The following is a 92225-nucleotide window of genomic DNA, read 5'->3' on the forward strand; positions in this document are numbered from 1 at the left end:
TGGGCGCGGGTTCCTTACGATTTGTTGGAACTGATCTCGAATCGGATTGTGAATGAGGTTAAGGGGGTGAACCGGGTAGTTTACGATATTACTTCTAAGCCACCGGGAACGATCGAGTGGGAGTGATTTCTAGTTAGCGATTAAGTAGGCGGACTAATTTTTTTGTCTGTCTACTTATTTTGATTTTGGATAATAAGTCAACAGTCGTTACTTGTTGACAAGTGATTGAAGAAGAGGTAGTTCTTCCTATGAAGGTCTGAAACATTTGCACAGCAAGAGGTTCAGACTCGTGAAAAACGAAAATTATCACTGTGACACTTGAAGGGCCGAAGGTTGGTTCTAACTGACATCTTGCACCATTCTCGATAAGCATTTTAGGAACAGGCTGGACGGCCTGTTCCACAAGAAAATTCACTCTTTGTGGAACAGGCCGGAGAGCCTGTTCTTGAGAAGGGTGCAAGATGTGGGTTCTAATTGTTCCACCGCTGCATAGGTTTCAATGTTGTGACTTCGATCACTGGTAACACGGACTTGGTTCACCCAATATTTTCAGTATTATCACGGAAAAAAACCAGCACCATCACTTGCTCTTAGAAGAAACCACGAGATGATTAAGGTGTCGAGTTCAAAACAATCCCATGTATCCAGTTAATCTTCTCCCCGGCGCTATCAACGAATTAATTGCCACTGTCACCGATACTCACTGCGTTACCAAGGCTGACCGCTACGGCATGATGGCCGCCATCCTCGATGAGTCCATCAGTGAAGAAGAACGTGGCTCACTCGATCGTCTGATTCGCTCCCTGGTCAAAGGTAGGATTCAAGTCAGTGATGAACTCTCCATCGTCTCGTAAGCAGAAAGCTCGTTGAGAACTCGACACTCTACAACGGCTTTCCGTTGGGGAAGTTTAAACAAGTCACGCTATACAACTCTCTAGGGATAGCTTTTTGTATAATGCACTTTTGAGATAGACGATTAGCGTTCCCAACTTCATAAACATTATGACGGATAGCATCCAGCATCTCATTGAGCCACACATTCAAGATTTGGGTGGATTCCAAGCCCGTCGCTTGCTTCCCTCAGACGTTTTAGCACTGGTAGGCCCGTTCATCTTTTTTGACCATCTGGGCCCTGCGGTGTTTCCACCCGGCCGGGGCGTGGATGTCAGACCGCATCCGCACATCAACTTAGCAACCGTCACCTACCTGTTTGAAGGTGTTTTGCTGCATCGTGATAGTGTGGGCAGCGTTCAAGAAATCCGTCCCGGTGCGGTGAACTGGATGACAGCAGGGCGAGGAATTGTCCACTCCGAACGCACGCCCGATGACGATCGCAGCAAAGAAGCCATCCTGCATGGCATCCAAACCTGGATAGCCCTTCCCGATGAATACGAAGAAACCGACCCCTGGTTTCGGCATCATCCGGCAACTGAACTGCCTGTTTGGGAGGATGCAGGAGTTTCGTTCACCCTAATTGCCGGTGAGGCATACGATCGCACTTCCCCAGTTCAAATATTTTCACCCATGATTTATCTGGACGTGCAAGTGACTGCTGGAAGAGAATTTACCTTACCGGGCAATTACAGCGAACAGGCGGTTTACAGCGTAACAGAGGGGCTTGCGATCGATGGAGTGCCTCTGGAACAACATCGGTTAGCGGTTCTAAATTCCGGCACTGAAGTAAAGATTTCTGCTTCAGGCAAGGCTCGTTGTATTGTGATTGGCGGTGAACCTGTTGGTGAGCGGCATAAGTGGTGGAATTTTGTTTCGAGTCGGCACTCGCGCATTGAGCAAGCTAAACTCGATTGGAGAGAGGGACGGTTTGCTCAGGTTCCTCAAGAGACAGAGTTTATTCCGCTGCCTGAAGAGCCACCTTCTCAAGCAGAGCAACCGTTGTGAATAACCACAGCGATTTAACTTGAAAAACTGTTTTTTGATGCAGAATTTGTCTTTTTTACTCTAATCTTCACGGATATTATTTCAAAATCGGCGTTGCTTAATCAGGGTATGAAAAAAATCAGTGGGAAATCGGGAAGCTTTGTGGCTACTGGTTTATATGACTTGCATATTGAGCCTTTCATACCGTAAATCAGCAACGCCCTATCTGCCTATATTCCGCTTCATTCGATCGAGTTCTTCGTCTGCTTCCCAGCGTTGAAACTTTTCTTCTAAAGGATCTGCAGCCGTAAAACTGTTATAATTAGAACTCTGATTCCAACCCTTTGTATCCCAATTCTGCTCTGTTTTAGTGGTAGTGCGAGTTGCAGCTTCGGCCGCTTTTGCTCGGACTTCTTTTCGCCGTACTTGAATTTGGCGGTACAGTTCTTTTGCTTTTTCAATCCGTTCTTTGCAGCCTTGCATTTGACCCCAGCGCTGATTTCCCTGACGCAGCAAAGCTGCTTGCCGCTCTTGGGCTGCTTGAGCTAAATCCAGCCTTTGAGCAGCTTTAGCTTTGTTGATGCGATCGTTCCAGCGCTGAATTTCTTGGGCGGCGGAGAGAATTTCGGCTTGCAGTTTTTTCTCTTGTTTTTGGATATCGAGAATCAGCCGCAGAGTGTCTTCTTCTTGTTCCTTCAGTTGTTCTTCTATTGCCTGCAATTCCAGATGGGGATTGCTACGCAAAAATTCTTCTAATCGGGTTTCTAGAAAGCGGCTGAAATCATCAAATAAGCCCATTTTTTATATGTCCTCAGTCATCAGTTATGAGTCATTAGTCATTGGTCATTAGTTATTAGTCATTGGTTCTTAGTCACAGGAGATCGATTATCGAGCCTGAGTTGTTAGTTATAGCAGAAGAAAGTTCGGCAACGAATTGGGGAAGCGATTTAACGGATAGAAGGAAGAAGCAATAAGAGCAATGGTTTCAGCAATTAAGAACGTCTTGGCGGTTCCTATATTATAACTGTTTTCACTGCTCGTGATATACAGCCCGATCGCTGCCCATTACTGATTACCGATGACCTAACTCATAACTAATGACTGATAACTAATGACTCATAACTGATGACTGATTAGAACTTTTGGCCGACAAAAACCGATCGCACATCTCCTCCCTTGCGGATAACGGCTTCTTGATTTTTGATTTCTGCCAGCGTCCAACCGCTAGCGCCAATGCTTTCGCCCACATAAATTCTGCGGGCTACGCCATCTACTTCAAACAAAGCAGCCGATCGATCGCCCAACTCCAAAATCCCTACCAACGTGTGCGCGGAAGTCGGGGCGCTGCTGACGGCCGGTGCGGATTGCTCCGGTGCGGGCGCGGATTGCTGGGCTGCAGGCGCTGGTGCCGGTTCGGTTTCGCGAGCCAAAATCTTTGGCTGGGGAGACTCCGAGGGGGAAGGGGAAGCGGCGAGGGGATCTCGATTTCCCGCAGCGGCGAGCGCACGACCGGAGGCTGGAGCAGCAGGCGAGGGGGAAACTGCCGCGGTTTGAGGAGCAGCCGGAGCAGCCGGAGCAGCCGGAGCAGCAGCCACCTGAGCAGGCGGAGCTACAGTCACCTGAGCGGGGGGAGGGATCACTACGATTTGGGGTGCTGGTGCTCCCGGCTGTGCACCGGCTTGTTCTAGGGCATCAGCGATGCGGTTGACTGCGGTCGAAAGGCCTGCGGTTGCGGGCGGCGCGCCGGAAATTTGAATGCTCGGCAGCGTCCCTGGGGTGGGGGCTGCGGGAACTCCTGCAAGTTGGGGGTTAGCTTGGGGTGCTTTTTTTTGTTCGATCGCTTCTAGCGAGCGCTGCACGTATTCGACAAACGGGGTGTCAGGTGCTGTTTTGCCACTTGCTACCGGCCTCTGTGGTGCGGGGGCGGCGGGCAAGCGCACGAGTCCCGACCTGCTTGCGAGCCATAACCCCATGACTAGCAGCAGCGACCCACATGCTGCTCCCAGCAGGATTCTGTCGAATGATTGTTTGGACTGCTGTTTTTTGGTTGTTTCTAGGGCGACTTGGCGGGCGATCGCTTCTACGTCTTTTTCGCCCCGCTGCGACTGGGGGGGTGCCAACTGCGACAAAACTATTTGAGGTACCGAGATCGACTTGAGGGCCACGAATTCAGGCTGCACTGGTTCCGATGGCAGTCCGCCGCTGCCGTCGAATGCTCGATCGACTCCTTCAAACAGTTCGTCCATCAACCGATCTGCGTAGGACTCTACTGCCACTGCTTCGGCTGGCACTGTTTCCACCGTCGCCCTCACGGCGATCGGCTCTGACGCTGATTCCAAAGACATCTGTTCGGCGATTACTTTTTGAGGCATAGTTTTCTGTTTGCTCCCGCTCCTCGACAACCCTGAGATTCTCAACTATCAGACTTCTACAGGATACTTGTGATGTTGACCAATTCTTGGCTCAGAACAGGTCAATTGTATCTCACCCATCACCATATTTTTAGTCCTCGGCCAACTTACTTTGCCCGATCGGCTTTTGTTTTACCTGTTTTGGGCTTTTTCGCCCCTGTTTTGTGCTGCCAGTCTTATTTGCTTACCCTGACTTTTACTGCACATTCTACTGCTTTTGTCAACCCCACCCTCCGGGGCTTCGCAGTTTTTGACACACAGCTTTACTTGAGGCGATCGCAAAAAAAGCGGGTTTTTTGTCGCTGTTTCCGATCTCATTGCAGCTTTGACAAGGATTTCAGAGTTTTACCCGTCTTAAGTTTGTTGGTCAGTTTGCTTGACATTAGTAACAGGTAACTTATTTTATAACTTTAATCTACATAGCTTCATCACACTTAGGTAATAAATTCTCCAAGGTTGCCAAACCGTCGGCTAAATAAGAATTATTCCTAATATTTTTTTGCAAGACTATTTGCAATATGAAAATAAAAAACTCTTGAAATTTGTCAATATATATTCGTTTCAGCATGGGATTTTTTCCGCCATCATTCCTCTAGCTCCTGCCATTGTTAGCAGGAGCTAAACACAACACTCGGACAACCCAAATTAACCCACCCGTTCCGCCAATTCCAACCAGCGCTCAGTCGCATGATCGATCTGCTGCGTCAACTGAGCTAAACGATCCGATAACTTCTTTACCTCCGCAAATCCGCTCGGAGCATTGTTAGACAACCTCTTCTCAATCTCTTGTTTCTCAGCTTCCATCTGCGGAATTTGACTTTCTAATTGTTCGTATTCCCGCTTATCATTGAAGGAAATTTTGGTAGATTTTTGAGTGGAGCTTTGGGATTTTGAATTATTAGATTCAGCCGCCGTGCGTGTAAGTTTTTCTTTTTCTTTTTGCCCTTTGAGTTCCTTGGCTTCTTCCGCTTTTTTGTAATCTAAATACACCGAATAATTGCCGGGATACAAGCGCAAATTGCCCCCAGGCTCCAAGGCGAAAACCATGTCGATCGTGCGATCGAGAAAATAGCGATCGTGGGACACCACAATCACGCAGCCGTTAAAATCTTCGAGATAATCCTCCAAAACCGCCAAAGTCTGCACGTCTAGGTCGTTTGTCGGTTCATCCAAAATCAGGACGTTCGGCGCACTCATCAGCACTTTCAACAGAAATAACCGGCGCTTTTCCCCGCCCGAAAGTTTGTTAATCGGTGCATACTGTTGGTTCGGTGGAAACAGAAACTTTTCCAACATTTGAGAAGCGGTAATGATTTCCCCATCCGCCGTTTGCACCAATTCCGCCACACTTTTCAAGTATTCAATAACTCGCTGGTCTTCGTTCGGCGTCAAATCCTCTGAATGCTGGTCAAAATAACCGATATGAATGGTTGTACCAATTTCGACAGTACCCGAATCCGGCTGAATGCGTCCGGTGATGATATCCATCAGCGTCGATTTTCCTGCACCGTTGCAGCCAATAATTCCAATCCGGTCTTCGGGTGTGAAATTGTAGGTAAAATCTTTAATTAAAGTGCGATCGCCGTAAGCTTTAGAGATATTCAGTAACTCAATCACCTTCTTACCAATCCGGCGGCCGGCTGTGGCAATTTCGACTTTGCCGTTGGCTGTTTTGAACTCCTGGGCTCGCATATCTTTAATGCGATCGATCCGAGCTTTTTGCTTGGTACTGCGCGCCTTCGGCCCGCGTTTGAGCCATTCCAATTCGCGCCGCAATACACCCGCGTGTTTGCGAACACTGCTGGCGGCGGATTCTTCAGCTAGGGCTTTTTTCTCCAAGTAATAAGCGTAATTGCCAGCATAATTGTAAAGGTCGCCGCGATCGATCTCTAGGATGCGATTGGTAACGCGATCGAGAAAATAGCGATCGTGCGTAATCAGTAGCAAAGCACCGCGATAGCCGTTCAAATAGTTCTGCAACCACTCGACAGACAGCGCATCCAAGTGGTTTGTCGGTTCATCCATCAGCAACACATCGGGTTCCGACAATAAAGCCGTTGCTAAGGCAATTCGCTTGCGGTAGCCGCCGGACAAGTCGGCAATTTTCGCATCAAAATCCTCAATCCCCAACTTGGTCAAAATCAATTTTGCCTTGGTTTCCAAGTCCCACCCATCCACCTCATCAATGCGTTCAGATACCGCAGACAGACGCGCCATCAACTTGTCTGTATCGCCTTTGCCGTGGGAAAGTTGATCGGAAATTTCCTCGTATTCTCGCACTAAAGCCATTTGTTCGCCACTGTCGGCAAATACTTGCTCTAAGACAGTGTGATTTTCGTCTAAATCCGGCTGTTGGGGGAGATAGACAATTGTAGACCCTGGATTGACCCAGCGATCGCCAGAGTCGATCGACTCCAAGCCTGCAATCATTTTCAGCAGCGTTGATTTCCCGGAACCGTTAGTGCCGATGAGTCCGACTTTATCGCCTTCATCGAGGCTGAAGCTGGCATCTGTCAAGAGTTCCTTGATGCCGAAGTCTTTTTTGATCGATCGCAGAGTAAAAATAGTCATGAGTATATAAAATTATCTACCTAACTTTTGACATCGGTGAGCGAATTGCGGTATTTTAGGTTATATCATATATTGTAACGCATTTGTGACACAATTATAGAAACAATCTCGACTAAAAAAGTGAAGGTTCCAAATTAATTTCACACTTGACCCTTTGTTTTTCTATGATATCAGAAGTAGCACTATCAAAAAGGCGAGGTTTTCAGTTTATAGAACTGGAAGCAAATAAGGTTGGCATTCTTTTAGTCAAAGCTCCCATTGAATTAAGCAGTCCGGTGATTTCCCAAGTATTTGGTGGGAATTTAGAGCTAAACGTATGGGGTAAGCAGTATCATCCTAGTGATTGCTGGATGTCACTTATATATCAGTATCAAGGACATCCGTGGAGTATAGTTTTTCCAATCAATGTGTGTGTAAAGAGCAAGGTTTCTCAGGTGTCTGAGTTATTGAAAACTCGATGCCTTTATTTACAGAATGAAGATACATCAGGTAGTTCTGCGTATCAGCTATTTGAGAATGGTAAATGTATTGAAGAGTTCGAGTGGGGTGTAGATTACACCGAAGAGGTTTTTGAGATTTTACCCCAAGAGTTACCGGAATATGCAGAGGAAATGGAAGCGCGGGGTACGCCCATAGCCGACGGTTGGAACCCCAAGAAATGGGATATTTATATTGCCAGTGGTACTCATGTTGGTTACAAATTTCGCACTGAAGAATGCACGCTCAAAGTAACTGAAGATAGTTTAAAAGATCCGAGACTTTTTCTGGATTTTCTCCTGCGAAGACAAGATGCTTGGTTGCCTGATTATGAATACATCCCTTGGGGGGAAATTATCAAAGCTGAAAGTGCCAACGCTGACGATTTTGTGCGCGTAGACGGGATCAACAGAACGACTAAAATAGAGAGACCAACTCCACTTAACTGGGACACTTGATATGGTTTCGTCAGAACTAATCTTGAGGTTGCGAGGGTCAAAATGAAAATAGATCGTATTACAAGCAATCCAAAGCGGATGAACGGGCAACCATGTATTCGCGATCTTCGGCTTACTGTTCGTCGGGTGATCGAGTTGCTAGCAACTTATCCCGATCGAGAAGAACTACATCAAGAGTTTCCAGAACTAGAGGATGAAGATATCCGGCAAGCCCTAATTTTTGTATCCTCTTACCTTGACGATCGCATCATTGAGCTACCTAATCACTATGAAGCTGTTGCTTGACCAGGGATTACCACTTTCTGCGGCAGCATTATTACGTGATGCAGGTATCGACACCATCCATGTTGGTGAAATTGGTATGTCTCAAGCCGAAGATTCCGAAATCATCCAGAAAGCCAGAGAAGAGGAACGTGTGGTTGTTACACTCGATGCAGATTTTCATACATTGCTAGCACTTGATGAAGCAGCTTCTCCCTCAGTTATTCGCGTTCGGATTGAAAGGTTACGCGCCCAAGCATTAACGGATTTGCTGCTGATGGTAATTGCTGAGTGCGAGGAGGATTTAGAACAAGGATCGGCCATTTCGGTCGAGCCAAGCCGTATTCGTATTCGTCGTCTGCCACTCATACCGGATGTCTAAAAAATAGTCATCAGTATAAACAGTTATTTACCTGACCCTGATGCTCAAAAGGTTTATGTCAATCTCGATCGCCTTCCAATGTACTATAATTCAAATACCAACCTTTGTTGGAGTATTTTTTTATGTCCTTGCAAGAGCTTAAAGAAAAAGCCAGCCAACTATCAGTCAGCGATCGCCTGGCCCTGCTAGGTGCGATCGTTCAATCCCTGCAAAGTACACCAGAAATCTACAATTGGCAATATTTAGTTTCACGTCCTCATGCTTGGCGCAAACAACTTTACATTAAGGGACGTAAATTACTAGCATCGACTATTTGGGGAGACATGACTGCTAATGGGATGTCACCGGAACAAGCAGCCGAAAATTGGGATTTACCACTTTCTACTATCTATGAGGTGATTGATTACTGTGAGAATAATCAAGAACTTTTAAAATTAGAAGCAGACGAGGAACGCTATCGATTGGAAGTAAAAGGAGTCCAAGTTGAGCCTACGAATGCTGCTTGACGAAGATTCTCAAGCAAAGTATTTAGTCAATCTTCTTCAGGCAGCCGGTCACGATGTAGCCACAGTCAATACATTGGATTTAATGAATCATCCAGATTCAGTCGTGCTAGACGCTGCCAGAGAAAATGAGAGAGTGCTGCTTACACGCAATTGTGATGACTTTCAGCAGTTGCATCAAGCGAACCCAGAACATTCAGGAATTTTGGCAGTTTATCAAGATTCTGAGGCTTCTAAAAATATGAGTTATCAGGCGATTGTGAAGGCAATTGATAATTTAGAGACGGCAGAATGTGACCTCAATAATCAGTTTGTGGTTCTCAATCAATGGAGTTATTAATTTATCAGAAACCAGGAAGAGATTCTAGTTATTCACTTAGAATCTGCATAGATGACGAGGAGGCTGAATGAAAACCCCGATCGCCCTACCAATTGACCAAATCACCAAATTCTGCCAACAGTGGCAAATCATCGAACTCTCGCTCTTTGGTTCGATCCTTCGTGACGACTTTCATGCAGACAGCGACATCGATATCCTAGTGGCTTTTGCCCCCACGGCCGACTGGAGTTTACTCGATCGCGCCCAAATGCAGGAAGAACTCGAAGCAGTGCTAAGTAGACGAGTCGATCTAATCAGTAAACGGGCGATCGATCGCAGTTCCAACTGGATTCGCCGCCTTTGAAATTCTCTCTACTGCTCAAACTATTTATGTCAAATAGCTGCGATCGCGCTTCCTTAATCGATCGCTCTTTTTATTTCAACAACTGCTTCTGCCGTTTTACCCGTTGCGCGATCGAATATTGTTAGGGAGATGTGCCTATCAACTGCTTCAACAGATGGCTGAAATGAAATTGACTCATGCCCAGCAATTGAGCTAAACCTGCAAGCTTAATATCTTGATTCAGATGTTCGTTGATTTACTCAGTTTGCGTTTCTGATTTTATTGTACTTCGCCAGTGAGATCGCTATCTCTGGGGTGCTTTTGAGAACTGGCATTGCAAGCCCTAGCTTGATTGTGCCTAGATAGCAATCACTTTTGAAGTCATTGTAGAAATATAAAGTTTTAATTTTAATAATTTTCCCTGACTTTACTTCGCTTGGTGTCCAACTTAAAGATGCAACAGACAGCAGCCACCTTGAAATGGCTGGCATAGGCACCTTACTTGTATCTAGAGACGGGCAGTTTCAATAAGATCTTCTCTACCTTTAGGAAGAGATAAATCCGCCCCGATCTAACGCCACAAAAATAATCTTTTGAGTAAAAAGGCGGGGGTGGAAAGTACGAATGCAGATTGTAGGGTTTCCTTGCCTGTCATTCCCAAGTGCGATCGCCGAAGATAAGGGTATAGAAATTAAACGGCTGGTTTTCACCCGCCCTTACACAAAATGAACTCACAAATAGAACAACAAGTAACAATTCTACAAGACGAAACAGCAGCGGCAGGGAATTCAGCCAACCCAACAGTTGAAACTCATGTATTTGCCTCAGAATTTGCCACAGAGGAAAAAGTCAGAGTGGAAGAATTTAAGATTAGCGGCGACAGCCTAATTGGTAAAGTCAAAGAACTAATTCAGCAAGGAAAACTCCGCCGCCTCGTCATCAAAAACTCGCAAGGGCGGACTTTGGCAGACATTCCGCTGATGGCTGGATTGGTAGGCGGCGTTGCCGGCTCAGTAGTCTTTCCAATTGCTGCTGTACTTGCTACAGTGGGGGCAGTTGCGGCTCATTTGACTGTAGCAATTGAGCGCAAAGAATAGTCCTTAGTAATTAAAAATCTTCTCTTCAAGTCCGCGAACGCGGACTTTGTTTGTTTAGTAGCGATTTCAATCGCCGAATTGTCTGATCAACGTGAGATATTGCTTCTCAAGAACAGGCAAGATGCCTGTTCCACAAAGAGTAGATTTTCTTGTGGAAGGGGCCCCAGAGTCCGTTCAAAAGGCTGATTGACAATGGTGCAACATCTCAGATTAACGTAAATTATCCGGTACTCTCGCCGCAGGTTGGTCTAAATAATTGTAAACAATCCGCGAAATTCGACGCACAAAATCTCTCACAATCGGGTCATTGTAAGGACGTTTGACAAAGATTGCCGCTAAATAACGCTTACCGTTGGGCATATCAATAATTCCCGCATCGCCAACCACAAACCCGATATCTCCGGTTTTGTCAGCAATAACTGCACCGGGCCCCAAACCGGATGGCAAAAGCGTTCTAGTTGTTGTGTGCCGCAGTAATTCTAAAGCTTGTTCGCGACTCGATTCAGAGACTAATTTATCGCCAGACAGCATCGCCAGCAACTTTACCATATCCACAGAACTTGTGGTATTTGTTCCTTGAAAATCACCGAGCCAATTGCGAATTCTCGTATCAGTTAATCCCCAATTGCGAAAACGCTCGTTGAGTTTAGCAATTCCCCCCAAACGTTCAATAATCATGTTGGTGGCTGTATTGTCGCTGATGGTAATCATTTTATCTACGGTTTCTCTGATGCTAAACCGAGTGCCATTTGGTCTGTCTTGCATAGTTCCAGAACCGCTGGCAACTAAGTCGGGCTTCATAACTAATGTTTCGTCTAGGCTAACTTTGCCCGCGTCTACATCTTGATAAAAAGCAATCAGAATTGGTAGTTTGATGGTACTGGCGGCCGGAAATACTCGATCGCCCTTGATATCCAAATAGTTTCCTGTATCTAAATCCAGAAAAAACATTCCGGCGCTGAGGGATCTATACTGTGCGATCGCACTTTCGATTTGAGGCTTGATTGCGCTCATTTCGGAACCTGTTGAAATCCCCAAATCAGCGTCATAATTTCTCGGAGTGGCTGAAGAAGCAGTTAGGGGAACTTGACTGGGTTTTTGTTCTATCTGGGTAATAGGTGTTGGTTGCAAAAACTCGTTGCCCGCTATTTGCTCTGGATTTGGCAACTGAAATGACCAGCGCGTGGCAGATTCTCTAATGACTCGGACTTTTTGCGGGTCTAACTTATAACCGGGAGTTAATTGTATCACTAACCTGGTAGTTCCGGTGTCAAATTGCCCGACTCTAATTTGTTGAATAGCTGAATTGTAGCTTTGAGGAGTTTCGGGATATTCCAAAACTATTCCCGGTAAATCAATTACTAAGCGGGTGGGATTGGCGATTAGTTTAACTTCCGGCTGCACTCCTGAATCTGTGGTTAAATTGAGTTGGTTTTCGCGGGCATCGAAGTGCCAAGATGTTAGTGTATCAGCTTTTGCGGGCAGGGCGATCGAGAAAAGACTAAGGGCGGCCGGCAACAGCCATCGCAGTTTTAGAGTCATGTTTAAAGAGAAAAAGTGGAACGGCGGCAGCGATAAAGCGGCAGGAAAAACGTTATCAACCGCTTTCGAGATGAAGCACCTAGCATCATACAGTCAATTCTTGCCCCCAGCCGTATTTTTTTTATTTTCTCTGAGAGTATTCCGTTTCCGGGACTCATATCAAATCCGGTTCTATTACCCCTTTTTCTTCCTGTCTCGCGCAGGCGGACAAAACTTTGTACACTGGCGAATTCTCTTGGCAGAATTCTTATTTTGTAGGCACAAATTTTATTCGCCTTCGATGAATTCAAGTTAGGCGACTTCCCGATTTCTAGCATCTTCGAGGGAGTCGATCGCGGCTTTGAGAAAAACTTTTCCCTTAGCAACAAATCGGCGATCGCTCAAAGGATCGTAAGCTTCCCAATTACCGCTAACTTCGCGATCGCGCCACAAAAACCAGCAGCGGTAGATTTCCCCGCTATCTATATCATCGCACAAAGCCAGCCAATCATCCCCCGTGAGAGCGCTGGCATCTAATGCTACCAATTCCACCCACGCAAGTGCAGTGCAGGCATCGATCGCCTCAGCATCAACCGAGTCTGATTTTGTAGCTATAGGTTGCGGCGAACACAGTGTAGACTTCATAATTTCTCCTTAATTAAATTAAATCAATCAATCAATGAATTTGCCTATTTATGGAACTGACCCGGTACGCCAAGTGGAAAAACTGTGTTTTGATAAATTTCTGGTTGGTCAAATTTACCAGCGGCTGATGCTTCTGTTAAATTATTGAGTGTATTAATTGTGAAAATGGCGGCAGTTCCCAAAGCGGCCATTGCCAGTCTGTGTAAGATTTTGTTCATTTGGGTTCTCCTTTTTTGCTTCGTGTATCTACTCTAAAAAGTTAAATCGTCATTAGCGGCGGAGATTGGGGAGTTAAGAAAAACTTTTTCTCCTCAAATATATTCAACTGTTGAAGCCGTTATCAGGACAGAGTTTGAGGAGTCGATCGCCCCAAAAACCTCTTCAAGTAAAATCCCTTAAATTCCGGCTGGCTGACTATCTTCCTTAAAATCGCCTAAAATAGGGACTTAAGGCGTTAAAATTTCTAGATTCGTTCCCCTTTCAGTGCAAGCGAAGTGCTCAAGTCAAAACGCGATCGTGGTCGCATTCTCACTGCCTCTGGCTTAAAGAAACTTAACGAGGCGCTCCAAGAATGGTCTGACCGACATAACATTAGAGGTACTCTGACGGAAATCGAGGCTGAATCTGGCGTCGGTGCCGATACAGTCAGCAAAATTAAGCAGGGTAGAGAAGGTGCGGATTTGAGTAAAATTCGGCAGTTGTTCGCGGCTTTTGAGATGACTCTGGCTGCTAGCGACCATCGATCGGCTAAACTTGAGGAACCGGAAAATTTAGACGAGCTGGACAATTTGCCACCAGCGGGGGAAACAGCCACCAGCAGCAGAATTGTTAAAGTATTTGTCAGTTATCGCAGCGCCGAACCCGATCGCGAGTTGGGAAAACAGTTAGAAACGGCCTTAAGCGCGATCGGTCATACAGTTTTCACAGCAGAAAATAACATTAGATTAGGAGATAATTGGTTCGATCGCATTAATTTATTCCTCCAAGAATGCGATTATTTGCTGCTACTGTTACCGCCAACGGGAAACCAAAGCGAACTACTAACATATCAAGTTCAGCAAGCAAAAGAACTCCAAGACTCGCGCCATGACAAAAAACCAATAATTCTCCCCATCCGCGTCGGTTTCCCCCTGAACGCGCCTCTAAATCACGACTTGCGGGGCTATCTGTACCGCATCAAACAGAGGGAATGGAAAACCACCGCCGACACTCCAATTATTATCGAAGAAGTTCTGAATTTGCTAGCAGAAAAACCCGCACCGGTTACAGAACAAACGGAAGATTTAACACAAAAACAGCTATTAGAAATTAGCAGCGACGAAATACCTCTACCCGCCGCCGAACCAGAATTACCGGGAGGACAAGTCGATGTCGCTTCTCAATTTTATGTAGAACGCCCGCCCATCGAAGAACGCTGTTATCAAACTATTGTGCAGCCCAGCGCGTTAATTAGAATTAAAGCACCGAGACAAATGGGCAAAACTTCCTTGATGGCAAGAATTTTGCATCACGGAGCCCGTCAAGGCTATTGCACAGTGCCGCTAACTTTTCAGTTAGTAGATAAAGCCGTATTTGCCAACTTAGATAAATTCTTAAAGTGGTTTTGCGCTTACGTCGGGCGCGAGTTGCACTTACCCAATCAATTAGACGATTATTGGGACGAGATTTTTGGCAGCAAAGTCAACTGCAAAGATTACTTTGAAAAATATATTTTGCCGCAAATCGACAGTCCTTTAATTTTAGGATTAGACGAGATCGATCGCGTTTTCCAATATCCCGACATTGCCGAAGACTTTTTAGGACTGCTGCGGGCGTGGCACGAAGAATCGAAGCGGCGCGACATCTGGAAAAAACTGCGATTAATTGTAGTTCACTCCACCGAAGTTTACATCCCGATGAACATCAATCAATCGCCTTTTAACGTCGGACTGCCCGTAGATTTGCCCGAATTCAACTCTCAGCAAATACAAGATTTAGCAGCGCGCCACAACTTGAATTGGTCGGAGGCAGAAGTTGAGGATTTGATGGGAATTGTGGGCGGTCATCCGTATTTAGTGCGAGTTGCATTATATCACATTTCGCGATCGGGTTTGACACTCGATGAATTAAAAGAAACTGCGATCGCAGATGCGGGAATTTACAGCGACCATTTGCGCCGGCAGTTGTGGAATTTAGAAGAATATCCAGAGTTGGCGCAGGGGATGAGAGAGATTGTGGCGGCGGATTCTCCGGTGCAACTAAAGGCGATGCAGGCGTTTAAATTAGACAGTTTGGGGTTGGTGAGATTGCAGGGGAACGAGTGCGTGCCCAGGTGCGAACTGTATCGACAATATTTTAAAACTAATTGGGGAGTTAATTAATTGGAGATTTTAGCTCGTTAATGACGTAGAATCAGCAGTAGGGGGAAAGAGCAGCACAAATATCGCATCATGGCGATCCGGCTTTTCCCTGTGCAGTATCAACGTAAAATAGGATCGATGACTGAAGAAACCGTGACTCTGAGAAAGTCTCTTGACTTAGATAAATTAATTCCACTTCTGCCCCAAGCAGAAGATATTAACTACTGGCGCGAGCTCAACCCCAATTCAACTATTTCCGATCGACCATTTGAAGGCTTTTCAGAAGTGTCGGGAATCCAAAAAGCAGAAATTGACGAGTACAGGCTGCAACTGCGAGAAGAAGGCTATTTCCAAACACCTAGCGTAATACCTGCTGCGACTATTCACCAGATGCGCGACTGTATAGAAAATGTCCGAAAAGCCGGGTTTCCGACAATGTTTGCCCTCGTCTACGATGTCTTCTATCAAGCATTTGGTTACTTTAACTCAACCTTGACAGGAATTTTGGGAAACGGCTACAAGCTAGTTCCAAATTTTTGGGTTTATTACATAGAAACTTCTGACAGTGGCAAAGGATTTGAGCCTCACCGCGACGCCGAGTACGAAAATACTATAGACTCCAACGGTAGGCCGACAGTGCTTACTCTCTGGGTGACAATTACTGAGGCCAATCCCCTCAATTCATGTATGTACATGATTCCGGCAAACCGCGATCCAGAGTATGCTGAAGCTATCAAAAATCTCAAGACGAAAGCTACTAAATTTGCCTTGGAAGATATCCGGGCTTTACCGACACAAGCTGGTACTCTATCGTGCTGGGATCAATACGTTTTTCACTGGGGAAGCCGCAGCAGCAGTCGGGCTAAATCGCCTCGAATTAGCTATGCCGTATATTGTCAGCGAGGGGATATTCCACCAGTTGATGATGTGATTGTCGATATCCCATCAGTGCTTGATTTCCCAACGCGGTTATCTCTGATTTGCAGAGGTTTGTATCGCTATTCTTACGCCAGTTTACAGCCATCCCCACAGGCGGAAGCACTGTTAGATTTCTTGACGAAGCATACAACACCTCTTAAAAAGACTTAATATAATTTTCCTAAAAAGCCAGTCTTCTCAATTCCGGTTGCATAGGAATGATTTAACCGCAGAGGACGCAGAGGACGCAGAGTATCCAGAAGAGAGAGATGGGGATAACTAACGAGGATTTGGTATAATTTCTGTAATTAATAATCAGGTGAATGATACCCATGAACGATATTTTTTTGATAACATCCGATAATTGGCTAGATTGGATAGCCGTATTTGGTTATCTAGGTTTTACTGCTTTCATTGCATGGCGCGTGTTCACCACAAAGTAGATATATCATCAACTTACAGTCTTCTTCTGTCTTGCTTCGCGCCTTTGCGGTTCGTTAAAAAAACAGTAAAATAAGACAATAATCAACTCCCCCCTACAGTTATGCCGCCCGTCGAAACTGTTGCAGCAATTCCGAACGATCTGATTTGGCGCTTGAGCATCGAGCAGTATCATGCGATAATTCAAGCTGGCATTCTCACCGATGATGACTCTGTAGAATTGCTGGAAGGTTGGTTGGTTTTCAAAATGCCCAAAAATCCACCGCATCGAGTCACAACTCGTCTTGTCAGAACAGCTTTAGAGAATATTTTACCTGCGGGGTGGTATGTTGATTCCCAAGAACCGATAACGCTATCCAACAGCGAACCCGAACCTGATATAGTGGTTGTTCGAGGGGATACGCGGCAGTATCTCGATCGGCATCCGGGCGCTGAAGATATTGCCCTGATTATTGAAGTATCAGATACGACGCTTCAGCGCGATCGCACTGTCAAAAAACGGATTTATGCCCGCGCTGGAATTGCGATTTATTGGATTGTGAATCTTGTTGAAGGACTGGTTGAGGTGTACTCTCAACCTCTTGTTGAAGTTGAGCAGCCAGATTACAGTCAAAGGTTGGATTTTGGGCGATCGGCTGTTATACCGATTATTATTGAAGGGATAGAAATTGGGGCGATCGCTGTAGATGCTCTTTTGCCTTGATTGTGATTGAAAGCTATTTGTTATTGGTTAATTGCTCTCTCAACTTTCGCAAAATTGGTATTTTTTCCAACTGTTCCGGCCGTATACTATCCCAGTTTAACCCAATTGGACGCGGATAACTTGTATTAGTCTCAATTACCTCCTCAGCAGTAACAATCCAATTCAGCGCCCAATCGTGAGCTTGCATTGGCAAACGCAAATCTGAGACTATTTGCAAAGGATGCACTGTTGTTACAATTGGCGTATCGATTTGTACTAACCCGAATTCCTTCAACATAGCCAATTCCAAATCGGCAAAACCTGCACCTTTCCCGGTTCTTCCACCGCCCGGCCCTGCTGCTACGCACCCGACTATTACTAAATCAATCGGCTCCATTTCTGCAAAACTTACCAATGTTCCGCAACTCAGTGCTTGGCGGGCGATCGCACTTTCGGCAATTGATATATTTTGCCTCTGCAAATCCTCAGCAGTTAACTCAACAAAACAGCGATCGTCTGTCAATCGCGGCACTGCCATATACAGGCGTTTTCCCTCTTGCAAAGCTTGCATCCGCACCGGATTTTGCGCCGCATCTGGATTGCACTTAATCGTTTTTGCTTGTTGCCATATTGGTAAAGTTGCCAATCTTTCGGCAGCCACCTGTGCACCAACAAAGTTGGGAATATGACCAAACGGATCGCCAATAGATGCGGCTTGCTGAATCAGCAAAGACCAAATTTCAGATCTTAACTTGTCTTTGTCGTCGTTATATCCAGTCCAATCAGTTTTCATGCTGTAAGTAGAAGAAAGTTCGGCAACGGATTATGTAACGGATGTAACGGATGTAACGGATGTCAGGAATAAGGAAAAATGCTCATATAGCAACTTTTTTAGCCCTTTGTATCTGAGATTTAATTAAGTATATTTATTTATTGTGGTACAATTAATCATACAAAATTATAATAACCCCTCGATTCTTTAGTCTCTTAGAGAGGGACTTCGTTTGACTATTGAGCGGTTTAAACCGCCTAAAGTTCTTTTTTATTGTATGAATTTTACCACAAAGCCCAGTTACTATCAAGTCGGCGGCAGTCTCACAAATAACGCTCCCAATTATGTGAAGCGGCAAGCCGACGACGACCTTTATAACGGATTGAAAGCCGGGGAATTTTGCTATGTTTTGAATTCCCGGCAAATGGGCAAATCTAGCTTGCAGGTGCGGACAATTCAGCGGCTGAGAAATGAAGGAATTGCTTGTGCTGCGATCGACATTTCGGAAATTGGCAATCGCGGCGTAACTCCCGAACAGTGGTATGCTGGTTTGCTACGCATTCTCGAAAATAACTTTAACCTGTCGGATATTGTCAACGTGCGGACTTGGTGGCGCGATCGCAATTTTTTAACTCCGGTTCAAAGATTGAGCGAATTCATCGAAACCGTACTATTACCCAACATTTCCAGCAATATTGTCATTTTTATTGACGAAATCGACAGCATTCTCGCCCTAGATTTTCCCGCCGACGATTTTTTAGCCTTAATTCGATCCTGCTACAACAAGCGCGCCAACAATTCAGAGTTCGATCGCCTAACTTGGGCCCTCTTAGGTGTAGCATCGCCGACGGATTTGTGCCGCGAGCAAAATGCCAGCAGCAATACCCCTTTTAATATTGGCAAGGCGATCGAATTAACTGGTTTTGACGAAACAGAAGCTCAACCGCTAGCAGCGGGCTTGGCAGAGCTTACAGACAGCCCTAATGAAGTTTTGAGAGAGGTTTTGTATTGGACGGGCGGGCAGCCTTTTTTGACTCAAAAGCTGTGCAAACTATTGTTGGAAAATCCACAATTAATCCCGAATTTACCCCCCCCAGCCCCCCCTTGCCAAGGGGGGGAGGAAGATGCAGCCCCACCTTGCCAAGGGGGGGAGGAAGATGCAGCCCCACCTTGCCAAGGGGGGGAGGAAGATGCAGCCGCCCGTGGCCAAGGGGGGGAGGAAGATGCAGCCGCCCGTGGCCAAGGGGGGGGAAAAGATAAAATTAACACTTCTAAAGAGTGGGTTGAAAAGGTAGTGCGCTTGAAAATAGTGGAGAATTGGGAATCTCAGGATGTCCCAGAACATTTGTCCACAATTCGCGATCGGCTTTTCAAAGAAAACCAGCGGATTGTGAGGAGACTCGGATTATATCAGCAAATTTTAGAACAAACTGAAATTATCCCCGATGGCAGTGCCGAACAAATGGAGTTGCGATTAAGCGGATTAATCGTTAAGCGCGGGGAAAAATTAACAATTTCTAATCCTATTTATCAAGCTGTATTTAACAAAGAATTACTTGGAGAAAAATTAGAAAAACTCTCGCCTTACTCGGAAGCTATCAAACTATGGCTAAATTCTAGCTGTGAAGATGATTCCCAACTGTTGCGAGGGGATGATTTGCAGTCAGCATTAGTTTGGGCGGCAGGAAAAAGTTTGAGAAACGAAGATTTTCAGTTTTTGACTGCCAGCCAGAAAGTTATTTTGAGCGACCAAAATCAACTGCTGCATTCAGCTACACTCGAAACAAAAAAAGCTGTCTATGATGCCGAAAAAGCTTTGAGTGAAGCTGACTCTGCCAAACAAAAAGCCAAACAGTGGATCGGCATCGGTTCTGCGGTACTGGCAGCATCGTTACTGACAGCGATCGGCTTTTCAACTCTCGCTTACCAGCGGTTTAAACTAGCACAAGCAAGTATTGAGATAGAACAAAATGGCAGCGATGCTTTATTGTTGGCGGTATCTCAAAAAACCGAAAGCACAGAAGCTTTATCAGAAGCTTTACTGAGGGCGATCGCATCGGGAAAAAAGTTAAAAACTTTGGTTAAAAATCAACCACGTCTAGAACAATATCCGGCTACTATACCGCTGCTAGCCTTACAAGTAATCCTCGATAAGATTAGCGAAAAAGAGCAGATTCAATCCTCATCTCTTCCACCACAAATAAAGATGAAGTGGCAAGCTCATATCGGTGCAGTTACCAGCGTCAATTTTAGCCCCACTCACCAAGTTTTAGTAAGCGCCGGAATAGACGATAGTGTTCGGATTTGGAACTTGTCCGGGCAAAAAATTGTTGAATGGAAAGCTCGGCAGCAGTCAGTTAATATGGTAAACTTTAGCCCTAACGGTAAATTTTTAGCAACCGCAGGAAGGGACAGCACAGTTAAAATATGGAATTTATCAGGAAAAAATATTTCTACATTCAAAGGGATTCAAGGCTCAGTTACTAGCATCAGTTTTAGTCCCGATGGACTGTTGTTGGCTGCCGCAGGAATAGACAGCAATGCTGCAATTTGGAACTTGTCAAAACTGCCAAAATCAATATCTTCTAGCGTCGTGAAACTCCCTGGTCACAACGGCTTAGTGAGAAGCGTAAATTTTAGCCCAAACGGCGATTTTATAACGACTTTAGATGGCAACTCAACAGTGCGGATTTGGAATTTGTCGGGCAAGCTGAAAAAAACACTGCCTGTTCAAGCAATTGGGATCAGTTTCACTCCTGCTCCACACCAGTATCGCTTTGCTACAGTAACATTGAATGGCAAAGTTGGGCTGTGGAATTTGTCAGAAAAAGAATTAGTTAAGGAATTTCAAACATTGCATTTAGATGCGAAATCAATTAGTTTTAGTCCCGATGGAGAACGGCTGGCTACAGTGGGAATTGACAAGACTGTACGGCTGTGGAATTTAGCGGGGCGGCAGGTTGCTCAATTTGAGTTTGAGGAAAATGTTGTTAGTGTCAGTTGGAGTCGAGACGGAAAGCAAATTGCTGTAGCTGGAAGCAACGGCACTGTCTGGCTGAGGCAGGTTGAAGGGTTAGAAGAATTGCTGAAGCAAAGCTGCAATTTTTTCACCACTCAACCGAAGTATTTTACAAGAGTTTCAACTCTCTGCAAGTAGGACACAGCATTCCCATGTCCTACCCGTAGCTAATGAGTTATGACTATCAATTTACTTTAACAGGCGAAACACTTACATTAGGATTTGTAACTCTTTTTAAGAGTTCTTGTCGGGCTTGTTCTGGATTTTGGCCTTTGGGTACTTGATATAATAATCTACAGGAACCGTCTTGAGGATTAGCTGCACAAATAATTAGTTGACCGCTGGTCGATGCACCTGCTGTGACAACAGTATCCCAGCTTCCTTGCGGTTGCGAGTTGTTGAGAATTCCTGAGACTCTGGTACACCGAGTAATCGCATCTTCTCCTGATTCATTGAAATAGTTATCAGCTAGCCACAAAATAACGGGAATATTTTTGCCTTGTTGGACAGCAATTGTAGCGGGGCGGCCACCAGCAGCGCCGCAGAAGAATGAAGGCGTTTGGGCAAAGGCAGGACTGCTTGCTAAAATCGGAGCAACAAGGGCAATAATGGACGCGCAAAAAGCTGACTTTAAGAGCCGAAATTCCATGAGCAGTAATAAGCTTTTTCATTTAAGGTTACTAATAGTCTAAAAAGTTAGACTGTTTGTTGCCGGGAAGATTAGGCATTTAGGGAAAAAAATAAAATTTATTCGGCAAATTTTTGCGATCGCACACACTGACCTCATCTAAGCCAAAACTCCGGGAAAAAGCTCGCTGACAAACACCAAATGCCGAAAATAGATGCAGCCCTAGGGGGCGCAGGCGCCAAGGTATAGGGTAAAGGAGTGGTTTTTCACCTTTTTTTGCTGAGCCTCGCTGTTCCTGATGCCGTCCCACCTAAAGTGGAACCTGTGTTAACATCGAAAAAAATATTCTCTTTAATAATCAACAATGGGCAATGTTCTGGTGCTGAACGCCTCCTACGAACCCCTTAACATCACCAATTGGCGAAGGGCGGTAGTTTTGTTGCTGAAAGGAAAAGCAGAACAGGTAGAACACAACGGGAAATTTATTGCGCCAAACTTCCCGCTACCAACTGTGATCCGACTCAGGCATTACGTCCGAGTTCCCTATAAGGATATTCCTCTGACCCGCCGGAATATCTTGCACCGGGACGCACACTCTTGTCAATACTGTAGTTATACGGGGGACGATTTAACCCTCGATCATGTAATTCCCCGATCGCGCGGGGGAGGCGACAGTTGGGAAAACCTCGTTACGGCCTGCGTGCGCTGCAATGTCAATAAAGGCAGCCGCACGCCAAAAGAAGCGGGAATGCCGCTGCGCTATCCGCCTCGGAAACCTCACAGCGGTCTTTATTTTGAAGTCACTAAACACGTTAAGAGCGGTATGCACAAAGAATGGCAAAAATATGTAATAGGCCTTTAAAACCCCTGTCAGCGCAAGCGCGGGGGTTTTTTGCGGGAGTTATCAGTCCTGAGATTGCTTCGTTCCTGGCAACAAACACTCTTTGCGTGAATTAAAAAATTAAAGAGAGAATTTACGCTCTTAAATCAGGTTTTTAGTAAAAAGTATGGGCTTTGACAAAAAGGCATCTACAAAGAAACCGGGTTTAAGATCGAATGTCGTGCAAATCCTGAAATAGTTAAATTGTTAATTTTCAACGATGAAAGACCATCTCCCTAACAATTCCGATGGAACATCCGGCAACCGCGAAGGTGAACTTGAGCCTAGCAGCGAGGTTGTAGCCGGAGTGAGTGCGCCGGGGAAACGGCGCAGCAAAGCCGAAGTTGCTTCCGAAGAGAATCGCGGCCGTCTCCGCGAGGAATTGCACGATCGCAAAGTCGAGCAGTTCCGCCAAATGTTCGATCGGCACAAAGGCACTCGCCAATTAATATTGCTGCAAGATTTTCCCGATCCCGACGCACTTTCCAGCGCTTGGACTTACAAATTAATCGCCGAACAATACGATATCCAATGCGAGATTATCTACGCCGGCGCCCTCAGCCACCAAGAAAATATTGCCTTAGTTAAATTGACAGGGTTGCCGTTGCAGCGGTGGACGGTGGAAACAGTAAAGACTAAGGATTTGTCGGTGTTTCAGGGCTGCGCTTTCATTGACAATCAAGGGACGACTTGTAACTTAACCCAGTATATTTTAGCGGCTGGAGTTCCGATCGCTGCCGTCATCGATCATCACAATTTGCAGGGGGAAATGAACGCAGAATTTACCGATTTGCGCCCTCAAATCCGCGCTACAGCCACGATTTTTGCCGAGTATTTACAGTCTGGACTGTTAACTCTCGACGCCAGCGTCAGTCTGCACATCAAGTGCGCTACAGCTTTGATGCACGGTTTGCGATCGGATACGATCGCCCTCAGACAAGCTCAGGAGGAGGACTTTTTAGCTGCGGCTTATTTGAGCAGGTTTTACGACCCGCAGTTGCTGAATGCGGTGTTACAGTCGTCTCGTTCTAAGTGGGTGATGGACGCGATCGAGCGATCGCTCAAACACCGCACCGTCCAGAACAATTTTTCGATCGCCGGCATCGGCTACCTCCGCTATGACGATCGGGATTCTATTCCCCAAGCGGCGGACTTTTTAGTAACAGAGGAGAACGTACACACAGCAGTTGTCTACGCAATTGTTCACGACAAAGACGAAGAAATTGAAGTAGTAATTGGCTCCCTGCGAACTAATAAACTTACTCTCGACCCCGACGAATTTATTAAAGAAGCCTTCGGTCAAGATGCTCAAGGACGCTTTTTTGGGGGCGGCAGAAGTCAAGCCGGAGGTTTTGAAATTCCCGTGGGGTTTCTTTCCGGCGGGAATGAGAAGAGCGATTATGCAAGGCTGAAATGGGAAGTATTTGATGCTCAGATTAAGCAAAAACTGCTGAATTTAATTAGTCCTAAAGACAATCCTGTTTACGATCATTAACTCTGGAGTTTTTAGGTGCGGTCTTGATTCCAGCAACAGCCTGGGAATGCGATCGCTTTTTGACCTCCGCTTGCTACCAGGTGTTGCCGTGTTTTTTTCTCAGTCCGGGCAAAATCTTAACTTGATAATCAGTCTTGCCCGCACTCTAACTCTCATCAACCGGCTTTTTTAAGTTTTATTGAGGGTTTGAACTCACGCCTAGTGCGCTTCTGCCATCAACAGGCTTTCCGGCCTGTTCCACAACAACTGTATTTTCTTGTGGGTAGTAGGGGTTGGCCAGGAGAATCCGACCATAAAAAGTTTATTGAACATCCTGCAAGATGCCACTTTTAACGAAGTAAGGAGGTTAAAAAACCCTGTTGACTTCTCCAGGACTCACCCTAATAAATTTTATCCCCATTTCCCCAAAATACACACCAAATAAACTGGGTATTTTAACTGTTGTCAAGGGAGGCAACGAAGTATTTTGCTCAAAAAAACCAGGTTGCGGAGCAAATTTAGTTTTAGCGAGTTTACTAAATTCACAATATTTCTTACTTTTTAACAAAAATGCAAGGTGGATTTTTTTTGATATTTTAGTGTTTGCTCGCTAAATTCATCACAATTTGTTATAGTTGGTGCAGGAAAGTTCCGATAATAATTAGTAAAAAAAACCTTGAAAAGAATCAAAATATATACCCAACAACCTAAACCATTGGCTAAATGATATGAAAAAAATAATTGTAGCAGTCAAAAAAAGTTGTGGTTGTCACATGAATATGGTTTTTTTCCTAAGCCCATGTAGCGATTCATACAATTTTAAACAAATTATTATATTTATTTGCCGCGGGTTAGGATAGTAGAAAATAGCTTAAAAAAACAAGGAAGACGGAGATGTCTACAAAACAGACTTTCTCTTGGTCGTTAGAGAAAAGCCTAGAAAAAGTTTCAGAAATTGCACTTAAAATCAACGAGTTCGTGGCTCTGGAGACAATTTTGCAATGTGCGCTAGAAGAAACCAGGTTGCTGCTGCAAACCGATCGTGTAATTATTTATCGCTTCCTATCGCATAGAGATGGCGTAGTATTTGCAGAATCGGTTGATGCCCAGTGGCCGCCAACCCTAGGAAAACAGATTTATGATCCTTGCTTTGAAGCCACCTGGGTAGATCGTTACAGCCAGGGACAAACGAGCAGCATTTCTGATATTCACGCTGGTGATCTTCAAGCTTGTGATGTCGAATTGCTCGATCGCATCCAAGTTCAGGCAAATTTAGTTGTACCAATCTTGTTAGATGGCAAACAGCAGCAATCTCCGAAGCTTTGGGGACTGTTGATTGCTCATCAATGCCGAAGTCCGCGTCAGTGGGAACCTCTCGACCTTGAGATCCTGCAACAGGTTGCAATGCACATCGGGTTGAGGATGCGGCACTTGGAATCTCACGACCCGGTGCTGGGGCCAACTCAACCGCCGGAACTCGAAACAGAACCAAATCGAACTGATCCCAATACCGAAAGCGCGCCAAGAGTCAATCATCACAATTGTCTACAACCAGACTTGGCCTGTTCCCTGAGCGGGGATATTGTCCACCTCAAAGCCTTTGACTTGTTGCAAAACCCGATCTGGATATTTGATATTGAGGATTGGCAAATCCGGTGGGCCAACCAAGCCTCCTTGTACCTGTGGAATGCTTCGACACGACAGCAACTCGCGAGCCACAACTTTAGCGATATGTTGTCAGAGTGTACGCGAATTCGCTTGCAGAGCTATCTGGAGCAGTTTGAGCAAGGCCAAACCTTGTCTGAGCAGTGGACGTTTTACCCGGCCGGTGAGCCTGTTTCTGTCGGCTGTCGGTGCTCTGGCATCAGGATTGATAGCGGGCGTTTGGCAATCCTGGTGGAGGGTAAGGTCGAAACCGCTCCTCAAATCGAACCGGAAACCCTACGATCGATCGAGGCAATCCGACACACCACGCTGATGGTTTCGCTCTACACCCTCGAAGGTGTGCCACTGCTGCAAAACCCGGCGGCGTTGCGCTGTTACGGGGAGGTGCTGCACCGTGGCTCTGCGACAGATAATGCTTTTGTGAGTCACTTTGTTGACTCTCAGGTAGGAGAGCGAGCAATGGCAGCTCTTAAGTCTGGTGAAGTATTTAGCACGGAGGCTCAAGTGATTACTCTGGCGGGAATTCGCTGGCATGGGATGGACGTGCGGTGTACCAACGACCCGGTAACAGGCAACCCGATGTTGCTGGTGAACGAAAAAGACATTACCGACCGCCAGCAAGTAGAAACAGCCCTCCAAAAGAGTGAAACCCGGTTGTCAGAAGCCCAGCGGGTTGCCCACATCGGTAGCTGGGAATTTGACGTGATTGCCGGTAAAATTACCTGGTCTCCCGAACTATTCGAGATTGTGGGACGATCCAGGGCCCTGGGCGAACCTACCTATGAAGAAAACCTGCGGCTTTACCATCCAGAAAGTGCCAAACAGCTACACCTGGTAGTTCAACGAGCACTCTCTCACGCAGAGCCTTATCTATTGCGCCTCAGAATCGTGCGCCCGAATGGTTCTATCCGCCATACCGAAGCCAGAGGACAGGTTCAACTCAATGCAGAGGGAAAAGTCATTCGGTTGTTTGGTACATCCCAAGACATTACGGATCTTGTCCAGGCAGAAACAGAACTCAGAGAATTGAGTACAGCTCTTGCTAATGCCGTTGAGGGCATCTCGCGGCTGGATATTTTCGGACGGTACATCACCGTTAATCAAGCCTACGCGAATCTAGCAGGTTATCAGCCTGAAGAAATGGTTGGTATGAGTTGGCAGAAAACAGTTCATCCCGAAGACTGCGACAGGATGAGGGCCGCTTATCAAAAAATGCTAGCCGAGGGCCGAGTGGAGCTTGAGGCCCGGGGTATCCGGAAAGATGGCTCGATCTTTTACAAGCAGGTGGTGATGTTGGCAGCCTACGACTCGCAGGAGCGATTGAGCGGGCATCACTGCTTTATGAAAAATATCACCGATCGCAAGCAAGCAGAAGCAGCATTAAAACAAGAGTTCGAGCGTCTGGCGGTGGTGATTGCCACCCAACAGGAAATCGCCACCCCCAATCCTAACCTGGATGCAGTGATGGCGGTGATTACCGATCGAACTCAAAAATCGCTCGGTGCCGATGGGGCCGTGATTGAAATGCTGGAAGGGGATGAGTTGGTGTATCGGGCAGCCAGCGGTATCGCCAGCGCCTATGTGGGATTACGGATCAAAGTAGGGACAAGTTTATCGGGAAAATGTATTGCGACCGGCCAAATCATGCTTTGCGATGATTCACAAACCGATACACGGGTGGAGCAGTCTGTCTGTCAGCGCATTGGTATCCGGTCACTGGTGGTTGTTCCCTTGTTCTATCAGGACGATCGGGTTGGGGTCTTAAAAGTTGTTTCCGCTACACCCTGTGCCTTTACAGAGTCCGATATTCATACCTTACAACTGATGGCGGGGTTTTTGGGGGGTAGCCTGCATCTGGCTTCAGAGTTTGATGCTAAAAACATTCTCCTGAGTCAATTACAGGAGAGCGAGGAACGGTATCGTTCTGTGATTACAAGCATGACTGAAGGCGTCGTACTTCAGCTAGCAGACGGACAAATTACTACCTGTAATGATAGTGCCGCAAGGATTCTCGGACTGACCCCCGAACAAATGATGGGGCGTACATCCATAGATTTAGACTGGCGAACCGTTCACGAAGATGGCTCTCCTTTCCCCTGCCAACAGCATCCGGCAATGATTACCCTACGGACGGGAAAACCCCTATCAAATGTGGTGATGGGCATTCACAAATCGGATAAAACGCTGACTTGGATTTCGATCAATTCGCAACCGCTGTTCCAGATGAATCAGTCTCAACCCTATGCAGTAGTAACGACTTTTGCTGATATTACAGAACGCAAGCAGGCTCTTGAGATGCTCAGACACCGGGCGGAACAAGAAAGATTAATTGCTACGACAGATGGGTTAACACAAGTAGCAAACCGCCGCTGTTTTGATGAGCGATTGCAGTCGGAATGGCACCGACTGATGCAGGGGAAACAACAGCTTTCGTTGATTATGTTGGATGTAGATTATTTCAAGCGATATAACGATTGCTACGGACATCAAGCTGGGGATATTTGTTTAGTAAAAGTGGCTTCATCGGCGGCACTTGCGGTTAAACGTTCATCGGATCTGTTTGCACGTTACGGGGGGGAAGAATTCGCTGCTATCCTACCGAATACGGATGCGGATGGCGCGATCGCAGTTGCTGAGTCGATGCGTCAGGCAATCCGAGATTTGGCAATCCCTCACGATCGATCTGATGTGAGCCCGATCGTGAGCGTTAGCATAGGAATTGCGACTGTGATTCCCTCCTTGGGAACCTCACCGGATGAACTCGTTGCCCTCGCCGATCGAGCATTATATGATGCGAAACGACAAGGGCGCGATCGCTACACAAGCGCAAACCAGATGACAGCGCCAGAGGTTAATCCAGTTGTAGAATAGGCAAAAGATGTCGATCGCGCCCAACTTCACCGATAAGTTCGTAGGCGTAAGCCGGGGCGTAGCCATCGCACAACTATACAAAGGACTGCCACAGTGCATTTATATCTGATCCGGCACGGTATCGCAGCCACACCCGAAGAATATGATACAGACTCAGAACGCCCCCTGACTAAAGAGGGCGATCGTAAAACCCGGAAAATTGCCCAACGGCTGTACGAACTCGAAATTCAGTTTGACTTGATTCTCACCAGTCCCCTACTGCGGGCGCAGCAAACCGCCCAAATCCTGCAAACAGCCGGTGTGAGTTCCCAAATAGAAGAATCCGCCGCCCTCGCACCTTCAGGAGACATCGGGAACTGGCTGGAGTGGTACAAACAGTGGCAGGAAATAGGTAGCCGCAGCTTGGCCCTGGTAGGCCACCAACCCGATTTGGGCAACTGGGCAGAAACTTTGCTTTGGGCTCGATCCCAAGATGCCCTGATTCTCAAAAAAGCAGGTATCATCGGCTTAATCCTCCCGGAAACCGGCTCCCCAGTGGGCCGCAGCCAAATGTTTTGGCTAACTGCGCCCAAGTTTTTGCTCCCCTAGAAACAGCGAACCGCGACATTAACAGGACGTGCCAGCAGTCTTAAAACCGCATTCTGGGACGGCGAAACCGGGAAAAAGAGGCGACAATACGCAGCGGTGCGATCGGGCTATCTGTTGAAAAACCCGGTTTCTGAACCCCAATTAAATGATTATTTGTCAAGACTGCGACACTATCTTGGTTTCTGGTAATGTACTTTTATGTAGATTGAACTCACACAAAACGGTATCGCAATGGTCGTCGGCGAATTCAAACCAGGTTTAGAAGGTGTTCCCGCCACCTTGTCCAGCATTAGCTACGTCGATGGACAAAAAGGGTTGCTGGAATATCGCGGGATTAGCATCGAGGAACTGGCACTGAAAAGCTCCTTTCTCGAAACTTCATATTTATTAATCTGGGGGGTACTTCCGACAAAGGAAGAACTCGAAGCTTTCGAGCATGAAATTCGCTATCACCGCCGGATCAAATATCGCATCCGGGACATGATGAAATGCTTTCCAGAAAGAGGACATCCCATGGACGCCCTGCAAGCTTCAGCGGCCGCTCTGGGCTTGTTCTACTCTCGCAGAGCTCTGGCTAACCCAGCATACATTCGAGAAGCTGTAGTGCGGCTGCTAGCTAAGATTCCCACAATGGTAGCAGCGTTCCAGCAAATGCGACGGGGAAATGACCCGGTGCGGCCGAGGGATGACTTGAACTACTCGGCTAACTTTCTTTATATGCTCAACGAGCAAGAACCCGATCCGCTGTTAGCTAGCATTTTTGACACTTGTCTGACTCTCCACGCTGAACATACAATTAATGCCTCTACATTTTCGGCAATGGTAACAGCTTCGACGCTGACAGACCCTTACGGAGTGATTGCTTCAGCAGTTGGCACTTTGGCGGGGCCGCTGCACGGGGGAGCTAATGAAGAAGTGATTGATATGTTGGAGCAAATTGGTTCGGTAGAAAATGTGCGGCCTTTTGTCGAGAAGTGCGTTGCAAATAAGGACAAAATTATGGGCTTCGGTCACCGAGTTTACAAGGTGAAAGATCCGAGGGCAACTATTCTCCAAGGGTTAGCAGAACAGTTATTTGAGAACTTCGGTCATGACGATTATTACGACATTGCTGTCGAGTTGGAAGAAGTGGTTGAGGAGAAATTGGGTCACAAAGGAATTTATGCAAATGTAGATTTCTATTCGGGTCTAGTTTACCGAAAAATGGGAATTCCGATCGACTTGTTTACACCGGTTTTTGCGATCGCCCGTGTTGCTGGCTGGTTGGCCCACTGGAAGGAACAGCTAGAGGCAAACCGCATTTACCGCCCGACTCAAATATATACGGGCACTCACGGTGAGCCTTATATTGCGATCGAGGACAGACTGCCATCCTAAAGCAAAATTATCAACGCATATCTGAAAATTGTGAGAGGAATTGTTTTGATTTCGTGAGGTGTTGAATTAACAATTGCTTTCGCCTTCCGAGTCAGGAAGCAATTTCTGTCTGCCAAAAGCTGCCTTGCTGGGTTGCACCCCTCTTGTATGTTGTGCTGTTTGTTGGCGACAATAGTAACAAGTGACGATTTTCAGGAACTCCGGTCCTCAGACTTGCGGGTCTGAGGTTTTTTATTGCAAAATTACGAATAGCTTTTGTAAAATGCTCTCTCTTGCATCCTGCTGGTATTTACACTTTAGCTTGTATAGTATTAGGTAGAAAGCAAACAGAACATCTATGGCTTACAGCGACAGCGAAATTGAGGGCAAGTCTTTCTACCAATCCGAACCCTTAATCGCCCGATTGAGGGGAATTATCCGAGACTATCCCGAAGGCGTCGGGATTCTCAAAGAGTTGATCCAAAATGCTGACGATGCGAAAGCCTCGCGGGTAGAAATAACTCTGGATTGGCGCAACCATCAGGTCAAAAACTTGCCGGACGATCGCATGATACAGCTCATGGGGCCGGCGATGTTGGTCTACAACGATCGCGTGTTCGCAGACAAAGATTTTGACAGCATTCGCAGTCTGGGACAAAGCGAAAAAGCGCGAGATTTGCAGAAAACGGGTAGATTTGGCGTCGGGTTTAATGCAATATATCATGTTACAGATTATCCGAGTTTCGTATCGCGCGATCGCATCATCTTTTTTGACCCTCACGGCGCGGCGATTCCCGGCACTTCCCGACAAGAACCGGGACGCGAATGGAATTTGGCAGACGCTAAATGGTACGAAAAATATCCCGATTTTATGCAAGTCTACGCAGCGGGAGGATTGCCATTGGGAGATACAAATTTTCAAGGCACTTTGTTTCGCCTGCCTTTAAGAAGTGCAGAACACGCGGGAAATAGCGAAATTCGCAAACAAGCTTTCACCGAATCAAACGTTAAGGAACTGCTAGACGAACTGAGGCATTCCGGTGAAGAACTTTTGCTATTTTTGAAATCGGTTCAGGAAATTAGAGTTTACGAAATTCCGGCAAACAGTCAAGAAACCAGGCAAGAAATTCTGGCGATTGTCACCAAAAATCCGCAAGAAGTCCGAGAAGCGCGGCAAAAACTCCTCAATGCAATTCCAGAGACTCCCGACAAACTGCTGGAATTGTGCCGCCGCAATCCTGACGGTTTGGTATCGGTTTCTTACCGTCACGAGATAGAAACGATTAGCTGCTATCGCACAATCAAGTCTACTTGGAGAATAGTCAGTTTAATTCGCACAGACGAAGGCGGCGATTTGGCAAAAGTCATAAAAGCAATGTACGAAAGCCAAGAAAAAGTCTTGCCTTGGGCGGGCGCTGCTGCTAGAATTAATGCTGTTAGTACCGAGGGAAATCCTCAACCTGTTTCCGGCAAAGTTTACTGTTTTTTGCCGCTTCCCCTGGAAACCGGGCTGCCGGTTCACATCAACGGTTTTTTCAACTTAAATAGTTCGCGGGACAACCTCAGCAGCGACAGCGGACAAACTGGAAAAGACAGGCCGAGAGCTATTTGGAACGGGCTACTCGCGCAGCACGTTTTGTCCCGCGCTTGTGCTAACTTAATTGTCGATTTAGTGCAAGATATCGGACGGTTTAAGCCAGAAGAATTTTACCAACTTTGGCCGGTTAGCAAAATTACTACTAGCAAAGCTCTGGAAGAACTGTACTGCTTTGTAATCAAGTTATTGTATCAGAGAGAAGTTGTGCGATCGGCTGTAGAACATACTGTAACTGAGGGTCAAATTAACGGGGCAGTCATGTCACCGACAAGATGGGTGACACCTCCGACAGTCAAAAATATACCCTCGAAAAAGTGGTGGGACGACTTATTAGAACCGCTGGGTGCCGATAATATCGATGTTCCAGATCCGCCATTGCCCGAGTCGATTTTGGCAGCTTTTAAAGATGCAGATTTGCCCTTGTCAACATTCACTGCTGCCAACTTGCGAAAGCATTTAACCGAAAATAAACCGCTAGGCGTTTCGTTGCTGGATGCACCGAAAGCCAGTCTGCGAAATCGGCAGTGGATTGGGAATCTGCTGCGTTATTGTCTCAGCGATAATTGCCAAGATTTGCGCGGTTTGCCGCTAGCTATTCTCGCTGACAATACTTTGCAAGTATTTGGGTATAATGCGATCGGAACCATCTACATTGCAGATGAGGCGCAGAGGGAAATATTTGCCAATTATCCAAAATGGTTTCTGCACCTAGATTTAACTAAATTATTGCCTGCATACAATCTAAATGGCATCTCTAACATGACTGCTGCGGAAGTAGCGAAAAAATTGGTTAATGTCATTGGTTCAACTGCGTCAGAAATTGATTGGAATCCCGATGCACCGCATCCCCCAAATGCAGAATGGTTGACTTTAGTTTATAATTATTTTTACAATATCAGTCCCAGATATTTGTCGCAAGAAACAGTCGAGCAATTGAAAAAAGTACCGCTGGTTCCGGGAAATCATGGTAAGCTTTATAAAGTGGGAACTGTTGACACTCCTTTGTTGCGCGGCGATAAAATTGAGGCGGAAACAATTGCAGCAGTGCAGTATTTTGGGGCGACACTTGTCAAGGCACCAGCAAAACTTGAGGGGGCGATTGAAAAATTTGCCGATCGGCATAAAAATCAATTAGTCTATTTTATCACCGGCCCGGATATCCTAGACACAGTATATTCGCGGTGCGATCGAGGTTTGCCGCCCTACCACCAACAGCATTATACCTCTCTCCTCAATTTCCTGGCAGCTTCAGAACCAACAAATTACGACCAAGATAGCCTCAACAAGCTGCGTCAACTACCAATTTACCCCACAACTTCCCACGAAATAGTTTCCCTCAACGATGAAAATGTCTACCTTCCGGGCGGTGGATACGAACCGCCGGAAATTGCAGGTACGTTGAGGCTTTTACGCATAGAAAAAAACAGGCAATGGCTGCGAATGTTTCAAGTTTTGCAAGTTCCGGTACTGAATCGCGCTAGACTGATTCGCGAGTGCTTGTTGCCTGAGTATGCCTCTTTTGCCCCTGAAGAACAATTAATCGCGCTGGCGTGGATTCGAGAGCATCTGAGTGAAGCTTGCAAAGAACTAGAAAAAGCAGGAGAGAATGCTGTTTCATTCCAGGAAGAGCTGAAAAAGGCGCGTTTGGTACGCTGTAGCGATCGCAGGTTACGCTCTGCCGAATTAATTTATCATCCCGAAAGTCAAGTAATCCGCCACATTCTAGGAAATTTAGCAGCTATTCCCGATAGGGAATTTTACTTGCAAGATTATCCACTATGGCTCGAATTTTTCGATACTTTGGGTATGCGAAAAACGTTGAGTGCAGATGACATTTCAGTTTGTGTTGACAATCTAATTCAAACCGCCAATCGTTCAGGTGCAGGCACAGTAACCGATGCTTGTATTGCCGTTTTTAACTACATAGTTGATAATTGGGAGGCACTAAAATATACCAAAATTGGGAATACCAACAAAACACTGGCTGAAACACTCGCAGATAAGCCTTGGGTTCCTGTCGAGCAAAATCCTCAAAAGTTAAGCCAATATCCCGGCGCGGCGATACCTGAACCGAGGCTGTATCGCGCTAAAGATGTCTGTTTCATTCAAGATGTTCGCTTAGTTGCTAGCCAAAAATTTTTATTTGCACGCCCTGATCGCGACTTGCTGAAGCCCGAAATCAGAACTGCACTTGGTTTTCAGCCTGTAGATACCACTACAGTTATCGACCACTTTGATACACTAATCAAAACTTGGGAAAATGACAGTTGAAATCACGACATCCGACGCTCTAAACGCACATTTACAATCAGTAAAGGCAATTTACAAGTATCTCGATGATACTTTCATCAAAGGCAGTATTTCCAGCGAACAACGCCAGCAAATTCAAAAGCGCTTTGCTCACCGTCAATGTCTGTGGGATGAGTCTAGGGGTAAGTTTTGGCGGCCAAAATACGCTTTTTTGGATGACGTGCCTTTTTTCGGCAACCGCCGCACAACTATAGCGGTTTCTCATCCATTTTCCGAAGTCTATCAGCTTTTGGGACAAGGGCGATCGCCTGTTGTACAAGATTACCTAGATTTTCTCGAAGAATTAGCAGCAGAGTACAGCAACACACCTTTAAACGCAGCAGATAAAAACTCTGCGATCGAGGTCATCGGCCGTCTAGAATCTCAACAGTCATTAGAAGGCTGCACAGTTAAAAACCCACCGATTCTTACTGCTAACATCACACTTGCTCCCGCCTGTCAAGTTCTCATCCCCGACGCACCTTGGCGCAAAGATTACATTGATCCCAACCAGATACTGCACCAGCAAATCTCCCCAAACTTTGCCAAAGCTGCGGGAAGTCTTTCTTTATTAAAAGATGTGATTGAACATCCGACGACGGTCAAAAATGCCCTAAATGCTAAAAGTAATGATTGGTGTCGAGAATGGCAAAATACGCTAAATTCCCCAGAATTTATATCGGGTTTAAAGCGGCTGATTTTCCACGAGCGCGACTCGGAACCAATCCTCAATATCATCTGGATTGCAAAGGCTAAAGTTTCGCCAGCTAGTCAAATTCATGTAGATTTATTCTGGAAGGGTGAAACCAAAATCGCGGCATCTATACCGGGGACTCAATACTTTGATGAGTTGAATAAAATATTTCATATTATCAGTAGCAGTAGCAGATACATTATGCTCTGCTATTTAGCAGAGAGTATTAATGCTCGACTCGGCGAATATGCAGTGCAAAATCTGCTGCCGCTGGCAAGCATTCTGGATGCTGAGCCGAACAATATTAATGCTTTGCTAAATGAGTTGCGAATTAGGTCTTTACCGGGCGATTTGTCTCCCGTCACCGCCCCTAATTTAGAAATTACATCCTCTGCAGGAGAAAAGGGCGATCGAAAGGGCGATCGCTCAATTTATTGGGGCGCATTTTGAGCGATTATAATGAGCATTATTATCGGCTCTGTAAGGTGCACATTGTGCACCCTACCAGCCTCTATTCTTCAGTCCGCGCAGGCGGACTTCGTTTGTATAGACGCGGTTTCAACCGCCGAATCTAAACAGATTGAGCTACATGATGGCGGCTAGTCAATTTATCCAATTGATTCACCAACAAACTTAGGAACAATCCGACATCGGTAACAACTCCAGTAGATTCGATCGAACCCCGATCGCTCAATTTCGTCACCACCGCCGGATTAATGTCCACACAGACCATCTTCACACCAGCCGGCGTCATATTTCCCACACCAATTGAGTGCAGCATAGACGACAGCATTAACACCATATCCGCACCTCGTAACAGCTCAGTATATTCTTCTTGAGCCTTAACTAAATCCATTTGCGTGTCAGGAAGTGGGCCGTCATCGCGGATCGAACCGGCAAGAGAAAACGGTATATTGTTCTTCACGCACTCGTACATCACACCGTTAGTAACCAGGCCTGCTTCAACAGCTTTTGCAATACTCCCGTAACGCCGCACAGTGTTAATTATTTTCAAGTGGTGCCTGTGTCCGCCACGCACAGCAACACCGCGTTTCATGTCAACCCCTAAAGAGGTTCCCATATTCGATTGTTCCATGTCGTGAACTGCGATCGCATTTCCGCCCAACAACGCTTGCACGTAACCTTCGCGAATCAAATGCGCTAAATGTTCGCCACCGCCAGTGTGGATAACAACAGGCCCCGCCGTAACTACAACTTTGCCACCGCGATCGCGAATTTGGCGCAATTCCCACGCTACTTGTTCCACCACCAATTCTACGCGGCGTTCGCTAGAAACGCTGCCCGACATAAAGCTGAATTCTTGAGAATTGCGCTGTTCCCGCGATTCTGTTTTGCGGATGGTGCGGATACCCACTACATCAACAACGACTTTTTCTCCTACTTTTAAATCGCGCAATAATTTGCATTTAGCCACTGGGCCATCAGCAGTTTCAGTAATAGCAACAGCACCATCCATCCGCTGATTTTGCGCTTTCACCCACTGACCATTTACCCGCACTTCTGTGGGATAAATTGTAGTTACATAAAAGTCGTCCGGGCCGACACCATCTTGCACTACCGGTTCTAAAATAGCGTCGCAAATCTCTTGTGGTGGCGGCACTGCACCCAAGTCAATCAGCATTCCCATCATTTCTTCCATCACATCGTGGGAAGGAGCCGAAACTTTAACGTCCGCAGATGATGTGCTTTGCCGCTGCTCTCCCAGATTGAAATTGAGCACTTGGAAACTGCCACCGAGATCGACAATTAAGTCTAAAGCGCGGCTGATTAAACCTGCATCGAGCAAGTGACCTTCCATGCGAATTGTGCGGCTTTCTACCATCACGTTTGCCGATCGATCTTCTTGCACCGGTTCCGTTACCCGTAGCGTCAAACACTTACAGGCGCCGCCCGCTTTCAGAAATTCGCTCATCGGCGTTTCAATTACTTGAAAACCGGCCTGAGTAATGCGCGATTTTAAGGCTTCGCTAACCTTGTTCATTACCACAACTTTGTCAATATTGACCGCATTGCAGGCAAAATTTGCGGCATCGGCTTCTTCAATAGCAATGCGTTTTTCCGGCGCAACTCGCATTTCAATTAAGCGGTTTGAGTAGGAGTCAAATGCTGCTGGATAGTAGAGCAAATAGCCGCCTGTCAGAGGACAAAAACAGGTGTCTAGGTGATAGAAACGTTCGTCAACTAAACGCAGCGAAAGCACTTCTATGTTGAGCCATTTTGCTAGTAACGGGTGCGAGTCGAGTTCGGAACGGAAGCCGTATCCGGCCCACAACCAGCGTCCTTCGCGATCGAGCAAAGCATCGCCAGCGCCCTCAAACGGCAAGTCTTTCGGGAGTTCGTGCACGGTGAAACCTTTGCTTTCAAACCATGCTTTGAAATAGGGTTCTTCGCCTTGGCGTTCTTTGTGATAGAAACGGCTGAGGACGAAGGTATTGCCTAAAAGTAAGCCTGCGTTGGCGGTGAAAACCATATCCGGCCAGCCTTTTGCGGGCGGTACGAGGTCTACAACGGCGTTGTCTTTGAGGACGTGGTAGAGTTTTTCCCACTGTTCGACGGCGCGATCGCGCGATGATTTATGGACATTTCCCTCCATCCACGGATTAATCACGTAGTCTACATCGTAGTGGTCGGGAGCGCACATGAGGAAGCGAATTGAGTCAGTCATAATTCAGTAAAAATGTGGTAGACGCTACAGCAGACGTATGTTGACAGAGTTTGTATAAGAGCAACTGTAATATTCACTACTAATTTTAGCAGCGCAACGTCTGGAGCCCCAAAAGGCTAACTCTTTAATATATCATGTTTAAGATGAGATTACACTAAGTGACAGACCGTTCGCAGGAAATACTGGAGAAAATGTCAGGTTATGACGCACTGTAAAATAGGTTCTGATAGACGATTAATATCCTGTGCGTTGAATTGCCCCTAATCTGACGGTGCAGGGGCGTTTACGCTCGTCTGTGGCTGATATTATAGATTGTTGGTGAACCCGCCCCCACCAGAATTAGGGTTAATTTACCCGACATGATATGACAGCTTCTCCTAACTTTCAACTTTCAACTTTTGCGAAATCGGCAGTTCGATCGCAAATTCTGTTCCCCGGCCAACTTCTGAATGACACTCCAACTTACCGCCGTGGGTGTCTTTAACTATTTGGTAACTAATCGACAACCCTAAACCAGTGCCGCTGCCGACAGGTTTGGTAGTAAAAAACGGGTCAAACATCCTTGACTGAACTTCGGGAGGGATACCGGGCCCGCTGTCAACAATCCGCACACACACTTGATTTTCGCTGCTGAGTTCAGTAACAATGCGAATCTGGTGAACTTTGCAAGTACAGTGGGCTGATGACTCTTCTATAGCGTCGATCGCATTCACCAGCAAATTCATAAATACCTGGTTTAATTGAGCCGGATAACACTCGACTTTGGGCAGTTTCCCGTAATTTTTAATAAGTTGAATTTCCTGACGTTTTGGCTGTGACTGCAATCGGTGCTGCAAAATCACCAAAGTGCTCTCTATCCCTTCATGAATGTCTATTACTTTTCGCTCTGTTTCGTCAAGTCGCGAAAAGTTTCTCAAAGACAGCACTATCTGCTTAATTCGGTTAGCACCCTCTTGCATTGAAGCCATGATTTTGGGGAAATCGCCAGCTATAAAATCCACCTCGACTTCTGCCAATTCTTGGGCTATTTCAGGAACTGGTTCAGGATAGTATTGCTGGTAGAGCTCGATCAATTTTACCAAATCGCGAGCGTACTGTGCGGCGGGAATAATATTGCCGTAGATGAAGCTAATCGGGTTATTAATTTCATGGGCTATTCCGGCTACCATTTGCCCGATACTTGACATTTTTTCGGATTGAATAAGCTGAGATTGAGCCTTTTTTAAGTCGGCCAGAGTTTGTTCTAACTGTTGCGCTTTTTCTCGTTCTCGCTGTTCGCTAAATTGCAACTCTACTTCGGCTTGTTTGCGATCGCTAATATCAATATGGGTGCCCGTCATCCGCAAAGGATTTCCCGAAGCGTCGTGTTCCATCACCTTCGCTTGAGCTAAAATCCACTTCCACTCGCCGGATTTTGTCAGCATCCTAAATTCCACTTCGTAAGTAGGATTTTTGCCTTCCAGGTGAGCATTTAGCGCTGCTTGAGCCGGAGACAAATCCTCTGGATGTACCAGTTTCTCCCAGGATGCAAAACTATTTTCTACCTCCTCTACTTCATATCCCAGCATCATTTTCCACCGAGGATTAAAATAGACTTCTCCCGTGGCCAGATTCCAATCCCACAATCCCATCGCACTGCCTTCAAATGCCAGATAAAAACGTTCTTCGCTAATTTGCAAAGCTGCTTCGGCTTGTTTTCGATCGCTAATATCCATCACTGTTCCCAACAGTTTGATTACTTCCCCAGTATCGCTAAAAACAGCTTCTCCCCTTCCTTCCACGTAGATAATTTGACCGCTAGGATGCAAAAACCGGAACTCTCTTTTGTAGGAAATTCCTTGTGAGATAGTCAGGCTGACTGTTTGTTGAAATAATTCTCTGTCGTCGGGATGACACATCTTTAAAAGTTGGGCAGATGTCGGTTCAGTTGCACTTGAGTCAAGACCAAAAATGCGGAATACTTCTTCTGACCAAGTGATTTTATTTGTGACTAAATCAAATTCTCAACTGCCGATATGGGCAATTTTCTGGGCTGCTGCTAGACTAGCTTCGCTTTGTTGAAGTTTAAGTCGCTGTTGTTTATCTTGTTCGAGAAGATTTGCTTGAGCGATCGCAATTCCCATTTGTGCCGCCACAGTTTTCAATAATCCGATCTCATCTGGTGTCCAGTGGCGCGGGCGATCGTACTGGTGCAAGCATATCATTCCGTTGGCTTTTCCCTGGTAGGAAGTGCGGATGGATATCATCGACTTCAAACCTATTTGACCGCACAAATCTCGGACGTTTTCTAGCAGCGGTTCGGAAAAAACATCGTCAGAAACTACAGCTTGATCTTGGGACAATAAAAACTGAACGTGAGGATTGCCATCTATGGGTATTTCTAAATCTAAAAGGGATTTGAATGCGGATTTTCTGTACTCAGCGACATTAACAATTCTGGGAATAGGGTGTTCTGTGTAGGTGTGAAACAAGCAGCAATCCGCATTAAAAATACGACCAATTTGGGCCGTCGCTGTTTGAAAAACTTGCTCCTGCTTTAAGCTGTAGCGAATTTCCAGAGTAATTGTTTCTAGCAAAAATCTTTGCTTAATTTGCCGTTCCAAAGCAGCTAAAGCTGTTTTAAGTTCGAGTTCTGCTTGTTTGCGATCGCTAATTTCAGTAGCGGTTCCTAAAATTTTCCAAGGTTTGTCGTCGGGTGTTCTGGCAAACACTGTATCCACGCTAACAAACCACCGATATTCACCATTTTTGTGCTGAATTCGGTACTCACACTCAAAGCTTTCACCGTCTTTTGCTGCCTCAATCCTGCTCAGGTGTTCTGAGAATCCTGGCAAATCGTCAGGGTGTATTAAGTTAGGAAGAAATCCTCCTGCCATCTGCTGGATTTCTTCAAGGGTGTAGCCAATATCGCTATATATTTCGCGGTTGATATACAGAGTTCGCTGTTCAATCAAATCGGAAACGTACAAAAGATTAGGATGTGTTTGAATTACTGCCGACTGCCAGCGTTGGCTGTCTCGGAGTTCGGCTTCGATCCGCTTGCGTTCTTCTATTTCTGCTTGCAATCGCGCATTTTGTGCTATAATTTGTTTATAAAGACGGCTCAGAAGCAGTTGATTTTCGACGCGACTCACCACCTCTTCTGTTTGGAATGGTTTAGTAATGTAGTCTGCCGCCCCCAGTGAAAAAGCTTTGACTTTATCAAAAACTTCATCGAAACAGCTAATAAAAATCACAGGAATATCTTTGGTTTGCGGACAAGCTTTTAGCTGTTCGCAGACTTGATAGCCATCCATACCGGGCATCATGATGTCCAGCAAAATCAAGTCTGGTGGACTCGACAGAGCAAAGTTAAGAGCCAATTTGCCATCTCGTGTCGGCCGCACTTTATATCCCCGCTTCGACAAAAGCTGGGATAAAAGCCGCAAGCTTTCTGGATGGTCGTCCACCATTAAAATATTTTCTTGTAATACAGTGTTTTGAAGTCTAATTGTTTCTAGTCTGGGATTTTTATCGTCAGTTGTATTCACAGCAAACCCTCCAACTATTCAAGTTGTATATGTGGGAATATTTTTAAAATCATTAACCGCTTGTAGCTAACACTCTCCGATGAACCAGCACAACTATTGACTATATAGCACACTCCTAAATTATCTGTCATTATATCAAAAACAATGCTCTTTTGAAAATGTTGGTGGCTCAAATTCTCGGAGCCCAGTGAGAAAACAGCAGAGATTCCTCAAATCACAGGCCAAGCAAGCAATTTTGATTAAAGGGAAAACTTTTACTTGGACAATTTTTAATTTTTATAACCAGGTTTTTCCTCCCTTTACCAGGTGGCTCTCTATTGTATTTTGTCACTAGATACCCACACTCGAAAGGTTAATTAAAACAGGCCGGAACATGGGTGTCAACTTAAGACTAAAGTTCTTTTTTTTTCTGGTTTGTATCCATGTCTTGAGTTCCCTAAATCCAGGGCGGTTTCATTTTATTGTAGGGGCAAACCCCCCGTGGTTCCACCGATGCCTGAAATGTTCATGAAATCATCTCTGGGTGGGGGTGGCCATTCTTGGCACCGCCCCTACAAAAGCCGGGTTTTTCGTAGGGAAATCCCCCCGTGGTTGCCCCGAAACGGCCCTGTTCCCTAAATCCCTCTTCTGAAGCAGCGCTAGGGCAGTGTAGGCATAATTGTCAAAGAGTATACCTTTACTAATTATGAGCTTAAGTTGACACCAATGGGCCCTGAAAAACTCCTACAATATATTATATTTTATTTGCGCTGTCGGGCTGATTTATGGTATCCTGTTCTCTGCCTGCAATTCCCCGCAAGCGGCGTACACGGCTTTCACGTTATACCAATTCAGAAAAATCCGAGCAATTTCTAAAGCTAGCTGGGGCTTGCCTTGGTCAATCAACCACTGCAAAAAAGGAGTCATCGTTCGCTCGTTAAGCATCCCACCTAATGATAAAACTCCCCACAGTATTTGGTGCAAAACAGTCATTTGAATCATCATCCGTACTTCCCAACTTGGGTGTTTTTGATAAAATAAAACTCCCATTCTACCGCGCTGAATTTCGCGGTCAATCATGCCCGGAATTTGCTCTAAACTAAAAGGTGGATGCCAGTGATAGCCGACCGCCGCCGGACATTTAATGAGTTTTAAACCTAATTTTTTCAACCTAACTCCCAACTCTAAATCTTCCCATCCGTACAGTTGAAAGCGATTGTCAAAAAGTCCAGCAGCCAGCAGCCAGTGGCGGGCGATCGCCACATTTCCCGTAGCAAAATAAGCCGCCGAAAAATCGGTGATTTTGTAAGGTTCTGAGGTAGGATTGTCGAAATTGCAAGTATTAATCACGCTGCCGTAAGTAAAAACAGCATCAGTATCTTTGTAACCCTGTAGTAAAGCATCGGCGTGTGCTTGCAAAAAATGCTCTGTTACTACCAAATCGCTGTCAATAAAAATAATCGTATCGCCCTTAGCATCTTCAACGCCCAAATTCCGGGCAGCGGCGGGGCCTTGGTGAGATTGACAGATCGATCGCACATGAGGCAACAAGTCAGCATTTGTGGCCAACCACTCCAGCGTCCCGTCCGTCGATCCGTCGTCCACGACAATTACTTCATACTCTCTGACAATCTCACCGAACTGCTGATTTTCCAAAGCCAGTAGACATTTTGCCAAAATCGGTTTACGATTATACGTCGGAATCACAACACTAAAAAACACGGCTTTTCCCCATCGCCACAGTTACCGTATCCCACGGTAGCAGATTTTTCGCAGCAACTCCCCCGGTAAATAGCCAAGTTTAGCAAAAAAAGAATATATAAATCTGTACTATTTCTGACAAGAATCGATCTCAATTAGGTGCATAATGAAAAGTCGGTTAAATATCACATCTTGCACCATTCTCCAGAACAGGCAAGATGCCTGTTCCACAAAAATTTAATTTTATTGTGGGGCCGGCATCTTACACTATTCTCCCGAACAGGCAAGATGCCTGTGCCACAAAAATTTAATTTTATTGTGGGGAGTAGGGGTTGGGCCGAAAAGCCCGCCCCTAAAAGGCTGATTCACAGCGGGTGCAAGATGTCAGTTAAATTCAGGATGTAAATACCAATGAGTCGCGCTAAAAAAGTTGTCCTAGCATATTCCGGCGGAGTCGATACCTCCGTCTGCATTCCTTACCTCAAAAACGAGTGGGGTGTTGAAGAAGTAATTACTCTGGCCGCAGATTTGGGACAGGGAGACGAATTAGAACCGATCCGCAAAAAAGCTTTAGCATCCGGTGCTTCGGAATCTTTAGTTATTGATGCTACGGAAGAATTTGTCAAAGACTATGCGTTTCCAGCGATTCAAGCTAACGCACTGTATGAAAACCGTTATCCCCTTTCGACTGCCCTGGCTCGCCCGCTGATTGCTAAATTGTTAGTAGAAGCTGCCCAAAAATACGGTGCAGATGCGATCGCCCACGGTTGTACAGGTAAGGGAAACGATCAGGTGCGGTTCGATGTGTCGATCGGCGCGCTCAACCCCAAGATTAAAATCTTAGCACCAGCGCGGGAGTGGAAAATGAGCCGCGAGGAAACGATCGCATACGGCGAAAGATGCGGCATTCCGTCGCCCGTGAAAAAGTCTTCGCCTTACAGTATCGATCGCAACTTATTGGGAATGGCAATCGAAGCCGGAATCCTCGAAGATCCTTGGGCGGAACCGCCGGAAGAGGTGTATTTGATGACAAAGGCGATCGAACAAACTCCCGACACACCCGAATACATAGAAATCGGTTTCGAGTTCGGAAATCCTGTCACTTTGAACGGCAAAGAGTTATCACCAGTCGCCTTAATTTCCCAACTCAACGAAATAGTTGGAAACCACGGAGTCGGCCGGATTGACATGATTGAAAACCGCCTCGTCGGGATTAAATCGCGGGAAATTTACGAAACACCAGCGATTTTAGTTTTGATGCACGCGCACCGAGACTTAGAAAGTTTGACGCTGACAGCAGATGTGACGCGGTACAAGCGAGGCATCGAAGAAACCTACAGCCAAATGATTTACAACGGCCTGTGGTACAATCCTTTGAAAACAGCTTTAGACGCATTTATTCAGGACACGCAAAAGCGAGTAACTGGAACCGTGCGGCTCAAACTATTCAAAGGAAATGCCACGATTGTCGGCCGCAAATCTGACAATTCTCTGTACAGTTTCGACTTAGCAACCTACGGCGCAGAGGACGAATTCGATCACAAAGCTGCCGAAGGATTTGTCTATGTTTGGGGACTACCAACCCGCATTTGGTCGGAGAAAAATAGAGGTTACAAATAGGAGGCAATTAGGGTTAAAAACCTGATGTTAAGCCAATACGGCTCAGTTAAGCTCGATCCCCCCTAGCCCCCCTTAAAAAGGGGGGGACAAGAAATTACTCTTGCGTCCCCCTTCTTAAGGGGGATTTAGGGGGATCTCCGAGGACTAAATAGTTTTAACTGAACCTTATTGGATGTTAAGCCGCCGATTCGCGGAATTAAAGTAGGGTGTACATGGCGCACCTTATTTGCCGCAGTCGCCCAATCGGTGCCAATTACCTAAGTTCTGAGTTAGTAAGATACAGTAATAATTGGTAATTGGTAATTGGTTGTTTTCCTAATAATTTGTTAAATTGTCTTCAGACAAATTTAGCTTTGAGGCAGGGGTTTAAACCCCTGCCAGATTACTGTCAAGTCGAGATTTTCGCCTGCTTTCTACCTTCCGATTACAGCCTCGGATCTACAGGTTCGCTCTCCATCGCTAAAACTCCGAAAACGCACTCGTGAACTTGTCTCAAAGGAGCACCCGCAACAAATCTCTCCAATGCTTCTACACCGAGAGCAAACTCTCGCAACGCCAAAGAACGCTTGCCGGAAAGCCCGCGCGATCGCAGTTTTTCTAAATGTTCCGGCAAAGAATATTCCAGACCATAAATAATTCGCAAATACTCTTTACCGCGACATTTTACCGCAGGCTGTACGAGTCCTTTCCTATTTTTAACAATAAAATCCATTGGTTTAACAACCATTCCTTCGCCTCCCGCCGCCGTCAGTTTTTCCCACCATTGAATCCCTGCCAATTGGCTGTCAAAATCTGCAATTTCAACTATTTTGTATTCAGTAGCTAACAGGAATTCCGGGTCAGCTTTACAAATTTGTGAAATCTGTTCCATGTGCCAACAGTGATTTTTGTCAGTGTGAACAGTTCCCTCGGTTGCCAAGATGTGGAAAGGCGCTAATTTGAGGTCTGAGATGGATTTCACTGGCCAGCAGTAGCGCTGGTAGGCATGAACATAGCGATCGGCTAGTTCGGCTCGTTCTTGGTAGCTGGTTAGCAAAGAATTAATTTCAACTCCCCGCTGGTTTGCCTGTTCTAAGTTCTTAATCGCCTCCGCAAACCCGTGACGAGATGCTGTTCCCACGGCGGCGTATTGCTCTTTCAATAAACCTTGAGCTTTGGCTGACCAAGGCATTAATTCGCAGTCCAAACACACCCAATCGGTTTGAAAATTCTCCCAAAAATTGCTCGCAGTGAGAGCGACATTTACCCGCGCTAAAAATTCTGTTTCTAAGGTAGAATTATCGAAAAAATGCCGTCCCGTGCGGGTGTAGCAAATGCCCATACTCTCACTGAGAATGCCAAAGCGGCGTAAAGCTGCCTGTGCGTCGCGGCAAACAATCGCAACTGCACGGGAACCCATGTGCTTTTCTTCGCACACAACTGTCGGTATGCCCTGCTGTTGGTAGTAGCTAAATGCTTCGGCTGGATGTTCTAAAAATCCAGGTTCGTTGGAGGTAGCAGCGGGAGACATTGTGGGCGGCAAATAAATCAGCCATTTGGGATTGGCGGCAAACCGACTCATTACTTCTAGGGCTGCGATCGCATTTTCTTCTTTAATCGTAATGTTACTTTGCAGGCGAGTGGAAATAATGCGTTTTCCGAGTACGTCGCTAATGTCCAGTACGTCATCAAACTGCTGTTGGACGGTGATATTCACTGCGGCCAAACCGCTATTGATAACGGGTGAATTAATGTCTGTATTGTTAAGTGGAGTTCGGCTGTCTTGAAAGAGGATCGGTTTGGCAGGTTCGCAGTAAATTCTAGCAGCAGGAACGCTGACAAATTCTCTTTCGGGATACCGCAAAGCTGTTAGTTTGCCTCCGAAAACGCAGCCGGTGTCAATATCAACAGTATTGTTCAACCATTCTGTTTCTGGAACGGGGGTGTGTCCGTAAACAACCGCTGCCTGACCTCGATATTCGGCGGCCCAATTGTAGCGGACGGGCAAGCCGAATTCATCGATTTCGCCAGTTGTTTCTCCGTACAACGCGAAATCTCGAACCCGGCCCGATGCGCGTCCCTGAAATTCAGCTTTCATCCCGGCGTGGGCGACGACTAATTTTCCGCCATCGAGGACGTAATGCCCAATCAAACTATCTAGAAACTGGCGGATTTCTCGTACTGCTGATTCGCGGGATTCATCCGGTAAAGCGGCAATTTCTGCTAAGGTTTGTTCGAGTCCGTGGTTGATTTTGACATTTTTGCCGTTGAGTTTTCGCAGCAGTTTGATGTCGTGATTTCCAGGCACGCATAAGGCTGTTTCTGCGAGTACCATGTTTCGCACGAGTTTGAGGGTGTCGAGAATGCGCGGGCCCCGATCGACCAAATCTCCCAAAAACACGGCTTTACGCCCTTCTGGGTGCGCGTAGGTGGGAAAATTCCCCAAATCGGATTCGCTGGATTTTTCGATAATTTGATAGCCCAACTGTTGCAGCAATTGTTCCAATTCGTCGCAGCATCCGTGAACGTCGCCGATGATGTCAAAAGGGCCGCAGTCGTGTTTGCGATTGTTCCACAAAGGTTGTCTCTCGACTTCCACCGCGTCGATTTCCTCTGGAGAACGGAGGACGTAAACGTACCGAAATCCTTCCCTATCTAGAGATTTGAGCGATCGCTTTAAATTCTGAACGTGGCGGCGAATTACATGATTTCCGAAATTGCGGTTTGCACGTTGTTGATTGCGATCGGCACACAATTTTTCGGGTAAATCTAGCACAATAGCAACCAAAAAGCAATGATATTTTCGGGCTAATTCCAACAAAGGTTTGCGGCTTTCCGGCTGAACGTTGGTGGCATCAATCACAGTTAGCTTACCTGCGGCCAGACGTTTAGCAGCGATTAAATGCAATACTTCAAAAGCATCAGCGGTGGCCGCTTGATTGTTTTCGTCGTCGGAAACCAGACCGCGGCAGTAATCCGAGGAAATGATTTCTGTAGGTAGGAAATGCTGTCGCGCAAAGGTGGATTTGCCGGAACCGGATGCACCGATGAGAACGACTAGGGATAGTTCTGGAAAAGTAATTTTCATTGTTTAATAATATAGATTTTTTACTCGTTTACTCGTTCGTTTACTCGTTACCAGGCTGTGCCTGGTAACGCAGATCCAGAGGCTCTGCCTCAAATTCTGATCGAACCTCGCGAGGCAGAGCCTCTGGGCATCGGTTCCCAGGAATATCCTGGGAACCAGTTAATAGATTTTTTACTCGTTTACTCGTTACCAGGAATATCGTGGGAACCAGTTAATAGATTTTACATCTCGAATATTGCCATTTGCGTAGGCGAACCTACTTCTAAATCTTCAGTTCCCACACAACAAAACTCTACCCCACAGCCAAACCGTTCGGCAACCCCTTTCGCCCAAGTTTGAAATTCGACCCTTGTCCATTCAAAGCGGTGATCCCGGTGGCGAAATTTACCCGCAGGCAAGTTTTCAAAGCGAACATTATATTCAATATTTGGAGTTGTGACGATCGCACTTTTGGGTCGGATAAATTCAAACAAAACGCGCTCAAAAGCAGCTAACCGTTCTAAATCCAGATGTTCGATCACTTCAATTACCGCCGCCGCATCAAAACCAGTCAAGCGGCTGTCCCGATAAATTAGCGAACTTTGAATTAGTTGAATCCGAGATTGCTGTGCGGGAGACAATCGATCGATTTGCAAACGTTCCCTGGCAATTTCCAATGCACGAAAGGACACATCGACGCCTGTAATTTGTTCGATCGAGCTTTCTTTCAAAAGCAATTTCAGCAGTTTTCCCTCACCGCAGCCCAAATCTACCACTCGCTTAGCACCACTTTGCTTTAAAACCTCCGTCACAGCTTCCAAGCGCTCTTGATTCAAGCTAATTCGCTGTTCTAAAACTTCCTCTTCTTGCTGATGAGAAACTTCGAGATACTCAGGGTCAATATTATCTTCTTCTGCTAATTGTGCCACAGCAATTCGCGTCAGACGGCGCTGGCGTTTCAGATAGCGGTTGGCAATTTGTTCGCGGGCGGGATGCGCGTTCAACCAACCTTCGCCGTGATGCAATAACTTCTCAATTTCATCATCGCCCACCCAATAATGTTTGTCGTCATCCAACACGGGAATTAGCACGTAAAGATGGCTTAACAAATCCGCCAAACGAACTGTATTTTGCAGTTCCACAGAAAAGTAAGGACTCGCGCCCCAATCGGGAAATTGCTCGTCAAGAATCAGGGGTTTTGCTGCGACTTGATAGCCAAGCGGCTCAAACATTTGCCGCAGGAACTTCTCGCCACCGCGACAGGGCAAAACCGACAGATTAACGGTCAAAGGAATAGCTGTTTCTGCGAGTTCTGGGCGGTCTTTGCAGCGACCGGATAGAGCTGTACTAAAGACTTTAGCGAGGGCGACACTGAGAAAAGAAGAGGCAACGTAGGGGCGATCGTTCACGTATTGTTCGAGAGGGCGATCGCCCGATTTCGACTTGCCCCGCACCAAACCCACCGGATCGACATCTAAGAGTAAAGCCGCCGTGCACCTTTCTGCATTTGCCTCTGGATAAAACACGCTGGCTTGCCCGAAAGTCATCGGAAAGGATTGATGGCGATCGGGATGTTTGTGCAGCAAATAACCTAAATCTGTAGCAGGAACGCGAGTTGTAGAAATCGTTAATAACATAATATTAGGAATTGGGCATCGGGCATCGGGCATCGGGCATTGGGCATCGGGCATCGGGCATCGGGCATTGGACATCGGGCATCGGGCATCGGGCATCGGGCATTGGACATCGGGCATTGGTTATTGGTAGTTCCTCACAAATAACAAATAACAAATAACTACTCACTGTCGATAATTAATCCGTGTATCCGTGTCAAAATCCGTGTCGTGCCTTCTTCCTTTTTGCTTCTTCTCACTGCAATTTCTGTTTTTCCACACTGCCCAAATCCAACTTAGCCCGCAACTCTTCCTTAATCCGATTTAAAATAGAATCCTCATCCAAAGAAGACAAAATCTTGCTCACCACAGCCTTTGGCCCATCATCTCCCCAAGAAGCACCATTAGCCAAATAAGCCTTAGTAACTTGACCGATACCATAGGAAGAAACCCCCGCGATCGCAGCTTGCGTCACCGCCACAGACAAATAAGGCCCTAAAGCCAAACCCCCGGTCGCCGGCGTCGCCAAACCCAACAATCCTTTCAAAGAACTCAAACCAAAATTAGCCAACAATTCGCCCGCAGTAATTCCCCCCATACTAATCGCAATCTTTTGCAGCAATTCCACCGCGCCCGCTTCCGTCATCGCAATGCCGTAAACTTTAGATAAAGTTAATATCATCACCACATCAATTACCGCACCGCTAAGAATATCAACTACAGTAATTGGATTAAGTGCGATCGCCACAGCTTTAGTCATTACCCCGTTCCAGATAATGCGATTAGCTGCGTCATCTCGAATCTCCATTTTTCGCTGCACCAACTGCTCGTTAATATCCCCCGCACAGAGCATCGTATTCAGCGCGACCAAAGATTTGCCTTCTCGGTCTAAAATCTCCAAAATCTTTAATTTTAAATCTTGCACTTGTGGCAAACTGCGAGTCATTTGCACGCCCATACTTCCGTCGGGACGGCGCACCGCCCTCGCCGTCAAAGGCGAAGCCGCCGCCATCACAATTTCATCGGGAGACAACAATTCTCTCACGCGATCGTCTCGAATTTTATGATAAATTGCCAGCCTGTCTGCATCAGGATACTGGTCAATTTTATTAAACACTAATAACATCGGTTTTCCGGCTTCCCGCAACTGCGAAAGTGCTGCGTATTCCACCTTCGTAATGTCGCCAGCAACTACAAACAAAATCAAATCAGCTTGTTGAGCAACGCGGCGGGCTAAAAGTTCGCGAGTTTCGCCGTCAACTTCATCTATTCCCGGAGTGTCGATTAATTCTACTTGCGACAAACGGTAAATAACTGGCGAAAGTCTATCGGGCAAATTCTCATCAATTCCCTCTCCGACATCCCACTGCCCGATAGTCGTGGTGCGAGTCACCCCGTGAGTCGGGCCAGTTTCAAACACATTTTGACCTAGCAGCGCGTTCAAAACCGAAGATTTTCCCCTTCCCACCATCCCAAACACAGCTATTTGCACGCAAGCGCGCTCTAGCTTGTCGAGCATTTTCTCCAACCCGCCAATTTCCGGTTCTAGTCCAGTTCGCTCTTGAACTGTCAAGTCGAGATTTTCTACTATATCTCGCAGAGCATCTTTAGCGTGGCGCAGGTTGAGTTCTGCCTGAATGTCTGCGAAGCTTAAAATTGTGTCATCTAATTCGCGATCGACATTTGAAAAATCCGAGGCTTCAGTCATTGTTCCCTTATTTTATAGTTCTGTTTTGTTTAAAGTTTCAGCCAATACAATGCTATTCTAGCTTTCTCTGTCTGCTTTGTACAGATATCTCAAATCTCTCTCTGTGAACTCTGTGTACTCTGTGGTTAAATAATTCCGAACCAATCTTATTTTTTTTTAAGGATCGATGACTAAATTAATCCAAATAGCCAGTTATCCATTCTTTTTCCGAATTCCAATTTTTTTGGTAGCTTTATTGTCAATCTGGTTGCCATTAGCAGCACCAGTTTACTTGTTAGTTAAAGACAGCAACCTCGCAACTATTCTAACTATGGCGCTGTTGTTTACAGAGTTTCTATTTTTGGTGCGGTTCTGGGGAAAACAGGTTTACGGACAAACCCAATTACTCAAAAGTTACGGTTTAATCAATACCCGAAAAAACGGTTTTGAGCTTTTAATCGGATTGGCGATCGGGCTTTTGCTCACTTTCAGCTTATTTGCGGTGCAAGGGATCTTCGGCTTAGTCGCGTGGCAAAATTCTGATAATTTGCCGAGAATAATCGCAGAAGGGCTGTTAAGCGCCCTTGGAGTCGGTTTTGCCGAGGAGTTGGTATTCCGGGGTTGGTTGCTGGACGAGTTGCAGCGGGATTACAATTATAAAATATCTCTGTGGGCGAATAGCCTGGTGTTTGCCCTATCTCATTTTATCAAACCTGTCGCCGCTATGCTGCGGAGTTGGCCGCAGTTTCCGGGGCTGTTGTTGCTGGGTTTGATTCTGGTTTGGGGAAAAAGATCGCGCCAAAATCGCCTCGGTTTGTCGATCGGGCTTCATGCAGGTTTAGTCTGGGGATATTACATCATTAACATCGGGCAGTTAGTGCGATATTCGGCATCTGTTCCCGACTGGGTAACAGGAGTTAACGGCAATCCGCTAGCTGGGGCGATCGGGCTGTTGTTTTTGAGTGTATTGGCTGTGGGAATGCGAAAATCAGCCAGTAGTCAGTAGTCAGTTGTCCGTTGACTGTTGTCCGTTGACTGTTGTCATTTTATCAATGACCAATGACCCATTCCCAATGCCCAATTCCCAATTCCCAATTACCTATGAAAGTCACGATTTTTGCCGCAGCTATACTGCTAATTAGTGCCAGCTTTTCGGCTCCCGCCAATGCACAAAATACCGAACCACTCAAGCCAAATACTTCTTTAGTTCAAGTGCAGCAAACGCGAGAACAAATTCTCAATGCTTGCGTGCAGAATCAGGCTGAAACCCTGCCAAATCCTTTTAGCGATGTACCTTCCAATCACTGGGCTTACAAAGCTGTTTTGACAATGTATTATTGCGGGCCTTACCGAGAAGGGATGAACCCTGCTTTAATTAAAGAATCACTGGAACCGGGAGATACTACTAGAGAAAGTTTGCCTTCCCCAGCGCTTTATCCCTTCCCATTACCAAGATTTTAAAACTCAGCCCGAACCGTAAACGAATAATCCCCACCTGGTTCTAATTGATAATCCCATTTTTCCAGAAAACGGTGCAGCGGTTCCTGAATCAATGCCCTACCCTGAGAAGGCTCAAGAATCAGTGTTTTTTCTGACGTGAAACGCCACTGAAACTGCCACTCAAAATTGCCGGCAGTCACTTCACCCTCAATCGTGCCTTTTTGCCAAGATTGGCCTGTAACCCGGACATATGCAGTTGTTTCAGGCAAACGTCTCGAACTCACCTTTTTGTTTCCGCGTTTGTTTCTGCAATTGTGCGACTATTGTAAAGGCTCATGGCTTTTTCTACTCCTTGGTGCAGACTCAGTTCCACAGCTTCTACAACCAGTTTAAGCACTTTCTCTACTAACTGACTTTCCTCTGAAGAAAATTTTCCTAACACGAAGGAAATCGTATCTTTCTCATTTTTAGCAGCATCGTTTTGAGGTTTGCCGATGCCAATCCGCAACCGGGGAAATTTGTCTGTACCTAAATGAGAAATTGTCGATTTCATCCCGTTGTGTCCGCCGGCAGAACCGGCAAGCCGCATTCTCAATTTCCCGATCGGCAAATCCATATCATCGTATACTATTAATACCGACTCCGCAGGTATTTTGTACCAATCCGTCGCCGCCCGAATCGCTTGACCCGACAGATTCATGTAAGTAAGCGGTTTCAGCAAGCGGATTTTCTGTCCCCGCGGCCGGTTTCCCTCGCCAAATATGCCTTGAAATTTGCGATTTTCCGACAGCGAAATCTGCCAAGATTTAGCCAAGGCATCGACAGCATTAAAGCCTATGTTGTGTCGGGTGCGATCGTATTTAGGTTCGGGATTTCCCAACCCAACTATTAGCTGGGGAATCACTAACTCCGCTGGTGTTTCCGACTTCTGAGTGTTGTTCATTTAACTGTCTGTGCTATCTTCCTTGGGAGTAGCCGCCGTGAGTTTTTCAGTTGCCGGTTTGCTGCTAGTTGCTACTGCTTCTTCTAACTGCTTAGCTTCCCGCGTGAATTCCGACTCAAAATCCCGCGAAGCGTCTTGAAAGCCCCGAATTGCCTTCCCCATACTCCGGCCGATTTCAGGTAATTTTTTCGGACCAAACACCAATAGGGCGATCGTAAAAATAACTGCCATTTCGGGCAAACCAATGCCAAAAATATTCATGGTTTTTCTCCAGCAATTTGTTTAGTTACTTCTTGTTTATTTATGGCAAAAGTAATCGGAAAGGGTAAGGAAAAACGGGAAAACTTAGCTTTTGCCCTTTCTCCTCAACCCTCAGCTTTTACTTTTAGCCTTACTGTTTTGTGATCAATTTTTAGCGGCCTAGGCTCGACCAATCCATATCCACACTCTCCAGAATCAGAGAAGAGTTGTAGATTTGCAAAATAATCAACAAGAACACGAAAAACAGTCCAATGAACACGCTCATCAACAGCGTGGTGCCCCAACCCGGAGCGACCTTGCCGTACTCTGAGTTAAGGGGTTTGAGTATATCTCCTAACCAAGTCCGTTGTGCCATAAGTCACCTACAATGAATCTCTACAGAGAAGTTTGACATATTTTCACCGCTAATTGCGATCGCAATTTCTCAGAAATGCCACCGGGGGACTCGGAAAACGGGGAGTGGGGGCTGGCTGCCATACCGTACAGCGCCTAAAATCACGAGACTTTCAGACGGATTGTTATTTTTTGTAATATTATAGAGTGGAGCACTCATAATCGATCAAAAATATGGAACCCGCAGCAGTTCTCGGCATTTCTCTCGGTGTGTGTCTGGTGGCCATCACCGGTTTCTCGATCTACACGGCTTTCGGCCCTCCCGCTAAGGAATTGAGAGATCCTTTTGAAGAACACGAAGACTAAAGAAGAAGGAAGGCACAACACGGATTCGGACACGGATACACGGATGAATTTAAGTGTGTTTCCAGATATCTCCTATTCTCGGTCTCTCCCTCTCTCCCTGGTAGATATTCTTCTAGGGGCGGGAAGGGAGTGATGCTGTGAGGCGATCGCCTGTCGCCTACTGGTCAATGGTATATTTTTCAGAAATACAGTAAATCTCTATTCCACTTAAGCTAAAAATTATCAAGTTTCAGGGCAAAGCATAATGGGCAATACCTTTGGGCATTTATTTCGGATATCGACATTTGGGGAATCTCACGGCGGCGGTGTCGGAGTAGTAATTGACGGTTGCCCGCCCCTGGTGTCGATCGACGCATCGTTCATTCAAGCCGAACTCGATCGCCGCCGCCCCGGCCAAAGCAAAATTACCACACCTCGCAAAGAAGCAGATACCTGCGAAATTCTGTCGGGGGTGTTTGAAGGCAAAACTTTGGGAACGCCGATCGCAATTTTAGTCCGCAATCAAAACACTCGCCCCCAAGACTACGAAGAAATGGCGACTACCTACCGCCCTTCTCACGCTGATGCTACCTACGATGCCAAGTACGGAATTCGTAACTGGCAAGGCGGAGGCAGAAGTTCGGCAAGGGAAACTATAGGTAGAGTAGCAGCAGGGGCGATCGCGAAAAAAATTCTCAAACAAGCAGCAGGCGTAGAAATAGTCGGCTACGTCAAACGCATTTTTGACTTAGAAGCCGTAGCCGACCCGGACACTGTTACCTTAGAACAAGTAGAAAGCAACATCGTCCGCTGTCCAGATGCTGAATGTGCCGAAAAAATGATTGAACTGATCGAAAAAGTTCGCGACAGCGGAGATTCGATCGGCGGTGTAGTCGAATGCGTCGCCCGCAATGTACCCAAAGGGCTGGGAATGCCCGTATTCGACAAACTCGAAGCCGACTTGGCCAAAGCCATCATGTCCTTGCCCGCCAGCAAAGGCTTTGAAATAGGTTCGGGCTTTGCTGGGACTCTGCTCAAGGGCAGCGAACATAATGATGAATACTATACTGATGATAAGGGTGTAATTCGTACAGTGACGAATCGCTCTGGCGGAATTCAGGGTGGCATTGCTAACGGCGAAAATATCATTTTGCGGGCGGCATTCAAGCCGACTGCGACAATTCGCCAGCAGCAGCGCACCGTTACCCGAGAAGGCGAAGAAACGCTGCTGGCTGCCAAGGGACGGCATGACCCTTGTGTTTTGCCAAGAGCTGTGCCAATGGTGGAAGCAATGGTAGCTTTAGTGTTGTGCGACCATCTGCTGCGCCATCACGGACAATGTGGAACCTTAAAGCCTGAATTTTAAAATGGAAATCAGCTTGTCCTCAGTAGCGGCAACTCCCGTTGATTGCCCTCAACCCTCCGAATCAATAAAAGGTATAGATGATTTTGTAGTACAGTTTTGGGGCGTGCGGGGCAGTGTTCCGACACCCGGACAGGAAACTGTTCGCTACGGCGGCAATACTTCTTGTTTGGAAATGCGAGTCGCGGGCAAACGCTTGATTTTTGACGGCGGAACAGGCTTGCGGATGCTGGGAGACCAGTTGGTGCAAGAAATGCCCGTGCAAGCTTATATGTTTTTTACTCACTATCACTGGGATCACATTCAAGGGTTCCCGCTGTTCGCCCCAGCTTTCATCCGCGGCAATAGCTTTGATATTTACGGGGCGACTCCGCCGGATGGAGATTGCATGAAAAGGCACTTCGTTGAACGGGTGCTCCACTCGAATTCGCCGGTGCCGCTGATGGGTTTGCAGGCAGATTTGAATTTCTACGAACTCAATCACAACCAGACGATGATGCTGGACGATATTGAGATTAGGACGGGTTCTCTGAATCACCCGAATACTGCTATGGGATATCGGGTGACTTGGCAGGGACGATCTGTGGTTTATTGTTCTGATACTGAGCATTTTCCCGATCGACTAGATGAGAATGTCTACAATTTAGCCCTCGACGCTGATGTACTGATTTACGATGCGATGTACACAGACGAGGAATATCACAACCCCAAGTCTCCGAAGGTGGGTTGGGGACACTCGACTTGGCAGGAAGCTGTGAGAATGGCTAAGGAGGCGCGGGTGAAACGAGTGGTGATTTTTCACCATGATCCGGCTCATACTGACGATTTTCTCGATCGCATCGCCGAAGATGTGCAAATCGCTTTTCCGAAGGCTGTCATGGCCCGCGAGGGTCTTATTTTGCCGATCGGCTTCTGAACATTCGCCCTTGTGAGTTCGATCGAACCATCAACCGATCGAACCATAATTGTTATGTGAATATGTGGATCGGGTCTCACCCCCCGATCCACAATTTTTTTTAATATGCAGCAAACTCTTAACTGCATGGTATAATTCTTGCTTGTTAAGTTTTTAGGCAGAGTATTTAAGGTTTTTTTTATTCTTCAACCGCGTCCGCAAGACGCCAAGACGTAAGATAATTGGAGGATTGCCAAGGGTGAAAAGGAGACAGTTTTGAATGTCAACAAACACGGGGAGGCGAGGATCTCGCACGCCTGAGTGCTAGTCTGAGGCCAGTAGACTTCCAGAAGCCTTGTTACAGATTAATTATTAAGGACAAAAACTGAAGTTATAGCTCGGATCAAATAAAAGCGCGATCGGTTTTTTCGGATCATGAATATTGACAACTCTCAAAAGCTAATAGCTTTTAGGTAGAAGCTGAGAAAATTTTCAGCAGTCAATTTGACTAACCAGAAAGAAACGATCGCTCTTGGGTTTGGCAGTAGCTGTGGCAAGCGAATGTTATGACTTGACTATCAAAATGGGAAATTTACGTTTTAGATCTTCAGCACATCAATACAGATGGATTGCCCTAGGCAGTTTTGCTGTAATTATGGGTATTTCAGGCGCCCTGGCCTACCGCCTCGCCCCGCCCCCCGGATTCATGGCTCAAGGCACTCTCACTTCTAATAATCCGCCAGTCAAATTTTCGACCACGGGCACGACAATTCTCAAGCAGGGAGAGCAACTCACCCCGGAGGTTCTCCTAGCAGATAATGTTGTCAAAGCAGTGGCAGATGCAGTTAAGCTCTCGCCCCAGCAAGTTCGACAAAATGCTAGTGTCAAGATTTCTAAGGCGGAACAACCCCTAGAAATTGTGGTTGGGTATCGCTCGCTCGATCAGGAGCAAGCAATCCAAACGGCGGATATGTTGATGAAGGGCATGGTTGAAAAAAGCCGCCTGATTAACAGATATCGGTGGCAATCAGTCAATCAGTCCCTCAACCAACGCTTGGCACAAGTCACTCAAGACCTGAAACAAGCTCAGCAAAAACTCGACCAATACGAAAGAGAGCGCGCTCGCCTGTTGCAGCAAATGAAGCTTCAGCAAGACTTTTACAACAAAACTCAGCTTGCAATGGCGGATACGCAAGCGTCGGAAAAAGAAATGGTCAGCAGTTTGGCCGCGGCTACAGTGCCACAAATTGTGGCGACGCCCACGAGCGATCCGACAGTGCCTCTGATTTTGGGAATTGGCTTGCTGTTGGCGATTTTGGTCAGCCGCGGTTTGATTCCTTCGGTGGCGGATTGGAGGTACAAAGCAGCTTTTCAGCGAGAAGAGAGCGAAAGGCTCCAAAGTGCTTTGTACCGACTGATCAAAGAAGGCCGGGGCGAAATCACTCTGGTGCGGTTTGCGATGGAAACGCGGCTGTCGCCGGATGTGGCTCAGCGTTTTTTGAACCAACAAGCTGAAGTCTTTAATGCCAATTGCGAAATTAAAGACGACGGCAGCATCTTGTATCACTTCCATATTTAAAGGGCTGCGAGCGATCGCGCTTCACAGAAAAATGCAAGCCGATCGAGCACTGACTCGATCGGCTGGTTTTTTTCTGTGGAGGACTTATATCAGGTTCGGTCGATCGACTATCCCCCTCTCGGTAGCCGCGGGTTTACGGGATCTATAACTTATACTACTACTACCGATTTTGGTGAACCCGCCGACGCGAGCTGGCGTTGCGGTGATTTTACGTGACATAATATTAGGCTCAACCCGGTTTCTTAGCTTGTCAGATGCCCCGGAGCTAAAAATTGCTCGATCGACAGAGGTGTGGACTAACGTAGAGCACCCGAAGATTGTGCCAGTTGCTCCCAGACAGGCTAAAAAATATTTTTTCTGTTCCGCTTGCTTTTTGCTTAAATATATGTATAATGAAAAAAATCAGTAAATGTACGGTTGCTTTTTACCTGAGTTACCTGGTTAAGGGGTAATTGCTCCTTAAATATTTCTTAAAGTAGAAGTCAAGTCAGTAGAAATGCTGTAGTATATAGCAATAACCGATGCAGGGATGTTATGTAGTTTCACATCAGAAACTCGATCGGGCAAGAGCCTGGAATCAAACTCCCCTACAGAAAGCGTAAGTTTTGAGGCGTTGCTGAATACAGGTATGAACAACTTTTCGCTTGATGTTACAAAACTCACCATACTTGGCTTCTAGCCATTCCGAAATCTTGAATTCATACCTGTATTCAGCAACGCTCTCAATTATGTACTCATGGCAAAGATCCGACTTTTCCGACTTTACAATCCGACTTTTCCGACTGACAGAGACAGGGGTTGGAAGCCATGATTAGAGATAGGGAAAGTCAACCCACGATGTCTAGATTGTAAAGATATCGTAAACCGACGTTGCTGAATTGGGTATGAAGTTTGTAGGGGCAATCCCCCCGTGGTTGCCCTACGGCTGACTTAGAATTACCCCTACAGGCAAAATCATAATTTGATTCAGCAGCCTACCTTTTCATCTTGAACTTTTGCAATTACCTAGAGGCTAGACCCTGATGTTTGGAATAATTTGTTCTTCTTTCGTAGCTTACTTTTTGCTAATGTCGATCGCTAATTACGGCGACAATGGAATGTAAATTAGTTAAGGCACTCATGCACCGAGACATAAGGCAGCAGGCAAAAAAAAGCAGTTTGACAACTTCGATTAAGTCTCAGCTTGGGCCGTGTCTGTGGTGTCGCTCTGGCAGGAAAATAGATGGATGAAGGAGTCGTTAAGTACCGCTGTGATTGGGAAGAGGCAGGCCCTGTAGCTGCCACCAACATAGCAGATTTGATGGAATGGCGCGATCGGCTCCACGCTTGGGGATTAATTGGCGTCTACGAAAATGGCATAGGGTTTGGCAACGTCAGCGTCAGACTCGGCAAGTCTGGCCAATTCGTGATTTCGGGAACCCAGACTGCACACTTGAAGACTCTGGGACCAGAATTCTACTGTACTGTTACCGACTTTAACTTAGAACAAAATTTCCTCGGTTGCCGGGGCCCCGTACAAGCTTCGTCGGAGTCCCTGACTCACGGGGCCCTGTACCTTCAGAGACAGGATGTGGGCGCGATAATTCACGTCCATAACCCTACGCTATGGCAGCAACTGCTGTTTAAGATTCCTACTACTAGAAAAGAAATACCTTACGGCACTCCCCAGATGGCCTTAGAAATGTTTAGACTTTTTGAGGAGGAGAATTTGGCCGATCGCAAAATTCTGGCGATGGCCGGTCACGAGGACGGCATTATCTGTTTTGGCAGCACCGTGGACGAAGCTGGCAAAGTGCTTTCTGCTGCGATCGGTTACACATGAGATATTGCACTATTCTCACAAAAAGCTCAGAAACCTGGTTTATTGACCAAAAACCTAGGATGTTAACTCTGTCTAGGGCAAGAAACTAAGGTGATGACGTGGATGCAAGATTTGAGTTAAACTGAGCTTTACCCTTGACATCGGGCCGCTGGCTCGATTTGGCCTAATCGGTTCAAAACTTTTGAAGTGCCTCTTGCCTCTGCGGTAAGGGAAAGATATTTTTAAAGAGAAACACATTATATAACAAAAGCTGAGAGTCATCGTGAATCAAACTAAACTTGTAAGCTCAAAAGAATTGCAATCAGAGGTATCTCGTCTCACCGAAGAGCTGCAAATGCGCGACCAATTGGTGCAGCAGTTGTCTCAAGAACTTTTCCGGCTGGTGAAGGGCAATTCTAATTTTGTGCCCGCGCCGGAAGTTTCCGATCGCCACCAAGCTCAAATGCAGGCCATGCGGGAACAACTCCAAGCTGTTGAAGAACAGGTGAGTTTTTATCAGGAACAAATCGCCGAACGGGATGCTGAGGTTTACCAACTGCGGCAGTCGGTGCAAGAATTGACTGATCGCTCTCGGATGCTAGAACAGGTGGTTCAGGAATTGCCGGGGGTTTACCGCCAGAAGTTTGCCGAGCGGCTCGATCCGATTAAGGAAAAGTTGGAGCAATTGCAAAAGGAAAACCGCCAGTTGCACACTGAATTGCAAAGCGTAACTTACCGTCTCGCTGTGCGGAGCCGCAAGGCTAAGGGCCTGGATCTGCCGAGCGTCGATGAAACGGACGATCGGGGCATTCAAATGCCGAGCTTTGGCAATGTCTAAGGTTTTGATGGTCGCGGGTGGTGAGAAAGATCCGGCCCCAAGTCTCAAGGCAGCGATCGCTCAATCTGATCCTTTAACTGAAGTCAATATCTGTGGGGTTTCTGAACTCCATTCTGGCGCGATCGCTCCGGGTGGGGCGATCTTTTGTCCTTTGACGCTGGATGTGCCAGAAAATCTGGTTTTTCCGGCTCAAGAGGTGTTTCGATTTTGTAGCAATGTTTCGGCAGCGCGCGATCGAGTGTCCCAGGAGTTGCTTTTTCCCGTCGGCGGTGGCAATTTTTGGCTGCCTGTGGTGTTGACGGCAAAGGGCCCACTGTATGCTGAGGTGATTGGTGGGGAACCTTCTAAGCAGTCTGGCGAGTTTAGTTACTCTCAACCGGTGCATTTGTCGGATGTTTGGCGACAGCAGTTGTATGAGTTGGCTTACCGCTTGCTGAATCTTTTAAATGCGCCGCCAGCGACTTATTTGATGCAGTTCGGGTTCGTAGGGGAAAGGATTTGTTTCGATCGACTTTGGCCTTTTCCGGCTGCACCTGCGATCGCTTCTGTCGGCGTTCAAGTGCCGGATTTATTTGTTTGTCATTGGTATTGCTTGACAAATCAACCTATTTATGATATTGAAATTAGCTGTGCGGTTTCTTGAAGTCTATTGGAAACTTGAGATTTGAACTGGGCAGCTAATTTTAATCAGGCAACTAAAGCCGGAGTTTCAGTGGAGATAACTTGCTCGAAACTGTCGAAGATTTCAAAGAGTTGGTCGAGTTGAGTAATTTCAAAAATTAGCTTGACTGTAACTGAGAGGTTGCAGATGACGAGGCGGCATCCCCGGTGGCGGGCGGCGTTGAGTCCGCCGACTAAGGCACACAGCCCGGAACTGTCGATGAAATCTACGGCGGCCATGTCTATTACCCAGAGTTTGTGGCGATCGGGCACAATCTCGGCTAGCTGTTGCTGGAGGAGGCTGCCGGCTTGGGAGTCGAGGCAGTTGTGAGGTTGAAGGACGATGGGTTGGTTGAAGTTGGGAAATTCCATAGCAGTTATCCTACGATCGTAAAGTATGAATAAGTTAGTTTAGTTGCTGACTCTCTTGAGAGACTCAGGGGATTTCCGCGTATGTTTTAGGATGGGCGATCGCCCTTGTGGGAATCGGTGGGGAGAGCCGTTGTGATAAATTTAGTAGGAAACTGGCTAGCGATCGCGCGGAACGCAACCGCAACAATTCTCTATTCCTCTAGTATGCCTGAAAGGCTAATTTTTAGTTGGGCCAGCGATCGCGACAACAGTGTGTTTTTCATCACAGCGAAAGATTGCACTATTGGCTGAATCGAGCCAATATATAAATGTATTGAGCTTTGCAAAAGTTTACGAAGGCAGTATCGAATGTCTTTTGAGTTTTTATCGTTAGAGACTATTCAGCAGTTTGCGCGCGATTACGGCTACTGGGCAGTATTTCTGGGAATTTTGCTGGAAAATCTGGGAGTTCCTCTTCCAGGCGAGACTATTACGATTGCTGGCGGGTTTTTAGCTGGCAGCGGGGAACTGAATTACTGGTTTGTGCTCGGCAGTGCGATCGCTGGTGCTACATTGGGCGGAAATTTTGGTTATGCGATCGGCAGGTACGGCGGCTGGCCGCTGCTGCTGAAGCTGGGACAATTTTTCCGCTTTCGAGAAGAACAACTGTTTGACTTAAAAGAACAGTTTAGCAAAAATGCAGCTAAAGCCGTATTTTTGGGTCGTTTCATCGCATTGCTGCGAATTTTTGCTAGCCCCCTAGCAGGTATTGCAGAAATGCCTTTTTGGAAATTTTCGCTGTTCAATGTTCTGGGTGCTGCCAGTTGGGCATCGGTAATGGTCAGTTTATCCTACTTCTTGGGACAAGTTGTGTCTTTGGAGAAATTGGTAGCTTGGGCTGCTCAATTTGCGGTATTTGCTTTGCTGTTAGCAGTTGCTTGGATTGCAATTCCTATTTGGTTGGAGTCGCGGACTTTGGACAAGACTAAGTAGGGTTGGAAGGCGTTCCCCAAAAACTCAATATTCTTGTGGAACGGGCATCTTGCCCGTTCTTCAGAATAGTGAAATATATGAAAATCACATTTTGCACCAAGGTCAGCAACGGGCTAGAAGCCCGTTCCACAAACAATAAACTTTCTTCTGAGTTGGAGTTCGACACCATACATTTATAAATAGGTCGAAATCATGGGATACACTACAACATTTGACGGAATATTTCATTTAAACAAACGGTTATTAGACAGCGAAGCTATTTACTTATTGGAGTTTTCTCGAACTAGACGAATGAAGCGAAATCCGGCGATTTTGCAAAGTATTGCCGATCCAGCGAGAGAAGCCGTTGGTTTGCCTTTGGGCGAAGAAGGCTGCTATTTTGTGAATGAAAAATGGGATGAAGATTCGGAAGTTTCCGTTGTCGATTACAACCGCCCGCCGAAGACTCAGCCCGGATTGTGGTGTAACTGGATTCCTACTGCTGACGGCGGCGGGATTAAATGGAGCGGTGTAGAAAAGTTTTATGATTATGTCGAATGGTTGCAGTATCTGATCGACAATTTTCTTAAACCTTGGGGTTATGTTTTAAATGGCGAGGTGAATTGGCAAGGGGAAAGAGAAGAAGATGTGGGTATGATTTGGGTTGAGAATAATGTGATTATTTCGCCCGAAGGTGCACAGGAATTGTTGAGATATTCCGTGTCGCCGGTATCGGTGCCAAAGTTTGTTTGGGATTGTTTCAAGACGATGGAAGCGACGGGATTTTCTTTGAGGGATTGGAAGGAGGTAATTGATAAAGCTGTGGAGTTGGGACACGGGGAAGCTGCACTGTGGATTAAGCCTAATTTTGACAAATATTTTGATGGTATGGAGCGTGGTTTTGAGTTTGAAGGAGAGGTAATTGAAACACAAGATGAGGATTTGTGAGCTGTAGTTTCGATTAAACTTACGCATGATGCCCAGAAACCGGGTTTTTTCCCAATCTGCGTCCTACAACGAAGTATTTCGTAAAAAACCCGGTTTCTTTGGTCGTAGCGCGTCCAGGACTATATAATTGTAAGTACGATCGTCCGAGGATTTACTATGACGGCCTTAACAGAAATACGCGAAGCAATCGAGAAAGCACAGCCTTATTACTCTCCATTCGAGTATTTTGAATTAGAAGAGGCAGCAGAGTATAAAAGTGAATATCATAGCGGTCAAATATTACCAATGGCCCTTGATTCCGCCAATCACAACCTGATAGTAGGTAATTTGATTGCTCCTTTGAACTTCGCTTTGAAAAAACAGAGAGATTATCATTTATTTGCTTTAGGTTTGCGTTTGTGGATACCGCAGAAGCAAGTTTGTACTTATCCTGATGTGATGTTGGTGGGGGGGAAATTGGAGTTTGTTGAGGGTAGGAAAGATACGATTACTAATGCGGTGATGGTGGCTGAGGTTTTATCGGAATCGACGGCGGATTATGACAGAGGCGGCAAGTTTAAACTTTTTCGTTCTCTTCCTAGTTTTCGGGAGTATGTTTTGATCGATCAATACGAGATGCACGTTGAACAGTTTGTGAAGACGGATGATAATAAGTGGGTTTTGTCTGAGTATGATGGTGCTGATGGGGTGTTGAGATTGAGTTGTGTGGAGTTTGAGATGCGGTTAGGTGATATTTACGATCGTGTGGATTTTGAGTCTGAGTCTGAGGAGTGAATGTGGTATTGAAACCACCGATTTCAGGGCGATTGGAAATCGCGCCTACACAAACAAAGTCCGCCTTCGCGGACTGGTAGAATGTATGAAATCTGAAAAATCGGCTATTACCTATAATATCGATCAAAAATGGGCTGTGACTCTTTGCTGCGAAGCAGAAGAAAAACTGGAATTGAGAGTTGCAAAAATCGTTGAGTATTTAGACAAAACTTATCTATTAAAGCAATGGGCAATATCTGATATTGAAGCTACGGGCCGTTACGGCAATTGCTGGACTGCGCGCTGTAATAATCTGGAAATATTTCAGGTATCTACTTCTGATTTGTTGGAGGTAATGAGGGAAGAAGGTCAAGTTATTGAGTTAGATGTTAGTTTGATAAAAGATGACGAGGAATTGTTTAAAATATTGATTCGAGATGGGGTTTCAATTGATTTACTTGGCAGCGGGGAGATGATGCCGCTGACGGTTTTGGGGAAATATGTTTATCTTGACAAAGAAGTGTTTATGTGGTTAAGGACGTAAGATCGCACTTCAAAAAGCTCGATCGCCCTTCGTCAGAGAATGCTGAGAAGAAGGGAGGGTGAAGGAAGAGCGCGTAATTATTAGTCTGTTATGTACTATAATTTCACGGAGCAGACATAGTAAGAGTGTACTCGGTTTCTCTAAGTTTTGAGCGTACAAGAACAATGTAATTACCTACTCTTAAATTGCTTTTAATTATTCCTGGCTTTGAGTTAAAAGCAGAGATATTTTCCAGTTGATATTCAATTACTCCTGTTCCATTTTTATCTGAATATAAAACCATTTCTACTTCGCTATTCACGCCACCCAAAGACAGACTAATGCTGCTAGGATTGGCTAGTTGAAAACTGTAAAGTTGCTCTCGATTATTTAAAGTAATACTGCCATTTTTAGAAATGGGTTTTTCTTCCAAATAACCAAGATTTTGAATTTGACTTGTATTATTAATTATTTGAAGTGAATATGGGGTATCTCTAGCTTTCAACTTCACAACAATAATGTAGCTACCCACATTCAATTCTTGTTTAATTATTCCGGTTCTTGACTTAATAGCAGATGTGTTTTCAAGTTGATATTGAATTACTCCCGTGCCATCTTGGTCTGAATATAAAAACATTTCTACTTCGCTATTGACACCATCTAAAAACAGGCTGATATTACTGGGATTATCTATCTTAAAACGGTAACGGTTCTCTACATTATTAGAGCTAACATTGCCAGCGAAGGTGCAAGAACGATTTAGAAACTCAAGGTTTACGGTACTGCCATTTTGCTCTTTTGTGCAAGGGTTTTCGTCAGGATGTGACGATACTGGAGTTGGTGGTGGCGACTCAGGCTGTGGTTTTATAGGCTGAGGTGGGATTAAAGTTGTGTTTTTAGTCCCCTCATTTTGCGTAGGAGGAGGAAGCCGTGTTGTTTCTGTTGGAGGTGGAAAACGAATTGGCGGACCTACTATTACCAGTGCGATAATTCCTAATATAACCACACTAAATAAACCAATTACTACGGATCCCATATCTTCATCACTATCTTTTTGGCTTTTGTGGCTTTCGGGTGGTTTTAGTCAGAAGTGAAAGTCACCACTAAAAGTCCCTCCCTGAAAAAAGGCTTTAATTTCTTTAATTTCCTCTGCTATCTTCCCAAAATTCTGGACACTTGGTGGCTGAGACTGAAGTGCATTCGTCAAAGCTTTAACGGCTGAAGCCAGTTTTGCATCTGTACTTACTGCTGTATCTACTTCCTCGACAGCTTTAGCGACTTCCGGATCTTTCATGACTGCTTCTAACTCACCAACTGCTTTGCTATAATTTAAGGGCTGGTTTTGAGCTAATTCTATAGCCTTTGCTGTACTTGCCGACTTGATTTTAAGCAGTGATAGCAACTTATCAGCTTTCTCAACGACTAGCTCACCTAGCTTTTCAGTAGCCTTCTCTGTGGCTGTCTCCGTGGCTTTGACTAATACTAAAGTTGCGATCGCCCCGGCTGTCATTGTTACAGGTTCCATATAAAATTCCTTAGTTTTTTAAACTATAACGACTTAATATCAGGTTCAACAGTAATAAAAAGTAATAAAATAGTAATAAAATAGTAATATTAAGCGTCTGTTGCGGTAGAATCTATACTAATCCTACCTTAACGCTCCGCTAGTAAGGGACTTTCACACATGACCGTTGACGAAGCCATAGAGATCGCAGAAACAGCCCTCAACTACGATCGCCTCAACAAAGTTCAAGAGCTAGTGTTTCGTCAATCATGGGAAGGCAGGTCTTACGGAGAAATAGCTAAAACTACGGGATATCAATACGATTATATCAAAGCTACGGGTTATGAATTATGGAAATTACTATCACAGGTATTCGGGGAAAAGGTCAAAAGAGATAATCTAAAATCAGTATTAAAACGATACTTACGAAAAACTCAAGTGAACTTACAGCGAAATCTGACAATAGAAGTTAACCTCAGCGGAGCAAATCTCAGCGGAGCAAACTTAAGTGGAGCTAGATTATTCGCAAACTTAAATGAAGCTGATTATGGTCAAGCTGATTTAGATAAAATAATAACCTCTGACAGCGAAACTGAATTATCTGACTCAGAAAACGAAATTAACTGGAACGGTTTTTGCTTTCACTCCGACGCACAAGTGAAAATTGCCGAAATACTCGATCGCACTTCCACTCTCTTCATCCCCAACTCCCAACTCCGACTCGCAACACCGGAAGGTAGACAGAATCTAGAAGCTGACTTTCTGATTTTCCACCAAAACAAGCTAGGGATGCTGAAAATTGACCGTGAATCATCCCATCCAAACGCAACAGAAGATGAAATGTGCGATCGGCTTTTGAGAGATTCTGGCATCTGTCTTGTCAAACATTACGACACTACCCGATGCAGCGAACAACCGGATCTAGTTGTGCAGGAGTTTTTGGGAATTTTGAGTCACGTACAAGCCTAATAAGGTGTTTTTTATTTAAACTGTGATACAAACATTACCTTGGTTTTTGATATTTTCTCACTTCAACAATTAACAATCCTTCATTTCAGAGTCGATGTAATAAATAGTATAGCTCTTCAATTAATTTAAACGTTCGGCGGATAATTTTACACTAATTCACGGAAATAATTTTGAATTATACCGTATTTAAAAGCATAATAGCTTATTTCAATTTCCTTTGAAATTGTAGCAACGAGTCATCTGTTGTGAATTCCTTTTTCTCTTTCTTCCTCTGTCTCCTCTGCGTCCTCTGCGGTTACTTTCCAAAGTATAAATTTAACCGCAGATATACACAGATGAAGGCAGATTGAGATTATCTGTTATTGCACAAAGCAAAGCGAAGCAATCTTCACCCCATGCGATTGCTTCTTATTAATTACCCATGATCAATTCTCCTTTCCCCTCAATCACTTCCCCGATCGCCCAAGCACCTATTCCCTGAGATTCAAACCATTTAACAGCCTGTTCTACTTCCCTCGAATCGAGCAACAGCACAAAGCCAATCCCCATATTAAAAGTATTGAACATATCTGCTGTGGCCACTTGGCCCGCTTCAGCAATCCACTGGAAAATGGGCAAATTTGGCCAGCTATTGCTGTCAATTTTCACAGATTGATTAACTCCCAAACAGCGGGGCAAATTTTCCGGCAAGCCGCCGCCCGTAATGTGAGCCATGCCATGAATTTCTAGACCGCTCTTAATTGCTTCGAGGACTGGTTTAACATAAATTGTAGTCGGAGTTAGCAGCACTTCTCCTAAAGTTTTGCCACCTAACTTTTCGGGTTGGGAATGCCAATCAAAACCCCGATCGCCCGCAATTTTTCTCACCAAACTAAAACCGTTGCTGTGCACGCCCGAACTCGCCAGCCCGATCGCGACATCTCCGACTTTAACCCGCGAACCGTCCAACAATTTGCTCTTTTCGACAATTCCCACACAAAAACCAGCTAAATCGTACTCTCCCGGTTGGTAAAAACCGGGCATTTCTGCCGTTTCCCCGCCCAACAAAGCACAGCCCGCTTGCTTGCAACCGTCAGCAATCCCGGCCACCACCGCCGCTAATTGTTCGGGATTTAACTTTCCCGTGGCTAAATAATCGAGAAAAAAGAGGGGTTCGGCCCCGGATGTCAGCACGTCGTTGACGCACATCGCCACCAAGTCGATACCTACCGTGTCGTGCCGATCGAGATTGTGGGCCAATTTCAACTTAGTCCCAACACCGTCAGTACCCGAAACCATAATCGGCTCTTTTAAACCCTCCGGGACGCTAAAAAAACCGCTAAACCCGCCGAATCCGCCCAAAACTCCAGATCGGTGCGTGCTCTTAACCATACTCCCGATGCGCGAGACAAAAGCTCTGCCCGCCTCAACATCCACACCTGCTTCTCGATAATCCATAAGTCCGCCAAATCGATTTCTTCTAATTTTTAGTTTATTCCCATAACAGTTGACAAACAGCTTTTTTAAGACTAGCCATTCCCTAGCCCACAAAATACACTAAAGTTTTGTAAATTTTTGTAAATTTTTCCGTAAAGACTGAAACGGCTGTAAGCACTGGAACTAAAGGGTTTTATGATAGAGGGTTTTGAGAAAATTTGATGAAGATTTGGTGAAAATCGCGATCGCAGCGATCCCCAAGCACAAAAGTTTGTGGTAGTCTGTTGCAGTTCGTGAACAAAACACAAATTGCGAATCGAAGATGAGTTGTCAAGTGTCAGGGAAGTTTCCGCCAAATTTTTTTGGGGTAGAAGCATTAAAGCAAAAACGCACCCGGATACTTTGCTTTGACTCACGGGGGAATGGCGAAGGGCAAGAGAGAAATCCTTGACGCCCGCCGCCAAATGGCCAATCCTCCAATCTCGGTTGGCAATGGCTATTCACAAAAATGGACGTATGAAGGAAAAATTTGTTGGTGGTCTACTGGCTGTCCTGTTAGTTCCTGTGGTAGGAACGGCATCCTCTTGTCACGCACAAGCAACAGGTGCCGACAACCAAAACTCTCAGGTTTCCGAGCAAGTAATTGCCACCCAACCGTCCCGGCAGTTAAACGCTACTCGGGTCGAAGCGCAAAAAGTCGGACAGTATCAGTATCAAGCCAGAGCTGAAATTGCCCGAGACTCGATCGCCAAAATTCAGCCCCACGACTTAGGCGGGCGACAAGCAGCGACAGTCTACGTGCGAAACATTCCAGTCATCACCTTTCTGAACGCGAATCCGGAAACAAACACGCCTTTGGGAGAAACTGGCAACAGCCAAGCCCGTCCTAGCAGTCCGTCAAAAGTAGCGGGCGCAAGAGAAAATCCCAAAGTCGGAAACATTGCCAGCAACGACCGCAACCAAGAACCTGATCCAGTTTGGCGGGCATCAACCTTAGCAGCAAGACTCAATCAGCTAGCCCGCAACAACATCGATCCCAACAGCATTACCGTTAAGTGGGAAAAAGGCGATCGCTACATTATCCAGGCAAACGGCGAGGACTTGGTAAACATCAACGCCGAAACAATCCTCCCCGACACCACCAGCAACTTTAGCCGAGACGCCCTGCAAGCAACCAATCGCCTCCGCCGGCTTCTGGGCAACGCCCCACCCCTGGAAGAAGTCGCAGGCAAACCCCAACCAGAACCCGCTGTGCTGTCTATGGGCCCAATTCAAGTGCGCCTCAGCGGCTGGGCTTCCTGGTACGGCCCAGGCTTTAACGGCAACCTCAGCGCCAGCGGCGAGCGTTTCAACCAAAATGATTTGACCGCAGCCCACCCAAATTTGCCTTTTGGAACGAGAGTCATGGTGAGAAATCTCGACAACGGCCGCACCGTAGTCGTCCGCATTAACGACCGCGGCCCCTATGTGGGCGATCGGCTCATTGACTTGTCCGCCGGCGCCGCCAGCGTGCTAGGAATGATCAGCAGTGGCGTTGCCAGAGTGGAAATCGAAGTGATCGAACCGCCGCAGCAAACAACTCGTGGACGCTGAACGGTACTCTAAGGCAGAATACAAAACTTATCCCAAGTGTAGAAAGCAGAAAGTAGAATAAAACTGACATCTTGTACCATTGTCAATTACTTGTTTAGGAACAGGCAGGATGCCTGTTCCACAAGAAAACTCATTCTTTGTGGAACAGGCATCTTGCCTGTTCTTGAGAATGGTGCAAGATGTGAGATAAAACTGACATCTTGCACTATTCTTTGTGGAACAGGCCCGAAAGCCTGTTCTTGAAGATGGTGCAAGATGTCAAGTCGAACAAATTCTGACAACAAATAAACTCTGCATTCTGCCGAATGCCTTCAGGAGATTCTACCGGTGCGCCTGTTTACTACCATTGCAGCACTTCGCTGCTACTTAAATTTACAAAAGTCTGCTGCACCTCATTTGACAGTCGGTTTGGTGCCGACGATGGGAGCTTTGCACGCAGGGCATCTGAGCTTGATCCAGCGGGCAAGGCAAGAAAATGCGATCGCCCTGGTCAGCATTTTTGTCAACCCGCTGCAATTTGGGCCGACAGAAGATTTTCAAGATTATCCTCGGAATTTCGAGCAAGACCGGCTGTTGTGCGAACAAGCAGGGATTGATGCCATATTTGCTCCCTCAGCAACGGAAATGTTCGGCCATCAAGCAGTCGATTCCCTACGGGATAGCTTCGCTTCACCCACAGAAACAGAGCAAACCGCCCACAAACAGATAGAGATTCACCTTTCATCCTTAACTCAAGTAGTGCCGCCATCGGCGATGACATCGGTTTTGTGCGGCAAAGCAAGGCCAGGTCATTTTCAGGGCGTCGCAGCAATTGTTACTAAACTTTTGAGTTTGGTGCAGCCGACAAAAGCTTATTTCGGTCAAAAAGACGCCCAGCAGCTAGCAATTATTCGGAAGCTGGTCTTGGATTTTAACTTGCCTGTAGAGATTGTCGCTTGTCCGATCGTCCGCGAAGAGTCTGGACTGGCAATGAGTTCTCGCAATCAGTATTTAACAGTAGAGCAAAAACAGCAAGCCTCCGTACTCTACCGCGCGCTGCAACAAGCCTCGGAAACTTTTTCTTCAGGCGACCGCACCGCAGCCGCCGCACTCGCTGCCGCCCACGCAGCCGTCGCAGGAGAGCCCGCAGTCAAGCTCGAATATGCCGAAATTGTCGATCCCGACACTCTGACGCAGTTGCAGGTTGTGGAAACAGCGGGACTTTTAGCCGTGGCCGCCAGAGTTGGCTCTACTCGTTTGATTGACAATATAATTCTCAGGAATCGCCGGCCCATTGTGGCGATCGACGGCCCGGCGGGAGCAGGCAAATCTACCGTAACTCGCCTTGCAGCAACAGCTTTGAACTTGTTTTATCTGGATACCGGCGCGATGTATCGGGCGCTGACTTGGCTAGCATTGAAAACAGACACGCCTATTTCCGACGAATGCGCGATCGCCGAATTAATCAGTTCCAGTTATTTAGAATACAACCTCGATCCCGCATCAAAGATGTTGAAGATTAACGGCGAAGACGTAACCGAGGCAATTCGCAGTTTGGAAGTGACATCCCGCGTCTCGGAAATGGCGGCACTTCCGGCCGTGCGGCAGTTTCTGGTGGAGGAACAGCGGCGCTGCGGCACAAAAGGCGGAATCATAGCAGAAGGCCGCGATATCGGCACTAACGTGTTTCCCGATGCGGAATTGAAGATTTTTTTGACGGCTTCGGTACAAGAGCGATCGCGCAGGCGGCTGTTAGAACTTAAAGATACCGATCAAGCTAATATTAGCTTGGCCCAATTGGAACAAGACATCGCCCTGCGGGACGAAAAGGACAGCACCCGCGCGGTTGCACCTTTGCGTAAAGCGGCAGATGCTGTGGAAATTCAAACAGACAATCTGACTGTTGCTGAAGTTATCGATCGGATTGTCGGCTTGTACAAAGAGAGAATCGACCCTAAAAGTTAATTTTACGACCCTGGGGGCGCGCGATCGCCCTCATCTCAAATCCGGTTAACCTCACATCTTGCACTATTCTCGCTTAACAGGCTCTCCGGCCTGTTCCACAAAGAGTGAATTTTCTTGTGGAACAGGCCGTCCAGCCTGTTCCTAAACAGCTTATTGACAATAGTGCAACATCTCAGGTTAAACTCACATCTTGCACTATTATCAAGAACAGGCTCTCCGGCCTGTTCCACAAAGAGTGAATTTTATTGTGGAACAGGCCGTCCAGCCTGTTCCTAAAAAGCTTATTGACAATAGTGCAACATCTCAGGTTAAACCAACTTGCAGTGTCAGGTAGGGACGCGGGCAGATGCGGGCTGAGTCCCTAATAATATCGTGCCATTAATCCGAGAGCGCCGTCCCCCTGGCTGGGGAAAAAGTTCACCATCCCGCGTTTTCATGGGTTAGGGGATTTCTAGCGCACAAATCTTAAATTTTTTTATCCTGACGGACTTCCCCACGATCGGTTATTTCCAGTAGCATTTTTACGGACTGTCCAATTTAAGATTATCCTCTTAAGTGGATTAACTTGATATCAACATAAAATCTCAAATTAACTGTACAAGGTGTGAAGGAGACAATGACGTGACAAAATTGAAACTGCTGTGGAGGCGGCGAAAAACTTTAATCGTTGCTTTGATGGCAGCAACAGGAAGTTTTTTGCTGGGTGTGACATGGCCGATTAACTTGTTGCGGGCAAATCAGCCCTTGCAACCGATTCAGGCGCAAGTCTTGACCGTATCCCAGTCGCAAGAACAACAGCCGATGTCCAATATTAATAAGTTCTCCAAGGCGATCGCCAATCGAGTAGAATTTTCCCAACAGGCTCTAGCCCAAGTGCAGGCTATCCGATTTCAATCAGCCGTACCGGATCAGTTTCAAGGTACAACCATTAATCACGCGAAACTCGACTCCCAGCACAAGGCGATCGCCCTGACATTTGACGACGGCCCCTGGCCGAAAACAACTACACAAATCCTAGATATTCTCAAGGAAAATAATATTAAGGCTACATTCTTCTGGGTAGGAAAATACCTGCAAAATTCTCCCGAAATTGGCAAACAAGTCGCACAAGCCGGTCACGCGATCGGCAATCACACATGGAACCATGAATACCTTCAGTATAACGAAGACGGTGCCGCTCGCGAGATCGATCGCACTTCATCCTTAATTGACGACTTGACCGGCATCCAAACATCTATGTTCCGTCCGCCAGGAGGCATTTTAAACAATGGATTGACAGCTTATGCTCAAAAGAAAAATTATGCAGTTGTGATGTGGTCTGCTGATTCTTTTGATTGGCGAACTCTTACGGAATCTTTGATAGACAACGTGATGAGGCAGGCAAATTCCGGCGGCATTGTGCTGATGCACGACGGCGGCGGTAATCGAGCCAGAACTGTCAAAGCTTTGCCTGATATTATTGCCCGATTGAGAAATGAAGGGTACAGTTTCGTAACAGTTCCCGAGTTATTGCAGATGCAAGAACAAGACTTACAACAACAGGAAACAGCACAAAAATAACAATTTAGCAAAGTGGGAATTTACACATTTTTCCCATTTTTTTGTCGGTCGTTAGATTGATTTTTCAGAACTCTAGCCGAACGAAGAAGGAAGAAGTAGCAACTGCGCCAGATTCCGGGGGACGTTATTGACTGCTGAAATCATTGCTTTAATTGCATTTCCCTTCTTCCTTCTTCCCTCTTTCTTCTTCCCTCTTCCTTCTTCCCTCTTCAAGTACACAAATTAATCGAAAATCGCTAGGCTATAACAGAGCATCAGTTCGATCGCCAATCGATCGCGTACCAGCCATGACCCAAAGTCTTAGTGCGACAGGGTTGCCCCCCGCCTTCCCCGATCACACTCAACTCCCCGAATCAGACGGCACGTTCGTGAAAAACTTTCAAGAACATCCCCAGAGCATCCTGCTCACCGACTCCCTAGAAAGCACACTGCAAACGCTTCACCCCGACGGACAATATGCGATCGGGCAAGATTGTGGCATTTACTGGCGCGAAACCGACCCACCAGAACGCGGAGCCGAAGCCCCTGACTGGTTCTACGTCCCCAACGTTCCGCCTTTGTTAGACGGCGAAATTCGCCGCTCTTACGTGATTTGGCGCGAGTATATGGTGCCAATAATTGCGATCGAATTGGCCAGTGGGGATGGTTCCGAAGAACGAGACAACACGCCTTTATCTCGTTTGCCAGAAGGTACTAATCAGAAACCAGGGAAGTTTTGGGTATACGAACAGATTATCCGCATTCCCTACTACGCCATCTATACAATCAAAACCAGCCAACTGGAAGTCTACAACTGTGTAAACGCCCGTTATTGTCGATTGGAACCCAACGATCGCGGACATTACCCGATCGAGCGCATGGGAGTAGAGTTAGGCGTATGGGAAGGCAGCTATCAAAATCAGACACAGCGTTGGTTGCGCTGGTGGGATAATCAGGGGAATTTGTTGCTGACGGGGAGCGAGCAAGCTCGACTCGAACGCCTCCACACCGAACAGGAACGCCAGCGGGCTGAAGCTGAGCGTCAACGAGCTGAAGCTGAGCGCCAGCGGGCCGATCGCGTGGAGCAAACACAACGAGATGCTATCCCCCAACTACTGGCAATGGGTTTAACCGTCGAACAAGTTGCCCAGGCGCTTTCTCTGTCGGTGGAAGAGGTACAGCGTTTGGGATAAAGGGCGATCAAGCTGACCATTTCCTAGCAAGGACTTTGGTCTTTTTCGATACCTTAACTGTAGCCATATTACCAATTTAGGCTTGAATCTAACGGCAAATCCTGCAACTGAGAATTCACCCAATTAGCTGCCGCCCAACCCGATCGCAAAGCACCCTCTATTTGACCTTCCCCGCACAAATCCCCCGCACAAACCAGCGGCAAATTCCCTTCCACAGCCAAACAAGAAACAGGCAAAGGATTTCGACAAAAAGCATAGCGCCAGCGGTGAACCTGCAACCATTCCGGCTGTTTCAGCCAAGGGATTAAATATTCAGAAGTGCGATCGAGCAATTCTTGACCAACAGTTTCCAAATCAGCAGCTTCCAAATAGCGTTCTGCTAAATTTGCGCTGCTATGAACCACAAACACCGGCAGCAGCGGATCGAGCCGTTTGCTGCTATCTAAACCAACCCAAGCTAAATCAGAATTATCGGGAAAAGAAACAGATTTCCACTGCGGATTTAGATTACTTAAATCTTGCTGTTTTGCCGCAGGATAGCCAGCCATAACCGTAATGCAAGGCTCGTACTCCACAGAACGCAATTTGTCAAGAAAATCAGATTGAAAACCGATTTCCGAACTCAAAAACATTAAAGCTTGAGGTGCAGGAATTGCCACAACCACAGCCTTAGCAATCAATTCTTGAGGTATCTCTAAATTGCTGTCAGTGACTTCTAGGGAAAGACGCCACCTTTGGTTATCTGTAGTAGAAATAGCTTGTACGCGGCGGCCAAACCAAATCTCTAAATCCTGGGCCAAATACTTACCGATAGCATTCATACCCGCAGGTGCGACATAACAAGAACTAGGAATAGCAGAAAGTTTTCCCTGTCGAAATTCCCAGACAGTATCAGTCCAGAGTTTGAGGATGTGCCGATCGACCAAAACCTCAATTAACCCCTGCACCGCATCCCCCTGCGGTTCCAGATACCGCGCCCCGTGATCTGCCCTAGTACCATGTACGCGGCGGGTAGCAACACGTCCCCCCGCACCGCGAGATTTCTCAACAACCGCCACAGAATAACCAGCTTGACGCAACCGTTGAGCGCAACTGAGCCCCGCCATACCCGCACCAATCACCGCAACATCGAACATAATTGGACTTTCAGATACATTACTTACCGGACTTTTTCTAAGAAATAAGTTTTCAGCTGATTTCTTAACTTGCAGTTAATTTGCGATAGCAACGAGCGGTGATTAAATGATGGTGAAAAACCTCGATAAAATTCGACTGAAGTTTAGTAAAAAATGTGTTTATTTTTTGCGGATCTTCTAAATGAAAAGGGAATTCTTGATTAAAACCTTTAAAAAAATACCAGTTAAGGATAATCTTCCCTGACGGAGCCAGCATTTGGTGAAAATCCATCAATTGCTGACTGGGATTGACTAAATGTTCCATCACATCTAAACAAACAATCGTATCGAAAATCTCTGTAGGAGATACTTCCAGACTACACGAAATTTTCTCACTCAATCCTAACTTAGCAGCTCGGCTTTGAACAAAATTGCAATTTATCGGGTTAAGATCGCAATAGACTACTTGTTCTACTTGAGGACAAAGAGCTGCTGCAATAGCATGAGTGCCAATACCGCCGCCAAAATCTAAAACTCGACCGGCAGCCATATCTGATATTAATGTTAAAGTGCCTCCTATGTAATCCTGATTCGACATATGCCAAGCTCCGAGGTCAAATAGGTAAGCTTGTCCGACTCGATCGCGATAAAACTCGCTAGCTTTTTCCCAATCAAAATCCCGATGACCTATTTCTTTTAGAGATTGTTGACCGATAGCCAGCTCTTGTTCAATTGTTTCTAAGTCTAAGTTTAAAAAATCCTGTAGATGCTGCTTGAGATTGAAAGTATCTTGCCAATATCCCTGCAAAAAAGACGGTGCGACAGAAGAAGACATCATTTACTTTGTTCTAAAAAAACCAAACTCATTATAGGATTAACTGACATTTTTGAACAGAAGTACACTAAATTATTTTTCCTTTGTTTATAGCGAATAAAATAGTGGGGGTTCAGGGCGCCGGTTTGACTCCTCAAGCTGCGGGGTTGCAGACGTACCCAGGGGTTCCGGGTTGGCTGTTGGGCATCTAAATTGTATTTTTAGGAGCGGCGGGACACCAAACTTGACTGTAAAATTTAGATGCGCGTCCGCAGATCAATGTAGCTGCTGAGGTTATAGCTTCTAGCAGTCGGATCTTCTGTGCAAATCCTGCCGCTCGTCCTGCGCCAGGTAGTAGAATAAGGGACAGCACGAATCCATGATTAAGACCCGATAAAAAATGCCACTGTAGGTAAATCCTAAATCCCACTGGTTGTCAACCAGCAGCAATCTAAAATCTAAAATCGTATACGGGAGGGCAAAATTTTGGACGAACTCAGAGCAGCACTCGAATTGACAACAGAAGAAGAATTGCAGCAACTAACAGAACTTCTGTTCAGCCGCAAGTTTAACCCTTTAGATTACGTGCAAACCCCCGCACCGATAGATGTACAAAGTCGCGATCGCGAAGCATGGCTCGACGCCGTAGAACAGCGGTTTCGCTATCTTGCAGCCGACGGGTTGACGGTACTCAGAGGGCGAACCCAACAAGTAACTTACAGACAAGCACTAATTCAAGTTTGTCGCTATCTCAAAATCCCTTATCCCAGACAGTTGTCAACCACCGACTTAGAGGCAGAAGTATTTCTGCACTTAATGGGTCGCGCGTGGAAGCGTTTACCTGCAGACGAACAGCAAGCGCTGACACTGCGCGTACAGCGAGCGATCGTTGATTCTAAACTCTCAGAACCCCTGCCAATTTCTGCAGAAAAAGACCCGCTGGGTTTACTGTTCAAAGGCGGCAGCGCTTTAGCTGTTAGTTCCATCTTAAAACCAATGCTGCTCAAACTAATGGCCAATCAATTTGCGCTGCATTTTGCCACCTATCAAATGGCAAAACAAGGAGTGCTTGCAGGCACTGCAACTGCAGCAACCCAGTTTCAAAATTATGTCGCAATTCAGGCGGCGCGGCGCGGTATGGCGGTGAGTGCGGCTCGTTACGGTGCGACGCGGAGCGTATTTTCGTTGATAGGCCCGGTGATGTGGACTTGGTTTTTAGCGGATTTGGGTTGGCGATCGATTTCCACGAACTACGGCCGCATTATCCCGACCATTTTTGCCCTAGCTCAAATACGCTTGACGCGATCGGAATGCGTTTGGGAACTAGCTTAACGATTGTAGATTGTAGATTTTAGATTTGAGATTGGGAGTGTGGGTGAATATCAAAAATCGGTTGAAATTAGCTGCCAAACTGACAGCCGAAAATCTCAAGTCTCGCCTCCAAAAACATCCAGATCCCCGCCTGCAAATCCCTTGGAATTTAGCCCAAGTGGGGATGCTGATTTTTCCCTTAATTCCGATTTTGGGAGCTTTAGGTTTATTCCTGGGATTGGCCGGCACTTGGAAGCAAAAGTTCCGTCAAATTAGTCGCCGCCCGTTGAATCGAGGATTTGCAATTGTGAGCGCGTTGCTAGTCATCACAGCGGTTTTTGCCCACAACCGCATCGAGGCTTTTATAGGGTTGTACAATTTCTTGCCGTTCTTTATATTGTTTGTCGCTTTTAGCAGTTTAATTCAAACTCTGCCTCAATTGCGGCAATTGTCTTGGGTGATTGTAATTAGTTCAATTCCAGTGATAATTTTAGGTTTGGGACAGCAATTTTTAGGCTGGAGCGGCATCGATCAATTGCAGCCTGTTTTTGGCTGGGTACTCGAACCCCAAGGCAATCCCCCCGGCCGTATGGCTTCTGTATTTATGTACGCAAATATTTTAGCTTGCTATCTGACAATTGCTTTTATTTTAGCACTGGGACTGTGGATGGGAGAAGTCAGTTGTCAGTTGTCAGTTGTCAGTCGTCACCACTTACCAATGCCCAATGCCCAATGCCCAATGCCCAATGCCCAATTCCTATTTTTAAGTTTGGCAGTGATCGGAAATGCTGTTGCTTTGATTTTTACTAATTCTCGCAATGCTTGGGGAATGGCAGTTTTGGCAGTTTTGGCTTTTGCATTTTATGTGGGTTATAAAAAATTATTAGCTGCCGTTTTGAGTGTCGCTAGCACAGTTTTTTTGTCTGCCTTTGGCCCCGAACCTTTACGGCAGTATTTGCGAATAATTGTCCCTGCTTTCTTTTGGGCGAGACTCACCGACGAGATGTTCCCAAATCGACCGACAGCTACTTTAAGAAAAACTCAGTGGGAATTTGCTTGGTCGATGACTCAGCAGCGTCCTTGGACTGGTTGGGGATTGCGAAATTTTACGCCTCTCTATCAAGCTCAGATGCAAGAATGGCTCGGTCATCCTCACAGTTTGATGCTGATGTTGACTGCGGAAACAGGGATACCGGCAACGGTTTTGTTGTTTGGTTTAGTTGGCTGGGTTTTGGCTAGAGGTGTTTTACTGCTGGCGAATTGGCCGCTTTTTACTGCGGATATCAAACACGAGGAAATAGCCACACAGAAAGTAGCGGAAAATGCTTTAGTGCTCAATCAAAAATCTATAATTAATAGCAAAAATCAGGTGGTTTGTCAAGAGGTAAGAGCGACCGATCGCCTAATTTTTTTCAGTTATTTATTAGCCTTCGCCGCCTGTACGCTTTTTAACACTGTAGATGTGACGCTGTTTGATTTCCGAGTCAATACTACAAGCTGGTTGCTGTTAGCCGCAATTTGCGGAGTCAGCCAGAGGGAATAGGGCATCGGGCATCGGGCATCGGGCATCGGGCATCGGTTATTGGTTATTAGAACGAACAACCAACAACCAACAACCCACTAATGACTAATGACTAATGACTGCTGACTAATGACTACTGACTAATGACTAATGACTAATGACTTCCTTTATTCTACCGTCACCGACTTCGCCAAATTTCGTGGCTGATCCACATCCAAACCCCGACGGGCTGCAATGTGATAAGCCAACAATTGCAGCGGAATCACTGTCACAATTGGCGACAATAATTCATCCACCAAAGGCACCGGCAAAACGTGGTCAAAAATCTCGGCTTCCGCCACACCTTGCTTGGGCGTGACGCCAATTAAACGGGCGTCGCGGGCCTTCGCTTCCTGAGCGTTGGAAAGCACTTTTTCGTAGACGCTTCCTGGCATGGCGATCGCCACTACAGGCACTTTCGCATCCAAAAGGGCGATCGGGCCGTGTTTCATCTCTCCCGCCGGATATCCTTCGGCGTGAATGTAGCTAATTTCCTTCAGTTTCAGCGCCCCTTCTAACGCAATCGGAAAGTTTATGCCCCGCCCCAAAAAGATAAAATCTTGGGTGTCTGTAAACTGGTGGGACAATTCCTCCACATACTGTTCTTGAATCTCCAAATACTTCTCAATTTCCGCTGGCAACTGGCGCAAACCAGTAATAATTTCTGCCAATCTTTCAGTGCTGATTGTTTGCCGCTGGTGCGCCAAATCCAAAGCTAAGAAATAGAATGCCATTAACTGAGTAACAAAAGTTTTAGTGGCAGCAACACCGATTTCTATACCAGCGTGGGTATTGATCACGTGGGGCATCATGTGGGCGATCGAACTTTCAGTCCTGTTAGTAATGCCTAGCATTCTCGCCCGAAATTTATCGGTAAAACCCGCGCGGCGCTGCTGTTCCATCCCCAAAGCAGCCAGCGTATCCGCCGTTTCTCCCGACTGAGTTACCCCAATAGTTAAAGTATTTGCTGTCAGCGGTGCGGGCGCGTAGCGGTATTCAGAAGCGTACTGCACCGCAGTGGGAATATTAGCTAATTGTTCCAACAAATATTTGCCGATTAGCGAGGCGTGCCAGCTCGTTCCGCAGGCGAGAATGGAAATTTGTTCGACATCAGCGCAAAGTTCTTTGGGCAAGTTGAGATTGATGGGAGAGCGCGGATTTCCTGGCTGCCAATCGCTGTCTAAATAAGCCTCCAAACAAGCTCGGACTACGGCTGGCTGTTCATAAATCTCCTTGTGCATGAAGTGTTTGAAGCCTTGTTTTTCGACTAAAACCGGACTCCAACCCAGGATGCGCGGGCTTTTTTTCAGCCTTTCCCCTGCAAAGCTGTAAACTTCGACTCCCATCGAAGTCAGTCTTGCCAATTCGCCATTTTCCAAAGACAAAACAGTGCGGGTGTGAGATACTAAGGCCGGCGTATCGGAAGCGCAGAAAAATTCGCCAGCACCAAAGCCAATCACCAAAGGAGCTTGCTGTCTGGCGACAATTATTTCCTCTGGAAAATCTGCACAAATAACGGCGATGGCAAAAGCTCCTTCTAATTTATTTACCGCCTTTAAAACTGTTTCCAAAAACGATAAATCAGCTACTTTTTCGGTTTTTTTATCTTTTCCTTCTTCCTTCTCCCTTCTTGCTTCTTTAAAAAATTCAGCTATTAAATGAGGAATAACTTCTGTATCCGTATCCGAGACAAATTTATGTCCCTTTGCTTTCAATTCTTTCCGCAACTCGCGATAATTTTCGACAATTCCATTTTGAACTACCGCAATTCGCCCGCTATTATCTAGGTGAGGGTGAGCGTTATATTCTTCTGGTTTGCCGTGAGTGGCCCAGCGGGTATGTCCGATGCCGATGGGAGCCGGAGAGTCTATCTCTGCTAGCTTTTCCCGGAGGTTGTGCAATTTGCCCTTGGCTCGGATGCAGGTAATTTCTCCTTCCGAGATGGTAGCGAGGCCCGCTGAATCGTAGCCCCGGTATTCTAGTTTCTCCAATCCTGCTAGCAAAATCTCGCTTGCTGCTTGCGTGCCGATATAGCCAACGATTCCGCACATTTAACGTACTACTCCTGCTTAGCGATCGCAATAAAACTCAAGTTTTATCATTTTTACCTTCTTCCGGCCCCAGAATGCAGATTCCGCGACAAAAAAAGAGGGGGCAATTTAATCGCCCCCTCTTTGGTACCCGTAATTCGATCGGCGTGTCGATCGATATTTAGTAGGCTAGACCCATACTGCGAGTGGTTTCGGCTCCCAGGTAAACCCGGATGCTCAGAAAATCGGTGGGGCAAGCAGTTTCGCACCGCTTGCAGCCTACACAGTCTTCGGTGCGGGGAGATGAGGCAATCTGAGCTGCTTTGCAGCCATCCCAGGGCACCATCTCCAAAACGTCAGTCGGACAAGCGCGGACGCATTGAGTGCAGCCGATGCAAGTATCGTAAATTTTGACTGAATGAGACATTGAATAAAGGCTCCCAACGAGTCACTAAAAATTTGCTGCCTCTGCGAATTAACAGATTTGACGGTGAGGTGCCACCGCTATAGCCTGCACAGAGAATTAAAGGTTAGTCTACCGCAGTGCCTGGAAGCACTTCGCGAAAAAGCGACAAAACTTCACAGTTATTCACGCTGGGACTCTTATAGAACCCATTTGGGATTTATTCATTTGCCAACCGTTTCAGCATCACCCTGATGAAATACAAATTGAGTTTGGCAGTAGGATTGGTGAGAGTGGGCTCAAAGTTCTTGACCAAACTGCGATGATCTTATCCGGGTGATACCCCTTACCCTTGCAGAATGGTAATCTTCGGAATATTGACGGGTCACAGTGTGAAAATAATCGAGGTTGTGACTCAACATTTCAATCAAGCCACAGTCATCGGACCCACTGGCTTTTGTGCAATGGGTAAAAAACGGCAGGCTGACTGGTATCAACGGCTAGATGTTGTTTGATGCCATTGGTGCATTTGTAATGGCAGAAGCCTTTAGACTCGGCACTCGCAAAATGCACCTATTTTTCACCGCTACACCGAGCTATTAGAGGAATTCTAGCCGTTTGGTTAATCCACTTTACGCTGTGAGCTAATGAAGGGAGATCGGGGAGCCAAGAAGAAGCCCACGAGACTAGCGAAGAGAATCGGTGTAAAAGTGCTAAATCCTGTCAATTTTGCCAGTAGCAGAGTTGTACTAATTGGAGTTCGAGTAACTGTTGAATTCAGAGCAGCCATTACACAAATCATTGCCAAAGTCTCGTTGGATGCGGGATTAATGATAGCGATTGCCTTTCCTAAACAGGCTCCTATAAAAAACAGTGGGATGATAATCCCTCCCCGCCAGCCTCCATTTACGGTCGTACTAATGGCAAACACTTTAGCAATAACTAAAATCAAGAGAAATTCCAAAGGAAAGTTTCCCTCAACAATTTTTTCAATTTGATGTTCACCAAAGAAACGAGTGAGCGGAAATAAAGCTGATAAAACACCAAGTCCTAGCCCTGCTAAAGTAGTCCGCACATAGATTGGACTGGGTATGGCATCAAACAAGCGACCTACACCGCGAAATATAGCGATAAAAAGCCACCCCATGAGCGCACCTACGATTCCATAAGCAATCGCTGCGCCAAAGTCATAAAGGCTGTCCACATTGTATTGAGGAAAATGCCAGGTAGGACCAATTCCTAGCTGGGTAATTGCTACAAAAATGGTGTAACTTGCACAACTTGCCACGACCGCAGGCAAGATTGCTTCAAAATACTCCACAACATTCTGATGATGCAGGATTTCTAAAGCAAAAAAAGTACCACCCAAAGGAGCACCGAACAAAACTGTAAAACCAGATGCCATGCCAGCAATACTCAAAGTTCGTAGTGCCTCTCCGCGCAATTGAAAGCGATCGGCTAACCACGTACCAATTGAACCTGTTACTTGCACCATTGGTGCTTCTGGACCCGCACTGCCTCCACTTGCAATACTGATTAGCGACGACAGAATCATCGAAGGATTCTCGTTCATTGGTAACCGCCCACCATTGAGATGAATATTGTCAATAATCAACCCTATTTCGCCAGGATTTCCCAGCCAATGAATGAGCAAACCGATGAGTAAACCCGCAAGCGGCATGATGATTAGTAGAGAATGTCCACTAAAATATTCAAATCCCACCATCATGTAAGACAAAAATATCCAATAACTTGCACCAAACAAACCACAAATGATTCCTAGCATTGCCCATAGGAATACCGAACGTGTGAGATTTACTGGGTTTCGTTTCATTGTTTACTCCCCAGCGCTATTGCTGCCCCACAAGAAGAAGACTAGACCACCTCTGGGGACAAAAGGACAAATTTAGGACTTACCCACCGGGGCTCAGAAACCGGGTTTTTTTACGAAAAAACAAAGGTTGTGACCCGCAGATTCGGTAAAAAACCCGGTTTCTTTGGTATGTGTGCGTCCAGGACTGATATTGTGGACGGTATCTTCTATCAACTCAAGAGTGTATAAGCGCGATCGAGCCTTCCGCTAGCACTCGGGTATAATTCCGATCTAACGGGATTTGAAATGAGAAAGGACTAAAGCCCTTACTACAAACCCGCGCAAATCGATCGACTAAAAGCCTAATTTTTCTAACACGGGCTTAGTTGAAACAATATGTCGATCGAGTCCTAGTTTTTTCGGTTCCACACCCAAAGCCAAAGCCACCAATTGCGGTAAATGCAGCACCGGCAAACCCAATTTGCGCCCGATTACTTTTTCCACCTCCGGCTGCCGCGAATCCAAATTTAAATGACAAAGCGGGCAAGGCGTTACCATACAATCAGCCCCATTGTCAAGAGCATCTTGAATATGTTTGCCTGCCATCTGAAAAGATTGGTTAGTGGCATAACTCGCCAACGGCCAGCCGCAGCACTGCGTCCGCCCTCGATAATAAACCGGAGTTGCCCCGATCGCCCGAAACACATTTTCCATCGATTCCGGTTGGTGCGGGTCATCGTAAAGCAGCTTATCCTGAGCTCGCAGCAGGTAGCACCCGTAAAAAGACGCGCACTTCAAACCCGAAAGCTTGCGGGTGACTCGCTTCTGCACCTCGTCGAGCCCGTAATCTGCAACGATCGCCCACAACAGATGTTTCACCTCGGTACTGCCTTTGTAAGGCGAACAGCCTTGTTTTTCCAGTAAACCGTTGACTTTTTCTATGTAGTTGGGATCGGTTTTCTGAGATTCCTTGAGGCGATCGTCCACATGACCGATTACCCCTTGACAAGTGCTGCAATGTGTCAGCAAAGGCAGATTCAGTTCCTCAGCCAAAGCAATATTGCGAGCGTTGACAGTATCTTCGAGTAACTGCGAATCTTCCTTGAAAGTGCCAGAACCGCAGCAGGAAGCTTTTTTGAGTTCCACCAGTTCAATCCCCAAGGCTTGAGTCAGCGCTTGGGTAGACAGGTAAAGTTCACGGGCCGCCCCTTGGGGAACGCAACCGGGAAAGTAAGCATATTTGAGATTTGGGGATGGCATAATTGTTTCTGCAGGGGACACAAGGTTCGGGACAAGAAACTTGAGCGATCGAAGTCGGGAGGCTTCCTGCTTAGTTTTCCCTCTTTATAATTAACGTATCACCGCCTAGCTAGGAGCCAATTGTCAGCTTTTCTCAAGCATTTTGAGTTGAAGACTGACAATCAAGCATCCAGGATACAAGCCCCCGGATTCATTCCGAAAGCAGACTCAGGACCCAGAAATAAAAAACCTGTATCCGAGAAACTTGCCCTCCGAATTTATCCGTGGAGTCAATGCTTCAATCTAAAATCTAAAATCTAAAATCTAAAATCGATTGACGCACCATCGACCCAAAATTCCGGTTCCTCAACGTTATCAGGTTGCTAAACGAGATGATTGATTGTGGGCTATGGGTTTTTTCCTTAGTCGTAGGGTTGCTGCGATCGTCCGTGTCCCAATTGTCGCTGGCCCGTGTCACTTAGAAAAGCGGCCAGCCTTTCTCTTGCCGATACCCCTTTCGGATAAGATTAGATACGCAGCAACCAATGAGGACACGAGGTTATGAGTCAAGACGACATTTTTGCTAGAGTCAAGAAAATTGTGGCTGATCAATTGGAAGTCGATCCAAGCGAAGTCAAGCCCGAAGCCAACTTTGCTAACGATTTAGGAGCAGATTCCTTAGATACAGTAGAGCTGGTCATGGCCTTGGAAGAAGAGTTTGATATTGAAATTCCCGACGAAGCAGCCGAAGGAATTACTACAGTTCAAGCTTCTGTAGATTTCATCAGCAGCCAACTTGCAGCTCCAAAAGCATAAAATACCTGTCTTTTCCCCTAAGAGGAGAGAAGTTAGAAAACTGGAAACTCCTCTTTTGTTCTGCGTTCTGGGTGTTTAATTTTTTGAAACTGAAATCATGACAAATTTAGAGCGTAAGCGCGTTGTTATCACGGGTCTCGGCGCGATTACACCGATCGGCAATACCTTGTCCGAATATTGGGACGGGTTGCTTGCCGGGAAGAATGGTATAGGCCCGATCACCTTATTCGACCCGTCGCGGCACGACTGCCGCTTTGCCGCAGAGGTGAAGGGTTACGACCCACACGACTATTTAGAGCGCAAGGAAGCAAAGCGGATGGATCGCTTTGCTCAATTTGGGGTATCAGCGAGCAAGCAAGCTCTTGCTGATGCGAAGTTTGAGATTAACGACCTGAACGCAGAACAGGTGGGTGTCATTCTTGGCACTGGCATTGGCGGGCTGAAGGTTTTAGAAGACCAGCAAGAGATATATCTGACTCGCGGCCCCGATCGATGCAGCCCGTTTATGATTCCCATGATGATTGCGAATATGGCCGCGGGCCTGACGGCGATTCACACGGGCGCTAAAGGGCCAAACTCTTGTACGGTGACGGCCTGCGCTGCCGGGTCAAATGCCGTGGGCGATGCGTTTCGCTTAGTTCAGGGGGGTTACGCCCAAGCAATGATTTGTGGCGGTACAGAAGCTGCGGTGACACCTTTGTGCGTGGCGGGTTTTGCTGCGGCGAGGGCGCTTTCGACTCGCAACGATGACCCGACTCATGCTTCTCGTCCGTTCGATCGCGATCGTGATGGTTTTGTCGTCGGCGAAGGTGCTGGCATTCTGATTCTAGAAGAAATGGAACACGCTCTGGCGCGTGGCGCGAAGATTTACGCAGAAATCGTCGGCTACGGTTTAACTTGCGATGCGTATCACATGACTTCTCCAGTACCGGGGGGGAACGGTGCGTCGCGGGCGATGGCTTTAGCGCTCAAGGATGCGGGTTTGACGCCGGATCAAGTGAGCTATATCAACGCTCACGGCACGAGCACGCTTCCCAACGATTCTACTGAAACAAAAGCGATTAAGCAGACTTTGGGAGACCACGCTTACAAAGTAGCAATTAGTTCTACCAAGTCGATGACCGGCCATCTTTTGGGCGGTTCTGGGGGCATTGAGGCGGTGGCGACGGTAATGTCGATCGCCAATGACAAAATCGCGCCGACAATTAATCTGGAAAATCCCGATCCTGAGTGCGATTTGGACTATGTTCCTCATACAAGCCGCGATCTAAAAGTTGATGTGGCGCTGTCGAATTCCTTTGGATTTGGCGGCCACAACGTGACTCTGGCATTCAAGAAGTTTGTTCAGTAACGGGCAATTAGAAAGTCGAGATTTAAAAGGTGAAAAATTAATTTTTCACCTTTTATTTTTAGATTGGGCGATCGGCTATTAGCTGTAGGTGCAAATTTTAAATTATTGTAGGGTAGGCATCTTGCCTGCCCTAACCTTTCTGAAGTATAACCGGAGCGATCGTATGAATCAACCAATTATTCGATTTCTGACAACCAAGAATTATAAAAATCTACAGTTAGATCCATCTGTAAATTTAAACAACCTTAATATATTTATCGGCTCAAACGGTTCAGGCAAAAGCAATTTCATCAGTTGTTTAAAATTTTTAAAAGATTGCCTAATAGCTATTCCCGATGAAAATCGCGGCGTGAGTAGTTTTGAGGATGCTATTTCTAAATTGGGCGGTGATAAAATCTTAGATGTCAATGTTGAAAGTCCGGCAAAGGTCAGTATGGCCTACTGTTTTTCGCAAATTAACCAAAGTGGTAATCTTCAAAAAGACAGCGCAATTTTTGATTTCAAACTTTATACCGATCGAGAAAAAGTAAGGGCGAGCATCTCTGAAGAATATCTATATGGTGGAGAAGATTTGCAGGAAACTTGCAGCAGGCAACCTTTCTATTACTATAAATTCCATAACAGAGAATTAGGGCAAGGAGTTTTATCTGTTTACAATTTTCCCGGTCAAGAGCCAACTCAGTTTGAACCTTTAGATAACATTCCTACAAATTCTTTTGGTTTGCTGATAATTCCCATACTCCTTGAAAATAGTCAATTGCCACCAGAAAATACACCTATTTACAAAATTAGAAGAGAATTAATTGAATTTATTTCAAAATGGCAATTTTATAATGCCAACAACATGAACTTGAGTTTAATTAGAACCGCAGAACCTAAAATAGGTGGCAGTGATATTTACCTATCTGCATCGGGAGATAATCTGCCTTTAGTCTTGTACAATTTAAACCAAAAATCTATCAATTTTGAAGATAGCATTAACGAGGCAATGAAGTCCATCCTGCCAAAAACTCGTCGCCTTAGAGCTTTACCTTCTGGTCGCCTATCTCTCACTGTAGAATGGTATTTTGAAGGTATTGATGATGAAGCATTCTACCTAAATGAAATGTCGGATGGAACTGTCAGGATGCTTTGTTGGGCAACTATATTACATTCTCCACTCCTTCCTTCTTTGATAGTCATTGATGAACCTGAATTAGGATTGCACGTCTCGTGGATGCCAATTTTAGCTGAGTGGATTAAAAAAGCTGCCACCAGAACTCAGATAATTATTACCACACATAGTCCCGACCTTTTAGATCACTTTACCGATCGTTTAGAGAATGTTCTTTGTTTTTATCCCGAAAACAGAACGTATTTCTCAGTCAAATCTCTTTCAAAAGAACTGCTGGAGCCAAAACTTGAAGAGGGATGGCAATTGGGCGACTTATACCGTGTTGGCGATCCAAGTATTGGAGGATGGCCGTGGTAGTGTGGGTTTTCTCTGGTGGCGGTGAGGCTGAGGTTAGAGGATTCTTTCCTTTTTTAGAAAAAACTTTTCCGGGCTGTAGATTTGAACGAAAAACACCAGTTCGTCAAAAACCCGGCCCTAAAGCTAATAAAGCAGGTAGTTATGGAAGAACAGGTCAAAGCTTAATCGAGCAAATAAAGCAAGAATTACCGATCGCCTTAAAAGCAGAACCAAATAAATGCGACCTGATTTTAGTTTTTGATGATTTGGATTGTCGTGATTATCAGACACAAAAATCAAAAATATTGGCAGAGTTATCAAAAATACCAGAATGTGCCGCTCTCAACAAATTTGTTGGGTTTGCCGCGCCAGAAATCGAAGCTTGGATTATTGCTGATTGGAATAATTCAATAGCTAAAAATTCAGATTTTCGAGGCAGAAGACATGAACGGATGCGTTGGTGGCTGAGTACACAAAGAAAAGTTTCTTTTGAGAATCCAGAATCGTTTAGTGAATATGATTCTGATAAAGATAGCTGCCGAGAAAAGCTATCAGAGATATTAATTGCTTCAACAATTGTTGAACATGAGAGTAATCTCGATAAAGCACGCTTTTCTAAAGGAGCTCATACTCCTTTGCTATTGAGAGAAATCGAGCCGAATGAAGTCCAGAAAAAATGTCCGTTATTTCGCGAACTCTATAACTATCTCAATAATTTTTGTCGTTGTCCATAAAGGGTCAGATAAAAATTTATTGAGGTAAACTGTAAGCCAACTTTTGCCAAGCATTAGTAGTGTTAAATTAGATTTTCCCCAAACAAAAAGCGCCCCTATTTCTAGGAGCGCTATTTGTTAATCAAAAACTAAAACTTAGCCATTGATAGAAGGAGCAACCATTGCTACTGGGGTGACTTCACTAGCAGCCAAGTCGAGAGGGAAGTTGTGAGCATTGCGCTCGTGCATTACTTCCATACCCAAGTTAGCGCGGTTGATCACATCAGCCCAAGTATTGATGACACGACCTTGCGAGTCGATAATCGATTGGTTGAAGTTGAAACCGTTCAAGTTGAAAGCCATCGTGGAGATACCCAAAGCGGTAAACCAGATGCCTACTACTGGCCATGCACCTAACAAGAAGTGCAAAGAACGGCTGTTGTTGAAAGAAGCGTATTGGAAAATCAAACGACCGAAGTAGCCGTGGGCTGCAACGATGTTGTAGGTTTCTTCTTCTTGACCGAATTTGTAACCGTAGTTTTGCGATTCGGTTTCGGTTGTTTCACGAACCAAGGAAGATGTTACCAAGGAACCGTGCATGGCGGAGAACAAAGAACCACCGAAGACACCAGCAACTCCCAACATGTGGAACGGGTGCATCAGGATGTTGTGCTCGGCTTGGAACACGATCATGAAGTTGAATGTACCGGAGATACCCAAAGGCATACCGTCAGAGAACGAACCTTGTCCGATTGGGTAGATCAAGAATACTGCGGTTGCTGCTGCAACTGGTGCAGAGTAAGCGACGCAGATCCAAGGACGCATACCTAAGCGGTAGGACAATTCCCATTCACGACCCATGTAGCAAAATACACCGATCAGGAAGTGGAAAATTACCAATTGGTAAGGGCCGCCGTTGTACAACCACTCATCTAAGGAAGCTGCTTCCCAGATTGGGTAGAAGTGCAAGCCAATGGCATTAGATGAAGGAACAACAGCACCTGTGATGATGTTGTTACCGTACATTAAGGAACCTGCTACTGGTTCACGGATGCCGTCGATGTCCACAGGAGGAGCAGCGATGAAGGCGATGATGTAGCAGATGGTGGCGCTGAGCAAGGTAGGAATCATCAAGACGCCGAACCAACCGATGTAAATGCGGTTGTCTGTGCTTGTGACCCACTCACAAAAGCGTTCCCAGACGTTGGCGCTTTCGCGCTGCTGTAAGGTTGTTGTCATGGTTTTATGATTGCTGTATTTGGTTGTCAATGTTCGGATGATGTTTCTATTATTAACGGTATTGTTAACGTTTGTAAAGGGGTGTAGCGACAGTTAAACTGATGACTGTGATTAGGAAAGCTGATGAGAGGAGAGGCAGGGCCGTAGCACGGGCGAGGGCCCGACGCCATCGCCAGGGGTTTTGTTAAGAAAGTTGAGGGTTTTGCTTTCTGTATGTCAGCTCGTGATACCTTTCTAAAACCTGAAAGCGGGAAAGTCCGGTGCAATTCCGGCGCTGTGCCGCAACTGTAAAAGTCAGAATGCCGATTTCGGGGGCGCTTTGTGGGCGTTTACTTTTGGATTCCCTGCGTAGCACGGGGAGGAGATTATTTGTTAGCTTTGACTGATTTGCCGACTTGTCCGGGTTTATTTTACGGTTCCCAAGCCCGAGACGGAGTTTTATCGAGAATGCGGATTCCTGGGGGAATTTTAAACGCGCAGCAGTGTCGGACGATCGCCGATTTGTCAGATCAATACAGTACCGGCTGTTTGCAAGTGACAAATCGGGCAAATTTGCAAATCCGAGAAGTGAACTCGGAAATTGCCCCGGAAGTCTGGAACCGCTTGCAGGAATTGGGGATAGCCTCTCGCCGCGTTGAAGTTGACCCGATTCGCAATATTATGGCAAGCCCGACAGCAGGGATCGATCGCCAGCAGTTACTCGATACTCGCCCGCTAGTGAAAGCTTGGGATGATTACCTGCAAACACATTCCGAGTTGTCGGAACTTTCGCCTAAGTTCAGTATTGGCTTCGACGGCGGGGAATCGGTTTCGATCCAGGCTTTACGCAACGATATTTTATTAGCTGCTGAAGGGCCTTCAACCCAATCAGAAATCGTTTTTCGGCTGCATTTAAACGGCGATACAGGAATTTTAATCCAAGAATCGCAATGTATTTCAGTATTAGCCGCCCTCGCTAGCACCTATGTTGAATACACCAAAAATCGACCTCGAATTGATGGCAAAAAACCGCGTTTGCGTCACCTGCTGGCAGATTGGGGCACTGAAAGTTATCTAGAAAAAGTACAGCAGAATTTACCATTTTTATGGCAATTCACATCTTGTACCTTTCCCAAAAACAGGCAAGATGCCTGTTCCACAAAGAGTGAATTTCCTTGTGGGGTGGGCATCTTGCCCGCCCGATCGATCGCCTTTCCCAAAAACAGGCAAGATGCCTGTTCCACAAAGAGTGAATTTCCTTGTGGGGTGGGCATCTTGCCCGCCCGA

Annotated in this window: 80 protein-coding genes, 2 pseudogenes and 1 riboswitch (1 of these 83 only partly in view); of the genes and pseudogenes, 49 read left to right on the forward strand and 33 right to left on the reverse strand. The window is 46.1% G+C overall.

The window, feature by feature from the left end; translation table 11 throughout:
• The 3 genes from guaA to QUB10_RS01190 all read left to right on the forward strand — a co-directional run.
• Window positions 1-126, forward strand: the end of a protein-coding gene (gene guaA, locus QUB10_RS01180; RefSeq protein WP_445300749.1) for a glutamine-hydrolyzing GMP synthase. The gene continues 1488 nt to the left of window position 1, outside the view; 126 of the gene's 1614 nt are visible here — the last part of the coding sequence; its start codon lies beyond the left edge, outside the window; the stop codon is at window positions 124-126.
• A gap of 512 nt (window positions 127-638) precedes the next feature.
• Complete coding sequence (locus tag QUB10_RS01185) at window positions 639-854, forward strand: hypothetical protein (RefSeq protein ID WP_333198733.1); 216 nt, start codon at window positions 639-641, stop codon at window positions 852-854.
• 148 nt (window positions 855-1002) lie between these two features.
• Window positions 1003-1899 (forward strand): pirin family protein, encoded by an 897-nt coding sequence (locus QUB10_RS01190; RefSeq protein ID WP_333198735.1) that lies wholly within the window; start codon window positions 1003-1005, stop codon window positions 1897-1899.
• Window positions 1900-2100: 201 nt separating this feature from the next.
• Here QUB10_RS01190 and QUB10_RS01195 read toward each other — a convergent pair whose 3' ends face one another.
• The 4 genes from QUB10_RS01195 to QUB10_RS01210 form a co-directional block, all read right to left on the reverse strand.
• Window positions 2101-2676, reverse strand: a complete 576-nt coding sequence (locus QUB10_RS01195) for a TIGR04376 family protein (RefSeq protein WP_333153115.1) — start codon at window positions 2674-2676, stop codon at window positions 2101-2103.
• 335 nt (window positions 2677-3011) lie between these two features.
• A complete protein-coding gene (locus QUB10_RS01200; RefSeq protein WP_333198737.1) occupies window positions 3012-4250 on the reverse strand; it encodes a hypothetical protein in 1239 nt (412 codons plus the stop codon).
• A 454-nt stretch (window positions 4251-4704) separates the two neighbouring features.
• The gene (locus tag QUB10_RS01205) at window positions 4705-4857 is read right to left on the reverse strand and encodes a hypothetical protein (RefSeq protein WP_333198739.1); all 153 of its coding nucleotides are present in this window, start codon (window positions 4855-4857) and stop codon (window positions 4705-4707) included.
• Window positions 4858-4934: 77 nt separating this feature from the next.
• Window positions 4935-6860, reverse strand: a complete 1926-nt coding sequence (locus QUB10_RS01210; protein WP_333198741.1) for an ABC-F family ATP-binding cassette domain-containing protein — start codon at window positions 6858-6860, stop codon at window positions 4935-4937.
• Between the two features lie 164 nt (window positions 6861-7024).
• Between QUB10_RS01210 and QUB10_RS01215 the strand changes: the two genes are divergently transcribed.
• From QUB10_RS01215 to QUB10_RS01240, 6 genes are all read left to right on the forward strand, one after another.
• The gene (locus tag QUB10_RS01215; protein ID WP_333198743.1) at window positions 7025-7795 is read left to right on the forward strand and encodes a hypothetical protein; all 771 of its coding nucleotides are present in this window, start codon (window positions 7025-7027) and stop codon (window positions 7793-7795) included.
• A 42-nt stretch (window positions 7796-7837) separates the two neighbouring features.
• A complete protein-coding gene (locus tag QUB10_RS01220; RefSeq protein ID WP_333198745.1) occupies window positions 7838-8080 on the forward strand; it encodes a DUF433 domain-containing protein in 243 nt (80 codons plus the stop codon).
• Entirely contained in the window at window positions 8064-8438 is a 375-nt protein-coding gene (locus QUB10_RS01225) for a DUF5615 family PIN-like protein (protein ID WP_333198747.1), read from the forward strand. The genes QUB10_RS01220 and QUB10_RS01225 overlap by 17 nt, the downstream gene beginning before the upstream one ends.
• A gap of 122 nt (window positions 8439-8560) precedes the next feature.
• Window positions 8561-8944 (forward strand): hypothetical protein, encoded by a 384-nt coding sequence (locus QUB10_RS01230; protein ID WP_333198749.1) that lies wholly within the window; start codon window positions 8561-8563, stop codon window positions 8942-8944.
• Window positions 8922-9281, forward strand: a complete 360-nt coding sequence (locus QUB10_RS01235; protein WP_333198751.1) for a DUF5615 family PIN-like protein — start codon at window positions 8922-8924, stop codon at window positions 9279-9281. The genes QUB10_RS01230 and QUB10_RS01235 overlap by 23 nt, the downstream gene beginning before the upstream one ends.
• A gap of 67 nt (window positions 9282-9348) precedes the next feature.
• Complete coding sequence (locus QUB10_RS01240) at window positions 9349-9624, forward strand: nucleotidyltransferase family protein (RefSeq protein ID WP_333198753.1); 276 nt, start codon at window positions 9349-9351, stop codon at window positions 9622-9624.
• A 121-nt stretch (window positions 9625-9745) separates the two neighbouring features.
• On the opposite strand, the gene QUB10_RS01245 is transcribed toward QUB10_RS01240, so the two are convergent.
• On the reverse strand, window positions 9746-9859 hold the full coding sequence (locus QUB10_RS01245; protein ID WP_333199000.1) for a helix-turn-helix transcriptional regulator: 114 nt from the start codon (window positions 9857-9859) through the stop codon (window positions 9746-9748).
• 469 nt (window positions 9860-10328) lie between these two features.
• Between QUB10_RS01245 and QUB10_RS01250 the strand changes: the two genes are divergently transcribed.
• Window positions 10329-10700 carry a DUF4342 domain-containing protein gene (locus QUB10_RS01250; RefSeq protein WP_333198755.1) on the forward strand — a complete coding sequence of 124 codons (372 nt, stop codon included), beginning with the start codon at window positions 10329-10331 and terminating at the stop codon, window positions 10698-10700.
• A gap of 210 nt (window positions 10701-10910) precedes the next feature.
• On the opposite strand, the gene QUB10_RS01255 is transcribed toward QUB10_RS01250, so the two are convergent.
• The 3 genes from QUB10_RS01255 to QUB10_RS01265 form a co-directional block, all read right to left on the reverse strand.
• The gene (locus QUB10_RS01255) at window positions 10911-12242 is read right to left on the reverse strand and encodes a serine hydrolase (RefSeq protein ID WP_333198756.1); all 1332 of its coding nucleotides are present in this window, start codon (window positions 12240-12242) and stop codon (window positions 10911-10913) included.
• 291 nt (window positions 12243-12533) lie between these two features.
• Complete coding sequence (locus tag QUB10_RS01260) at window positions 12534-12866, reverse strand: hypothetical protein (protein WP_006633666.1); 333 nt, start codon at window positions 12864-12866, stop codon at window positions 12534-12536.
• 44 nt (window positions 12867-12910) lie between these two features.
• Window positions 12911-13084: a hypothetical protein gene (locus QUB10_RS01265; protein ID WP_333153126.1), complete on the reverse strand. Its 174-nt coding sequence runs from the start codon at window positions 13082-13084 to the stop codon at window positions 12911-12913.
• 276 nt (window positions 13085-13360) lie between these two features.
• Between QUB10_RS01265 and QUB10_RS01270 the strand changes: the two genes are divergently transcribed.
• The 3 genes from QUB10_RS01270 (at window position 13361) to QUB10_RS01280 (ending at window position 17267) form a co-directional block, all read left to right on the forward strand.
• Entirely contained in the window at window positions 13361-15226 is a 1866-nt protein-coding gene (locus tag QUB10_RS01270; RefSeq protein ID WP_333198758.1) for an AAA-like domain-containing protein, read from the forward strand.
• A 117-nt stretch (window positions 15227-15343) separates the two neighbouring features.
• Window positions 15344-16294, forward strand: coding sequence for a phytanoyl-CoA dioxygenase family protein (locus tag QUB10_RS01275; RefSeq protein WP_333198760.1), 951 nt, complete (start codon window positions 15344-15346; stop codon window positions 16292-16294).
• Window positions 16295-16667: 373 nt separating this feature from the next.
• Window positions 16668-17267 (forward strand): Uma2 family endonuclease, encoded by a 600-nt coding sequence (locus QUB10_RS01280; protein ID WP_333198762.1) that lies wholly within the window; start codon window positions 16668-16670, stop codon window positions 17265-17267.
• Window positions 17268-17280: 13 nt separating this feature from the next.
• Here the strand turns inward: QUB10_RS01280 and QUB10_RS01285 are convergent, their stop codons facing one another.
• Entirely contained in the window at window positions 17281-18039 is a 759-nt protein-coding gene (locus QUB10_RS01285) for a 5-formyltetrahydrofolate cyclo-ligase (RefSeq protein WP_333198764.1), read from the reverse strand.
• A 256-nt stretch (window positions 18040-18295) separates the two neighbouring features.
• Here QUB10_RS01285 and QUB10_RS01290 point away from each other — a divergent pair, with 256 nt between their 5' ends.
• Window positions 18296-21175 (forward strand): AAA-like domain-containing protein, encoded by a 2880-nt coding sequence (locus QUB10_RS01290; RefSeq protein WP_333198766.1) that lies wholly within the window; start codon window positions 18296-18298, stop codon window positions 21173-21175.
• A 46-nt stretch (window positions 21176-21221) separates the two neighbouring features.
• On the opposite strand, the gene QUB10_RS01295 is transcribed toward QUB10_RS01290, so the two are convergent.
• Entirely contained in the window at window positions 21222-21686 is a 465-nt protein-coding gene (locus QUB10_RS01295) for a COP23 domain-containing protein (protein ID WP_333198768.1), read from the reverse strand.
• Window positions 21687-22029: 343 nt separating this feature from the next.
• Between QUB10_RS01295 and QUB10_RS01300 the strand changes: the two genes are divergently transcribed.
• The 8 genes from QUB10_RS01300 (at window position 22030) to QUB10_RS01335 (ending at window position 35529) form a co-directional block, all read left to right on the forward strand.
• The gene (locus tag QUB10_RS01300) at window positions 22030-22527 is read left to right on the forward strand and encodes an HNH endonuclease (RefSeq protein ID WP_190659271.1); all 498 of its coding nucleotides are present in this window, start codon (window positions 22030-22032) and stop codon (window positions 22525-22527) included.
• Window positions 22528-22765: 238 nt separating this feature from the next.
• Window positions 22766-24040 carry a bifunctional oligoribonuclease/PAP phosphatase NrnA gene (locus QUB10_RS01305; RefSeq protein WP_333198771.1) on the forward strand — a complete coding sequence of 425 codons (1275 nt, stop codon included), beginning with the start codon at window positions 22766-22768 and terminating at the stop codon, window positions 24038-24040.
• Window positions 24041-24399: 359 nt separating this feature from the next.
• Window positions 24400-24633: a hypothetical protein gene (locus tag QUB10_RS01310; protein ID WP_333198773.1), complete on the forward strand. Its 234-nt coding sequence runs from the start codon at window positions 24400-24402 to the stop codon at window positions 24631-24633.
• Between the two features lie 280 nt (window positions 24634-24913).
• Window positions 24914-28555 carry a diguanylate cyclase domain-containing protein gene (locus QUB10_RS01315; RefSeq protein WP_333198775.1) on the forward strand — a complete coding sequence of 1214 codons (3642 nt, stop codon included), beginning with the start codon at window positions 24914-24916 and terminating at the stop codon, window positions 28553-28555.
• 93 nt (window positions 28556-28648) lie between these two features.
• The gene (gene sixA, locus QUB10_RS01320; protein ID WP_333198777.1) at window positions 28649-29143 is read left to right on the forward strand and encodes a phosphohistidine phosphatase SixA; all 495 of its coding nucleotides are present in this window, start codon (window positions 28649-28651) and stop codon (window positions 29141-29143) included.
• Window positions 29144-29374: 231 nt separating this feature from the next.
• A complete protein-coding gene (locus tag QUB10_RS01325) occupies window positions 29375-30520 on the forward strand; it encodes a citrate synthase (RefSeq protein ID WP_333198779.1) in 1146 nt (381 codons plus the stop codon).
• Window positions 30521-30857: 337 nt separating this feature from the next.
• Window positions 30858-34367: a sacsin N-terminal ATP-binding-like domain-containing protein gene (locus QUB10_RS01330; RefSeq protein ID WP_333198781.1), complete on the forward strand. Its 3510-nt coding sequence runs from the start codon at window positions 30858-30860 to the stop codon at window positions 34365-34367.
• A complete protein-coding gene (locus tag QUB10_RS01335) occupies window positions 34357-35529 on the forward strand; it encodes a hypothetical protein (RefSeq protein ID WP_333141927.1) in 1173 nt (390 codons plus the stop codon). The genes QUB10_RS01330 and QUB10_RS01335 overlap by 11 nt, the downstream gene beginning before the upstream one ends.
• A gap of 121 nt (window positions 35530-35650) precedes the next feature.
• Here QUB10_RS01335 and argZ read toward each other — a convergent pair whose 3' ends face one another.
• The 5 genes and pseudogenes from argZ to QUB10_RS01360 all read right to left on the reverse strand — a co-directional run bounded on the left by argZ (window position 35651) and on the right by QUB10_RS01360 (window position 42996).
• Window positions 35651-37765, reverse strand: coding sequence for a bifunctional arginine dihydrolase/ornithine cyclodeaminase (argZ, locus tag QUB10_RS01340; RefSeq protein ID WP_333198783.1), 2115 nt, complete (start codon window positions 37763-37765; stop codon window positions 35651-35653).
• Window positions 37766-38142: 377 nt separating this feature from the next.
• Entirely contained in the window at window positions 38143-39480 is a 1338-nt protein-coding gene (locus tag QUB10_RS01345) for a PAS domain-containing protein (protein WP_333199004.1), read from the reverse strand.
• A pseudogene (locus QUB10_RS01350) lies at window positions 39454-39747 on the reverse strand (PAS domain-containing protein); the annotation flags it as partial. The pseudogene QUB10_RS01350 and the gene QUB10_RS01345, both read right to left, overlap by 27 nt.
• 21 nt (window positions 39748-39768) lie before the next feature.
• Window positions 39769-41295 (reverse strand): response regulator, encoded by a 1527-nt coding sequence (locus QUB10_RS01355; RefSeq protein WP_333198785.1) that lies wholly within the window; start codon window positions 41293-41295, stop codon window positions 39769-39771.
• 762 nt (window positions 41296-42057) lie between these two features.
• On the reverse strand, window positions 42058-42996 hold the full coding sequence (locus tag QUB10_RS01360) for a glycosyltransferase (RefSeq protein ID WP_333198787.1): 939 nt from the start codon (window positions 42994-42996) through the stop codon (window positions 42058-42060).
• Between the two features lie 390 nt (window positions 42997-43386).
• Between QUB10_RS01360 and QUB10_RS01365 the strand changes: the two genes are divergently transcribed.
• Window positions 43387-44595, forward strand: a complete 1209-nt coding sequence (locus tag QUB10_RS01365; protein WP_333198789.1) for an argininosuccinate synthase — start codon at window positions 43387-43389, stop codon at window positions 44593-44595.
• Window positions 44596-45019: 424 nt separating this feature from the next.
• Here QUB10_RS01365 and QUB10_RS01370 read toward each other — a convergent pair whose 3' ends face one another.
• From QUB10_RS01370 to QUB10_RS01380, 3 genes are all read right to left on the reverse strand, one after another.
• The gene (locus QUB10_RS01370) at window positions 45020-47662 is read right to left on the reverse strand and encodes a polynucleotide kinase-phosphatase (protein WP_333198791.1); all 2643 of its coding nucleotides are present in this window, start codon (window positions 47660-47662) and stop codon (window positions 45020-45022) included.
• Between the two features lie 221 nt (window positions 47663-47883).
• Window positions 47884-49395: a 3' terminal RNA ribose 2'-O-methyltransferase Hen1 gene (locus QUB10_RS01375; protein WP_333198793.1), complete on the reverse strand. Its 1512-nt coding sequence runs from the start codon at window positions 49393-49395 to the stop codon at window positions 47884-47886.
• 115 nt (window positions 49396-49510) lie between these two features.
• Complete coding sequence (locus QUB10_RS01380; protein ID WP_333198795.1) at window positions 49511-50962, reverse strand: GTP-binding protein; 1452 nt, start codon at window positions 50960-50962, stop codon at window positions 49511-49513.
• Window positions 50963-51128: 166 nt separating this feature from the next.
• Between QUB10_RS01380 and QUB10_RS01385 the strand changes: the two genes are divergently transcribed.
• Together QUB10_RS01385 and QUB10_RS01390 are read left to right on the forward strand one after the other, a co-directional pair.
• Window positions 51129-51947, forward strand: coding sequence for a type II CAAX endopeptidase family protein (locus QUB10_RS01385; protein WP_333198797.1), 819 nt, complete (start codon window positions 51129-51131; stop codon window positions 51945-51947).
• A 95-nt stretch (window positions 51948-52042) separates the two neighbouring features.
• Window positions 52043-52402, forward strand: coding sequence for an S-layer protein (locus QUB10_RS01390; RefSeq protein WP_333198799.1), 360 nt, complete (start codon window positions 52043-52045; stop codon window positions 52400-52402).
• Here the strand turns inward: QUB10_RS01390 and QUB10_RS01395 are convergent.
• The 4 genes from QUB10_RS01395 to psbH all read right to left on the reverse strand — a co-directional run bounded on the left by QUB10_RS01395 (window position 52399) and on the right by psbH (window position 53940).
• Window positions 52399-52665 carry a DUF3146 family protein gene (locus tag QUB10_RS01395; RefSeq protein ID WP_332958583.1) on the reverse strand — a complete coding sequence of 89 codons (267 nt, stop codon included), beginning with the start codon at window positions 52663-52665 and terminating at the stop codon, window positions 52399-52401. The genes QUB10_RS01390 and QUB10_RS01395 overlap by 4 nt on opposite strands.
• A complete protein-coding gene (gene pth, locus QUB10_RS01400) occupies window positions 52662-53324 on the reverse strand; it encodes an aminoacyl-tRNA hydrolase (protein WP_015176009.1) in 663 nt (220 codons plus the stop codon). The genes QUB10_RS01395 and pth overlap by 4 nt, the downstream gene beginning before the upstream one ends.
• The gene (locus QUB10_RS01405; protein WP_333198802.1) at window positions 53325-53585 is read right to left on the reverse strand and encodes a TatA/E family twin arginine-targeting protein translocase; all 261 of its coding nucleotides are present in this window, start codon (window positions 53583-53585) and stop codon (window positions 53325-53327) included. It abuts the gene before it with no gap.
• A gap of 151 nt (window positions 53586-53736) precedes the next feature.
• Entirely contained in the window at window positions 53737-53940 is a 204-nt protein-coding gene (psbH, locus tag QUB10_RS01410) for a photosystem II reaction center phosphoprotein PsbH (protein ID WP_015176007.1), read from the reverse strand.
• 212 nt (window positions 53941-54152) lie between these two features.
• Between psbH and psbN the strand changes: the two genes are divergently transcribed.
• From psbN to QUB10_RS01445, 7 genes are all read left to right on the forward strand, one after another.
• Complete coding sequence (gene psbN, locus QUB10_RS01415; RefSeq protein WP_190742515.1) at window positions 54153-54284, forward strand: photosystem II reaction center protein PsbN; 132 nt, start codon at window positions 54153-54155, stop codon at window positions 54282-54284.
• Window positions 54285-54528: 244 nt separating this feature from the next.
• The gene (gene aroC / locus QUB10_RS01420) at window positions 54529-55629 is read left to right on the forward strand and encodes a chorismate synthase (RefSeq protein WP_333198804.1); all 1101 of its coding nucleotides are present in this window, start codon (window positions 54529-54531) and stop codon (window positions 55627-55629) included.
• Between the two features lies 1 nt (window position 55630).
• Window positions 55631-56542: an MBL fold metallo-hydrolase gene (locus QUB10_RS01425; RefSeq protein WP_333163148.1), complete on the forward strand. Its 912-nt coding sequence runs from the start codon at window positions 55631-55633 to the stop codon at window positions 56540-56542.
• A 634-nt stretch (window positions 56543-57176) separates the two neighbouring features.
• Window positions 57177-58100 (forward strand): hypothetical protein, encoded by a 924-nt coding sequence (locus QUB10_RS01430; RefSeq protein ID WP_333198806.1) that lies wholly within the window; start codon window positions 57177-57179, stop codon window positions 58098-58100.
• 1222 nt (window positions 58101-59322) lie between these two features.
• Window positions 59323-59922, forward strand: coding sequence for a class II aldolase/adducin family protein (locus QUB10_RS01435; RefSeq protein WP_333198808.1), 600 nt, complete (start codon window positions 59323-59325; stop codon window positions 59920-59922).
• A gap of 262 nt (window positions 59923-60184) precedes the next feature.
• Window positions 60185-60739 (forward strand): Npun_F5560 family protein, encoded by a 555-nt coding sequence (locus QUB10_RS01440; RefSeq protein ID WP_333156313.1) that lies wholly within the window; start codon window positions 60185-60187, stop codon window positions 60737-60739.
• The gene (locus tag QUB10_RS01445; protein WP_333198810.1) at window positions 60732-61382 is read left to right on the forward strand and encodes a hypothetical protein; all 651 of its coding nucleotides are present in this window, start codon (window positions 60732-60734) and stop codon (window positions 61380-61382) included. The genes QUB10_RS01440 and QUB10_RS01445 overlap by 8 nt, the downstream gene beginning before the upstream one ends.
• 44 nt (window positions 61383-61426) lie before the next feature.
• Here the strand turns inward: QUB10_RS01445 and QUB10_RS01450 are convergent, their stop codons facing one another.
• Window positions 61427-61771, reverse strand: coding sequence for an STAS domain-containing protein (locus QUB10_RS01450; protein WP_333198812.1), 345 nt, complete (start codon window positions 61769-61771; stop codon window positions 61427-61429).
• A 132-nt stretch (window positions 61772-61903) separates the two neighbouring features.
• Here QUB10_RS01450 and QUB10_RS01455 point away from each other — a divergent pair, with 132 nt between their 5' ends.
• The 5 genes from QUB10_RS01455 (at window position 61904) to QUB10_RS01475 (ending at window position 64967) form a co-directional block, all read left to right on the forward strand.
• Window positions 61904-62062 (forward strand): hypothetical protein, encoded by a 159-nt coding sequence (locus tag QUB10_RS01455; RefSeq protein WP_333198814.1) that lies wholly within the window; start codon window positions 61904-61906, stop codon window positions 62060-62062.
• Between the two features lie 57 nt (window positions 62063-62119).
• The gene (locus tag QUB10_RS01460; RefSeq protein ID WP_333041712.1) at window positions 62120-62743 is read left to right on the forward strand and encodes a DedA family protein; all 624 of its coding nucleotides are present in this window, start codon (window positions 62120-62122) and stop codon (window positions 62741-62743) included.
• Between the two features lie 192 nt (window positions 62744-62935).
• Window positions 62936-63670: a hypothetical protein gene (locus QUB10_RS01465; protein WP_333198816.1), complete on the forward strand. Its 735-nt coding sequence runs from the start codon at window positions 62936-62938 to the stop codon at window positions 63668-63670.
• A 156-nt stretch (window positions 63671-63826) separates the two neighbouring features.
• Window positions 63827-64444 carry a Uma2 family endonuclease gene (locus tag QUB10_RS01470; protein ID WP_333198818.1) on the forward strand — a complete coding sequence of 206 codons (618 nt, stop codon included), beginning with the start codon at window positions 63827-63829 and terminating at the stop codon, window positions 64442-64444.
• An 85-nt stretch (window positions 64445-64529) separates the two neighbouring features.
• Window positions 64530-64967 (forward strand): hypothetical protein, encoded by a 438-nt coding sequence (locus QUB10_RS01475; RefSeq protein WP_333198821.1) that lies wholly within the window; start codon window positions 64530-64532, stop codon window positions 64965-64967.
• A gap of 103 nt (window positions 64968-65070) precedes the next feature.
• Here QUB10_RS01475 and QUB10_RS01480 read toward each other — a convergent pair whose 3' ends face one another.
• Entirely contained in the window at window positions 65071-65982 is a 912-nt protein-coding gene (locus QUB10_RS01480) for a hypothetical protein (protein WP_333198823.1), read from the reverse strand.
• 48 nt (window positions 65983-66030) lie between these two features.
• Window positions 66031-66471: a hypothetical protein gene (locus QUB10_RS01485; protein WP_333198825.1), complete on the reverse strand. Its 441-nt coding sequence runs from the start codon at window positions 66469-66471 to the stop codon at window positions 66031-66033.
• A gap of 159 nt (window positions 66472-66630) precedes the next feature.
• Between QUB10_RS01485 and QUB10_RS01490 the strand changes: the two genes are divergently transcribed.
• Entirely contained in the window at window positions 66631-67419 is a 789-nt protein-coding gene (locus QUB10_RS01490) for a pentapeptide repeat-containing protein (RefSeq protein WP_333198827.1), read from the forward strand.
• Window positions 67420-67830: 411 nt separating this feature from the next.
• On the opposite strand, the gene purM is transcribed toward QUB10_RS01490, so the two are convergent.
• Complete coding sequence (gene purM, locus QUB10_RS01495) at window positions 67831-68856, reverse strand: phosphoribosylformylglycinamidine cyclo-ligase (RefSeq protein WP_333198829.1); 1026 nt, start codon at window positions 68854-68856, stop codon at window positions 67831-67833.
• A gap of 471 nt (window positions 68857-69327) precedes the next feature.
• Between purM and QUB10_RS01500 the strand changes: the two genes are divergently transcribed.
• The 4 genes from QUB10_RS01500 to QUB10_RS01515 all read left to right on the forward strand — a co-directional run bounded on the left by QUB10_RS01500 (window position 69328) and on the right by QUB10_RS01515 (window position 75104).
• Window positions 69328-70428: a septal ring lytic transglycosylase RlpA family protein gene (locus QUB10_RS01500; protein ID WP_333198831.1), complete on the forward strand. Its 1101-nt coding sequence runs from the start codon at window positions 69328-69330 to the stop codon at window positions 70426-70428.
• A 327-nt stretch (window positions 70429-70755) separates the two neighbouring features.
• Window positions 70756-72372 (forward strand): bifunctional pantoate--beta-alanine ligase/(d)CMP kinase, encoded by a 1617-nt coding sequence (locus tag QUB10_RS01505; protein WP_333198833.1) that lies wholly within the window; start codon window positions 70756-70758, stop codon window positions 72370-72372.
• Window positions 72373-72993: 621 nt separating this feature from the next.
• Entirely contained in the window at window positions 72994-73932 is a 939-nt protein-coding gene (locus QUB10_RS01510) for a polysaccharide deacetylase family protein (protein ID WP_333198835.1), read from the forward strand.
• Between the two features lie 287 nt (window positions 73933-74219).
• Window positions 74220-75104, forward strand: a complete 885-nt coding sequence (locus tag QUB10_RS01515; RefSeq protein ID WP_333198837.1) for a Uma2 family endonuclease — start codon at window positions 74220-74222, stop codon at window positions 75102-75104.
• Window positions 75105-75172: 68 nt separating this feature from the next.
• Here QUB10_RS01515 and QUB10_RS01520 read toward each other — a convergent pair whose 3' ends face one another.
• Both QUB10_RS01520 and QUB10_RS01525 read right to left on the reverse strand, forming a co-directional pair.
• Window positions 75173-76240, reverse strand: coding sequence for an FAD-dependent oxidoreductase (locus tag QUB10_RS01520; protein WP_333198839.1), 1068 nt, complete (start codon window positions 76238-76240; stop codon window positions 75173-75175).
• 64 nt (window positions 76241-76304) lie between these two features.
• A complete protein-coding gene (locus QUB10_RS01525; protein ID WP_333198841.1) occupies window positions 76305-77057 on the reverse strand; it encodes a methyltransferase domain-containing protein in 753 nt (250 codons plus the stop codon).
• A 462-nt stretch (window positions 77058-77519) separates the two neighbouring features.
• On the opposite strand from QUB10_RS01525, the gene QUB10_RS01530 reads away from it, so the two are divergent.
• Together QUB10_RS01530 and QUB10_RS01535 are read left to right on the forward strand one after the other, a co-directional pair.
• Window positions 77520-78365 carry a YaaW family protein gene (locus QUB10_RS01530; RefSeq protein WP_333198843.1) on the forward strand — a complete coding sequence of 282 codons (846 nt, stop codon included), beginning with the start codon at window positions 77520-77522 and terminating at the stop codon, window positions 78363-78365.
• A gap of 43 nt (window positions 78366-78408) precedes the next feature.
• A complete protein-coding gene (locus QUB10_RS01535; RefSeq protein ID WP_333198845.1) occupies window positions 78409-79887 on the forward strand; it encodes an O-antigen ligase family protein in 1479 nt (492 codons plus the stop codon).
• A gap of 146 nt (window positions 79888-80033) precedes the next feature.
• On the opposite strand, the gene glmS is transcribed toward QUB10_RS01535, so the two are convergent.
• The 4 genes from glmS to QUB10_RS01555 form a co-directional block, all read right to left on the reverse strand.
• Window positions 80034-81956, reverse strand: coding sequence for a glutamine--fructose-6-phosphate transaminase (isomerizing) (glmS, locus tag QUB10_RS01540; protein ID WP_333198847.1), 1923 nt, complete (start codon window positions 81954-81956; stop codon window positions 80034-80036).
• A 160-nt stretch (window positions 81957-82116) separates the two neighbouring features.
• Window positions 82117-82362 (reverse strand): photosystem I iron-sulfur center protein PsaC, encoded by a 246-nt coding sequence (gene psaC, locus QUB10_RS01545; protein WP_015175986.1) that lies wholly within the window; start codon window positions 82360-82362, stop codon window positions 82117-82119.
• Window positions 82363-82960: 598 nt separating this feature from the next.
• Window positions 82961-84172, reverse strand: a complete 1212-nt coding sequence (locus QUB10_RS01550) for a chloride channel protein (protein WP_333198849.1) — start codon at window positions 84170-84172, stop codon at window positions 82961-82963.
• A gap of 333 nt (window positions 84173-84505) precedes the next feature.
• Window positions 84506-85411: a CoB--CoM heterodisulfide reductase iron-sulfur subunit B family protein gene (locus QUB10_RS01555; protein ID WP_333198851.1), complete on the reverse strand. Its 906-nt coding sequence runs from the start codon at window positions 85409-85411 to the stop codon at window positions 84506-84508.
• Between the two features lie 540 nt (window positions 85412-85951).
• On the opposite strand from QUB10_RS01555, the gene acpP reads away from it, so the two are divergent.
• From acpP to QUB10_RS01575, 4 genes are all read left to right on the forward strand, one after another.
• A complete protein-coding gene (acpP, locus tag QUB10_RS01560; RefSeq protein ID WP_333104466.1) occupies window positions 85952-86206 on the forward strand; it encodes an acyl carrier protein in 255 nt (84 codons plus the stop codon).
• A gap of 97 nt (window positions 86207-86303) precedes the next feature.
• Entirely contained in the window at window positions 86304-87557 is a 1254-nt protein-coding gene (fabF, locus tag QUB10_RS01565) for a beta-ketoacyl-ACP synthase II (protein WP_333198854.1), read from the forward strand.
• A 163-nt stretch (window positions 87558-87720) separates the two neighbouring features.
• Window positions 87721-89028, forward strand: a complete 1308-nt coding sequence (locus tag QUB10_RS01570) for an AAA family ATPase (protein ID WP_333198856.1) — start codon at window positions 87721-87723, stop codon at window positions 89026-89028.
• A complete protein-coding gene (locus QUB10_RS01575) occupies window positions 89016-89741 on the forward strand; it encodes a DUF4276 family protein (RefSeq protein ID WP_333198858.1) in 726 nt (241 codons plus the stop codon). The genes QUB10_RS01570 and QUB10_RS01575 overlap by 13 nt, the downstream gene beginning before the upstream one ends.
• Before the next feature lie 135 nt (window positions 89742-89876).
• Here QUB10_RS01575 and psbA read toward each other — a convergent pair whose 3' ends face one another.
• Complete coding sequence (psbA, locus tag QUB10_RS01580; protein ID WP_333198860.1) at window positions 89877-90959, reverse strand: photosystem II q(b) protein; 1083 nt, start codon at window positions 90957-90959, stop codon at window positions 89877-89879.
• Window positions 90960-91192: 233 nt separating this feature from the next.
• Window positions 91193-91272: riboswitch (adenosylcobalamin-variant (AdoCbl-variant) riboswitch) on the forward strand.
• Between the two features lie 8 nt (window positions 91273-91280).
• Between psbA and QUB10_RS01585 the strand changes: the two are divergent.
• A pseudogene (locus QUB10_RS01585) lies at window positions 91281-92225 on the forward strand (hypothetical protein); the annotation flags it as partial.

Source organism: Microcoleus sp. B5-D4 (assembly GCF_036705145.1).
Classification (GTDB): Bacteria; Cyanobacteriota; Cyanobacteriia; order Cyanobacteriales; family Microcoleaceae; genus Microcoleus.

Coding starts and splice junctions, on each gene's coding strand:
- QUB10_RS01185 (WP_333198733.1), top strand. CDS start 639: ATGTATCCAGTTAATCTTCTCCCCGGCGCTATCAACGAATTAATTGCC.
- QUB10_RS01190 (WP_333198735.1), top strand. CDS start 1,003: ATGACGGATAGCATCCAGCATCTCATTGAGCCACACATTCAAGATTTG.
- QUB10_RS01195 (WP_333153115.1), bottom strand. CDS start 2,676: ATGGGCTTATTTGATGATTTCAGCCGCTTTCTAGAAACCCGATTAGAA.
- QUB10_RS01200 (WP_333198737.1), bottom strand. CDS start 4,250: ATGCCTCAAAAAGTAATCGCCGAACAGATGTCTTTGGAATCAGCGTCA.
- QUB10_RS01205 (WP_333198739.1), bottom strand. CDS start 4,857: ATGCTGAAACGAATATATATTGACAAATTTCAAGAGTTTTTTATTTTC.
- QUB10_RS01210 (WP_333198741.1), bottom strand. CDS start 6,860: ATGACTATTTTTACTCTGCGATCGATCAAAAAAGACTTCGGCATCAAG.
- QUB10_RS01215 (WP_333198743.1), top strand. CDS start 7,025: ATGATATCAGAAGTAGCACTATCAAAAAGGCGAGGTTTTCAGTTTATA.
- QUB10_RS01220 (WP_333198745.1), top strand. CDS start 7,838: ATGAAAATAGATCGTATTACAAGCAATCCAAAGCGGATGAACGGGCAA.
- QUB10_RS01225 (WP_333198747.1), top strand. CDS start 8,064: ATGAAGCTGTTGCTTGACCAGGGATTACCACTTTCTGCGGCAGCATTA.
- QUB10_RS01230 (WP_333198749.1), top strand. CDS start 8,561: ATGTCCTTGCAAGAGCTTAAAGAAAAAGCCAGCCAACTATCAGTCAGC.
- QUB10_RS01240 (WP_333198753.1), top strand. CDS start 9,349: ATGAAAACCCCGATCGCCCTACCAATTGACCAAATCACCAAATTCTGC.
- QUB10_RS01250 (WP_333198755.1), top strand. CDS start 10,329: ATGAACTCACAAATAGAACAACAAGTAACAATTCTACAAGACGAAACA.
- QUB10_RS01255 (WP_333198756.1), bottom strand. CDS start 12,242: ATGACTCTAAAACTGCGATGGCTGTTGCCGGCCGCCCTTAGTCTTTTC.
- QUB10_RS01260 (WP_006633666.1), bottom strand. CDS start 12,866: ATGAAGTCTACACTGTGTTCGCCGCAACCTATAGCTACAAAATCAGAC.
- QUB10_RS01265 (WP_333153126.1), bottom strand. CDS start 13,084: ATGAACAAAATCTTACACAGACTGGCAATGGCCGCTTTGGGAACTGCC.
- QUB10_RS01275 (WP_333198760.1), top strand. CDS start 15,344: ATGACTGAAGAAACCGTGACTCTGAGAAAGTCTCTTGACTTAGATAAA.
- QUB10_RS01280 (WP_333198762.1), top strand. CDS start 16,668: ATGCCGCCCGTCGAAACTGTTGCAGCAATTCCGAACGATCTGATTTGG.
- QUB10_RS01285 (WP_333198764.1), bottom strand. CDS start 18,039: ATGAAAACTGATTGGACTGGATATAACGACGACAAAGACAAGTTAAGA.
- QUB10_RS01290 (WP_333198766.1), top strand. CDS start 18,296: ATGAATTTTACCACAAAGCCCAGTTACTATCAAGTCGGCGGCAGTCTC.
- QUB10_RS01295 (WP_333198768.1), bottom strand. CDS start 21,686: ATGGAATTTCGGCTCTTAAAGTCAGCTTTTTGCGCGTCCATTATTGCC.
- QUB10_RS01300 (WP_190659271.1), top strand. CDS start 22,030: ATGGGCAATGTTCTGGTGCTGAACGCCTCCTACGAACCCCTTAACATC.
- QUB10_RS01305 (WP_333198771.1), top strand. CDS start 22,766: ATGAAAGACCATCTCCCTAACAATTCCGATGGAACATCCGGCAACCGC.
- QUB10_RS01315 (WP_333198775.1), top strand. CDS start 24,914: ATGTCTACAAAACAGACTTTCTCTTGGTCGTTAGAGAAAAGCCTAGAA.
- QUB10_RS01325 (WP_333198779.1), top strand. CDS start 29,375: ATGGTCGTCGGCGAATTCAAACCAGGTTTAGAAGGTGTTCCCGCCACC.
- QUB10_RS01330 (WP_333198781.1), top strand. CDS start 30,858: ATGGCTTACAGCGACAGCGAAATTGAGGGCAAGTCTTTCTACCAATCC.
- QUB10_RS01335 (WP_333141927.1), top strand. CDS start 34,357: ATGACAGTTGAAATCACGACATCCGACGCTCTAAACGCACATTTACAA.
- argZ (WP_333198783.1), bottom strand. CDS start 37,765: ATGACTGACTCAATTCGCTTCCTCATGTGCGCTCCCGACCACTACGAT.
- QUB10_RS01345 (WP_333199004.1), bottom strand. CDS start 39,480: ATGGATATTAGCGATCGAAAACAAGCCGAAGCAGCTTTGCAAATTAGC.
- QUB10_RS01365 (WP_333198789.1), top strand. CDS start 43,387: ATGAGTCGCGCTAAAAAAGTTGTCCTAGCATATTCCGGCGGAGTCGAT.
- QUB10_RS01370 (WP_333198791.1), bottom strand. CDS start 47,662: ATGAAAATTACTTTTCCAGAACTATCCCTAGTCGTTCTCATCGGTGCA.
- QUB10_RS01375 (WP_333198793.1), bottom strand. CDS start 49,395: ATGCCCGATGTCCAATGCCCGATGCCCGATGCCCGATGCCCGATGTCC.
- QUB10_RS01380 (WP_333198795.1), bottom strand. CDS start 50,962: ATGACTGAAGCCTCGGATTTTTCAAATGTCGATCGCGAATTAGATGAC.
- QUB10_RS01385 (WP_333198797.1), top strand. CDS start 51,129: ATGACTAAATTAATCCAAATAGCCAGTTATCCATTCTTTTTCCGAATT.
- QUB10_RS01390 (WP_333198799.1), top strand. CDS start 52,043: ATGAAAGTCACGATTTTTGCCGCAGCTATACTGCTAATTAGTGCCAGC.
- pth (WP_015176009.1), bottom strand. CDS start 53,324: ATGAACAACACTCAGAAGTCGGAAACACCAGCGGAGTTAGTGATTCCC.
- QUB10_RS01405 (WP_333198802.1), bottom strand. CDS start 53,585: ATGAATATTTTTGGCATTGGTTTGCCCGAAATGGCAGTTATTTTTACG.
- psbH (WP_015176007.1), bottom strand. CDS start 53,940: ATGGCACAACGGACTTGGTTAGGAGATATACTCAAACCCCTTAACTCA.
- psbN (WP_190742515.1), top strand. CDS start 54,153: ATGGAACCCGCAGCAGTTCTCGGCATTTCTCTCGGTGTGTGTCTGGTG.
- aroC (WP_333198804.1), top strand. CDS start 54,529: ATGGGCAATACCTTTGGGCATTTATTTCGGATATCGACATTTGGGGAA.
- QUB10_RS01425 (WP_333163148.1), top strand. CDS start 55,631: ATGGAAATCAGCTTGTCCTCAGTAGCGGCAACTCCCGTTGATTGCCCT.
- QUB10_RS01430 (WP_333198806.1), top strand. CDS start 57,177: ATGGGTATTTCAGGCGCCCTGGCCTACCGCCTCGCCCCGCCCCCCGGA.
- QUB10_RS01435 (WP_333198808.1), top strand. CDS start 59,323: ATGGATGAAGGAGTCGTTAAGTACCGCTGTGATTGGGAAGAGGCAGGC.
- QUB10_RS01445 (WP_333198810.1), top strand. CDS start 60,732: ATGTCTAAGGTTTTGATGGTCGCGGGTGGTGAGAAAGATCCGGCCCCA.
- QUB10_RS01450 (WP_333198812.1), bottom strand. CDS start 61,771: ATGGAATTTCCCAACTTCAACCAACCCATCGTCCTTCAACCTCACAAC.
- QUB10_RS01460 (WP_333041712.1), top strand. CDS start 62,120: ATGTCTTTTGAGTTTTTATCGTTAGAGACTATTCAGCAGTTTGCGCGC.
- QUB10_RS01465 (WP_333198816.1), top strand. CDS start 62,936: ATGGGATACACTACAACATTTGACGGAATATTTCATTTAAACAAACGG.
- QUB10_RS01470 (WP_333198818.1), top strand. CDS start 63,827: ATGACGGCCTTAACAGAAATACGCGAAGCAATCGAGAAAGCACAGCCT.
- QUB10_RS01475 (WP_333198821.1), top strand. CDS start 64,530: ATGAAATCTGAAAAATCGGCTATTACCTATAATATCGATCAAAAATGG.
- QUB10_RS01480 (WP_333198823.1), bottom strand. CDS start 65,982: ATGGGATCCGTAGTAATTGGTTTATTTAGTGTGGTTATATTAGGAATT.
- QUB10_RS01485 (WP_333198825.1), bottom strand. CDS start 66,471: ATGGAACCTGTAACAATGACAGCCGGGGCGATCGCAACTTTAGTATTA.
- QUB10_RS01490 (WP_333198827.1), top strand. CDS start 66,631: ATGACCGTTGACGAAGCCATAGAGATCGCAGAAACAGCCCTCAACTAC.
- purM (WP_333198829.1), bottom strand. CDS start 68,856: ATGGATTATCGAGAAGCAGGTGTGGATGTTGAGGCGGGCAGAGCTTTT.
- QUB10_RS01500 (WP_333198831.1), top strand. CDS start 69,328: ATGGCTATTCACAAAAATGGACGTATGAAGGAAAAATTTGTTGGTGGT.
- QUB10_RS01515 (WP_333198837.1), top strand. CDS start 74,220: ATGACCCAAAGTCTTAGTGCGACAGGGTTGCCCCCCGCCTTCCCCGAT.
- QUB10_RS01520 (WP_333198839.1), bottom strand. CDS start 76,240: ATGTTCGATGTTGCGGTGATTGGTGCGGGTATGGCGGGGCTCAGTTGC.
- QUB10_RS01525 (WP_333198841.1), bottom strand. CDS start 77,057: ATGATGTCTTCTTCTGTCGCACCGTCTTTTTTGCAGGGATATTGGCAA.
- glmS (WP_333198847.1), bottom strand. CDS start 81,956: ATGTGCGGAATCGTTGGCTATATCGGCACGCAAGCAGCAAGCGAGATT.
- psaC (WP_015175986.1), bottom strand. CDS start 82,362: ATGTCTCATTCAGTCAAAATTTACGATACTTGCATCGGCTGCACTCAA.
- QUB10_RS01550 (WP_333198849.1), bottom strand. CDS start 84,172: ATGAAACGAAACCCAGTAAATCTCACACGTTCGGTATTCCTATGGGCA.
- QUB10_RS01555 (WP_333198851.1), bottom strand. CDS start 85,411: ATGCCATCCCCAAATCTCAAATATGCTTACTTTCCCGGTTGCGTTCCC.
- acpP (WP_333104466.1), top strand. CDS start 85,952: ATGAGTCAAGACGACATTTTTGCTAGAGTCAAGAAAATTGTGGCTGAT.
- fabF (WP_333198854.1), top strand. CDS start 86,304: ATGACAAATTTAGAGCGTAAGCGCGTTGTTATCACGGGTCTCGGCGCG.
- QUB10_RS01570 (WP_333198856.1), top strand. CDS start 87,721: ATGAATCAACCAATTATTCGATTTCTGACAACCAAGAATTATAAAAAT.
- QUB10_RS01575 (WP_333198858.1), top strand. CDS start 89,016: ATGGCCGTGGTAGTGTGGGTTTTCTCTGGTGGCGGTGAGGCTGAGGTT.
- psbA (WP_333198860.1), bottom strand. CDS start 90,959: ATGACAACAACCTTACAGCAGCGCGAAAGCGCCAACGTCTGGGAACGC.